This is a genomic window from Chitinivibrionales bacterium (genome assembly GCA_035516255.1).
Taxonomy (GTDB): Bacteria; Fibrobacterota; Chitinivibrionia; order Chitinivibrionales; family FEN-1185; genus FEN-1185.
The window spans coordinates 115,343-212,928 of the sequence record DATJAL010000047.1 but is presented as its reverse complement, the minus strand read 5'-3'; the positions used below and the strand labels follow the sequence as shown (position 1 = coordinate 212,928).

General features: G+C 56.2%; 80 protein-coding genes and 1 tRNA gene (1 of these 81 cut by a window edge). 43 read left to right on the top strand and 38 right to left on the bottom strand.

Features of this window, described 5'->3' with window-relative positions:
• Positions 1 to 125: 125 nt before the first annotated feature.
• Positions 126 to 638: an O-acetyl-ADP-ribose deacetylase gene (locus VLX68_14140; GenBank protein HUI93383.1), complete on the bottom strand. Its 513-nt coding sequence runs from the start codon at positions 636 to 638 to the stop codon at positions 126 to 128.
• A gap of 130 nt (positions 639 to 768) precedes the next feature.
• Between VLX68_14140 and VLX68_14135 the strand changes: the two genes are divergently transcribed.
• Entirely contained in the window at positions 769 to 2,109 is a 1,341-nt protein-coding gene (locus VLX68_14135; protein HUI93382.1) for a CsgG/HfaB family protein, read from the top strand.
• A gap of 44 nt (positions 2,110 to 2,153) precedes the next feature.
• Here the strand turns inward: VLX68_14135 and VLX68_14130 are convergent, their stop codons facing one another.
• Together VLX68_14130 and VLX68_14125 are read right to left on the bottom strand one after the other, a co-directional pair.
• Positions 2,154 to 3,560: a hypothetical protein gene (locus VLX68_14130; GenBank protein ID HUI93381.1), complete on the bottom strand. Its 1,407-nt coding sequence runs from the start codon at positions 3,558 to 3,560 to the stop codon at positions 2,154 to 2,156.
• A complete protein-coding gene (locus VLX68_14125; GenBank protein HUI93380.1) occupies positions 3,544 to 4,218 on the bottom strand; it encodes a porin family protein in 675 nt (224 codons plus the stop codon). Before VLX68_14125 ends, VLX68_14130 begins: the two co-directional genes overlap by 17 nt.
• 101 nt (positions 4,219 to 4,319) lie before the next feature.
• Between VLX68_14125 and VLX68_14120 the strand changes: the two genes are divergently transcribed.
• Entirely contained in the window at positions 4,320 to 5,477 is a 1,158-nt protein-coding gene (locus VLX68_14120; protein ID HUI93379.1) for a pyridoxal phosphate-dependent aminotransferase, read from the top strand.
• On the opposite strand, the gene VLX68_14115 is transcribed toward VLX68_14120, so the two are convergent.
• Together VLX68_14115 and VLX68_14110 are read right to left on the bottom strand one after the other, a co-directional pair.
• Positions 5,470 to 6,378, bottom strand: coding sequence for an EamA family transporter (locus tag VLX68_14115; GenBank protein ID HUI93378.1), 909 nt, complete (start codon positions 6,376 to 6,378; stop codon positions 5,470 to 5,472). The genes VLX68_14120 and VLX68_14115 overlap by 8 nt on opposite strands.
• Complete coding sequence (locus VLX68_14110) at positions 6,375 to 7,802, bottom strand: radical SAM protein (protein ID HUI93377.1); 1,428 nt, start codon at positions 7,800 to 7,802, stop codon at positions 6,375 to 6,377. Before VLX68_14110 ends, VLX68_14115 begins: the two co-directional genes overlap by 4 nt.
• 983 nt (positions 7,803 to 8,785) lie before the next feature.
• Here VLX68_14110 and VLX68_14105 point away from each other — a divergent pair.
• Entirely contained in the window at positions 8,786 to 9,640 is an 855-nt protein-coding gene (locus tag VLX68_14105) for a phosphatidylglycerol lysyltransferase domain-containing protein (protein HUI93376.1), read from the top strand.
• On the opposite strand, the gene VLX68_14100 is transcribed toward VLX68_14105, so the two are convergent.
• Positions 9,641 to 11,005: a lipid biosynthesis B12-binding/radical SAM protein gene (locus VLX68_14100; protein ID HUI93375.1), complete on the bottom strand. Its 1,365-nt coding sequence runs from the start codon at positions 11,003 to 11,005 to the stop codon at positions 9,641 to 9,643.
• Positions 11,006 to 11,469: 464 nt separating this feature from the next.
• On the opposite strand from VLX68_14100, the gene VLX68_14095 reads away from it, so the two are divergent.
• The 4 genes from VLX68_14095 to mutS all read left to right on the top strand — a co-directional run bounded on the left by VLX68_14095 (position 11,470) and on the right by mutS (position 17,880).
• Positions 11,470 to 12,195 (top strand): polyprenol monophosphomannose synthase, encoded by a 726-nt coding sequence (locus tag VLX68_14095; GenBank protein HUI93374.1) that lies wholly within the window; start codon positions 11,470 to 11,472, stop codon positions 12,193 to 12,195.
• The gene (locus tag VLX68_14090) at positions 12,196 to 13,818 is read left to right on the top strand and encodes a glycosyltransferase (protein HUI93373.1); all 1,623 of its coding nucleotides are present in this window, start codon (positions 12,196 to 12,198) and stop codon (positions 13,816 to 13,818) included.
• A gap of 544 nt (positions 13,819 to 14,362) precedes the next feature.
• Positions 14,363 to 15,190, top strand: a complete 828-nt coding sequence (scpB, locus tag VLX68_14085; protein ID HUI93372.1) for an SMC-Scp complex subunit ScpB — start codon at positions 14,363 to 14,365, stop codon at positions 15,188 to 15,190.
• Between the two features lie 17 nt (positions 15,191 to 15,207).
• Entirely contained in the window at positions 15,208 to 17,880 is a 2,673-nt protein-coding gene (gene mutS / locus VLX68_14080; GenBank protein ID HUI93371.1) for a DNA mismatch repair protein MutS, read from the top strand.
• An 80-nt stretch (positions 17,881 to 17,960) separates the two neighbouring features.
• Here the strand turns inward: mutS and VLX68_14075 are convergent, their stop codons facing one another.
• The 6 genes from VLX68_14075 to pyrR all read right to left on the bottom strand — a co-directional run bounded on the left by VLX68_14075 (position 17,961) and on the right by pyrR (position 27,465).
• A complete protein-coding gene (locus VLX68_14075) occupies positions 17,961 to 21,452 on the bottom strand; it encodes a DUF2341 domain-containing protein (GenBank protein ID HUI93370.1) in 3,492 nt (1,163 codons plus the stop codon).
• An 11-nt stretch (positions 21,453 to 21,463) separates the two neighbouring features.
• A complete protein-coding gene (locus tag VLX68_14070) occupies positions 21,464 to 22,324 on the bottom strand; it encodes a hypothetical protein (GenBank protein ID HUI93369.1) in 861 nt (286 codons plus the stop codon).
• A 3-nt stretch (positions 22,325 to 22,327) separates the two neighbouring features.
• Positions 22,328 to 24,175, bottom strand: coding sequence for a serine/threonine-protein kinase (locus VLX68_14065; protein HUI93368.1), 1,848 nt, complete (start codon positions 24,173 to 24,175; stop codon positions 22,328 to 22,330).
• Between the two features lie 396 nt (positions 24,176 to 24,571).
• Positions 24,572 to 25,918 (bottom strand): dihydroorotase, encoded by a 1,347-nt coding sequence (locus VLX68_14060; protein ID HUI93367.1) that lies wholly within the window; start codon positions 25,916 to 25,918, stop codon positions 24,572 to 24,574.
• Complete coding sequence (locus VLX68_14055) at positions 25,911 to 26,837, bottom strand: aspartate carbamoyltransferase catalytic subunit (protein ID HUI93366.1); 927 nt, start codon at positions 26,835 to 26,837, stop codon at positions 25,911 to 25,913. The genes VLX68_14060 and VLX68_14055 overlap by 8 nt, the downstream gene beginning before the upstream one ends.
• Before the next feature lie 79 nt (positions 26,838 to 26,916).
• Complete coding sequence (gene pyrR, locus VLX68_14050) at positions 26,917 to 27,465, bottom strand: bifunctional pyr operon transcriptional regulator/uracil phosphoribosyltransferase PyrR (protein ID HUI93365.1); 549 nt, start codon at positions 27,463 to 27,465, stop codon at positions 26,917 to 26,919.
• 221 nt (positions 27,466 to 27,686) lie between these two features.
• Here pyrR and VLX68_14045 point away from each other — a divergent pair, with 221 nt between their 5' ends.
• Together VLX68_14045 and VLX68_14040 are read left to right on the top strand one after the other, a co-directional pair.
• Positions 27,687 to 28,049, top strand: a complete 363-nt coding sequence (locus tag VLX68_14045) for a hypothetical protein (protein HUI93364.1) — start codon at positions 27,687 to 27,689, stop codon at positions 28,047 to 28,049.
• Between the two features lie 405 nt (positions 28,050 to 28,454).
• Complete coding sequence (locus VLX68_14040) at positions 28,455 to 31,661, top strand: UvrD-helicase domain-containing protein (protein ID HUI93363.1); 3,207 nt, start codon at positions 28,455 to 28,457, stop codon at positions 31,659 to 31,661.
• Between the two features lie 213 nt (positions 31,662 to 31,874).
• Here VLX68_14040 and VLX68_14035 read toward each other — a convergent pair whose 3' ends face one another.
• The 6 genes from VLX68_14035 to VLX68_14010 form a co-directional block, all read right to left on the bottom strand.
• A complete protein-coding gene (locus VLX68_14035) occupies positions 31,875 to 32,525 on the bottom strand; it encodes a nitroreductase family protein (GenBank protein ID HUI93362.1) in 651 nt (216 codons plus the stop codon).
• A 182-nt stretch (positions 32,526 to 32,707) separates the two neighbouring features.
• On the bottom strand, positions 32,708 to 34,906 hold the full coding sequence (locus tag VLX68_14030; GenBank protein ID HUI93361.1) for a glycoside hydrolase family 9 protein: 2,199 nt from the start codon (positions 34,904 to 34,906) through the stop codon (positions 32,708 to 32,710).
• A 39-nt stretch (positions 34,907 to 34,945) separates the two neighbouring features.
• A complete protein-coding gene (locus VLX68_14025; protein ID HUI93360.1) occupies positions 34,946 to 36,709 on the bottom strand; it encodes a cellulase family glycosylhydrolase in 1,764 nt (587 codons plus the stop codon).
• A gap of 244 nt (positions 36,710 to 36,953) precedes the next feature.
• Positions 36,954 to 38,549 carry a FecR domain-containing protein gene (locus tag VLX68_14020; protein ID HUI93359.1) on the bottom strand — a complete coding sequence of 532 codons (1,596 nt, stop codon included), beginning with the start codon at positions 38,547 to 38,549 and terminating at the stop codon, positions 36,954 to 36,956.
• A 10-nt stretch (positions 38,550 to 38,559) separates the two neighbouring features.
• Positions 38,560 to 39,123: an RNA polymerase sigma factor gene (locus VLX68_14015; protein HUI93358.1), complete on the bottom strand. Its 564-nt coding sequence runs from the start codon at positions 39,121 to 39,123 to the stop codon at positions 38,560 to 38,562.
• A gap of 120 nt (positions 39,124 to 39,243) precedes the next feature.
• Complete coding sequence (locus VLX68_14010) at positions 39,244 to 40,140, bottom strand: hypothetical protein (protein ID HUI93357.1); 897 nt, start codon at positions 40,138 to 40,140, stop codon at positions 39,244 to 39,246.
• Here VLX68_14010 and VLX68_14005 point away from each other — a divergent pair.
• A complete protein-coding gene (locus tag VLX68_14005; GenBank protein ID HUI93356.1) occupies positions 40,139 to 41,107 on the top strand; it encodes a right-handed parallel beta-helix repeat-containing protein in 969 nt (322 codons plus the stop codon). The two genes, VLX68_14010 and VLX68_14005, sit on opposite strands and share 2 nt — an antisense overlap.
• A gap of 8 nt (positions 41,108 to 41,115) precedes the next feature.
• On the opposite strand, the gene VLX68_14000 is transcribed toward VLX68_14005, so the two are convergent.
• Together VLX68_14000 and VLX68_13995 are read right to left on the bottom strand one after the other, a co-directional pair.
• On the bottom strand, positions 41,116 to 41,565 hold the full coding sequence (locus VLX68_14000; GenBank protein ID HUI93355.1) for a lipocalin family protein: 450 nt from the start codon (positions 41,563 to 41,565) through the stop codon (positions 41,116 to 41,118).
• A gap of 19 nt (positions 41,566 to 41,584) precedes the next feature.
• Positions 41,585 to 42,610 (bottom strand): WG repeat-containing protein, encoded by a 1,026-nt coding sequence (locus VLX68_13995; GenBank protein HUI93354.1) that lies wholly within the window; start codon positions 42,608 to 42,610, stop codon positions 41,585 to 41,587.
• Positions 42,611 to 42,801: 191 nt separating this feature from the next.
• On the opposite strand from VLX68_13995, the gene VLX68_13990 reads away from it, so the two are divergent.
• Positions 42,802 to 43,440, top strand: coding sequence for a hypothetical protein (locus VLX68_13990; protein HUI93353.1), 639 nt, complete (start codon positions 42,802 to 42,804; stop codon positions 43,438 to 43,440).
• 289 nt (positions 43,441 to 43,729) lie between these two features.
• Positions 43,730 to 44,521 carry a carboxypeptidase-like regulatory domain-containing protein gene (locus tag VLX68_13985; protein ID HUI93352.1) on the top strand — a complete coding sequence of 264 codons (792 nt, stop codon included), beginning with the start codon at positions 43,730 to 43,732 and terminating at the stop codon, positions 44,519 to 44,521.
• 49 nt (positions 44,522 to 44,570) lie between these two features.
• Here the strand turns inward: VLX68_13985 and VLX68_13980 are convergent, their stop codons facing one another.
• From VLX68_13980 to VLX68_13960, 5 genes are all read right to left on the bottom strand, one after another.
• Positions 44,571 to 45,281, bottom strand: coding sequence for an SDR family oxidoreductase (locus VLX68_13980; protein ID HUI93351.1), 711 nt, complete (start codon positions 45,279 to 45,281; stop codon positions 44,571 to 44,573).
• 41 nt (positions 45,282 to 45,322) lie between these two features.
• Entirely contained in the window at positions 45,323 to 45,712 is a 390-nt protein-coding gene (locus tag VLX68_13975; GenBank protein ID HUI93350.1) for a hypothetical protein, read from the bottom strand.
• Between the two features lie 117 nt (positions 45,713 to 45,829).
• Positions 45,830 to 46,546: a protein-L-isoaspartate(D-aspartate) O-methyltransferase gene (locus tag VLX68_13970; GenBank protein ID HUI93349.1), complete on the bottom strand. Its 717-nt coding sequence runs from the start codon at positions 46,544 to 46,546 to the stop codon at positions 45,830 to 45,832.
• Between the two features lie 79 nt (positions 46,547 to 46,625).
• The gene (locus VLX68_13965) at positions 46,626 to 47,249 is read right to left on the bottom strand and encodes a hypothetical protein (protein HUI93348.1); all 624 of its coding nucleotides are present in this window, start codon (positions 47,247 to 47,249) and stop codon (positions 46,626 to 46,628) included.
• Between the two features lie 155 nt (positions 47,250 to 47,404).
• Positions 47,405 to 48,442: a hypothetical protein gene (locus VLX68_13960; protein HUI93347.1), complete on the bottom strand. Its 1,038-nt coding sequence runs from the start codon at positions 48,440 to 48,442 to the stop codon at positions 47,405 to 47,407.
• Between the two features lie 312 nt (positions 48,443 to 48,754).
• On the opposite strand from VLX68_13960, the gene VLX68_13955 reads away from it, so the two are divergent.
• Positions 48,755 to 50,086: a glycoside hydrolase family 88 protein gene (locus VLX68_13955; GenBank protein ID HUI93346.1), complete on the top strand. Its 1,332-nt coding sequence runs from the start codon at positions 48,755 to 48,757 to the stop codon at positions 50,084 to 50,086.
• Positions 50,087 to 50,305: 219 nt separating this feature from the next.
• Here VLX68_13955 and VLX68_13950 read toward each other — a convergent pair whose 3' ends face one another.
• The 10 genes from VLX68_13950 to VLX68_13905 all read right to left on the bottom strand — a co-directional run bounded on the left by VLX68_13950 (position 50,306) and on the right by VLX68_13905 (position 60,025).
• Positions 50,306 to 51,853 (bottom strand): peptide MFS transporter, encoded by a 1,548-nt coding sequence (locus tag VLX68_13950; protein ID HUI93345.1) that lies wholly within the window; start codon positions 51,851 to 51,853, stop codon positions 50,306 to 50,308.
• A gap of 285 nt (positions 51,854 to 52,138) precedes the next feature.
• Positions 52,139 to 52,393, bottom strand: coding sequence for a hypothetical protein (locus VLX68_13945; GenBank protein HUI93344.1), 255 nt, complete (start codon positions 52,391 to 52,393; stop codon positions 52,139 to 52,141).
• A 13-nt stretch (positions 52,394 to 52,406) separates the two neighbouring features.
• Positions 52,407 to 53,180: a hypothetical protein gene (locus tag VLX68_13940; GenBank protein ID HUI93343.1), complete on the bottom strand. Its 774-nt coding sequence runs from the start codon at positions 53,178 to 53,180 to the stop codon at positions 52,407 to 52,409.
• Positions 53,177 to 53,509, bottom strand: a complete 333-nt coding sequence (locus tag VLX68_13935; GenBank protein ID HUI93342.1) for a hypothetical protein — start codon at positions 53,507 to 53,509, stop codon at positions 53,177 to 53,179. The genes VLX68_13940 and VLX68_13935 overlap by 4 nt, the downstream gene beginning before the upstream one ends.
• A gap of 478 nt (positions 53,510 to 53,987) precedes the next feature.
• Entirely contained in the window at positions 53,988 to 54,347 is a 360-nt protein-coding gene (locus VLX68_13930; GenBank protein HUI93341.1) for a P-II family nitrogen regulator, read from the bottom strand.
• Positions 54,347 to 56,008 carry a DUF1538 domain-containing protein gene (locus tag VLX68_13925; protein HUI93340.1) on the bottom strand — a complete coding sequence of 554 codons (1,662 nt, stop codon included), beginning with the start codon at positions 56,006 to 56,008 and terminating at the stop codon, positions 54,347 to 54,349. The genes VLX68_13930 and VLX68_13925 overlap by 1 nt, the downstream gene beginning before the upstream one ends.
• A gap of 335 nt (positions 56,009 to 56,343) precedes the next feature.
• Positions 56,344 to 56,700 (bottom strand): galactose-1-phosphate uridylyltransferase, encoded by a 357-nt coding sequence (gene galT / locus VLX68_13920; protein HUI93339.1) that lies wholly within the window; start codon positions 56,698 to 56,700, stop codon positions 56,344 to 56,346.
• A gap of 6 nt (positions 56,701 to 56,706) precedes the next feature.
• Positions 56,707 to 57,939 (bottom strand): SUMF1/EgtB/PvdO family nonheme iron enzyme, encoded by a 1,233-nt coding sequence (locus VLX68_13915; GenBank protein ID HUI93338.1) that lies wholly within the window; start codon positions 57,937 to 57,939, stop codon positions 56,707 to 56,709.
• A gap of 134 nt (positions 57,940 to 58,073) precedes the next feature.
• Positions 58,074 to 59,045, bottom strand: coding sequence for an alpha/beta hydrolase (locus tag VLX68_13910; protein ID HUI93337.1), 972 nt, complete (start codon positions 59,043 to 59,045; stop codon positions 58,074 to 58,076).
• A gap of 203 nt (positions 59,046 to 59,248) precedes the next feature.
• Positions 59,249 to 60,025 (bottom strand): DUF4143 domain-containing protein, encoded by a 777-nt coding sequence (locus VLX68_13905; GenBank protein HUI93336.1) that lies wholly within the window; start codon positions 60,023 to 60,025, stop codon positions 59,249 to 59,251.
• A 62-nt stretch (positions 60,026 to 60,087) separates the two neighbouring features.
• On the opposite strand from VLX68_13905, the gene VLX68_13900 reads away from it, so the two are divergent.
• The 11 genes from VLX68_13900 (at position 60,088) to VLX68_13850 (ending at position 76,808) form a co-directional block, all read left to right on the top strand.
• Positions 60,088 to 60,318, top strand: coding sequence for a hypothetical protein (locus VLX68_13900; protein ID HUI93335.1), 231 nt, complete (start codon positions 60,088 to 60,090; stop codon positions 60,316 to 60,318).
• A 109-nt stretch (positions 60,319 to 60,427) separates the two neighbouring features.
• Positions 60,428 to 60,501: transfer RNA gene (locus VLX68_13895), tRNA-Met, on the top strand.
• Positions 60,502 to 60,540: 39 nt separating this feature from the next.
• Positions 60,541 to 61,920: a tRNA lysidine(34) synthetase TilS gene (tilS, locus tag VLX68_13890; GenBank protein ID HUI93334.1), complete on the top strand. Its 1,380-nt coding sequence runs from the start codon at positions 60,541 to 60,543 to the stop codon at positions 61,918 to 61,920.
• A 72-nt stretch (positions 61,921 to 61,992) separates the two neighbouring features.
• A complete protein-coding gene (gene ftsH / locus VLX68_13885; GenBank protein HUI93333.1) occupies positions 61,993 to 64,092 on the top strand; it encodes an ATP-dependent zinc metalloprotease FtsH in 2,100 nt (699 codons plus the stop codon).
• Between the two features lie 92 nt (positions 64,093 to 64,184).
• Complete coding sequence (gene folP / locus VLX68_13880) at positions 64,185 to 65,006, top strand: dihydropteroate synthase (protein HUI93332.1); 822 nt, start codon at positions 64,185 to 64,187, stop codon at positions 65,004 to 65,006.
• 32 nt (positions 65,007 to 65,038) lie between these two features.
• On the top strand, positions 65,039 to 66,196 hold the full coding sequence (locus VLX68_13875) for an SUMF1/EgtB/PvdO family nonheme iron enzyme (protein HUI93331.1): 1,158 nt from the start codon (positions 65,039 to 65,041) through the stop codon (positions 66,194 to 66,196).
• The gene (gene sprA / locus VLX68_13870; protein ID HUI93330.1) at positions 66,180 to 72,686 is read left to right on the top strand and encodes a cell surface protein SprA; all 6,507 of its coding nucleotides are present in this window, start codon (positions 66,180 to 66,182) and stop codon (positions 72,684 to 72,686) included. Before VLX68_13875 ends, sprA begins: the two co-directional genes overlap by 17 nt.
• A gap of 147 nt (positions 72,687 to 72,833) precedes the next feature.
• Positions 72,834 to 74,372 carry an Rne/Rng family ribonuclease gene (locus VLX68_13865; GenBank protein ID HUI93329.1) on the top strand — a complete coding sequence of 513 codons (1,539 nt, stop codon included), beginning with the start codon at positions 72,834 to 72,836 and terminating at the stop codon, positions 74,370 to 74,372.
• Positions 74,373 to 74,572: 200 nt separating this feature from the next.
• The gene (rplU, locus tag VLX68_13860; GenBank protein ID HUI93328.1) at positions 74,573 to 74,884 is read left to right on the top strand and encodes a 50S ribosomal protein L21; all 312 of its coding nucleotides are present in this window, start codon (positions 74,573 to 74,575) and stop codon (positions 74,882 to 74,884) included.
• Positions 74,885 to 74,920: 36 nt separating this feature from the next.
• Positions 74,921 to 75,175 (top strand): 50S ribosomal protein L27, encoded by a 255-nt coding sequence (gene rpmA / locus VLX68_13855; protein HUI93327.1) that lies wholly within the window; start codon positions 74,921 to 74,923, stop codon positions 75,173 to 75,175.
• A 151-nt stretch (positions 75,176 to 75,326) separates the two neighbouring features.
• Entirely contained in the window at positions 75,327 to 76,808 is a 1,482-nt protein-coding gene (locus VLX68_13850) for a flippase (GenBank protein ID HUI93326.1), read from the top strand.
• On the opposite strand, the gene VLX68_13845 is transcribed toward VLX68_13850, so the two are convergent.
• From VLX68_13845 to VLX68_13835, 3 genes are read right to left on the bottom strand one after another with little or no spacing between them, the layout of a single operon-like run.
• Positions 76,790 to 77,887, bottom strand: coding sequence for a glycosyltransferase family 1 protein (locus tag VLX68_13845; protein HUI93325.1), 1,098 nt, complete (start codon positions 77,885 to 77,887; stop codon positions 76,790 to 76,792). The genes VLX68_13850 and VLX68_13845 overlap by 19 nt on opposite strands.
• Before the next feature lie 12 nt (positions 77,888 to 77,899).
• Complete coding sequence (locus tag VLX68_13840) at positions 77,900 to 79,186, bottom strand: O-antigen polymerase (GenBank protein HUI93324.1); 1,287 nt, start codon at positions 79,184 to 79,186, stop codon at positions 77,900 to 77,902.
• Between the two features lie 48 nt (positions 79,187 to 79,234).
• Complete coding sequence (locus tag VLX68_13835; protein HUI93323.1) at positions 79,235 to 80,422, bottom strand: Wzz/FepE/Etk N-terminal domain-containing protein; 1,188 nt, start codon at positions 80,420 to 80,422, stop codon at positions 79,235 to 79,237.
• Between the two features lie 193 nt (positions 80,423 to 80,615).
• On the opposite strand from VLX68_13835, the gene VLX68_13830 reads away from it, so the two are divergent.
• The 19 genes from VLX68_13830 to VLX68_13740 form a co-directional block, all read left to right on the top strand.
• A complete protein-coding gene (locus VLX68_13830) occupies positions 80,616 to 81,413 on the top strand; it encodes an MBL fold metallo-hydrolase (GenBank protein HUI93322.1) in 798 nt (265 codons plus the stop codon).
• 169 nt (positions 81,414 to 81,582) lie between these two features.
• Positions 81,583 to 82,254 (top strand): orotate phosphoribosyltransferase, encoded by a 672-nt coding sequence (pyrE, locus tag VLX68_13825; protein ID HUI93321.1) that lies wholly within the window; start codon positions 81,583 to 81,585, stop codon positions 82,252 to 82,254.
• 207 nt (positions 82,255 to 82,461) lie between these two features.
• On the top strand, positions 82,462 to 83,013 hold the full coding sequence (locus tag VLX68_13820) for a transcription termination/antitermination NusG family protein (GenBank protein ID HUI93320.1): 552 nt from the start codon (positions 82,462 to 82,464) through the stop codon (positions 83,011 to 83,013).
• 336 nt (positions 83,014 to 83,349) lie between these two features.
• On the top strand, positions 83,350 to 83,580 hold the full coding sequence (locus VLX68_13815) for a hypothetical protein (protein HUI93319.1): 231 nt from the start codon (positions 83,350 to 83,352) through the stop codon (positions 83,578 to 83,580).
• A 390-nt stretch (positions 83,581 to 83,970) separates the two neighbouring features.
• Positions 83,971 to 84,579, top strand: a complete 609-nt coding sequence (locus VLX68_13810; protein ID HUI93318.1) for a hypothetical protein — start codon at positions 83,971 to 83,973, stop codon at positions 84,577 to 84,579.
• Entirely contained in the window at positions 84,576 to 85,274 is a 699-nt protein-coding gene (locus VLX68_13805) for a glycosyltransferase family 2 protein (GenBank protein ID HUI93317.1), read from the top strand. Before VLX68_13810 ends, VLX68_13805 begins: the two co-directional genes overlap by 4 nt.
• Before the next feature lie 195 nt (positions 85,275 to 85,469).
• Complete coding sequence (gene wecB, locus VLX68_13800; GenBank protein ID HUI93316.1) at positions 85,470 to 86,564, top strand: UDP-N-acetylglucosamine 2-epimerase (non-hydrolyzing); 1,095 nt, start codon at positions 85,470 to 85,472, stop codon at positions 86,562 to 86,564.
• Between the two features lie 116 nt (positions 86,565 to 86,680).
• Complete coding sequence (locus VLX68_13795) at positions 86,681 to 87,451, top strand: C1 family peptidase (protein HUI93315.1); 771 nt, start codon at positions 86,681 to 86,683, stop codon at positions 87,449 to 87,451.
• Positions 87,452 to 87,583 carry a hypothetical protein gene (locus tag VLX68_13790; protein ID HUI93314.1) on the top strand — a complete coding sequence of 44 codons (132 nt, stop codon included), beginning with the start codon at positions 87,452 to 87,454 and terminating at the stop codon, positions 87,581 to 87,583. It begins immediately after the preceding gene.
• A 179-nt stretch (positions 87,584 to 87,762) separates the two neighbouring features.
• Complete coding sequence (locus tag VLX68_13785; GenBank protein ID HUI93313.1) at positions 87,763 to 88,950, top strand: ATP-binding protein; 1,188 nt, start codon at positions 87,763 to 87,765, stop codon at positions 88,948 to 88,950.
• Positions 88,951 to 89,325: 375 nt separating this feature from the next.
• Positions 89,326 to 90,102 (top strand): glucose-1-phosphate cytidylyltransferase, encoded by a 777-nt coding sequence (gene rfbF, locus VLX68_13780; GenBank protein HUI93312.1) that lies wholly within the window; start codon positions 89,326 to 89,328, stop codon positions 90,100 to 90,102.
• The gene (gene rfbG, locus VLX68_13775; protein HUI93311.1) at positions 90,063 to 91,169 is read left to right on the top strand and encodes a CDP-glucose 4,6-dehydratase; all 1,107 of its coding nucleotides are present in this window, start codon (positions 90,063 to 90,065) and stop codon (positions 91,167 to 91,169) included. The genes rfbF and rfbG overlap by 40 nt, the downstream gene beginning before the upstream one ends.
• 7 nt (positions 91,170 to 91,176) lie before the next feature.
• On the top strand, positions 91,177 to 92,430 hold the full coding sequence (locus VLX68_13770) for a class I SAM-dependent methyltransferase (GenBank protein HUI93310.1): 1,254 nt from the start codon (positions 91,177 to 91,179) through the stop codon (positions 92,428 to 92,430).
• Complete coding sequence (rfbC, locus tag VLX68_13765) at positions 92,427 to 92,966, top strand: dTDP-4-dehydrorhamnose 3,5-epimerase (protein ID HUI93309.1); 540 nt, start codon at positions 92,427 to 92,429, stop codon at positions 92,964 to 92,966. The genes VLX68_13770 and rfbC overlap by 4 nt, the downstream gene beginning before the upstream one ends.
• A complete protein-coding gene (locus VLX68_13760; GenBank protein ID HUI93308.1) occupies positions 92,963 to 93,757 on the top strand; it encodes a class I SAM-dependent methyltransferase in 795 nt (264 codons plus the stop codon). Before rfbC ends, VLX68_13760 begins: the two co-directional genes overlap by 4 nt.
• A gap of 5 nt (positions 93,758 to 93,762) precedes the next feature.
• Positions 93,763 to 94,494, top strand: a complete 732-nt coding sequence (locus tag VLX68_13755; protein HUI93307.1) for a cephalosporin hydroxylase family protein — start codon at positions 93,763 to 93,765, stop codon at positions 94,492 to 94,494.
• 11 nt (positions 94,495 to 94,505) lie between these two features.
• Complete coding sequence (locus tag VLX68_13750; GenBank protein HUI93306.1) at positions 94,506 to 95,633, top strand: DegT/DnrJ/EryC1/StrS family aminotransferase; 1,128 nt, start codon at positions 94,506 to 94,508, stop codon at positions 95,631 to 95,633.
• An 83-nt stretch (positions 95,634 to 95,716) separates the two neighbouring features.
• The gene (locus VLX68_13745) at positions 95,717 to 97,240 is read left to right on the top strand and encodes an oligosaccharide flippase family protein (GenBank protein ID HUI93305.1); all 1,524 of its coding nucleotides are present in this window, start codon (positions 95,717 to 95,719) and stop codon (positions 97,238 to 97,240) included.
• A protein-coding gene (locus VLX68_13740; protein ID HUI93304.1) for a glycosyltransferase crosses the window boundary here: on the top strand, positions 97,218 to 97,586 show its beginning. 585 nt of this gene lie beyond the right edge of the window; 369 of the gene's 954 nt are visible here — the first part of the coding sequence; the start codon lies at positions 97,218 to 97,220; its stop codon lies beyond the right edge, outside the window. The genes VLX68_13745 and VLX68_13740 overlap by 23 nt, the downstream gene beginning before the upstream one ends.

Here is a 97,586-nt window from a genome sequence, read left to right as displayed (position 1 = left end):
AGGGGCGGTTCGCGAACCGCCCCTGCGCGACGGGGGCGGCCGTCCTCCCGGTCTCGGCTTCGCCTCCAGTCCGCCTAACGCTGGCAATCGGAAATACTCCCTAATTTATTACTAATTCCATTTTATTATTCTTTAATCGCCTCTTTAAAAATCGTCCTGTCACCATCATTAAAAAACACGAAAATAATTTGATCAAAATTCTCTTTACCCGGATGACTCATCACCGCATCATGCGCCACGTTGGCCGCAAGAACCTTCGGGTATCCGTAAACGCCCGTTGCTATCGCGGGAAACGCAATGGTCTTTACGCCGTGCGAACGCGCAAGTGTCAAACTGCTGTTGTAACATGAGGCGAGCAGCCGCGGTTCGTCACGATGCCCTCCCCGCCATACCGGCCCCACGGTGTGAATGACGAATTTTACCGGCAGGTTCCCGCCGCCGGTGATCACCGCCCGGCCAGCAGGGCATCCGCCCTGCCGGGCCACGATGCGCCTGCACTCCTCAAGGATGGCCGGCCCGCCCGCGCGGTGGACGGCGCCGTCGACGCCCCCGCCTCCCATGAGCGATGAATTGGCGGCATTGACAATTGCGTCGCACGTGATTTTCGTGATGTCGCCGGTCACGATCCTGATTTTCATTCCGATCTTTCTTCTGAGGGCGTGGCTCGATATTCCTATTGCATCCTGTTCGCACCGGTGATATCATTATATATCATTACCATTAAAAATCATAACCAAACCCTTCGACCTAAAAATAAGGAATTCGCCCATGAAAAAGAATGCGGCCTTGGTTGCAACAGCGGCAATAATCATCGGTATTTTCGCCACGTCGTACCCCGCCATGGCGCAGACCGCCTCTCCCGGCTCCGCGTCTAAAACATCAGGGAAGACCAACATCGCCGTGATCAACATGAAAAACGCGTCGGGCGTGACCGCGGGCGAGATCGAAGTGATCACCGACCGGCTGAGGGGCGAGCTGTTCAACACGGGAAAAGTGAACGTGATGGAGCGCGACCAGATGCAGGAGATTTTAAAGGAGCAGGGGTTCCAGCAGTCCGGCGCGTGCACCAATGAGGAATGCATGGTGCAGATAGGCCAGCTGCTCGGCGTTGAACAGCTCGTGACCGGGTCGCTGGGCAAGGTGGGCTCGATGTTCCTCGTCAACCTCCGCATCATAGACGTGAAGACCGCGAAAATCACGAAAGTGGTTTCGGAGGACATCAAGGGCGACATCGAAGAAGTGGTGGGCAGGCTTCCCGGCATCGCTGCGCAGCTCGTGGGCCTCACTGCCGCGGTGCAAAAGGAAAAGCCGGTTGAGGTTGAAAAGAAGGAAGAACCTAAAAAGGAGGAGAAGCAGGTCGCGGTCGAGGAGAAAAAAGAGGAGGCGGCCCCTGAGGTCGTTGACGAGAAGGCGGAGCGGAACAAGAACCGGTTCGGCATACGGGTCGGCGCGAGCATCTTCGGCATCAAGCCGACGCGGATCTACCATCTTACCGAATACGACACCACTGTTTCGTATGACCTTGTCACACGGGATACGACCTACAATTTTGATGCCAATAACACCGCGAAAATCACCAGAATGCCCTTGGTCGATTACTTCGTTAAGTTCATCCTGAAAGCGGGCCAGTATGTCACCATCGAAATCGGCGGGGGCTATTCACGCATCGAGACCGACTATGAATGGACGGACATCAAGCGGAACCATATGGCCAATGTTTTCACGTTCCCGTCGCTCGGCGTCAATTTCGTCAAGCGCTGGTACCCGCTCAAGCTGAACGTTGGCATCTTGGCGGACTTCAACATCCTTGATTACACCATCGACTATTTTTCCTGGGATTACAATTACGGCGCCTTTACAAAGGACACGACTCTGGAATGGATCGCGTTCAACGGCGGCTTCGGCGCCCGGGCGGGGCTGGAAATCATGGCGGGAAAGCACGTGGGGTTCAATGTTGATTTTGTCTACTATTATTCGGAATTCGTCACCCTTCCATTGCGGTATGAGACCACGGATTCCTACGGCAACACCACCGCCAAGAACGACCGGGTGTGGGACATCACCATGCCTCCCATTGCCGTCAGCCTCGGCGTGAATTTTTATTTCTGACGTTTTATCCTGCTATTTCGAACGGCCTCCGCGGATGAGCCTTTTCACCGCGGGGGCCTTGTCATATAAGAAATTCCCAGTTCGCCGCCCACGCTGGGGCCGAGATGCACGTCGCCGGCAACCCAGCCCCCGGTTTTTCCCTCAATCTCGACCCACGCGCCAAAGTGTTGATAAACAGGAAAAGAACATTTTAAAGCGGCGAGTCCTCCTCCCGAATATGATGCGGTCCAAAAGTCCTGGTTGAGCGGCTGAAGCCAAATGTTGATTTTCGGTGAAACGGTGATCGCCGTTGCAAAAAACAGAGGATACTGCAGCGCCTCCAATTCTAGGCCGGGAAAATATTTTTGCCCGTTGGCATAATTGTGGAGCGTGACGCAGCCGTTGAAATCACCATGTTTGAAAAAACCGGTTGCGTCAACCGAATAGCCGAACGAGGTCAAAAAATGATGCAATGAAAAGGAGTACCGCATGGGATCATTGCCGGCCGGGCCCTCGGCGCCGAACCCGTTTGATCCATACAGCACGGGATCGGCAAGGTTGAGCAGCGAAAGCCCTGCTTGCAGGCGCAGGAACCTGATTTGGTCCGCGGTGAGATCGGTTGTTTTAATGTACCGGTTGATTCCCACGCCGGACGGGTGAATGCCCCGCGCCTCATAGGGCTCGTGCGGCCGGTATAAATCGTACACCCACGCGGTGAAGTCCCACCCGGCGACATCGCGGCCCAAAACGTTGGCGCCGTCGCTCGCGTTCATCTGGTCTGTCAATCGGTCGACGTAGGAAAACGTCGAAAGCCCCAGGTAAACAATGCCGCTTGCGACGCTGGCGATGTTCAGGATCCTCGCGTACCGGTTCGCGCCGAAGAAAAAGCGGTCTTTGGAAAGTTCCCGCGCGTGAAGATACTGCGCCTCGACGCCCGCCTCATAAAGCCTCACCAGGTCCTGCGGGTGATCGCGTTTGAGGCGCACAAGGTCGCTGTCGCCGACCCCGCTCACCTTGACGGCCAAGGAAAGAAAATTGAATTTGTAAATTTCGTCGAAACTGTTGATGCCGCGGCTGCTCAACACGGCGCGGTGCCATTCCTCGTGCAGCCAGCTTTCGCCCAAAGGAAGGTACAGGGAGAGAAGGTCGAATCCGTCCTGGACAAGCTCCGATGCCAAGGGATGCTGCCCGAGGCCCGCGTCGATTCCCCGGTGGACCGCCTGATACATCGATGCGGTGAGGCGCAGCGACTGCTGCATGGAGGGAAATGCCGGACCGCGCGGAAAATTGTCCGGCATGTCAAGCAAGGGGAGTTCGAGCATGAGCGGCGCGCGCGCCGCGTCCGGGAGGCGGGCGTTGTCGGTGCCTGTCGTGTCGGCCATGGCGCCGTTAAAAAGGAACTGGATTGCGGCCGCGAGCGCGAATGCGCGCCTGCAGAGGAACAACCGGGTCGGGTCAGAACTTATAGGCATAGCCGATCATGAAGACGATGCTGTAGTTTTTTATGTCGTGGTCAAGCCTGGTGTCCCACGAAATAAACCCGGGGGTCGCCCGCAAGTCAAAAATGATGATTCCGTATTCGATGACGAAATCCATTCCGAAGCCGACGGCAATTCCCACATCAAGGGCGCTGGTATTGCTTTTAAGATCGAAGGTGGTGTCCGTCGAAACGTATCCGTTGGGGGCTGCGGGCGCCTCAGTGGTCGTCTTCACCCGGTACTTTGACGTGAAGGGAAAACCAAACGAGGGCCCGATATACAGAAGCGGCCTCGCGTTTTTGCCGGGATAGGTGAATTTCGCCAGCAGCGGGATTTCCAGGCAGTCCATGTTCCATTGCTTTTCCACGGTGGTGGCCCCGGACGCACCGCGGCTGCTGTTCCCCTTCATGGCATAAAGAAATTCCAGCTGGCCCGCGAAAAAATCGTTGAACTGCGCCCATGCCGCGGCCCCGCCGCAGAAGCCGGCCAGCACCGTGGCGCTCATGCCCGCGCTGTCGGCGGCCTGTGCGCCCCAGAACCCGCTCAAGCCGAGGCCGCCCTTGACGCCTGCGTAAAAATCAACCGCAGGGGCGGATGCCGGAAAACTTTCGCAAAGCGCTGCGCATAGAAGAAATAAACGCCAAAATTTCATGATTGCCCTTTGCCGCAATGAAGAATCGGGTATCGTAAACTATATTATTGCGACATCACCGGCGAAACGCCTATACTAATATAAAAAAGGAACCACACACGATGCCGCCCGAATTGAGCAATCTACAAAAAACCGTGCTGCAGTCGGAAATCAGGAGCATGACGCTCGCGTGCAACGCCGCGGCCGGCATCAACCTTGCGCAGGGCGTCTGCGACTGCCCGCTCCCGCCGCCGGTGGGCGCGGGGGCGAAGGAGGCGATTGACAAAGGCAAAAACACCTACACGCGGTACGACGGCACCACCGAGCTGCGCGAGGCGATAGCCGGAAAATACAAGCACTTCTACGACATGAGCATTGACGCGGCCGGCGAGATCGTGGTGAGCGCGGGCGCCACCGGCGCGTTCTACTGCGCGTGCCTGGCCCTGCTCAATCCCGGCGACGAGGTGATCGTGTTTGAGCCGTATTACGGCTACCATATCAACACCCTCAACATTATGGGCGCAAAGGCCAGGTATGTGCGGCTCCTGCCGCCGCAGTGGCGTGTTTTAAAAGACGCGGTCGCCGCGGCCGTTTCGCGCCGCACCAAGGCGATCCTGCTGAACTCACCGGCAAACCCGTCGGGCAAGGTGTTCGCGAGAAGCGAACTCGAGGCGATTGCCGCCGTGGCGAAAAAGCACGACCTGTGGGTGTTTACAGATGAGATTTACGAGCATTTCGTGTACGACGGATTGGAACATGTCCCCATCGCAACGCTTCCCGGCATGCGGGAGCGTACGGTAACCATATCGGGGTTATCGAAAACGTTCAGCATCACCGGATGGCGCATCGGCTATGCGATAAGCGACAAAAAATTCTCGCAGGCAATCGGGTATTTCAACGACCTGGTGTACGTGTGCGCGCCGTCGCCGCTGCAGCTCGGCGCGGCCCGCGGCATCGTTGAGCTCGGCGCAGGATTTTATAAAGCCCTTTCCGACGAGTTTCTCCGCAAGCGCGCAAAACTGTGCGACGCGCTTGTAGGCGCCGGACTTGCGCCCTGCGTGCCGCAGGGCGCCTACTACGTGCTCGCCGACATGTCGCGGGTAAAGGGAAAAACAAGCCGGGAAAAGGCGATGAACTTCCTTGACAAAACCGGCATCGCCTGCGTGCCGGGCTGCGCGTTTTATCATGATGACGGCGGTGAGCTGCTGGCGAGGTTCTGTTTTGCAAAGGAAGAAGCGGTCATTGATGAGGTGTGCAGACGGCTCAAGGCAATCAATTGACGGGGCGAGGCCATCCAAGATAAAACAGCGCGATTGAACCGATCATCAGCAGTCCGGCAATGATTCTCATCAACAAGATTCTTGCCGGCACTTTTTCCTCAATATGATCATATCCTTTATGCGCCACGTACGATCCCATCGCGATCGACATCACGCCACGGGTTGACTGAACGATATTCCCGAACACCACGCCTACGGAACCAAAGCAGCCGAACAGCAAAAGGATGCCGCAATACCAGAACGCGGCAAAGGGGAACGCGAGCCTCCAGCGGGAAAACGAGCGGAACGGAAACAAGGGCATGCAGGCAACGGAAACGAGCCCGGCCAAAACATAGGACAGGCACGTGCTCAGGACGGAGGCCCGGAGCAGGCCCAGGTTTACAAAACAGGTGATCAGTTGCTTAATGCAAATATCGGACAGCGAATAGAAAAAACACGCGCCGAGGACCCAAGCCCAGCTCCGAACGTTGAGCCGGTTCCCCAGAAGACCGAGCAGGCAGGCCGCAACGATGCTCAGGCAGATGCCGCCCCATTGCGCAACGCTGAAATGCTGCCTGAGAAAAAGGATGCTGATCAGCGCGAGGATGATGATCTTCAGTCCCAGCAGCGGCGAGACGCGCGATGCCTCGGTGGTTTTAAGGCTGAGGAAAAAACAAGCCTGCGCCGCAAGATACGACCACACGCCGCAGATCAGCGGAATCGCGTACCGAGAGAAGGGCGGCATCGTCGCGGGAAGAAAGAACGGAAGCAGTGCAAGGGAGAATATTCCCATGATGCAATGCGCGGCGACAAGAAGACCCACGGTGCTTTTCTCGAATTTCGCCACATACCGTTTTGAAAACAGGTAGGAACAGGATTGAAAAAAAGCGGCGCCGAAACCGAGCAGGAGGCCGGTGATCATGAAGACCGCCGCCTGTTCATCGAGAACGCATAGGAGAGGAACGCGGCGCCGTGCCTGGCAAGCCGCAGATAGCTGTGCGGGCATTCAAACAACATCCTGTAGTACATTTTCCGCATGTATTTCCGCTGGTAAAACCCCTTGATGAATTCCCGGTAACGGCGCTCGAGGGTTTCCCGTGAGGAGATTTCCTTTGGCACGAATACAAAATGCTCGCAATCCATTTTTTGCCAGTCGTCGTCGAACTGGCCGAGCGAGCGGATACCGGCGGTGATGGGCGCGCCGGGAAAAGGCGTGAACGCGGTCATGTTCGCGTCCTTGAGCGGGAGCGACACCGCAAAGTCCCGCGTTTTTGCGATCGACGCCTCGTCTTCGCCGGGAAAACCCATCATGAAAAGCCCTTTGACGTAGAGCCCGCCGGCCGCCAGTTTTTCTATGTCGCGGCGGATGATTTCAAGGGCAAGGCCGCTTTTGTGTTTGTCAAGGATGTCCTGGTCGCCGGATTCGATGCCGACGTTCACCATGAAGCAACCGGCGCTTTTGAGGAGCCGTATCAGCTCGCTGTCAACGTGGCCGAGCCGCACAATGCAGTTGAAACTCACGCGCGGTTTGCTTTTGACAAGAAGCTCGCAGAGCCCTGCCACGCGCTCGCGGTTGAGCGTGAACAGGTCGTCGTAGAAATTGACATGCCGCACGCCGAAGTCCCTGGCAAGACAGGAAACCAAGCCCGCGGTGTATTCCGGCGAATTGAAGCGGAACCCCTTGCCGAACACCGAACGGTCGCAGTAGGAGCATTGGTACACGCACCCGCGCGACGAGATCACGTTCGCACCCGGATGACGGGGATAGGAGAACAACGGCATGAGATAGCGTTTGGGGAATCCCAGAAGTAAATCGTAGGCCGGATAGGGGAGATCGTCCATGGCGCACTGGGCCGGATCGGGGCCGTGTTCCATGGAGGTGCCGTTCCGGAAATGCAATCCTTCGATTTGAGTATGAGGAGCGCCGTTTGCGAGCTTGAGCATGGCATATTCGCCTTCGCCCGCGATCACAAAATCTATTTCCGGGAATTGCCCCAGGATGCGTTCCCTTCCCCATGACACATGCACGCCGCCGAACACCGTGGTGATTTTATCGTCCTGCCGTTTTATGCGCTGCGCGACATCGTATGCGTCAAGGAACGCCGAGGTGACGGCGGAAAAACCGACGATGTCGGGATGTTGCGACAGGATGCGCTGCGTCCATTGCCCGTTGGAAATTTCGTTTTCGAGCGCTGCATCGAGCAGCAGGACCTGGTGACCTGCGTTGCGGAGCACGGCCGCGATCGAAGCGAGCCCGATCGGCGGCATGACGCAGGCGAGCTGGTGCAGGCGCCGGAATTTTGGATCAAGGACAAAGCCGCGGGGATTAAAGAGAATGATTTTCATGAAGACTTCTGCTAAAAGCGCCGCCTTAAAGGGACGATGTAGCCGTTTGCAAGATTATAGCGGGTTTCGCCCCCGCAAGACGACCTGCTTTTCGCTGGGGTAAGGGTGTCGGAGGAAAAAGCGGGGAGGGAGCAAAAAAATAAAATGAGCAGTGATAGACCGATTGAAAAGGATTTCATGGCGCGGGACTCCTTGATGAAAGGAGAAAATCAATAATGACGGTGATATTCAAATATACAATAATGGATTTTTAGCGGGGAAAAAGCATTGCAGTGGCGCTAAAAAATCGCAGAGTTGATGATTTGACAAAGGGGGGAGGAAACGGTATTTTCATAGAGGAAGAAAAGCCATTGTAATAAATTGATTTGATGTGAGTGATAGAGTTAAAAAATATGAAACAAAATGCAAATTAAAGAAATGGTAGGGGCTCCGCCCCTAAAACCCCGTGAGGAAAATGCTTTTTATATCGCCCACCAACCTCCCCCGGGAGGCTTTTTTAGGGTGGTTGACCCTATGAAAAAACCTAACAGGATAAAATTCATAAAAATCTTTTTTATTTCCTTGATTCTTGCCGCATGCTTGTACTGCGGACTTCTATTTGGAGGAATCTTCTTTGTCCGCCATAACAATGGTACATTTCTTGGGACCCGCTTGCTTTCAATAATTACAATACCAAAGTCAATCATCCAATCACAATTAAACAACGACAACTGGTTCGTTCGTTACTATTCATCAATGGCACTTCATTCTTCGGTCGTGAGACCAAAAAAAAAGTCGTTTTGCCACTTCTGCAGGACTGACTCACGCGTGAAGGCGATGAATTATGCAAGTTCGAACTTGTAAATGCCATCGTGTCCTATGGGGATACGCTTGGTATTCGGAAGATATGCACCGATTTTATGCTTAATGGAAACAAGAGAATTGTGGAGGCGCATAAAGCGCTCGAAAAATTAAATAAGAAATAGTTTATTTATCCGACAAGTATGATCATCGAACCCCTTTCCCTCCGTCACCGCGAGCTTCTTTACAAACCGCTCAAGGCAATCGCCACCGCGGTTTCGGAATACAGCTTTGCGAACCTGTATCTGTTCCGCGCTAAACACGACTACAAAGTCATCAGGAACGGGGAGATATTCATTACCGGCAGGGCGGCAAGCGGCGATACCTACGTGATGCCCACCAGGGACGTCAGGCTCATGCCGAGCGAGACGCTCGACCGGATGATCCAAACGTACGGGATGATGTTTCCGGTCCTCGAAGAATGGCTTCCCGCTTTTGATGCCGGCAAATACCGGATATCTTTTGACGAAGGCGAAAGTGACTACATCCACGAGATTGCAAAGCTGGCAAGTTACAGCGGGAACAAATTGCACGGCAAGAAAAACCTGTTGAACCAGTTTCTTAAAACTTATTCTTCGAAGGCGCTGCCCCTTACCGATGACCGTCTTGCGGACGCGATGAACGTCCTTGACGCCTGGCAGAGGGAAAGCAGGCAGCCGCGTGCGGACACCGACTTTGCGGCGTGCAGCGAGGCGCTGTCCCTTTACGAGGAGTTGGTGCTGTGCGGGGGGGTCTATTACGTCGGCGACGACCCGGCCGGGTTCATCGTGGGCGAGGAGCTCAACGAGCAGATGTTCGCGCTGCACTTTGCAAAGGCGAAAACGGCGTACCGGGGAATCTATCAGTACATGTACCACCAGTTCGCGCAGATCATGCCCGCAAAATATACCGCCTTCAATTTTGAACAGGACCTCGGCCTTGAATCGCTGCGGCGGGCCAAGGCGTCGTATTATCCTGAAAAAATGGTGAGGAAATACCGGGTATCAAAACCGGCGTGATCATCTCGCCAGAAACTCCCACAGCGGCCCGGTCACGCCCCTGTCGCGCAGCTTCCCAGCGGTCTTGGTGTTTTCTTCGGGCGGCTCGCCGATGACCCAGTTTTTTGATTCCTTTGCGAAGGAGCCGAGCAGGCCGAGGATTTTATCTTTTGTCAAATATGGAGAAATATAAAAGAACGGCGGAAGAAGGTCGGTGTCTTTGGTGATGACATGTTCCGCAAGCGCGCGACGGTATAACGGCGTGCCGGGATACACGCGCATGCCCGTAAAGGGGAAGTGAACGGTCTTTTTAAGGCGTTTGGAATTTTCATAACTTTCACGGATTGTATCTTCGGTCTCGCCCGGTCCGCCGATGATGAGGAAATGGGCGTAATGGATTCTGGCTTGACGGGCGAATTCGCTCGAGCGAAACACGTCCTCAAAGGAAAAGTTCTTTCCATAGGCAGAAAGCACGCTGTCGGAAAAACTGTCCGAGCCGAACTCGATGTGCGACAGGCCTGCGGCCGCCATGAGGTCCGTGAGTTCCCGGGTGAGTCCCTGCGGCCGCAGAAAACATCCCCATGACAAGTTCAGGTTGCGTTTGATGATTTCTTCGCAGATGCCGGTGACGTGCGCCTGCGAGGAGTTGAACACGGAATCCACAATGAAAAAATATCGCGCGCCTGTTTTTTTTATTTGTTCCAGCTCTTCCCCGACAGCCGCGGGTTTTTTATCCCTGACCGCGGTGCCTTCGATGACGGGATAGGTGCAGTAGCAACAGGTATGGGCGCAGCCGCGCTGGGTCTGCACGTTGAGCATCGAGCTTTTGTCAATGTAAAACTTCGTCAGGTTTGATGGAAGCAGGGGAGGGACAACGCTTGCTTCCGCGCACTGCTTGACGGCGTTTTGGATGATGACATTCTTGTTTCGATAAACAAGTCCGGGGATGTTTTCATAGCCGCCTTTTTTCTCAAGCGCGGCGATGAGTTGTGCTATCGCCTCTTCGGCTTCTCCCTTGACGCCGAAATCCGCGCCCGATTCCTTGAGAAGCCGTTCGGGATACAGCGCATACCCGCTTCCGCCGATGATGATCGGCGATTTTGAAAGGGAACGGATTTCTTTTGCAAGCACGGCCAGGTCGCCGGCGAAAAACTGCGTGTTGGTGATCCGTATGTCGTCGATGTTGCGGAGGGAAAGGCCGATAAAATGCGGATTGAAAATTTTTATTGTATTGCCAATTCCCTCAGCGTCAACCGCGCAATCGGCAATTTCGACCGTATGCCCGGCGCGCGTGAGCGCGGCGCCGACATGCGCGAGCCCGAGCGGAAAAACGGGATAGGGTGTAGTACACCGGTTGACGCTGATCAATAGAATTTTTGAAGGCATTTTCAATTTAGATTAGATATTGTTGACAGTTGACCATAAAACCTTGGAAGACCGGATGCGTTAATCATATTGAGTGTTATCGTGTAATCCATGTCCGATCGGCGCCACTGATTAATTTCCATGCACAATGATGCGACGCCGCGTTAGGCAGGACTGGAGGCCGCGCAGGAGCGCGGTGCTGCCCGGCCTTCGCCGTCAGGCATATAAGGGACCGTGGCAGCCCGAGCCGAAGGACGACGACCCTTGGAAGCACCCGAAGGGGTGGACCGGAAGGACGGCCGACCCCGTTTGTGGGCGAAAAATTTTTCGCCCCACAAACGGGGAAACGCCCATATTTTATCGCATTATTAATGCAATCAAATCTACGTGATTGGAATTAACCATTGCAAGCAGGCCATTCTTGCCCCCGCCGGTTACCTGTGTTATTTTGACAGGATTGCCGGACCTCCGGCGCAAAGGAAATTATGCAAGACGACAAGGTTCTCATCATCATACCCACCTACAACGAAAAGGAAAACATCGGGCTCATCATCCCCGAGATCAAGGCCCTGCTGCCCGACGCGCATGTCCTCGTGGTGGACGACAATTCACCCGACGGAACTTCCGCGCTTGTCAAGGAGCTTGCCGAAAAGCTCCCCGGCATATTCGTGCTCGACCGGCCCAAAAAAGAGGGCCTTGGCAGGGCGTATGTGGCGGGATTCACATGGGCGCTTGAGCGGAAGTACGAGTTTGTATTCGAAATGGATTCTGATTTCTCCCACGATCCCAAATATCTGCCGGATTTTCTGAACGCGATCAAGGACAACGATCTCGTTATCGGTTCGCGGTACATACGGGGCGTCAATGTGGTGAACTGGCCCATGTTCAGGCTGCTCCTCAGCTATTTCGGCAACCTGGTGGCGCGCATTCTCACGGGCGTGCCGGTGCGCGACTGCACCGCCGGGTTCAAGTGCTTCCGCAGGAAGGTGCTCGAGGCCATCCGGCTCGACGAGATCGATTCGTCGGGCTATTCCTTCCAGGTCGAGGTGAACTACATGACATGGAAACGGGGCTTCAGGATCGCGGAAATTCCGATCGTATTTACTGACCGGAAGCGCGGCGTTTCGAAGATGACCACGAAAATCGTGCGCGAGGCCCTCATCCTCGTCTGGAAGCTCCGCCTGATGTCCACGTTCAACAGGACGGTGTAGGTGCCCCCCCGCGACGCGCTCATCTCGGTGGTCATTGTCAATTTCAGGGTCGCCGACTTCCTGAAGCGGACCCTGCTTTCCCTGCGCGAGGCCGAGCTCTACCAGCAATCGGAAATCATCATTGTGGACAATGCGTCGCATGACGACTCCCGGAAAAAAATCACCGGCGAGTTCCCGGAAGTCAAGTGGGTGGGCCTCAAGAACAACATCGGGTTCGGCAAGGCCTGCAACGTGGGCGCAAAGACCGCCCGCGGCACGTATATCCTTTTTTTAAATCCGGACACGCTCGTGTCAAGAAACACGCTGTCGGCCTGCGTGGAGTTTCTAAAGTCCCGTACCAGCGTCGGCATCATGGGCCCCAAGATCATCAACGCCGACGGCTCGCTGCAGGCGGGATGCCGGCGCAGCTTCCCTTCGCCGGCGGTCGCCTTTTACCGGCTCACCGGCCTGAGCAGGCTGTTTCCCAAAAGCAGGCGCTTCGGGCGCTACAACCTCACCTATCTTGACCCTGACGACACGGTCGAGGTGGACGCCGTGTCGGGCTCCTTCATGTTCATGCCCCTGGGGCTGTTCCGGGAGGTGGGCGGGTTCGATGAGCGGTATTTCATGTACGGCGAGGACCTTGATCTTTGCCGCCGCGTCAAGGAAAAAGGCCTCAGCGTCTGGTACAACCCAGCCACGCAGATCATCCATTTCAAGGGAAGAAGCGCGGCAAAGCTCACCTGGAAATCACGCAGGGCGTTTTACGAGGCCATGATCATCTTTTCGCGCACGTACAAGCATACGCACGCGGCGTATTTTCCGGGCTGGCTCATTTTCATGGGCATCATGCTCCAGGCCGGTCTCAATTTCGTCGGGAGCCTTTTCCGCACCTTCACCGCGTGCTTCATCGATCTCCTGCTCATCAATGTGATCCTCTGGGGCGGCATCCTGGTGAGGTTTTCCCTTTCGTCAATGCAAAGCCCGTACCGCGGCGGCAGCGCGCTCACCATGGTGTTCATGCACCTGCTGCTTTCGTTCAGCTTCCTGGGAATTTTTCTCTACCGCGGCGTGTACTCGAAGGAGCGGTATTCCGTCGGAAACGCGCTCGTGTCGGGAGCCGTGGCTTCGGCCATTTTCATGGCTGCGGTGTTTTTCGTGAACTCCATGGCCTTTTCCCGTATCGCCTTCGGCGTTGCCACCATCGTGATCATTCTTGCGCTCGTGGCGTGGCGCGAGGTGCTGCCGCGGGCGGTTTCGCGCCTCAGGCGCATCGTGTTCAGCACCGGCAATGTGGTGATCGTGGGCTCCGACGAGGTGGCGACGGCGCTCATCAAGAACTTCGAGGCCGATTCCACCGTGAGCATCCGCGGCGTTCTCTGGCCCGTCAAGGAGCAGTTCCCCGGCGAGTTCGAGGGCTACCCGGTGCTCGGCCATATCGAGAACATCAAGGACGTGCTGTCGCGCGGCCGCGTCGACCTCCTCCTCATCGCCACGGCGCAGCCGTGGTACTCGCACGTCATCGAGGCGCTCGCAACGGTCAAGGTGCAGCACCTCACCATCCGCTGGGTCCCCACCGAGCTCTTCGGCCAAACCCGCGATAAACTGCCCGACGTCATTCCGCTGAGGGATTTCTCGGTGTAATAAGTTTTAAGATCTTTGGCGGAGAAACCGCTTTTCACTTGAAAATTAAAATCCGGGCGTTCCCCTCCCCTTCGCCGAGGCTCAGGGTCGGGTCGGTTCTCCTTCCGGTCTCGGGCTCGCCCTCGGGCTGCCGCGGCGCTATGCCGCTTCGCGGCCGTGGCCGGGCAGCACCGCGCTCTGGCGCGGCCTCCAATCGCCCCTGGCGCGTAACATCATCCCCCCTTTTTCAAATCCATCAGGCAAATTACTTTATAATTTTTGACTATCCTTTCGATTTATTTTCGATACTTCATTTGACAACAGAGAACACAAGTGCCCCTCTCCCCGCGTAAACAAAGCCGGGAGAGGGGTGTGGGTGCAGATCACCGCCGCCGCGCCCGACCCCACACTTCGACGACAACCGCGCGGCGGCGGAAGCTGCACCCCAGGGGAGAGACTTCTCCCCCGCAAAGTGTTAATATTATAGATATATGAGTATTTAACAAATTACGGTAATGATTTATATTACCACCCAGAAACACCAACTCCTAAAGCAAGGACCTCCATGACAGAAGAAAACGACGCGAACCTTGATCCGGGTAATTTGGAAAAACCGATGGAGCAAGTCGATCCTCCCCTGGCGGCCGAAGAGACCGCCGGCCCGCAAACCAGCGACGCGCAGGTGGCCCAGAATACCGCCGCGCTCGAGGCCGAAAGCGCGGAAGACGTTCCCATCCCCGACTCAAACGCGCCCGACAACCCGCTCCGCGTGCTCGAGGCGCTTTTGTTCGCGTCGGACGAGATCCTCACCACCGACCGGATCAAGGCGATCGTGCCGGGAATGCCCGACGGCCGCAAGATCCGGCAGATGGTGGAGAAAATCAATACGCAGCTGGGCAAAGAGCGCCACCCGTTCGAGATCGTGGAGATCGGCGGCGGATACCAGTTCCGCACCGTGTCGTATTATTACCCCTGGGTGGTGCAGCTGTTCAAGGAAAAGGCCGCGAAAAAACTTTCTATACAATCGCTTGAATGCCTTGCCATCATTTCGTACAAGCAGCCCATCACCAAGGCCGAGATCGAGTCGATCCGCGGGGTGCTTTCCGACGGTGCCATGAAAACGCTGTTGGAAAAGCGGCTCATCACCATCGCCGGCCGCAGCGAAAAGCCCGGCCGCCCCCTGCTCTACGCCACGACCAAGGAGTTTCTTGCCTATTTCGGCATCAACAAGATCGCCGACCTGCCGCGCATCGAAGAGTTCGAGGCCTTGGCAAAGGAGAAACTGGGTGATCTCACCGAAACGCAGTTGCAGCAGGTGGAGGCCGAAAAAGCCGCGTCCGGCGCGGGCGCTGCCGTTCTTGACGAGAAGGACACGCCGCCCGCAACCGTTTAACGCAAACCGGTTAGGTCATGACCTCTCTCAATTTCCAATCGCCGCAGGACTCGCTCACGCCGCTCATGCGGCAGTACAACGCCATCAAGGCGCAGAACCCCGAGACCGTGCTGTTGTACCGCATGGGCGATTTCTACGAGATGTTCAACGACGACGCCAAGATCGCGTCGAAGGTGCTGGGCATCACCCTCACCTCGCGCAACCACGGCAGCGCCGAGGATGTGCCGCTTGCCGGGTTCCCCTATCACGCGCTCGACCGGTATGCCAACCGCCTGGTGAAGGCGGGGTATAAAATCGCCATCTGCGAACAGACGGAAGACCCAAAGAACGCAAAGGGTGTGGTGAAGCGCGACATCGTTGAGATCATCACGGCCGGCACCGCCACCGAGGACAATTTCATCGAGGAGAAGAGCAACAACTTCATCGTGGCTGCGGTGGCGGCAAAAGACTGCTGCGGCGCGGCGATTTGCGATCTGTCAACAGGTCTGTTCCAGGCCGAGGAGATCCCGGTTTCACGACTCGCGGAAGAACTCGTGCGCATCGGGCCGGCCGAGGTTCTGCTTTCCGGGGGCGAGGAAAACCCGCTGGCTGCTATTGTTTCGCAGAACCTGCGGCAGGTTCCGGTGTCGAAATACGATCCGTGGAAGTTCGCATTTGAAAACGCGGCCGCCGCGCTCACCTCGCATTTCGGGGTGGCCACGCTGCAGGGCATGGGGCTCGAGCGGTTCGGCGCGGGCATCTGCGCGGCCGGCGGCCTGCTTTCATACCTCAAGGAGCAGAAGAAAAACGAGCTCAGGCACATCGTAGCGCTGCTGCCCCGCACGCTGTCAAGTTTTGCCGACCTCGACCCGTCCACCATCCGCAACCTCGAGCTGCTGCGGCCCATGCACACCGACGACGAGGGCGGCACGCTGCTGTCGGTGCTTGACAAGACGAGCACGGCCATGGGCGCCCGGTTGCTCAAGACGTGGATCACCCACCCGTTGCGCGACGCGGCCGCCATCAACGAGCGGCTCGACTGCGTCGCCTGGCTCAAGGCCGACGTGTTCGTGCGTGGCGAGGCGGAACTTTTCCTGAAGCAGATCGCCGACGTGGAACGGCTCGTGGGCCGCGTGACTTACGAACGGGCCAACGCCCGCGACGTGCTCGGCCTGGCACAGTCGCTCGACGTGTTTCCCAAGATCATCAAAATTCTGGCAAGCTCGCCGTGCGCTTCCGTCAAGGAACTGCGCCGGTCGCTCGAGGGTTTCGATCCGCTTGTTCAATCGGTGCAGCGCACCATCGTGATTGGCCCGCCGCTTTCCATACGCGAGGGAGGGCTCATCAAGACCGGCGTGTCGGCCGAGCTCGACGAGATTCGCAGCGCGTCAATCAACGGGAAAAAATGGATTGCAACGCTCCAGGAATCGGAGCGCGGCCGCAGCGGCATCTCGTCGCTTAGGGTGGGCTACAACAAGGTGTTCGGCTATTACATCGAGGTGTCGAAGGCCAATCTGTCGTCGGTGCCCGAAAATTACATCCGCAAGCAGACGCTGACAAGCGGCGAGCGGTTCATCACGCCCGAGCTCAAGGAGATGGAATCGAAAATATTGGGCGCCGAGGAGAAATGTTCCGCGCTCGAATATGACCTATTTGTCGCGCTGCGCAAGAGCATTGCGGCGCAATGCGCCGCGATACAGAAGGCCGCCGGTGCAATCGCGCTTCTCGACGTGTATGTCTCGCTTGCAAAGGTCGCCTCCGAATACGGCTATTGCAGGCCCGTGCTCACGACGGGCGCCGATCTTTACATCAGGGACGGCCGTCACCCGGTGGTGGAGCGCATGATCCCGGCAGGCGATCAGTTCGTTCCCAACGACACCGAGTGTAAAGCGGCCGACGCGCAGATCCTGCTCATCACCGGCCCGAACATGGCGGGAAAATCAACGTACCTGCGGCAGAACGCGCTCATAGCGCTCATGGCGCAGATGGGCTCGTTCGTGCCCGCGGCGTCGGCCGAGGTCGGCATTGTTGACAAATTCTACACGCGCGTGGGCGCCTCGGATAGGCTTGCGCGCGGCCAGAGCACCTTTCTCGTGGAGATGATCGAGGTAGCAAACATCCTCAACAACGCGACCGACCGGAGCCTCGTGCTGCTCGACGAGGTCGGCCGCGGCACCTCGACGTTCGACGGCATCTCCATCGCCTGGGCGGTCGCCGAATTCCTCCACGAGGCCGAAGGCCACGCCGCGCGAACGTTTTTCGCCACGCATTACCACGAGCTCACCGAGCTGGCGCTTCTGTTCCCGAGAATCAAGAACCTGCACATCAAGGTGAAGGAGTGGAACGACAAGATCATCTTTCTGCGCAAGATCGACGCGGGCAGCTGCGACCATTCCTACGGCATCCAGGTGGCGAGGCTGGCGGGCGTGCCCAGGCCCGTGATCATCCGCGCAAAGGAGATCCTTTCGAACCTCGAGAACATGGAGCTCACGCCCGACCACAAGCCCGTGCTCGCCCGCCGCAAGGGAGAAAAGAAAAACGCAAAACAGACGGACCTGTTTGAAAGCGGCGTGCAACTTAACATAGTGGACTCGATGCAGGGGGAAATAATTCAACAACTGCAGGACATGGACTTGAACCAGGTCACGCCGCTGGACGCGCTGAATTTGTTGGCAGAATTGAAGAAGAAGGCGGGGGAGATACCGGGGTAATTTACCTCATGTCAATAAAATGATGAGCGCATTCCGTTTATTATCTGTCAACTAATCCAAATTGTCAAGGGAGATTGTAATTATCTAAACTGCAACAGCGCGCCACCTTCCCTTTGATTCTCATACGACAATTTTATATAGTCCGCCGTCCACACCCCGCGATAAATCCTCGCCTCGTCGATTTTCCCCTGAAAACACTCCATCGTGTTCCCGCCCCATCCGCCAATGGTCCAGGGCATCTGGTTTAAGGGAACGGCGGGCACGGAACCGGAGGTCCATGAATACGTGGCCGCTTCCGTTCCATTCACGTACAGCCGCATGGTCATGCCGTCGTAGGTGCCCGCGAGGTGCGTCCAGGAGCCGATTGGAATCGAGTCTTTGTAGACCGCGTATGCGGAAAATTGCCCGGACAGTCCCACGTGGAATTGAACGGCGGTATCCTTTGGCCCCGTCTCCTCAAGGGAAAAGACCTGATACGGATTTTGATACGTGTTCCATGACTTGCTGATGATTTTGGAAAATCCGGCCCTGGCCGCGGGGTTTACCCATGCGCTTACCGAGACATTCTGCATGGTCGGCAGCAGCCCCGCGTTCAGAAATCTGTCGTTTATCATGCTGTCGGCGGCGCCGCCGATGATGCCCGTGCCGTAGGTTATGATGACTCCCGGCGCCGGGCCGCTGGTCAGCGTCGGCACCGCGTTGAACTGCGCCTGCGCCGAATTGGCGTTCTGCGCCTGAGATCCGTCGCTCATGTGCCAGACGCCCACGTAGCCGGCGGCGGTGTCGAACACGGCCCTGCCGTTCGAGCTGTCCATTAATGAGCCGGCGCCCCAGGTCATCGTGATGTATTGCGTGTCGTTCATCGGATACACGGTGTCAACCTTTACCCAGATTTCCGCAAGGTACGCCGTGCCGTTCCACCGCTCGATCTGGTAGGGAAGCGGCGTTCCGTCGGGCTTTTTGAAACGCACGTCCGCGCCGTTCGGAGCGGCGTCGCTGAAATTCTTCCTTGTAAATGACGTTGTATCAAGCCGGACGAGGAGCGGGAACCCGGTCACCGGGGCGCTGATGGACGCGCCGCTCGACCTGGTGTTGATCACGATTTTCCCCGTGAATCCCGGGGTTACCGTCGCGCCGTAGGAGATGAAGAATTTCATGGAGTCGGCATGGCCGCCGCGGTCGGAAACCGACACGCACACGGTGTCTTTGGTCTTTGTCCCGGATTTCGGCGCAAGGATGAGCAAAAACTGCCGCGTTGAGTCGAGCACCATCTGCGTCTGGCTCGCGGGCCAGCGGATCTTCACCGTGTCGCGCTCCACGGCCGGGATGTCGGGGTCCTTGACAGAAAAGAAAAGCGTTTCCGGTTGCGCGGCCGAGGAGAGGTCAAGCTCGCCGGCCGGCGTCGTCGGAATGTTGTACGTCACGTGCAGCGTGCACGGCTGGTTGGGCGGCACCACCGTCACCACCGCGAGCATGCTGTCGCTCCGTGAATAGGGGTCGGTGATCTTCAACTTTACGGAACGAATTCCCACGTCCTTGATTTCCGGCTTCCACACGAGGAGCCTGCCGTTCATGGGGAGCGGGGAGTTGTATAAAAACGCGGAAAACACGAGCGGCGTGTCAAGGGTGTCGTAGAGTGTTCTTACCAAAATGACGAGGCTGTCTTTTCCCGCTTCCACATAAGGGGCGTAGGCGGTGTGCTGCGTGTCGATCCGGGCCATCTGCGGAAGCGCGGAAACGGTGAGGACGGTCACCTGGAAGGTGTAGAAAACGTCCTGGTACCCGTCCGAAACGCGCATTAGCACCGTGTGCATGCCGGAGTCCGCCGGCAGCGGGGTCCACGATATCTGGCCGTCCGCGGTGACGGTGAGATTGGCGGGACCGTCCACTTTCTGGATTCTTATTGTGTCAAGGTCCCGGTCGATGCAGCGGATCTGGCTTGAAAACAACGCGCCCGCGAAGACCTGGTTCTGCACGGCGGGGGCAAGGATGATCTCCGGGGGGTTGTTCATATACAAAGTAAAGGAAACGGAATCCCGGTTGCCCGCCCTGTCTTTTGCCCGCACACAGAACAGGTTTCCCGAGGGCCGGTGCACGACAATGACACTGTCGAACCAGATGAAGCCGTTTCCCTCGGGCGTCATGAGCAGCCGCTTCCCATTGACCGTCAGGGAATCGATGCCCGACCCTTCGTCAAAGGCGATGATCCTGATCGCCGCGGTGTCCGTGGTGACAAAGTGGTAATCGGCCGTTTTCCCGTTCGCGGTGATTTCGAGAATGACCGGCGGCACCGTGTCCTTGAGGCCGGGGTCAAAAAAGATCGTGAAGGATTTTTCGGCGAGCGAGTCGCCGCCGGGTGAATAGGCGGCGACTTTTATCTTGTTCGCGCCGTCGCCCAGGGTAAGGCCGAAATTCCACAGCACGCTGTATTTTCCCCGCGCCGCGTATGATTCGCCGGTGGGAAGGTCATTGACAAACAGTTTCAATACCGCGTTGATCGAATCGTGCGCGTAATCCTCTACGTTCCCGAATATGGATACCTGCCTGACCGAGCTCGCCGACAGGTCGCCCTCCGGTTCGCTGACCGTGATGTATAAGCCCTTGCCGTGCGACAGGGAGTCGCTGAACCTGAGCCAGAACGTCTTGCGGGAGGATTTCTGGCTGTACTGGTTGTCAATAGCCGTCACCACGACCGGCGAGAAAACCTTGAACGTGTCCATGCGGCCGAAGACCTGCACATAATAGGGGTCGTTGTTGATGTCGAACTGCCCGCCGTTGATCATCGCGCTGTACACGGGCTGCACCTGCGCCGGGTCCCAGATTTTCACCTTGAAATAGAACGTGGTGTCGCCGGTGACGATGGTGTCCTTTCCAACGAACTGATCGTTGGCGCACATGATGATGGGCGCCGTGCTGTCGGTGAGGTTGTAGGCAAACGCGCAGCGTGGCGAGGCATGGCCACCCGAGGGGTCGGAGACCCACAGCGATCCGGCGGTCATGACCGTCTGCATTTTGATCACGGCAGTGGTTTGCGGCAGCGGAGAGTTGACAACAACGCCGTTGCCGAAATCCCAGTGGTACGCCACGTCGGCGTCGCGTACGGGCGCGGTCGACAGCCGCAGGGTGTCGCCGTAGTCGCCGGTGATGGCGCCTTGGCCCAGCGGCGATTTGCAAAAGACAAAAAAATCCTGCGGCACGCGCTCGCCGTTGCTCCTGAACGTGTTGACCGTGATGGTTATCCAGCCGGTGTCGGTAAGGGAGATCAGGCAGGTGTACGGACCGGCCGGAAGAATCTGGCCGGCCGTTTTTCTCACCACGAACGTGTCGGCGGCGCGGCGGTTCGACGGCGCGACCACCGAGAACGAATCGACCAGCTCGCGCACGGCCAACTGAACCATCAGGGTTTCGGTGGTGAAAATCGAAAGCGTGTCAACGTCCCTGAAGGTTTTATGCGTGACGACCGCGCGGGCCTTTGACTGGTCGGTGAATGGGTTGTAGTCGTTGGTGCAGAAAAGGAAGAAAAGCGGCATGAGCCATGCGGCGAGAAGCATTGATGTTAATTTTCGGTTCATGACGTTACTTCCTAAAACGTAAACGAATAGGTAAACCCGCACGCGCCGATGAACCCGAGCGCATAGCACGCGGTCATGAGCGCGGCATTGGTGTTCCGCGCCGACTGCGCGGCAGTGAAATCGGAGCTGGTATAAGTAAACAGGTCGCCCGCCACCGTGCTCATGCGTTTTTTTGAGGCGTCCCATTGCGTTGTGAACACCGCGCCGGCCACGACGCCGGCCGCCAGCACCCCGATTCCCGTGTAGCGAACAATGTTGCGCCGGCGCGCGTCCGGGTCCAGAAGGATTTTCACGGGCACGCCGTCAATAGCGGCGTTCTTTACCGAAAGGGAATAGGTGTATGGCTCCGCGGTCACGGCCTGGGCCTGGCCCTCGATGGTGAGGTTTGCCCTGCCGTTGTCCCTGAACGTGCCGGCGACGATGCGGAAGAACCTGGTGAGCGCGTTGATGCCGTACACAGAATATACCACCTCGACGTGCTGCAGGTCGGTGCCGATCGCGTCGTTGTGGATGAAAATGCCGTTCCAGTCGTATGGGTTGGCGATGAGGGCGGTCTCCTTATTGAAGCGCTTGTCGTTCTCCGAAGTAAACACCACCGGCTTTTCGGCGGTGCCCTTGGCGATGAGCGTGCCCTGCACGTGCAGGCCCGTGAAATTCTTGAAAAGAAACACGGCGCCCGCATCCACCACCACGGTCTTTCCCGCCGGGACGTAAATGTCCGAGGTGACCAGGTACGGCCCCTTTTCAGCGGAAACGGTTTTGGGAAGGTCCCCGAGGATCGCCTGAAAATCAGCGCCGGCGGCCCGGGAGAGCAACCCCGCGTAAAACAAGACCGCAGTGTAAAGAAGATGCCGTGGCCTGATCGCGATCATGTATTATCCTTTTATGTCCTTTGCCTTGTCGCCGATCCGCTGCATTTCGCTTTCCGCCTTTTTGAAATACGGATGGGCCGCCGAATCGCGCAGCAGCAGCTTGACCTCGAACCACGAATCGAGGGCGTTTTTCATGGTGGCGCGGCTCGGATGGCTGTCGAATTCCTTCGAGTAGCAGAGCGCCTTGTAGTAGAGCACGTCCTGCCGCAGCGCCGCCGCGTCAAGGAATTCGCCCCGCGATTTTGCGCACGCGTCAAGGAAGTCAAGGCATTTTTCCGAATTGCCCGCACCGTAATAGTATTTCGCCTTTTCAAGGTAGAATTCTGCGTCGTCAACGGCCTGGGTCAGCATCATCTGTTCGAGATTGGTCTTGTCGCCTAGGCCCTCGAACATTCGCATCTTGTAAATGAGGGCGGTCTTGGACTGCTGTGCGTCCGCCGGAATATACCCAAACACCTTGGATGCCTCGTCAAACTTTCCGAGTTTTATCTCCTTGACAAAAAGTTCGAGCGCGTCCTGCGTGCCGAACCGGTTCTTGAGTTCGTCGATGATGGTGACGTCGGTTTTCCGCAAGGGCTCCGTTGTCTTGTTGATGGCCGCCTGCGATACGGGTCTTGCGGGCCTGGCCGATTTTTCGAGCGGCTTACCGGGAGCAGGTTTTTTCAATTCAGGCCCGGCCTGCGCAATTACAGGCGGCCGGGCCGTTTTCACGGCGACAACCGCCGGCGCTGCCCGCCGGGATTTGTTGACAGATCGGTATATCAGAACCGCACCGGCAATAAAAATCATCGCGGCAAGACCGGCGGCAATCGGCCAAACCGGAATCTGCCTCTTGATCCCCACCACCATTTTTTCTCCGCCGGTTCCCACGAACGCCTGCATGACCGCCTCGGGCGTCTGCGGCGTCAGCGCCTTGTGGATCCTGGTGAGCTCCGCGAGCATGGCCGCGGCGTCCGGGGGCCGTTTTTCGCGTTCGCGGTTCAGGCATTTCCTGATGAGCCGCTTTAACCGGGGCGGGATCTTGAGCTTGAACGAGTCAAGCGGTTTGTATTCGTTTCTTATTTTGCAAAGCATCAGCTTTGAGATGTTGCTCTCCGTGAATGCCTTGATGCCCGTGACCACCTCGTACAGGATTGCGCCGAGCGAATAGATGTCGGTGCGGATGTCCGGCGTTTTCCCCTCGAGCAGCTCCGGCGACAGGTATTGCATGGTGCCCATGACCGATGTGCTGTCGGTGGTGTGGATCGACGCGTCGATGGGCCGCGCGATGCCGAAGTCCATGAGCTTGACATTGCCCTCGTCGGTCACCATGATGTTGTTGGGCTTCAGGTCGCGGTGGATGATGCCCCGGTAGGTTTCGCCGTACAGGGTGTACTGGTGGCTGTGCGCGTAGCGCAGCGCCCGGCTCATCATGATGCCGATCGACGTGCACACCTCGAACGGCAGCCCGCCCCGGTCGCTCAGCAGTTTTTCGAGCGTGACGCCCTCGATCTTTTCCATCTCGATGTAGGGAAGACCGTTCCATTCGCCCACCGCGTGGATTTCGACGATGTTCGGATGGTCGAGCTTGGCGGTAATTTTAATTTCCGTTTCAAACCGCTCCTTCGACTCTTTGGAATAATTCGGGTGCAGGAGTTTTACCGCCCGTTTCATTTCAAGCTGGGGATTCCAGATTTCATACACGTTTGACATACCGCCAACACCCAAGAGGGAAGAGATGGTTCCTGAACCCAATGTGTCGGGTTTGGAGCCGTCGGGCAGGATCATCACATGGGGCACGCGCTTGAAGGTGAACGAGCCGGCATTTTCGGCGTCGTCGCCCGGTTTTTGATTGTTGCTGAGTGTTTCCATCAGCTTTTCCGAATGGTGGACGGTACAGCGTTGCTCGGTATCAAACTGTTTGGGCCGCCTGAACCTGCAGCTAAAAACGCTGAAAATTCCATTATATATCTTAGTATAAAAGAGGAAAAATATCAACCGATTTCTTGACTTATTTGAACGGGAAAAAGTTTACAAAGGCGGGAAAAATTCGGAGTGTTTGCAGGCAATCAGTCGTCTTAAGCAACCACCGCTCACAAGCGTGCTCTAAAAAATTAGATGTCAGTAGCCCAGCGGGCAGTGATCAATCAAATCAGAATCAACCTCTTTTGTCTTTTACCTGTCGCAACAAGGGTGCGCCCAGCTGAAGGTTCGGGCTTGCGGCGAGGAGGCCGAGGCCGGGGGAGAGACTTCTCCCCCGATTGAATTTTATTTGCTTGAATCTCGTATATACACAATCGCCCCGCCCAGTATCGTCGCTTTTGCAAATCCCGCTAGCTCGAGGCCGGCAAACGGCGTGTTGCGGGACTTGGAGAAGAAGTTTTCGGGGTCGACCGTCCATTTGGTCTTGGGGTCGATGATGGTGATGTCGGCGCGCTTGCCGATGGAGAGCGTGCCGCCGTCGAGCCCGAGGATCCGGTTGGGCGCGAGGCTCATCTTCTCCACGAGGTCGGCGGGCATGAGGATGTCTTTGGCGACAAGCTGGGTGAGCGCAACGCCAAGCGAGGTCTCGAGCCCGATCACGCCGAAGCTGGCCGCGTCGAACTCCACGTCCTTCTCCTCGCTCACGTGCGGCGCGTGGTCGCTCGCGATCACATCGATGGTGCCGTCGGAAAGCGCCGCGATGATCTCCTTGCGGTCGGCGTCGGTGCGCAGCGGCGGGTTCATCTTGCGGTTGGTGTCCCAGCCGACGATGTCGTCGTCGCACAGTGTGAAGTAGTGCGGGCAGGTCTCGCAGGTGACGGCCGCGCCGCGCTGCTTGGCGTCGCGGATCATGCGCACGGCGCCGGCGGTTGACACATGCGCAATATGGACGCGCGCGCCCGTGTACGCCGCGAGCATGAGGTCGCGCGTGACGATGATGTCCTCGGCGATCGACGGGATGCCGCGCAGGCCCAAACGCGTGGATGCGAGACCCTCGTTCATCTGGCCGCCGGCCGAGAGGTCGACGTCCTCGCAGTGGCAGATCACGGGTATCTTGAATGATTTCGAATAGTTGAGCGCGTTCTTCATCATGTTGGACTTGCGCACGCTCTTGCCGTCGTCGCTCACTGCCCTGGCGCCGGCGCGCACCATCTCGCCGAACGGCGACAGCTCCTCGCCCGCAAGCCCCTTGGTGATGGAGCCCACCGGATAGATGCGGCACGGGCAGTATTGTCCGCGCTGCACCACGTAGCGGATCTTGGATTCCTCGTCGAGCACCGGGTTGGTGTTGGGCATGCAGGCAACCGCGGTGAACCCGCCGGCGGCCGCGGCCTGCGTGCCGGTCTCGATGGTCTCCTTGTCCTCGCGTCCCGGCTCGCGCAGGTGCACGTGCATGTCCATGAGGCCGGGCACCACCCACATTCCCTCCGCGTCAATCTCCTCCTGCGGCCGGAATCCCTGCGGAACTTCCTTGCCCAGGAATTTGATCACGCCGTTTTCCACGCCCACGTTCACCTGCTCGTCGATACGGTTGGCCGGGTCTATCACGCGGCCGTTCTTGATGAGGATGTTCGCGGGATGGGCCTCGATGCCGGGCTTATACACGGTCTGGCCGTTGGGTTTCTTATACACGCTCGCCTCCGCCGAGAAGGAAGAGGACGGCCATGCGCACGGCCACGCCGTTGGTCACCTGGTCGAGGATCACGCTTTTGCCCGAGTCGGCCACGTTGGAGGCGAGCTCGATGCCGCGGTTGATGGGGCCGGGGTGCATCACGATGATGTCGCCGGGCAGCTTGTTTAATTTGTCAAGGTCGAGCCCGTAGCGCTCGCGGTATTCGCGGATGGAGGGGAACAGGCCGCTTCCCTGGCGCTCGAGCTGGAGCCGCAAAAGCATCACGACGTCGGCGCCGCGCAGCGCCTCGTCCATGCTGTCGGTGACCCGCACGCCCAGGACATCGGGGTGCTGCGGCAGCAGGGTGGGCGGGCCGCACAGCGTCACGTCCATGCCCATGGTCGTCATGCCCCAGGCGTTTGAGCGTGCCACGCGGCTGTGCAGGATGTCGCCGATGATGGCCACCTTGAGGCCGTCGAGTTTTTTCAGCTTCTGGCGTATGGTCATCATGTCAAGCAGCGCCTGGGTGGGGTGCTCGTGCAAGCCGTCGCCCGCGTTAATGATGGCCGCGTCGGTGCAGCGCGTGAGGAACAAGGGCGCGCCCGCCGCGCTGTGCCGCACCACCACCATGTCGATCTTCATGGCCTCGATGTTGCGCATGGTGTCGCGCAGCGATTCCCCTTTGGCAACCGAGCTCGTGGAGGTGGAGAAGTTGAGCGGGCTCGCCGAGAGCCGCTTTTCGGCCAACTCGAACGACATGCGCGTACGCGTGCTGTTTTCGAAGAAGAGGTTCACAATGGTCCTGCCGCGCAGGGTGGGCACCTGGGGGATCTCGCGCTGGAGCACCTCGTAAAAGGTGTCGGCCGTGTCGAGGATGAGGGTGATGTCCTCCTTCGACACGCCTTCGAGGCCGAGCAGATGCTTTATGGTCAGCGCCACAGGGATTCTCTAGATTGGAAAATGATGTACATGATTTTAACTAATGAGTAAGATTTCCTTATTTTCATTGGCGTTATTTCTAATCGCCCTTTTCGAGTTCCATGAGCCATAAAGAGTCTTCGCCGTCGACTTCCTTCACCTTGAGCGCCACCTCCTGGTTCTTGCGCGTGGTGACGGTCATGCCCACGTAGTCGGCGCGGATGGGCATCTCGCGATAGTCGCGGTCGATGAGCACCGCGAGCTGTATGCTCTTGGGCCTGCCGAAGTCGTTGAGCGCGTCGAGCGCGGCGCGAACGGTTCTCCCGGTGTAAAGCACGTCGTCCACCAGGATCATGTCGATTCCGCTGATGTCGAACGGAATGTTGGTGACCTTCACCTTGGGCTGTTTGAGCGCCCTGCGGTAGTCGTCGCGGTACATGGTGATGTCGAGCACGCCCGCGGTGAATTTGGTCTTCTCGAGCTCGTTGATCTTCGCCGCGATGCGCTGGGCCAGGTACACGCCGCGCGTCTGCATGCCCACGATGCCGAATTTCTTGAGGTTCTGGTTTTTTTCCAATATCTGGTGGGAAATCCGGGTGAGGGCCCGGTCCAAGGCAGTCGCATCCATGAGGAGTTCGATCTGCTTCATCGGGGTAAAAAATAGTTAGGGCTATTAGTTATTAAAAAGAAAATTTTAAATATGAATAAAAATCCGGGCGTTCCCCTGCGCGAAGGGGTCGGCCCTCGCTCCGGTCTCGCCTTCGGCTCGGGCTGCCACGGCTGGTGCCCGGCTGCACCCAGGAGGGGGCTCGAGCGAGGGGGATGCTTTCCCCACCTGGATATTTTATATTATCAAAAAGGAGAAAAACCATGCCCCGCCTCATCGAAAAACCAACCATTGTTTCTGCCGCCGGCAACAAACCCAAGAAAATCGAGGAGTTCATCGGCCGCATCAATTCAAACACGACCGGTGTAAGTGTTGCGAGGATGAAAAGCCCGCAGGGATGGGTCGAGCCGGGCCAGACGCCTGCGTTCGATGAATACACGGTGGTACTCAAAGGCAGGGTTCACGTGAAACACAAGACCGGAACGATTGAGGTAAATGCAGGTCAGGCCGTGATTGCCCACGCAGGAGAATGGGTCCAGTATTCCACGCCCGGCGCCGAAGGCGCTGAATACATCGCGGTGTGTACGCCGGCGTTTTCGCCGGAAACGGTAAAAAGAGACGGATAAAAAAAATCACCACAGAGACACAGAGAGCACAGAGAAAAAAATAAAATCCAACGCACAGACGCAGAGAAGAAGATTAGAGTGCTATAAAAAGGGGGAGGCGGCCGGCGAAGCGATCCCTTTCTTGAAGGTTCTATCGCGTCCGCAGGCCGCCCGGGGGAGAAACAGAATGATACGTTTTAAATTTTTATTTTCAATCGCCTCACTGATTTTAAAACCGATAGGACTACGATCTTGGGAATAATTTTATTTACTTGAAATCCTTAAAATTATCAAGGTGCGCGGACGGGCTGAAGCGAGGGGGATACTTCCCCCGCCTTTAAATTTATTATTTATTTTTCTTTTGCCATGAAATACTACGCCGACCTCCACATCCACTCCAAATATTCCCGCGCGACAAGCAGCCAATTGGACTTTGAACATCTGTGGCTGTGGGCGCAGCTCAAGGGCATTCAGGTGGTGGCCACGGGCGACTGCGTGCACCCGAAATGGTACGAAGAAATTAAAACAAAGCTTGCTCCGTGCGGTAATGGGCTGTTCAGGCTGAAGCCGGAGTTTTGCAAAGTGATCGAAAAAGACCTTCCGCCGTCATGCAAAGGCGACGTGCGGTTCATTCTTTCAACGGAAATTTCAAATATTTACAAAAGGGACGGCAAAGTCCGCAAGGTACACAATGTCGTTTTTGTGCCCGATTATTCAACGCTGGAAAAGCTGACCTTAAAGCTCGAGGCCATCGGCAACATCCGCTCCGACGGCAGGCCTATCCTTGGGCTTGACAGCCGCGACCTGCTCGAAATCGTGCTGTCGTGCAATCCCGACGCCATCCTGGTTCCCGCGCACGTATGGACGCCGTGGTTTTCGGTGCTCGGGTCAAAGAGCGGGTTCAACACCGTCGAGGAATGCTTCGGTGACCTGACTAAATATATTTACGCACTGGAGACGGGCCTGTCATCCGATCCGCTCATGAACTGGCGGCTGTCAATCCTCGATAATTTTTTGCTGGTCTCAAATTCCGACGCGCATTCGCCGAACAAGCTCGGCCGAGAGGCCAACATGTTCGATACGGACCTGTCGTACGCGGGGCTGCTCAACGCGCTGCGCGATCCGAGCGACAAGGGACTTCTCGGCACCGTCGAGTTTTTCCCTGAGGAGGGAAAGTACCATTACGACGGCCACCGCAAATGCCAGACACGCATGCACCCGCGCGATACCCTTAAAAACAAGGGCCTGTGCCCGGTGTGCGGAAAGCCCGTGACCGTGGGCGTCATGGCGCGGGTCGAGGAGCTTGCCGACCGGGCCGAAGGCGAAAAGGGAAAACGGTGGCGACCGTATAAAAGCATGATCCCGCTCGCCGAGATCATCGGCGAATGCCTTGGCGTCGGGCCGGCCTCGCAGAAGGTTGACATACTGTACAACCGGCTCGTGGGCGACATCGGCGGCGAGTTTGCGGCCCTGCTCGACGCGACGCTTGACAGGATAGCAAAAGCTGCGGGCGACATGGTCGCGGAGGGTGTGCGCCGCGTGCGCAATGGCGAGGTCACGGTGAACGCGGGATACGACGGAGAATATGGGACGATAAAAATATTTTCAGACAAAGAGCGCAAAGCGGAGAAGCGACAATTAACCATGTTTGATGATGAATCCCGGGAAGACTCAATTGTAAGAAAAGAGAAAGAAAGCGTAAAACGAATACTGCCCGGCGATAAAAAAAAAGCCGTTCCGGAAAACCGGGGAAAAAGTCCTGCGCCAAAAATTCCTCAGGAAATCAAAGGAGAAAAACAAGGCGCAGGATTAAATGAAGTTCAGCACGCGGCCGTCGATCACGCCGGTTCCCATCTCTTGATTATTGCCGGCCCCGGTACGGGAAAAACCCACACCCTCGTCCACAGGATCGCTAAAACAATTCCACTTCTTAAAAACCGCGAAAAAATCCTCGCCATTACCTTTACCAACAAGGCGGCCGAGGAAATGCGCGTGCGCATCTCGTCTCTCGTTGGGGACACTGCGGACGAAATATATTTTGTCGGCACGTTTCACCGGTTCTGCCTCGACTTGTTGCGATTGTATCCCGAACGGTCGAATGCGCCTAAGAATTTTTCCATCGCCACCGACGTCCAGCGCGACACAGCCGTCAAAAAGGCGTTTCCCGGATGGCCGCCTTCGCGGAGAAAGGCGCTGCTCGAGGCGGTATTAAAAAACAAGTCCTTTTATTCATCGCTGGAGGCCGATCCGGAGATTGAACAGTATGATGCGGCCCTTCATGAATCCGGCCTTCTTGACTTTGACGACATTCTCCGCTTTGCCGTGAGACTGCTTGCCGAAAACGAATTCGCGCTCCGCGAAGTCCGGTCAGTCTATCGTTTCATATTTGTGGATGAATACCAGGACATCAACGATGTTCAGCATGAACTTTTAAAAATTCTCGTCCACGACGGGGTGCGCATCACCGCGATCGGCGACCCGAACCAGGCGATTTACGGGTTCCGCGGGTCGGACGTCCGGTTCTTCGGCATGTTCGAAAAAACGTTTCCCGGCGCCGAGACCGTCTTTCTTTCTGAGAACTACCGCTCCGCATCGAATCTGCTCACGGCAAGTGGCCATGTGATATCCGCAGAAAGCAGCGGGAGCGTTCCTCCCCCGACGGCCGCGCTGCATCTCGAGGGCAGGCTTGTCATCCACGAAGCGGCGACCGACCTTGCCGAGGCGGAATATATCGTCCACCAGATTGAAAAGCTGGTGGGCGGCACCAGCATGTTCTCGCACGACAGCGGCAGGGTTGACGGAGCGGAAAGCGGCGAAAAGACATTCGGCGACTGCGCCGTACTGTACCGCACGAACGCCCAGAGCCTTGCCGTCGTTGAGGCGTTTGAACGCAGCGGCATTCCCTATCAGGTGTCGGGGGACAAACAGCTTGCCGACTATGAGTTTGTCAAGGACATTGTCGCGCTCCTCCTGCTCGCATCGGGGAATGAAATGGAAGCGGAAAGTCTCAAAGCGTTGAAGCGGTCCCTGGGCTTCGAAAAAAAAGCGGTCTGGCAGGATTTTGTCTCAGGAATGTCGCGGGAGCTTCAGGATGAGGGTCTTGAAACGGCGTTGAATAAACTGGCGCAAAGTCCGGGAATCAAAGACCGGATTGAAAAGGAAAAGTCAAGTAAGGACCTGTTCAGCCGGCTCCTGCGCATCGCGCGCCTTCAAGTCAGCTTGCAGTTTTTCGTGGACTACATCCAGCTTCAGCAATCCGACGACTCGCTAGTACCGGCCGCGGAAAAAGTCTCGTTGCTCACGCTGCACGCGGCCAAGGGGCTCGAATTTCCGGTGGTGTTCATTGCGGGATGCGAGCAGGGGCTTGTGCCGCTTCTTAGGGAAGGAAAGGAATTTGATCCGGCCGAGGAGCGCAGGCTTTTCTACGTGGGAATGACGCGCGCAAAAGAGCTGCTCTATCTCATCCATGCAAGGCGCCGCACGCTGTATGGGAAAACAATCGATGCAAGGCCGTCGCCGTATCTTTCGGACATTGAAGAAGAATTAAAGACGTATGAGAAGGCGGCGGCGATGAAGGTGAAAAAGGTTGCGGAGTGCGAGCAGACGGATTTTATGGGGGAGCTGTTTACATGAGAAAAATTATACCAGATAAAACAAGATCAAGATATGGTAGGGGCTCCGCCCCTAAGGCCCCGTAAGGAAAATGCTTATTGTAACGTCCCGCCCACCTCCCCCCGGGGAGGTAACTGTACCATTTGTAGCTGTTGATCAAATCGCATCAAATTTAACCGCCTTGACCAAATTATCCTGCCGCGGAAATTCCTTTCAAATTAATCGTCCAAATGATTATTCTTTTGTTTTCCCCGGATACCCCACCGTCTGCCCGAACAGCGGCCTCTTGCTTTCGGGCAAATTCAATTCCTTCGCTACTCCCTCCCTGTCGCAGTTGTGAAACCACGCCGCAAGCCCCTGCGCGGCGGCGAACAGGTACACGTTTCCCGCGATGAGGCCAGTGTCGGCGTAATAATAGGCCTTTTGTCCCTCGGGATCGTGCAGCCGGGGCTCGTCGAAACCGGACGTTTTGAATTTGTCAATGTCCGCCACGTAGATGAGCCGCACCGGCGCGTTGGCGCCCCACTTCTCCTGCCCGCGGCCGATGGCCATCGATCGGAGATCGCCTTTCGCCGCCGGGTCCAGTCGATGGGCCTCCGGTTCATAATGGAAGACCCCTTTTTCAAGCGCGGCATACACGTCGATTTCCCTGGAGTTGCTCGCCGAGGCGGCGGTTCTTCCGGGAAGTTTGAACGGGCCGGTCTTCCGGTTCACTCCGTTTGCCGCCCAGAGCAGGTTTGAGAGCGTTTGTAAAGAAAGTTTTTTATCGCTCAGCGAGCGGTTCGTCTGTCTGGCCTTGAGCGCCGCGTAAACGGATTTGCCGCGCCAGTCTTTAGGCCTGGGAAGCACGATCGGTTGAAGATCATTCATTTTGTCCGAGTTCATTAAAGACCCCTTTAAACGGGTTCGTTCCAGAAAATGTTTCAGGCCGCGATAAGCTAATAATAACAAATTGGCGTAGGATTAGCAAAGGAATGAATGTTTGAAAATTAAAATGCAGTTGGCAAAAAAAGCCCCCTCTCCGATTCGTGAGAGGGGTTGGGGTGAGGTCAAGAAAAGATTACCATTTACTGTTGGACAATGATTGATTGTCGCGTGATCGGTTTTTTATTACCATCCGACAATTCCAGGAAATAAACGCCGGGCTTGATTTTCTCAACGGATATTTTCCTGCTGTTGACCGCGCGGAATGAAAAAACCTTTTGGCCGGCGGCGGAAATCAAGTCTAGCCCCATTCCCTGCTGAATCATTGGTTCAAAGGAAATATACCTGCCGTCGCATCTGATCCTGCAATTGCATTTTTTATCGATGGCCGGCGCTTTATCCGCAATTACGTTCACCGCGGGCTTGCCCGGCTCAGCGCCCCATATCTGCACGCCGCCGTCGTAAATCGGCATGTTGACGGCCTTGATCGCCTGGCCCGAAACGCCGACGGTCTTGTACGACCAGTCGTTGGTCGGGTCCCACGCGGCCGCGGCCGAGTTGTTGGGCAGTTGAATCCTGAACTGCGCCTCCCGTTTGTACGAGTCCTGGGTGCCGGGGAACAGCGAATCCCCCTCGTAGGAAACCTCGACGTAATAAACGGTCGATGACCCGTTGTAGGCGGTGAGCGGCCCGACCGAGGCCTTGCCCTGCATGTAATTGGTGGAGATGGTGACTTGACTAAGTGGAATTCCCGCCGCGGCGACCTCGCTCAGGTCGACGAAATAGCGGTACGAAAGGTGCCTGCACACGCGCGCGGGCGTGTTGGTCTTGTTGCACAAGACCGCGTCGATCTCGGTGAAGCCAGTGCCGCTGGCGTTTACCTTGGCGAGAATGTAGAACTGCTCGGGCACGGGCTCCGGGGGCGGGAACACGGCGAGCGGATCGCCGCCGTATTCCTTGTACAGGCGGGCGAGCGCGCCGGTGAACGCCGCGTTGTAATCGCAGGCCGGCTCGTTCTGCGTGTAGTTGCTGCGCTGGTCCACGTAATTGTCGCTCGCGTCGGGGCCGCCCACCAGCGCCCCGTACAGCGTGTGGAGGCAGGCGATGGTGTCGCCGGCGTCGCCGGGATATGATCCCTCGGCGGTGCGGTGGTGCTCGTGGCAGGGCGGGTTCACGCCGTATCCCACCACCAGCGAGCGGCCCATAGGATTGTCGCCGAGCATATAATTGATCTGCCGCACCGCGAAATCATGGTAGCGAGTCTTGACGGATGCGTCCGCGACGCTGTCGGCGTACACCAGCGCGCAGAACGCGGTGTTTGCGGCGTAGCGGTTGGAGCCCCATTGGTCGAGCCAGGCAAGGCCGCCAGGCGTATACGTTATTTTCTGGCCGTTCACGCCCACGGTCCAAAAGTCGAGCCAGCGCTGCGCGTCGTCCTTGTATTTCTGGCTGCCGGTGAGTTTCGCGAGGAGCACGTAGCAGCCGTAGCTCTTGTCGTCCCATGCGATGGTCCATTTGTACGACCTCGTGGTCGACTGCGGCTCGGTGTTGAGGCTGTCGTAATATGATTCCGCTTTAGCAAGATACGAATTGTCTCCGCCCGCCAGGTACAGCCAGACCGCGCCCCACACGAGCTCGTCGTGATAGCCGCTCCAGGAGTTGTAATACCCCTGGGCGGCGGTGATTGACGCATCGTACTTTCCGCGGTACTGGTCGGCGAACGAATACAGCTGCTGCGCATGGGTGAGACAGGTGGCAGAAAAAGCCGGGTCAGTCGATTTGAACACCAGCGATGTTGCTGCAAGCGCCGCCGCGGCTTCGCCCGCGAGGTCCGATCCCGGATGCGTCGCGTCGATTTTCGCCGAGGGCCGTTTCATCAAGGACTCCACGGACTCGGCGGGTCCCCAGAACGAATGGTCGAGCCCGCCGTCGCCGACCTGACCGTAGAATTCGTTTTGCGCGGTGTGGCACCGGATGAGATATTCGGCGGCAAACCGGATGGTATTGAGAATGGAGGGAAGCTGGCCGCTCTTTTCATAGGCGTCGCGGTTTTCCACGACGCCCCAGCACAGCATGGTGACGGAAAACGACATGGGAAAGTTGAACTTCACGTGGTCGCCGGCGTCATACCAGCCGCCGGTGAGGTCCTTTCCCGCGTCCGCGCCGTCGTGGATGCAACTCGGGCCGCGCCAGGCAACGCGGTTCCATGCCGGCAGCGGCCCGGACTGCTGGCATTCGTAGAAGTAAACGGCCTTCTGGAGCGCCTCGCCGTAATTGTAGGCGGCGGAGGCAAGGGTAGTTAGAAATATCATGGATAAAAATGCCTGCGGAATGAATTTCATGATGCCCCTTCTGTTGACATTGCCAATCAACGATAAAAGCTATTTTGTGAAACATACCATTTGTTTCGAAACATATTCGCCGGCCTTAAAAACCGCCACATACGGTCCGGCGGCAACCGCCATCTGCCGCGGACGCAGGGAATAAAAACCCGCCCCTTGGTGCCGGCCGATTATTTCCGATTGCAAACGGCCGTTAAGATCATAGAGTTTCAGCGAGACAATTGCCGCCCTGGGCAATGAATAGGTGATCAGTCCCTCATTTGAAATGTGAAAGCTTGAAACCCTCCTGACGGCGCCAAGATTGACAAGCGCGCCTGTTCCGGCCGCGTTCCAGAGTTTTGCGAGCAGGCCAAGCTTCCGTGGATCGGTGCCCGACCATGTCCCCCAGCCGCCCGTGTTGGAGACGGGGTCATAAGGAGTGGTATAAATCCCGTAGGTATCGCTGGATTCCGGGTTGATCGACCAGTAGAAGGAATTGTATATGCCCACCTTGAGCAGATAGTTTACAAAGGCGTTCTGCCACTGCCGGTCAACCGTTGTGTCGGTGATGTAGCTGTAGCGGTTCTGCATGCGGATCTCGGCCTTTCTGGGCCAGTCCATGTTGCCGCCGAATTCTCCAATGCAAACGGCATATCCGAGGGCCCTCAGGTATCCGAAGTGCTCCTGCCATCCCACTTCGAGCTTCGCCGGATCGATCACGATCTGGCATTTCGCGTCACCAAAGGCGTCTTCCTGGAGGCTCTTGCACTGCGGCTGGGCATCCCAGTCCGCGAACATCGGCTGCGTGCATACCGAAGGACCATAGCAGTGCGGCGAGAACACCAGCTTGTTCTTCGGCACGTTGGGCGGATTGGCGCCCGCTTCATACAGGTTCTCGCCCCAGTTTGGGTTTGTCGTGGAATCATTTCCATGCGGCGTCTTGTTTACCGTGTTCGGGGTGCCGTCCTGGTTGCCGTTGCTGCTGCCGATCCCCTCGGCAAAAATCAGAATGTTGGGATTCACGGAGCTGATCGCCGCGTAGGCCTGCTCGATGAGCGATTTCCATTCGGTCCAACTGTAGTCCCAGGGTTCGTTGAAGATGTCGATGCCCATGATGTTGTCCACGCCGATCGACGAGCCAAGGCCGGCCAGCGTTTTCAGGTTGGCCAGCCACTTCGAAACGTCGTAGGCCTGGATGCGGGTGACCGTGCTCGGGTTACCATCCGCCGCGCAGGAGCAATCCTCACGTTTGAAGTCGTAATTGTCGCGGTTCGCGTCTGTCCATGGCGGACGCGCGTCCAAGCGGCCCTTTCGCCAGCCTACGTAATTTGAGCAGGAGTGGATGTCCAACAGGACGTAGAGCCCGGCGTCGGAACATGCTTTGATCATCGTCTTGAGCGCGGTAAAAGCGCCTTGAATACGCACGGACGGGGAATTTTTCAGGACCGGGTCTATGCCCTGCGGATCGCTGTCATCGAGGGTCTGGGGAACAAGCGGTATCCTCACGCAGTTGAATCCCAGGTTTTTTATCTCGACCGCATCCCCGGCGATGGTGCGGCTGCTTTGCGCCCAGAACACGTTGCCCATGTATAATTCCATGGGCGCTCCTCGCGGGTTGGTCGCGTCCGTGGAGAGCTCATACCTTCCTTCGAGTCCGAACCAGGATCCGCCCTTGACGCGGAAGGCGGAGTCATTTCGGGTAATGTTGCCGATGGAATCGACCGCCCACACGTTCGCGGCGTGCGCAGATGGGGAGATGAAAAGTGCCAAAGCTGCGACAAATAAAAAGACTTTTTTGTTTAGAGACTTGAACGGTAAATGCATGATACGTGCCTCCGGTGGTTAAAGGATTTCTTTCCGAGATAATTTTCCTGTGCCGATAGTATTCTGGATCAATTCATCGATATTCATTAACCAGTTGTTTATTGGATGACAAAAGGAATCTATGTCTGCTCTGATTAATAATTAGTGGTAAGCAAGATATTTGCGGTTCAATGCGAATGATTTTTTTGTTCCAGGCTGGACCGGAGAGGCGGGAAACCCGGAATGGCATGGCGCGAGTCGATGTCTACGGTAATGAACCGTTTTTGGCGCTGTCGTTCCGGGGACTTTTCGCATTGTCAAGCGTGCGCCGTATTGCAGCGATTTGGTCGGCCGGGTAATTTTTAGCGTCGCTCAGGGCGTTTGACAGCAACGCCGCTGCCCGGCCGCGCTTGTTCTGCTGCAGCAGGATAAGGCCGGCTTTGTATTCGGCGGCCGCAGTGTTCTGGGTGAGCGGAAATTCCTTCAGATATTTTTCGTACCAGACCAGAGCCCTGCCCGGATCGGTCTTATACTCGAGGTCGGCAAGCCGGAGGTACGATTCGCCGGTAAAATTGCCCCCGGGAAATTTTTTCAGGTATTCGTTAAACGCTTCCCTGATCTCGGGTGCGGCCGCGCCGTTGTCGTACAGCAGCCGCCCGATGGAAAACAGCGCGATCTCCCTGCCGTAGGCTGACGACCCCGAGCGGGCAAGCACGGCCCGGTAGGTCTCAACGGATTTTTTCCAGTCCAGCGCTTCCAGCCGTACCGCAAGCTCGAGAAGCGAGTCGCGGGGCGGCGAAAAGCCTTTATTGACATGATGGAATTGCGGCTCCGGTTTCCGCGGCGCAAACGCCGTTTCCGGCAGAGGATGATTCTGGCTGTTTGGCAAACGGTCCATTTCAGCTTGGGCAACAGCATAGGCGCCGGCCTTGTCGCTGAACGCAAACAGGTCGCCCGCCGTGACAAGCGTCGCAACGCCTTCGCCCTCGATCCAAACGGCCCCTTCAAGCACCTGCACGGCGGTGCGCCCCCGCGCCTGCGGAGTAAGCCTGAACACCGTGCCCACGACGTGAATCGTATAATCTTTGGTGGTCACCGAGAATTCCTGGCCAGGTATTTTTTTGGTGACAGCGAAAATAACACGGCCGGCCGTTTCCGGGGTATATTCCTTGAAATCAACGGCATATTCCATGCGGCGGCGCCTGGCCTTGCGAATGGTGATCTCTGCGCCGTCTGCAACAACCACAGTGCCGCGTCTGTTTGAAAGAACCAGTGTCTGGCCGGCGGCCGACCGCACTGTTTGGCTTTCACGGACGATGCCGGCCAAACGAGGCATCCCGCCTTGTGCGGTCAGTATTGTCGCGAGCGGCAGATCATTGCTCCTGAAGGCGTACCAGCCGTAAAACGCGGATACGCCGAAAACCAGAATGAGGAGCGCGATAAAAGTTGTTTTGTATTTTGAGATCGCAAGAGACATGGTTGAAAACAGCAGCGGAAAGGAATAGGGCGTTGACGTTGCGGGAATGGTGTACGACAGTCTTTTCTCAAGCGCGGAGAGATCTTCCGTGCCGATGATATCTTTTTTAACGTACAATTCCCATGGCTCGGCATTATCGGCTTGAGAAATCCTGTCGAACAACTCTTGCTCTGAATTATCGACAAGTTCCGGAGGGACAGTCTCGTCCAAAGCGACAACGGCTTCCCAGGGCGGCATTGTCTTCTCAGGGGACTGGCCGCGCTCGAACTTTTCAATTCTGTCAAACAGGGCAGCTTCAATGCGGTCGAACATTCCCGATGGGGCCGAAATGTCCTGCCTGAGCAAGTCCATTCCTGGAATGTCGTTATTGTCTGTTATTTCCATAATCATCTTTTCATCCGGCGTTCTGGATAAATTCCTTCATCTGCTTGCGCGCGGTAAACAGCCGCGACTTCACCGTGCCCTCGGGAATATTCATGACCGCGGCGATTTCCCCGATTTCCATTTCACTGTATATATTGAGCACAAGCGGAATTCTGAGGGAATCATCCAGTCCGGCAAGCGCCTTCTCCACGAGGTCCCTGAGCGCGAGCCTGTTTTCGCGCGATTCCGTTTTGTCCGGTATGGTCTCCTGCGTATCGTCGAAATTAATGGTTGGTTCACCGGGTTTTCGCTTTGCCGCGAGTTTGTACCGCAGATTGCCGCTGCACACCTGCACCACCACACGGTGGAACCACGTGGTGAACGACGACGCGCCCTCAAACGTGCGCAGCGAAAGATACACCTGGAAAAACGTCTCCTGCAGAAGGTCTTCATGGTCGGAAGAAGGCCCGGTGATTTTATAAATGAGATTGTATGCGTACATTTTATACAAGTCAAATATTGTTTTGAACGCGGCCCTGTCCCCGGCTTTACAAGCGCTCAGGACCTCCTTTGAGGGCTCCACGATCGTTTTCATCACAGTCCTTCTTCCCCTCTGTTTAGTGGGAAAAATCGGCATGATGGTTCATCGGTCAGGCGGCTTGTTAATCCTTCGTGATTTTTCCGTGTTTTCCGTGTCTCCGTGGTGAATTCTTTCCTACCAGAAAAACGTCACCACAAACAGCGCGCACGCAAGCCCGAGCGAAATGCCCGCTCCATATTCGCATCCCTGTGCAAGGGAAAAAGTCCTGCCGAATTCGTCCGGATTGCTGGTAAGATCATTTTCGCCCAGCCGCCGGTATTTCTGATAATAGTAGTATTCGCATCCGTATAGTGCGGCGGACACGGCGGCGCAGGCGACGGCGGGACCAAACGCGGCCGAATGGTAAGGCATGCGCTTGACAAGAACGATGAAGGCGGTGTCCGGGTTGCGGGCCTCGGAAAGCTGCAAGCGCACCGTCTTGGGAAGAAAACCTTTTTTTTGCGCCGTGACGTCGGTGATGCCGAAGGCGACGTCCCACGCCACGGGACATTTTCCATAGAGCCCGGCCGAGCTTTTTACGTCGGCCTGCGGCGGGAGGCTGCTGACCACCAGCCGGCAGGAGAACCTGCTCCGCAGGTTTTCGGCGATCTTTTTTGCCGCGAGAAGGGCCGCGGCGGTCGTGTCCATCTTCGTATATGCTATGTCAACAAGCGGCGCAAGGGTGTCGTGCATCCCCGCTTTCCATGAAGGAAACCGAACCAAGGTCGCGCGCAAAGACGTTGCGCCGTCATCCCGGTGCCGCGGACGGACAACGAGCACCATGGTTGAGGAATCCATCGCCAAAGTGTTGTCCGCCGCGGGCGGCTGCCGCACCTTCCAGTCGGCCGTAGAAAGATTCTGCCTGAGGTGGAGAAGAAGTGCCGAGGAAAATCCCGGGAAAACGCAAGAATCAAGCGTGGTGTCCGTGACAAGGAGAATAGTATTTTGTGAAGAACGATTTTCCGCCTGAACCGTGTGGCAAAAAGCCGCAATGATAAAGGCCCGGAGAAATAATCGTTCCGATGAACGCATGAAACGCTTCATATCACAAATATGCTTTCTGCTGTGGCCGGCCGCCATGGCCACGGGGATTTCCTGCATTGCAAGGGACAATCCTTTTGATCCCGCGAACCGGCACGCGCTCCCGGCGGGGGAAAAAACAATTGTCACCAGCCAGGATTCCCTCATGGCAAGGGCGTTGAGCGCCCGGGCCGGCGACACCATCGCGCTCGCTGCCGGCACCTACGTTGTTTCGCTCAGGTTCGGCAGCAGCGGCACGGCCGACCTTCCCATCGTGCTTGCCGGGACCGACAGTACGACGGTGGTGCGGGCGCAGCCCGGACTCGGCATTCTCTACATCAGCGGCCAGCGTTCAATCAGATTCTCCAATATCGTGTTCGACTCCAGCTATGCAAGTGGTGTCAAAGTCGAAAACGGTTCATCCGACATTGATTTCTCCGACTGCGCGTTTCGCGACAATGCCCTTGACGGACTGGAAATCACCGACAGCGACGTGCGCGCTGCCCGTTGTGCGTTCCTGAACAACGGCAGGAACGGGGTCAGGATCAGCGGCGATGCCACGGCCGGCCACACGGCGGCGCTTGACAATGTCCTTTCGGCGCACAACGCCAAGGAGGGCATTGCGGTGATCGCCACGCCCGCAACGGTCACGCAAGCCACGGTTTCCGACAACGACAGCTGTGGCATCAGCATCACCACGCCGGCGGGCGCGGTGAGCGTCACACGGTCGATCATCGCCTACAACGCCGGCGCGGCTGTTTCCGGATTGTGGGATTCAACCGTCTCCCAAGTTGTTTTTGATTCCCTCGATCTTTTTTTAAACCAGCAGGAAATCACCCTGGCCCCTGCCTCAGCGCAGCAGTATTGGACCTATGACCCGATGTTTGCAAACAGGAATGCCTGCGATTACTCGATAGGCCCGGGAAGCGAGGTTTACCTGATGGAACAGCAGGGGATCGTGATCGGGTACAGAAAGTAATGCGGCGCTTATTGCGGGACGGCGATTAGCCTCAAGGTGTCATAGCCGAGGGTTTTCAATTTGTCGATGAGCTTGTCAAGAATGGCCTTATCGAGCCTGGGGGCTCTGCACAAAATCCACGCATATTTTGGCGGACTGCAAACAAGCGCGTGCTGGTAGTTTGCTTTGTCAAGATCGACTATAATATAATCTCCGAAAAAAATCCAGAAAAAGGAAACCCGGAGATGCCCTTTTGAAGGTTCGCCCGCGAACTTTGCCTTGCCGCGCGCGATGGAGATTTTTCCATCGGCCGTTTTTTTATGGCCCTGGTTCACAACGCTCACCATGCCGTTTTCCTTGAGGCCGTAGGTGGCGGTGACGGCCACCAGGCCTTTTTCAAACGGCGCGGGCATGCGCGCGATTTCGTACCAGGTGCCAAGATATTTTTCAAGATCGAAACCGTCAACAGGCGTGATCATACATCCCTCCGTCATGCCGTCAGGGAAGCACTAATACAAGTTTTCCGTTTTTATTGATAAAGCCGTTCACATTGTTCTGGCGGACCCGGCCCAGGCCGTCGGAAAACGGCGCGGCCTCGTCGAATTGCGGCGCAACGACCATTGTTCCCGATTTGTCAATGTATCCCCATTTGTTTTCGGTGCGCACGGGCGCGAGACCCTCCGAAAACTGCCCGCCCGCCTCGAACCGCGGGGTGATGACGAACGTTCCCGCGGTGTCGATGTAGCCGGTCCTGCCGCCGGCAAGGAAGCCGAACTCGTCGGCCGAGCCGCCGACCACCACGGCCGCGAGCCCTTCGGAAAAACTGTGCGCGATGTCGAACTGGGGCGCGATCACGAACTCGCCGTTTTTCCCGAGGTAGCCGCATTTCTGCGCGGACCGCTCGCCGTATTCGTCGCTTGCGGCGTGGATGACGGCCATGGCCCGGTTGTCGGCGAAATCGCCGGCCAGGTCGAACCGCGGGTTGATGACGATCCTTCCCTTGCGGTCGATGAAGCCGCGCCTGCCCGACCGGTCGTCGCCGATGCGGACTTTGGCGAGCCCCTCGCGGAACGGGTAGCAGAGGTCGAACTGCGGCGCGATCACGATCGTTCCTGTCTTGTCAATGTAGCCCCACCGGCCGTGCACGGCGACCGCGGCGAGCCCCTCAGAAAAATCCCCGGCGAGCTCGAACTGCGGATTGATGGCAAAGGCGCCCTTGGCGTTGATGTAGCCGCGCTTGGCGTTGAGGTCGCCGCCGACTTTAACCCGGGCGAGGCCGTCGCGGAACTCTCCGGCGCCGTCAAACTGCGGTGTGACGGCGAATTCGCCTTTTTTGTTGATGTACCCCCACAGCCCCTTGCTCTGCACCGCGGCCAGTCCCTCGGAAAAATCGCGCGCTGCGGAGCACGGCACCTTTACGGTGACGGGTCCGGTCTCGGGTGCGGACTTTTTCCCCGGCGCCTGACCATTTACAAAGGAAAATGCTGCGGCCGTAATGACAGCGACAAGAATCCTTTTTTTCATCGGACTGCCTCCCGTTGTTGATACCAAGGAATCTTTAAAATAATTGCGGAACCAATCGAGCACCACATCCGGGCTCCTGCGATTTGTTATCCCGGCATACATTTCTTATATTAAATAAGCGGGCGAAAGACGCTTGATCCATTAAACCGTGAACTTTCACCACAAACCTTCATCCTAAAAAGGAGTTGTTTATGAAACGCTTACGCCTTTTTGCAATCGCTGCGGTTGCCGGCATTTCCCTGATGATGGTCGGCTGCGCAAAGGAGCCCATGCAGGAAGAGGCCGCCGCAAAGGCCGCTGTTGACGCCGCCAAGGCCGCGCAGGCCGACAAATACGTCGCCTCCGATTTCATGGCGCTTCAGGCGTCCCTCACCAGCGCGCTTGACGACATCCAGGCGCAAAAGAAAAAAAGCCCCATGAGCAGGAACTACGAAAAGGCGAAGGCGAGCCTGGTTTCGATCACGGCAAAGGCCGCGGAACTCAAGGCAAAGGCCGCGGAAGAAATGGCGAAAGTGCAGACCGAACTTGAAACAACGCTTGCGACACTGACCGCGGACATCGCCAAGGCCAAGGACATGCTGAAGAAGCCGCCAAAAGCCAAAAAGGCAAAGGCCCAGTTCCAGGCCAAGGTAAAGATTGTTGCGGATGCGGAGGCGAAGGCCGCGAGCGCCCAGAGCCTCAAGGCGAGCGGCGACCTTGCAGGAGCACTTGATGCGGCAAAGGCGGGCATTGCGACGCTTGAATCGGCAAAGGCCGAGCCGGCCCCCGCGCCGGCAAAGGCCAAAGCGGCATCAAAGCCGGCAAAACACAAGGGAAAGAAAAGAAAATAAAAAGAACTGAACGATGTGACTCCAACGGCCTTTCCAAGTGGAAAGGCCGTTATTGTTTTTGAGAAAAAATTTTCAAGCTGGGAACCAGTTTTTGATTCCTCCATCGAAGTTGCCCGTCAGCAGCGGTATTGTCTCGCAATAGCCCGCCCAATGTTCATTACCGCCACGTTTTTCCGACTTATACCTCCTGTATCGATTTGCACGGCCCGATTTTCGTCAATGGCATTCCTGTTGCATGAAAAATGCGATGCTTGTTGGGACTGGGTCGGCGTTGAAAAGGAGGTAAGCCATGTCACCTAAAAAAAGGTTCATTTTGGCCGGTGTTTTTGGTCCAGGGTTGTTCTTGGCCCTTATCGGCAACTGCTTCTGGCCGGGCCGCGAGGGGCCGCAGGGGCCGGAGGGCCCGGAATTGCGTGGCACGTTATACGGGTTCGTCACCTTGATAAAAGCGAACGGCGACCAGCCTGCAGACCGGTCGGGTGTGCGCGTGAGCGCCGATTGGTCGTGGGCCGCAACGCAGACCGACAGCGCGGGGGAATGGGCCTTTTCCCGTGCCGAAACCGGGATATACACCTTAACATTTTCAAAAGACGGTTACGGGACGTCAAAAGAGGTCCAGGTGCAGTTTGTCGGCGGCGGAGACCGGAACATCGGCACAGTGAACCTGTGCGAGCCGCCTGCGTTTTTTATCGACAGTGTCTGGACACGGGTGCCGAAAACCGGGGACACGAATTCAGTATATCTTGGGGTGCGCGCCTCCGACAGTCTCGTCCACGGACAGTACAAGGTGATCCTGTTTTTCAGCCACGGCGCATCGGTTTCGCGCGACCCGGCATCCTATCTGGCGGCAAGCCCAGAAAACACTTTTTTCATCGGCGGGATCGATTCGACGGGGATCCGCCTGCAGCCGGTGGCCTTTGCGAGCGCCGGGTTCCAGAGCGGTGATACCCTGTATACCGTCGCGTATGCCGCGTCCGCGGGTTCGGAAAACAGCGGGTATCTTGATCTTTCGACAAACCGGTTCGTGTACACGAATATCGACACGCTTCCGTCAAACCGGCTCGTTTTTGTGGTGCCTTGACAGAGGGTATTTTAAAGGGCGGAAACGGGCGCGTATTTTGCCGGCGATTTTATTCCATGAACTGCTCGGCGGGTTCTTTTTTCGCCGCCTCGAGGATCTTACCCGCCACATATTCCGGCGTGTCAATGACCGGGGCATGGCCGCGCTGCTGCATGCCCAGGCGGTGGTCTCCGAGCGCGTTTTTCCCGAAATCGGTTGCCGTCATGCGGGGATAGACGGTGACCACGCGAATCTTGTCGGGCGCAAGCTCGTCGCGCGCCGTGTCGGACAGCATCGAAAGGGCGCATTTCGACGCGGCGTACGCGCCGAGCCCGGGGATGTGCATCCTGGTCACCATGGAGCTGATGTTGATGATGAGCCCGCCGCCCTTCACGCGCATTTTATGGACAACGGCCTGAATGGCCCAGAGAGGGCCGAACACGTTGAGCGTGAGGATCGAGTGGAGGTGGTCGGGATTTATGTCCGCGACCGAGCCGACGGCGGACTGGCCGGCGTTGTTGATGAGAATGTCGATGCGACCGTAACGCGCAAATGCCTTTTCAATGAGATTGTTGACGGCGTTCTTGTCGCGTATGTCGGTGGCGACCGACAGCGCATCATGCCCCAGTTTGTGAAGTTCAGCCGCAAGTGCTGTGAGCTTGTCCGCCGACCGCGCCGCGAGCACCACCTTTGCGCCTTCCGCCGCAAAGCGTTTGGCGGTGGCAAGCCCGATGCCCGCGGATGCGCCCGTAATAATGGCAACTTTTCCCGGAATGTCCATGTGTATCCCTCCTCTACAGCTCAAATTATATCTTTTATATCCTAGGATTTCAATCCGACCGATGCGATAATTCCACCAGCGATATAGGCGACCACCCACCATCCATAGGCGATCCGGGTGTAGAGGTGGAGGCCTCGCGGCACTTTTACGGCATTGCGGTTTTTCCGCCAATGCCCCCAGATCATCATGGTTTCGATCAGCATTGCCAGAAGCGCGGAATAGCCGATGACGCCGTGGACCGTTATGGGAATGTTGCGCGATCCGACAATCATGTACATCGTTGACGTAATGTCGCAGGCAAGGCCCGCGGTGAGAAAGGTCAGCACGAGTTTTGAGACGATAGGTTTGCGCTGTTCGGCGATCACCGCGATGGAATAAAATAGCAACGCGAATGAAACGATGACCACGCCGGTCATAAGAACTTGGTTCACAAAGATGTTTTCCTGCCGGAGCGGGCTTGAAAAATTTCGTGTAATACGTGTAATAATAGTGTAATAAGAAAATAGTATTTATTCATGTTCCGCAGAAACCATTGCCGGATGTTTTGGTTAATATGCTTTCCCCGACTCGTCGGTCATCGGCACAAAACGGACACGCACGATGGCGTTGCGGATGAGAGCGCCGCTCTTTTTCCTGAACAACTGCAGCTCCTGCACCGTTGCCCCGCCCGTCGGTATCACCATGATGCCCCCTTCCTTGAGCTGGTCCGCAAGCGGCTTCGGCACCCGCGTGGCTGCGCAGGTGACGATGATGCCGTCAAAGGGCGCATGTTCTTTCCATCCCTGGTATCCATCGCCGATGCGGACCTTGACTCGCGCGTAGCCGAGCGACGAAAGCAGCTTTCCCGCGCTCTCGCCGAGGAACTTGTTTATCTCAACGGTAAACACGCTATCGCACAATTCCGCAAGCACCGCCGCCTGATATCCGGAGCCTGTGCCGATTTCCAAGACCTTTGAGGATCTGTTGACCGCGAGCGCCTGGGTCATGAGCGCAACGACATAGGGTTGCGAAATGGTTTGGCCTTCGCTGATGGGAAGAGGACGGTCTTCATAAGCGCTGCCTTTATATGGGTCAGGGACAAATTTGTGGCGCTCCACCTTTAACATTGCGGAAAGCACGTTCGTATCCTTAACTCCCCGCGCTTCAATTTGCGTCCGCACCATCTTTTCCCGCATTACCGCAAACTCGCGCTCTGATTGTGTAGCATTCCCAGCACCCGAAAGACCCAGAACGCACAAGGCCACGATCATGATTGTTCTTATCATGAATGCCCTCCTTGGATATTCGGTTGGCGTCAAGGAGGTATTGTGGCGGAGGCTGCGCGGAAGGGGAAGTGCTTTTATCTTATTGGGATCGTGCAATCAACCCGCTGGCGGTCACCAGGATCTTCACGCTCTTGACATCACGGACAGGCACGAACGCGGCCGAGCCGTAATAGGCGTCGAGGATGGGCGAAAGAAAGGAATAACGGGTCCGCAGGAAAAAAAGGTCCCAGGGCTGGATGGTGCCGCCGAACGAATACAGGGTTCGCAGCTTGGTGCGCTCGTCACCGATGTCGGTGTACCGGCCCGCAACGCGGTCGAGGCAGTAGCCCGTGCGCAGTCCCAGCACATTGACAAAAGGTTTCCATTTGAGAATGCGGGCGTCAACGTACAGCTCGTCGCCCGCGATCGTAAACGCGGTGTCGCGGCGTCCAGGGCGAACCACTTTTGCCGTGAACTGCTGGCTTCCCAGGGGCGTGATGAACACGGTGGCGGCGAGGTCTTCACGGGTAAGCGCCTTATACCCGATGCTCCCCACTGAAATCACAATCGCCAGGAGGCCGGAAAGCATCATTACCAGCGTCAGGAGCAGATACGTGAATGCCCCCATGAAGCGCCGGAGCCGCCAAGACCGGTAGATAAGGACGCCGAAGACGAGGGCGAGGAGGAAAAAGACCGCGATGAGAATGGAAATGATGGAGTTCATGGTTCAATACTAGAAATATATTTTTTTACATTTTGTTGACAAGAACAATGTCTTCCCGAAAACAAAATGAACCTTGCAAGAAGCACCGCGTCCCGGAATAAAAAAGGGCCCGTAAAGGCGAGCCCTTCCCATATTTAACCGACCTGCAATTGCCGTTACTTTGCAAACAGGAATATTCTGCCCTGCGCGGTCTTGTTCTCCTGCGTCATGCGGATAAACGTCATGCCCGAGCCAATGACCTTGTTCCTGAGCTGGCTATGGTTGTATCCAAGGGCGACATTGTTTATTGTCTCCGCGAACAGCAGGGCGCCGCGGGCGTTGAAGCACTGCACCGCAACCGGTTCAGTGTTCGCGGCCGTGAAGTTGAGCTGCAGCGCCTTGTTCGTCTGCGGCGTGATGCTGTTCAGGGACAGGCCGCCGTTGCGGGCGGCGAAGAGATGGCGGTCGGCGACGGAGACGGGGCCGACATAGGTGAAGTCGACGAAGTCGACATTCATGGGGCCGTTTCCCTCGGGATTCGTGCAGACCTGGTATCTAAAGAGCTGCACTCCGGAATCGAGCGCCAGTTGGCGGTAGTTTTTCATATACCACCATGAGTGAAAATCGTATGCACAGCCAGAGGTAAAATGCAGGGTGTCTGTTCCGGTACTTATGGAATCGGTACCGTTCAACAGGGAGATCTCAATGTATGGACCCCATGGGGGTTGAATGTCCGCTGCAGTCTGAAAAATGCTCAGATTGTAAATGCCGGGTTGCTTCACATAAACCGTATATTTTGTCCAGTCACCCATATTGGCGTCCGCAAGGTAGCAATCGTTAGCGGCGGAATCGTGAACATAGTCCGGACCAACCCAGCCGGTACTCATGCAATCGCCTCCCTCACCCATTATTTGCAGGCTGGGTCCGGTAATCGCGCGCAGGTTATGGCAAGCCCATTGGCCGATGGCCATGTAATCGTGCCAGGTTACTCCATTGGTGTTTGCATCCAGTGTTGCCTCGGACTGTGTTTTTCCGGCCATGCCCTGGTCAAAGCGGAATAACCTGATTCTTCCCGGGATCTGCTGGATCGAGTCCAGATAGGGAAATCCTTTATACCCGGTCGGAATTGCGGAATCGGAAGGCAGGGAAAAAATAAGGACGGCAAGGATCGATCCGGCAACGGCAACGCGCCGCGCCGCTGAAAAGAATTTCATAAATCCCCCTCTATAGTATGTGTGTTCTCTTCCCGGTGTGTAATATAAACAAAAAATGAAGGAATTTCAACGAAAGAATGAGGACGAAAAAGAAAGGCCGGCGCGCGGCCATGCTCTCTTGACAACATTCAAGCAATACCGTCAAAAGGTAAATTTATTTTCGATTGTTATCAATGAGCAATCGAGGTGGTATTTTCTTATATTATCGGATGAGAGCATGCGGCAATTGAATGAGATCGATAGTTGATTCCAAGAGTATCGTGGTGTTTATCATTTCGTTGGCGCGACACTATTTACTTTTCGGGGGAAATCATGAAAAAAATTTCCAGACTTTTATTGATTGGCATTATTCTGCTATTTTCAAACAAGCCCGCCCGCTCCGACGAATTCAGCCCCGACTCGATCACCAAGATCATGAAAAAAGTGGCGGGGTACCGGCTGTCGCACGGTGTCAAGAGCCTGGGCGACTGGTTCGCCAGCAGCACGAACTGGGACGCGGGAGCGTATATGACCGGCGTCTGCGCGCTCTACCGTCATACGAATGAAAAGCAGTATCTGGACAGCATCGTCAATTTCGGCGTTTTCGCGAACTGGACGCCGGCCAGCGGCAACCCGGACAACGAATGCTGCGCGCAGACCTTCTGCGAGTCGTATCTATTCGCGGCGGACACGTCGAAAAAATACATGTACGAACCGTGGCTCAGCCGCGTCACCGCGGATTTTTTGAGTCACTCGCCGTCGGGCCGTTCGTACTGGTACTGGTGCGACGCGCTGTACATGGCGCCGCCCGGGCTCGCCATGCTCGCCTCCATCACGGGCCAGACGCGCATCCTCGACTCGCTTTACAAATGCTGGTGGGATGACGCGCAGGTGATCTACAGCGACACGTTCCACCTGTACTGGCGCGATCCCGGCTACAAGCTTCCCAAAGTCGATTCCCTCGGAAAGCCCATTTTCTGGGCGCCGGGCGAAGCGTGGGTGCTGGGCGGCCAGGCGCGCATCCTCAAATATACGCCGCTCAATTACCACGGCCGCGACTCCATGATAACCCAGTTCCGCGACCAGCTTGCCGCGGTGGTCGCATGCCAGCAGGGCGACGGGCTGTGGACCACGAGCCTCCTCGATTCGGTGGAGTTCTGGCAGCACGAAACAAGTTCTACCGCGTTTTTCTGCTTTGCCATGGCTTGGGGCATCAACAACGGGATCCTGGATTCGGCCGTGTTCACGCCTCCCATGCGCAGGGCGTGGAGCGGGCTTGTCAAAAATATCGCATCGGACGGCAAACTCATGTACTGCCAAACCGTGGCGCAGGAGCCGTTTAACAACATGTCGGCCGATTATTCCAGTTCGGAGGGCGAGGGCGCGCTGCTCCTTGCGGGAGAAGAAATGTACAAACGGGTCACCGGCGCGGTGGAGGTGCAAATTCCAAAACAAACGGTTGAAACAAAGAGATCGATTCCAGAATGTCAATTAGTGACGGCTATTACCAACGGATTTATAATTCCAAACAACGCGGCCCGATTGGAAATCTATACTATCCAAGGCAGAAAAATTTTCAGCGCAACGGCCGCGTCATTGAACCGGGATAAGACAATTTTAAATGGATATGGAAGGGGAATGTATCTGATCAGGTATTTCAAATAGAAATTGAAGGAGATCATCCGTCGGCGACCAGTTTATTCTTGTTAATCCAAGAGTTGATAAAAAGCTTATTGGTCGATTCGCCGTTCGCCCGGGTATTACTCCAGGCATTATCGTTGGCCGCCCGCAAAAAGATGGTAGATTTCAATTTAATTGGCACAATGGATTAAAACGCCATTTTGAGATAAAGGACTAAAGCTGTCACAGATTTTCCTTTTAATATTATTTTACCCCGTGCATCCACCGCTTCAGCACCGGCACCAATAAAAACAAAACAACCCCAGCGCCTATTGCGATCAAACCAACGTTCCAAAACACCCCCGCATAAAGCTGAAGGCCGTGCGCGGGAGCAATCACGGCCGCGGCCGACGCCTCCGCGGGCTGCGAGGTGAGCTTTGAGATTTCCGCGCCGATGGTGTGGGCGAACGACGAGGAGAGGAACCAGATGCCCATCACGAACGCGGCGATTGACTTTGGGGAAAGCTTGGTGACGAGCGACAGCCCGATGGGAGACAGGCACAGCTCGCCCGTGGTGTGGAGCAGATAGGCAAGCACAAGCGACCACAGGGGCGCAAGACCCGCGGGGCCCGCAAGCCGCGCGCCGGCCACGAGCACGAGAAACCCCGCGCCGAGCTGAAGCAGGCCCAGGCCGAACTGCGCCGGCGCGGAAAGGGGCCGCGCAATGTCGGCGAGCTTTTTCCAGACCGCCGCAAAGAGCGGCGCGAGCAGGATGATGAACAGCGGGTTTACGCCCTGGAACATGCTCGTGGGCAGGGTGAACCCCGCCAATGTCCGGTTGACGTTCCGGTCGGTAAAGAGATTAATGGAACTCCCCGCCAGTTCGAAGAACGTCCAGAACAAAACGGTAAAGACAAAGAGCGCAAGGATGACGAACAGCTTTTCGCGCTGTTGTTTTTCCTGCCTGAGGGCAAAGCCGAGCAGGTACAGCAGCATGCCGGTGCCGAGTGCGCCCAGAAACCATTTGGCGGTCTCGTTGTGCTTGACAAGAAAGGCCATGACGGGAACGCACAGGAACACCACGGCATAAAAAAGATGGTCGATCCTGAAAGGCCGCGCGATCTTTTTTGTCAACAATGCGGGGTCGGGCGGAAGCCCCTTGTCCTCGTAGGCATTGGCGCGGCCGCCGGCCAGGAAGATGGCGAGCCCGGTCACCATGCCGATGCCGGCCAGGGAAAATCCCCAATGCCAGCCGTACAGCTCGCCGATCGCGCCGCAGGTGAGCGGGGTGAGAAAAGCGCCGGTGTTGACGCCCATGTAAAACAGGGTGAACGCGCTGTCGCGCCGCGCGTCGCCGTCGGGATACAGTTTTCCCACAAGGCTCGAGATGTTGGGCTTGAAAAAACCGTTGCCGACAATGAGAAACCCGAGCGCCAGAAACAGCACGGGCCGCTGCGGCAGCGCCATGGCGAAATGGCCCAGCGCCATGAGCACGGCGCCGAGCTTGATGGAGTTGCGCAGGCCCAGAAATTTGTCCGCGATGAGGCCGCCGAGCACGGGCGTTGCGTATACGAGCGCGCCGTAGGCGCCGTAAATCCCGTAGGCCTTGTCATCCGCGAACCCGAACGCCTTGGTGAGGTAAAGGATCAGCAGGGCGCGCATGCCGTAATAGGAGAAGCGTTCCCACAGTTCAACAAAGAAAAGGTAAAAAAGCGCCTTGGGATGCACGCGGCGCTGTGATAGAACGACGCCGGCCGTCCAGGCGGCCACAAACGCCCAGGCGGCGAGCATGATGAGGAGGGAGGGGTTCATTGGTTAAAAAGAAAATAGTTCAACGACCTGGAAAAATTAACAATCGGGGCGGGGAAAAGATGTGTGGGGATTGAAAAGATGTTATTGTTCACTCATTTTTTTAAACTGTTCTTGGCTGATTCCAGTTGCACAGAATCATCCTCAAAATTGTCAGGGAACTTGAAATAAAGGAAACCGATTATGATGGTCTTTAGTTTCATCATTTTATCCGGAAGAAACAGGTTGACTTTTGAAAGCTCCCGTGGGAGTTTGGTGGGAGTTCGCCTAAAGGAAGAGGTGCAAAAATCAAACACCCCGTGGCGGCCGGCGCCTGCTGATGGCCTTGGTTTCCGGCGGCGGGGCCAGCCCCTCTTTTCTGGCTGTTTCGAGGGCCTGGGAAATGGGAACCCAGTGGCCGTTGGACAGGACTTTTCCCGCCATGAGCCGGCCGAGGATTTTTTTTTCAACCGCGGAGCGCTGGCCGAGCGGGACCCATGCACCCTCGTCGTCGAGCACATGCCCGGCAAGCACCATCTTTTTTATTTTTTCGGCGGCATCCATGGAACTGTCCGGGTTAAAAGAACGATACGCTGTCCTGATGCGCCGCGGGAGGCGCCTTGCGCTGCTTCTGCGACCGTTGCGTTGCCGCCGCTTCCTTTTTCGACTTTGCCTTTGTTTCCCGCGGCGGAGGCTCGGCTTTTTCCTTTACCGGCTCCGGTTCGGTCTTCGGCAGTTCGGTTTCGGCAGGCGGCTTTTCGGCCACTGTGGACTTCTTGGCCGAGTTTTCCTCGGCCTGGGCGCGCGCGATTTCCTGCACGGCGAGCGATTCCGCGCCCGACAGCCTCTTGAGCGTGTCGAATTCCGACATGGCCTTGGAATACTGCTGGCGCACGAGGTAAATGTCGGCCGCGAGCAGATAGGGCGTCATGTCCTTGTTTTTGGCGATTGATTTCGCATTGTCAAGAATCTCCAGCGCCTCCTTGTCTTTTCCAACCTGGACCTTGGCGAGCGCCTGCGACACGAGCGAGAGGCTTGCAATGCGCGCGTTGGCGTCCTTCATGTACATGCTGCCGGCGAGGAGCACGCCCGCGAGCGCGGCAATGCTCAGCACGATCGCGAGCACTGCCAGCACGGTGTTCCATCGGGAGGACACGTTGATCTTCTCCGACATGGTGCCGGCGATGATCTTTTCGAGCTGGATGACGGCGTAGCCGCATTCGTTTGAATCAGGGAATTCGTCGATGATGAGTTTGTAAAGGCGGCACGCCTCGGGGATCCGGTTTTCGTCGTACTGCAGCCGGTACGCCTTTTCGTACAGCTCGAGCGGTGAGTTCGCCTGCTCTTTCATCTCAAACCTCGCTTTGCGATTTTTAAGAGGGATTTGACTTGTTTGTCGGACATGGCCTGCACCGGGGAGGGATTGGGCAGGTAGCGGTCGCAGATGAATTTCTGGTCGCCGCCGAATGAGACGACGCCCGAGGTGCCGCCGGTGCGCTTCGCCCTGAACTGCGGACACTTCTGTTTCATCTTGCAGTTGAAGCAGGAGGCCTCCTGCTGGCGCTGCTGGTAATTGTATCCCTTGCCCTCAAGGGCCTTGTCCCGGGACTCGGTCTCGTATGAGTGCGCGATCGCCCTGTTTTTTTCAACGATCTGGTCGTGATCAACGTAACGTTTCATAGGATATTCTCCAATAATAGGAACCTGTGATTAAAATAATCATTTGCCCGGGGTTCTACAAGCGGGGCGGGGGAATGCTGGTTTTACATTGTAAAAAAATAAATTAGAATTTGGGCGTTCCCCCGCTTCGCGTGGTCGGCCGGTAAAATGCGAACGATATAATTGACTGCGCGGAGCGCGACCGCCTTACATTCGGGAACGAAGTGACCATGCGCTATTGCGCACCCTCCAGTCTCCCTAACGCGCTGCAAATGAATTCTTATAAGTCAACTTTACTTATTACGCCAACGGGCTCCCGCCGGACTCGGACAGCACGAGCGGCAAAGCCTCCTGCCTCAGGGGCGCCGATGGCGGTGAAGAATACAGGACCGGGAAGATTTCTTCGGTCCGGCGTTAAGGGCGACCGCAGGCCGCGCAGAAGCGCGGTGCCGCCCGGCCCTGAGCAAAGTCGAAGGGCCGGGGAACGCCCAATTTCTTGCTAATTCTTTTGTTCAGCTGCAGATGGCGAAAAATGGCCCGCCACCGCCGTGATCGGCGACACCCAGGCGATGCCCATTCCCGGCACGTCAAGCCTGGCCGCCTTCACGACCGCGGTGAAAATTCTCTGCGTGTCCGTTTTTCCGCAAAGGATCATGAGCAGTTCCTTTTCGGGCACAATGGCAAGGCCCAGGAGCCCGAGCTTTTCCCTGAGCCCCATGCCGCGTCCGAAAAATATCGTGGCGCCGCCCGCGCCCGCGTCAATCGCCGCCTTGGCGACCTTGTCGGCCTTGCCCCGCTGCACCACGCAGGTGATGAGCTCGACTTCCTCTTTTGCAATTGTATTGCCTGCTGCATCCATCAGTTTGCCGCCTCCGTTGTTTGAAGCAGTTTTATTTCCAGTTTTTGTTCGCGCTGTTTTGCATAAAGACCGATGAGCAGGATGTTCAATACCGGATACGCGGAAGCCAGTGCCAGGATGCCGAAGCCCTCGGCGAATCCGGTGGCGTGCGAAAGGGCGATGCCGATCGCGATCTTGAGCGGGACCGTGACCGGTCCGGTGGTGACCGCGCCGCCGTCCCATGCGATGGCGACGTATTTCTCGCTCGAATACAGCGTCAGAAAAAAAAGCAGGGCATAGGGCGGAATGAGCAGGAACAGCAAATTGACTTCATAGACAATCGAGACAATGCCGAGGCTGGCTCCAGCGCCCACGCCAAGCGCGACCGCCTGGCTGAAAAGCCATTTTTTGAACGCGCCCTGGGTAACATCTTCCACCTGCCGGCCCAATATTTTGAATGCGGGCTCGGCGAGCGTCGCACCGTATCCCAAAATTCCTCCGAACGCCACGACAACCAGTTTTCCGACTGCCGTGGGATACAATGCGGCAGAAGGAGGGTGAAAGGAGAGCGGCAGGCGGTTTCCTACTTGATTGCCGAGCTCCGAAAGCCCGACCGCAAGTCCGAAATTGAAAAGGAACAGCCCGGTGATTGCAAATGTCAAGCCGAGAATGAGCTGGGGAAGCGGAACGCCCTCTTCCTTGAGTTTCAACCGCAGAAATAAATACAAAAAAATGAAAATCGGCAAGACCGCCCTTAGGGCCAGAACAAATGAATCAAATAACGTTTTGTAAAGTCCGGCAGCGGCTTGGCTGATGGTGACGGGCGCGATGTCGAAATGGCCGGCGCCAAAAACAAGCTGAAGAATATAGGCAAGCAAGAGGACCGCGGCGATAGGGACCACGGAGATCAGCCCCACCATGCCGAAGCCGGCCATGCCGGGGTCGCTTTTCCCGGTGGCGCGGCTCACGCCGAGCCCCAAGGCCAACACAAGCGGACAGAGCACCGGGCCGACAATGACCGCGCCCGTGTCCCAGGCAAGGCCGGCCGCGCTTGCGAGAAGGTGATTTTGCGCGGCGAAAAGGGTCAGGGCGATTGCGATGCCCACGCACGGCAGAATAAGGGACTTGAGGCCCCATCCGTAAATGAAGCGCAGCGTGCCGAGCAGCACGGCAACGCCGCTTCCGAGCGAGACCGTCAGGGTCAACACAAGGGGATTCTTGACAAGAAGATAATAGAGAAGCGGCGCCCTGGCCGGATCCACGCCCGCGCCCGCGATCTGCAGGCTGCCGAGCACCGGCTCGCCGAATGCCGCGAGAATGCCGAGGACAAACGCAAAGGCAAGCACCGCGAAAAGGCCGCTTTTGACGGGGAGCGTATCGCCCACCGCTTCACCGATCGGAACAAGCCCGATGCGCACGCCCTCAAGGAAAAACACCAGCCCGAAAATCACCATGACCACGCCGCCCGTGATCCACCCGACCTGGGTGAGGCCGTAGCGTAGAAACAGGAGCTGGAACAGAACAAGATACAGGCAGACCGGCGCGACCGTGACGAGCTGCTCCCGTATCTGGTGCCAGGAATAGGGGAGCAAAATGGTCATCGCTTGGGAAAAAGTGACGTGGATTTTTTTTGGAGCGGCGGGCTCGTAATCGTTGGAGATAGCATCAACTGACAGTGACATGGATTTGATCCGCAGGAAGATCCGTTTTGAAAAACAGTTCGTTATATTTTACTGTTTTTCCTTGCGGTCTTCAACCTTTACCTTCGAATAATGCACATCCCCGCAATTCCTCAACTTCCTCGCCCCGTCCTCCGGCGTCGCGCTGGCGCACGGTCTCCTTTGGGGATACGTGGGGACGCCGGCATTGGCCCAGATCTGCGAGTGCGGGTGCGGGGCTGGTGGCGCCCATGAGCGCCCCGCGGTTCTCAAAAGATCTGGACGTGGTTGATTTCCTCGCGGCCGCCGAGCTCGAGGTACTGGCAATGTGTCAATTACAGCGAGGAGTTCCTGCTCTGTCAAGCGCGGCAGCGAGAGGTCGCGCCGGGGCGAATGGCACACCACCCGGCACAGTCCCCGCTCGCCGGAGGCGACCAGCAGCCCTGCTCGTCCAAGGTTTCGAGGGGGATGTCGGGCAACAGCGCCGCGAAGTCGTTGTCGAACTCGAAGGTCGATTCGTAGGACGGGTTTTTTTCGCTGCCGGCACGGCGGTTTCCCGGGCACAGAAAGCATTTCGGGTCGTACGCCGCTGCCGGCGGCTCGGCGGCCGGAAAAACCTTCCCGTGCCAGGGCCGTTTGGTCCGGTGCGGGGACACGAGCACCCATTCGCCCGTGAGAAGGTTGCACCGCCGGTGCGGGAAATCCGAAAGGTTCATCGAAGGTCAGTTGCTTTTGCAGCAGCGCAGCCCGATGGTGGGTTTTGCGCTTCCGCCGGCGCCGGGAGAGATGGTGGCGCATTTCGACACCGGGCCGCCCATGGCCGCGGGGCCGCCCGTCCCCTTTACCCACTCGAAAACGTTGCCGGTCATGTCGACGGCGCCGAACTTGCTGATGCACTTGTTCCTGCTGCCCGACGGCTCGATCACCCTGCTCCCCTCGGTGTTGCAGTTCTCCTTCTCGAAGTTCGTGCCGTAGGAATAGGTGTATCCCTCCATGCCGCTGCACGACCACTGCCATTCCTGCGCGGTGCACAGCCGCTTTCCCGCGTTCTCGCAGAGCTTCTGCGCGTCGTCGTATGAGACGTTGACCTGCGGCACCGTGTTCAGCCTGTTCGGGTATTCGTATTTGTCAATACATACCTTGAAGAACGGCCGGTTCGCCTTTCCCGGCGGAAGGTCCACGAGCACCATGTCGGGCGGGCAGAACAGCGGCTTCGCGTACCGCTTGATCTGGTCCTCCTCCGGGTTTTCGCTCGTGTGCCGGAATATCCGCACGATCTGGTCGAAGGTGTACGACACCTGCTGGTTGTCGGTCCGCGTCAGGGTGAGGCGCAGGTTGTCTTCCTTCACGATGTTTCCGATCACGGTCAGATTGTCCTTGGGCCTGCCGTAATCGTCCACCTCCGGATTTTTCACGATGATCGTGTCGTACGCCTGGGGAACGGCGGGCGCCGCGGCCGGCTGTTTTTCGGGCGCTTTCTTTGCGGGAACAACAAATATCTGGTCCACCACCTGCTGGCCGATCGGAATCACCGACCCTTCCACGTTGAGCCGCAGGTTGTCGTTGTCCGCCGATACGAGCGTGCCGGTGAACACCGCGCCGCTCTTTATCTTGACCTGGAGGTTTTCGCCGGGCTGCTTCTGCCTGGCCTGGTCGAAGGTGATCGGCGTCGATTCCGCAGCCTGCGACTGCCCCCCGGTTTTTGACGGGGGCGGGGCAAGGAGCTGGCATTCGGCGATGAGGTTTGCCGCAAAGGTATAGGCGCTTCCCTTGCAGTCGAGGATCAGCGACGTGTCGGTTTTGGAATCAACCACGCCCTCGAGCTCGTCGCCCGTGGTGAGCGTCATGTGATAGGTGGCGCCCACGGCGATGTTGTCAAGCGATACCCCGGCACACGCGGGCACGATGAATGATGCGACGACGAAAAGGCCTTTTATTGCTTTGGTCCAGTCCATAGCCATCTCCAATCCATGAGACACAATCGATTTAAGGTGTGTTATTTGAATCATGAAAATAGGTGAAAGTAGGTGGGAAATGTAAAGAAAAAATGAACAAGGCTGGCCACGAACGCCCGTGGCAGCGAACATTATTAACGGGATTCCTTGACAGGGGATTGCGGGCGGGGCAATCCCGAAAGCGCTTCCCGTACGATGTCAAGGCATTCTGTTTTCCACGGCTGTGCCTCGTTGAGAAGCTGGTGCCTGGCCTCCTTGACCATGCGGATATCGCAGCCCGGGATTTTTTTTTGTAAAAACGGGATGTTGTAATTCCAGTCCACGCAGTCGTCGCCCGTGCCCTGGACAATGGTAACGGGCAAATGCAGCGGCGCGACGCTGTCGAGACCGGCCTCCCACCGGTACATCGCGGTCGCCCATTTCACCGGGAACGTCTTGCTCTGCAGGGGATCGCGGTCGAACCACGCGAGGAACGCGGTGTCATGCGACGCCTCGCGCATCCAACGGGGCCATGCCGACACAAACGGCATGAGCGCGTGGCCGGCCTTTGAGAGGTCCCAGAATTCCGAGTGCACCAGCGGCGCGAGCAGGACGACGCGCGAGAAGGGGGTCTGCCGGTTGTAAAAAAGGTGCGTGAGGATTACGGCGCAGCCGGTGCTGTGGCCGACCGCCGCGTACGGTTTCGGCACATGCGGCGCGCACAAGGAAACGAAGTCCTCCAGCGCCGTCTTATATTCGCCGAAGGAATCGATCGCAGCGGGCGCGCCGCTCGAAAGCCCGTGGCCGGGAAGGTCGAACGCCGCCACGCAGAGCTTTTCCCGGATGCAGAGGGCGATGAGGTTTTTCAGGATGCCGGTATGGTCGAAGAGCCCGTGCGCCAGAAACACGGTGCCGCGGCTGCTGTCCGGTTTGTAAACGTGGCCGGCGAGCGTGTACGGCCCGGAGCGGAAGGTGCCGAAGAAATGGGCGGCCGCGGGATAATCGAGGCCGTAGAATTGGAAATAATCCTGGACCGGTTTTGGATAACCATGATTTGAGAATGAAATCGGCCCAAGGGATTGCCTGAGCAAGGCAACGTCAAGGGCATCGCCATGAGTAAAGGACATAAAGATTATAATAATCAGAAGAGATGTGGATGACCTATAGTGTATGGTCATTCCCTCAAAGATACTTCCGGGAAGTTGGAGGTTGAAAGTTGGAAGTTGGAAGAAAGCGTGGGGGAGGCGGAAATATGAATTACGGAATGAAAATCTATTTCGGGCGCAAAACAGGGCCGGAGGGCCAGGCGCAATGCGGGAAATCGGGGATATCAAATAAGCTCGCCCAGAAACACATGCGCCGGACAGATCCTGATATCATCCTTCGTCATTATGTCCCTTGATGCCTCCAGGACAACCTGCGTGGCGGCGGCGGGGAATTTCTGCTTGAGATAGCGCAATGAAAGGCCGGGGTCTGCGTCGGTCTGTTTACATTCGATAAAATGCACGGGCTTTGCGTTTTCAACAACCACAAAATCAAATTCGCGTTTGTCAATGTCGCGGAAATACCTGAGCTCGATGTCCCTGCCTTCGGAATCCTGCAGGAACCAGCACCATTTCAGGAGGTGGCAGGCCGCCAGGTTTTCGAATCGGGCGCCCGTATTTTTAACAAGCGTCCAATCGAAATGATAATGTTTCGCCTCTTTTTTCACGGCCCTGATTTTAGGGGACCCAAAGGGATAGAGGCGGAATATCGTGTACAGATTTTCCAATATTGAAACCCATCGGGCGGCCGCTTTGTGGGAGACTTCGAGCTCCTTGCGGAGCGCATTGAGGGAAAGCGGCGAGCCGACAAGTTCCGGCAGCCGCAGCGAAAGCCGGTCAATGAGATTGATATCATCGACCCGTTCAAGGTCGCGAAGGTCTTCCCGCACAACGCGGGTGCGGTATTCTCCGCTCCAGCGTGTGCTTTCTTTTTCCGATGCCGAAAGAAACGGCTCGGGGAATCCGCCATACGTGAAAAGGTCCATGAGCGTGGAGCGTGAGGGAGGTGCAAGCTCGGCAAGTGTGAAAGGAAGCAGGCGGTAAAAATGGTATCTGCCCTGCAAGGAATCCCCCCACGGCGGTAATGGTCGAGCCTTGCGCTTCCCGTAACGAGAATCCGCAGCTCATGACCCCGTTTGTCGAAGAGCCCTTTGATGACTTGGCGCCACCGGGAGTAATTGTGCACTTCGTCAAGCACCAACGGGCCGGGGCCCTTTGGAAAATCCTCCTTCATGATACGGTGCCTGTCTTCGCCGGCGTCCCACGTCAAATAACGTTCCAGTTCACCGGTTTTTCCGGGAAAGCAGATATTTTTCGCCGTGGTCGTTTTGCCGGAATACTCGTTTTATTGGAATAAGGCAATAGTAATGAGGAATTATAATCCTTGTTGGGCTCTCACAAACGGTTACATTGACAACCCTGCCTCCCGTCACGTAATTTGTTGGTTGATTTTCTGAATGAAAAATGCCAGCGTAGCTCAGTTGGTTAGAGCAATGGAATCATAATCCATGAGTCCGGAGTTCGAATCTCTGCGCTGGCACTTTTTTCCCTCAATTTCCCTTCCCGAATCCTGCTTTGTATGCGGCAGCAAGACCTTTTTACATCGGTTGAAAAATTCTGGCATCGGCATTGCGTTTCTCGCAGCAGCGTCTGCGTCGCGGTAAGCGGGGGCAGCGATTCGGTCGCCCTGTTTTATGTCCTGCTCGCCCTGAAGCGCAGGCTCGGCATCACGCGGCTCGGAATCGCGCATGTCAACCACCGGCTGCGCGGCCGCGATTCGGAGCGCGACGCGGCGTTCGTACGTCGCATCGCGTGCGATGCCGGCGTGGCCTTTCACCTCAAGGAGATTGACAGAAAAGATATTCCGGAAAGCGGGGTGGAGGAGTGGGCGCGCAACCGGCGGTATGCCTTTTTCGACCGCGTGCTTAAAAAGGGCCGCTACCGGTACCTTGCAACGGCGCATACCATGAACGACCAGGCCGAAACCGTGGTGATGCGGATCATGCGGGGAAGCGGGCTTCATGGGTTCGGCGGCATTCTGCCCGCGCGGGAAAACCGCATCATGCGTCCGCTATTGACAATTGGCAAAAGCGATTTGAGAGAATGGCTTGCAGAAAAAAAACTTGGTTTCAGGGAAGACGCCACCAACGCTGATATTTCCTTCACGCGAAACTGGGTGAGGCACAAATTCATTCCGTTGCTGGGAAAAAAAGGACCGGGGGCATTGGAACGTCTTTGCTCGATTGCCGAAAATGCCCGGGCAATCACGGAGATTATCCGGCCACTCATTAATAAATGGATCAGCAAGCACGTATTTTCACGTGGCGCAACCCGGTTTTTAGTCAAAAAAGCGGGTTTTAAGGACGAAACGATCGGGGCTGAAGCGCTGGCAACGTTTTTGAGGGACAAAAAAATCAGGTTTGATTCAGTTCATTTGGACGATATCGTAAAACATCAATTCAGATCAAACGGGGTTTTTCTTCTCCCCGGCGGGTGGCGTTACAAGTGCGGAGAAAACGAGCTTGATTTTTTTCAAAAAGAAAGTTCAGGGAAAAGCGATGATTTTCATGTCGAGCTTAAAACAAACGGCACCACAAGATGCCGTGGGAAGAATTGTAAATTCGTCATTTCGCGACATCAAATCAAACCTGAAAGGAAGATCTCTTTTTCCGACCCCATGACGGCCTGGCTTGATGCGGACGCTTTGACCAAAAACCTTGTTTTCCGCTCTTGGAAAAAAGGAGAAAAGTTCTGGCCGTTCGGCGGAAGGAAATTCGTGGATGTCAATGAATTTTTGAAAAAACAGGGCATCCGGATGCAGGAAAGGCATTCGACAGGTGTTATGGCTGAAAAAGCCGGCGAAATCGTCTGGATTCCGGGCCAGCGTATCGGCCATCGGTTCAGGATCACCCCGTCGACAAGAAAGGCAGTGAAGATTTCCTGCAAGCCGGCAGGCTGAAGGATGTATTTTCACTTTGTTTGTCCAAAATAATATTGTAAAGAATGCTTCAGGAGGGTTTGGTTGTAGAAAATGGATAATAAAAAATCCGCCGGACCGCAGAAAAAGACCACGAGAAAACGCACGGGCGAAGCGGACGGTAAAGGCAATAAAAACCCGAATTTGAAGATGCCGTCGCGCACCTTTGCCGTGTGGCTGATAGTGGCCATTGTGCTGGTTTTCGGGTTGAAATTCCTGCAGGACAACGGCCAGGCGCGCGAGCAGGCCCTCACGTACACCCAATTTCAGGCTCTTGTCGCTGCCCCTGACGCAAAAATCGTCAAGATGGATATTTCGCTCAAGGGGATAAACCGCGCGGTGCTGCGCGGCGAAGTCACCGATCCCGCCGTGCTGACAAAGGTAACGCAGAAGCAGGCGGGCGGAGCCAAGGCGTTCACCGTTGTCCTGCCCTTTCTCGAATCGTCCATGCTCAAGGAATGGGACAGCCGCGGCATCCCGTATTCCTTTCTGCCGGAAAAATTCAACTGGAGCGAAATGCTCTGGGGAAACCTGTTCTGGCTCCTGCCCATGATCCTCCTCTGGATGTTCATGCTGCGCCAGATGCAATCGGGCCAGAAGGGCATTTTCTCGTTTGGCAAGAGCAGGGCCAAGCTGCAGCCCATGGACCGTCCCCAGAACACCTTTGCCGACGCGGCCGGGCTTGATGAGGCAAAGGCAGAGCTCGAGGAAATCATTGAGTTTTTAAAGAACCCGCACAAATTCAAGCGGCTGGGCGGGAAGATCCCCAAGGGCGTGCTGCTGCTGGGCCCGCCCGGAACCGGCAAGACCCTGCTCGCCCGCTGCGTTGCGGGGGAGGCGGGCGTTCCCTTTCTTTCCATGAGCGGCTCCGATTTCGTGGAAATGTTCGTGGGCGTGGGCGCGTCGCGCGTCCGCGACCTGTTCGACACCGCCAAGCGCAATTCCCCCTGCATCATCTTCATTGACGAAATAGACGCGGTGGGCAGGCAGCGCGGCGCCGGCCTCGGCGGCGGCCACGACGAGCGCGAGCAGACGCTCAACCAGATCCTGGTCGAAATGGACGGGTTCGAGGTGAACTCCGGCGTGATCCTCATGGCGGCCACCAACCGTCCCGACGTGCTCGACCCCGCGCTGCTGCGTCCCGGCCGGTTCGACCGCCAGATCGTGGTGGACGTGCCCGACATCAAGGGGCGCGAGGGCATCCTCAAGGTGCACGTGCGCAACATCCCGCTCGCGGCCGACGTCGACCTGCTCACCATCGCGCGGGGCACGCCCGGGTTCGTGGGCGCCGACCTCGCCAACCTGGTGAACGAGGCCGCGCTCATGGCGGCGCGGTTCGGCCAGGAAAAGGTCACCATGCTTGACTTTGAGGAAGCGAAGGACAAGGTGCTCATGGGCGTGGAACGCAAGAGCCTGGTGCTGTCCGACGACGAGAAGCGGAAGACCGCCTACCACGAGGCGGGGCACGCCATCTGCAATCTCTATTGTAAAGAGGCCGACCCACTGCACAAGGTGACCATCATCCCCCGCGGCAGAGCGCTGGGCGTCACGTTCTCGCTGCCGGGCGAGGATAAGCACAGCTACACCAAGGACTTTCTCATCGACCGGATCTGCATCATGATGGGCGGCAGGGTCGCCGAGGAGCTCGTGTTTTCCACCATGACCACCGGCGCGGCCAACGACATCAAGCAGGCGACCGATATCGTGCGCAAGCTCATCTGCGATTATGGAATGTCAAGTGAGCTCGGCCCGCTTTCCTACGGCGAGAAGGACGAGCAGATATTCCTGGGCAGGGAGTTCAACCGGCACCGCGATTACTCCGAAAAGACCGCCGAGGTCATCGACGGCCTCATGCGCAACATCGTCGAGGAACAGTACATCCGGGCGAAGGACATCCTCACCAAGCACCGCGAGGAGCTCGAGAGGCTCGCCGCCGCGCTGCTCGAATACGAATTGCTTGACAGGGAAGACATCATGAAGGCCATTAAGGGGCTTCCCATCGGGTCGCCGAAGAAGACGCGTTCCCTTGTCAAGAAGCCCGCCGACGCGGAAAAGGCGCATGCCGCAGCCGCGGCCGGCGCGTCCGCTGAAAACGCCGGCGGCGCGGGCGCGTCCGCTCCGGGAAGCGGAACGGGAGAAACGCCGGTCCCATAAACGCCGGCGGACGCTCAGCTGCGGGGCGGCACCACTCGTGCCGTCCCTTTTTTTACGCGCGGCCTCGCGCGTGCACCGCACGGGAATACGGTATGCATCCGCTGTTGCAGAAAACCTTCGTGATCATGGGCATTGTCAATGTGACGCCCGATTCTTTTTTCGACGGGGGACGCTATGCGTCCGCCGACGCCGCGATCGCGCACGGTCGCGCGCTCGCCGCCGAGGGCGCGGACATCCTTGACATCGGGGGAGAATCGACGCGGCCCGGCGCCGCGCCCGTGGCCGCGGACGAGGAATGCAGGAGGATCCTGCCGGTGATCGAGGCGCTGGCGGCAAAAGCAGGCGTGCCCGTAAGCGTGGACACCAGGAAATCGGCGGTCGCGGCGCGGGCGTTTGCGGCCGGCGCCACCTGGGTCAACGACGTCAGCGCGGGCAGGTTCGATCCCGCCATGGCGAGGTTTGCGGCGCAGCGGGGCTGTCCGGTGATCCTCATGCACAGCAGGGAGACGCCGGCCACCATGCAGGACAAGCCGCAGTACCGCGACGTTGTCGCGGAAGTAAAGGCCGAGCTTCTGGAGCGGGTCGCCGCGTTTGCCGGCGCCGGCGTGCAGGGGGAAAATATCATCATCGACCCGGGCATCGGGTTTGCGAAGCGGCTCGAGGACAACCTGGTTCTGCTGAAGCGGCTCGGCGAGCTGGTGGAACTCGGGTATCCCGTATGCGTAGGCCTGTCGAGGAAATCGTTCGTGGGCCGCGTCACCGGCCGCGACGCGGACCAAAGGCTCGCCGGCAGCCTCGCCGCGCTGGCGCCCGCGCGCCGCGCCGGCGCGCGCCTGTTCCGCGTGCACGACGCGCGGGAGACGCTTGACGCGCTCAAGGTGCTTGCTGCGATAGAAAATTCCTCGGAGGAATGATCACGGCGTGAAGGACCGGCGACTATTACTGTATGAATTCTAAAAAAAAGAGGAATAATTTAATTATCCTGTGCGTAATCGTGGTGATTTGTATCATCCTGGTTTTCTTGCTGATGCGGGGAAACCGGGGAACCAGCCATCCCGGGGTGATGCAGCCGGCAAAGCAGGGGGAGCCGGCGGCGCAGCAAAAAATGGAAACTATGCGAGTGTCAAGAGATACGGGAGTGCCGCCGAGCGCAACGGCCCCTGCCGAGACGAATGCAGCGCGTGTTCCCACTAAAACGAGCGCCGCATATATTTCCGCCAAACGGGAAACCTCGCGCGCCGTTCCACGGGCCGACACGGCGACAAGCGCCGATACCGCGCAGGAAACCGAAGACACATCCCGCACCGACACGTCTCAAGCCGCGACACTGGGCTTATGCGCCGGCGACACCGTGGCGCCGTGGGTGTATCCCGATCCGTCGGGCGGGCTTCACCGCAAAGCCATCAGCGTCACCTTTGCGTCCACAAAACCGTGCAGCATCGAGTGGAAGCAGGACAGCGCCGGACCCTGGAAAACCTACGCGGGCGACACCATCCGCATCGCGTCAAGCACCACGCTGTATTTCCGGGCGCACGATTCCTGCGGCAACAGCATGGAGGAGCGCGAGGAGCACTATGATATCAAGCCCGAGGAGACATCCCGGTTCTGCCCGAAGGACATGGAATACATAAAGGTCGGAGCCGTGACGTTCTGCATTGACAAATATGAGTGGCCCAACCGGCTCGGTGCCATGCCGCTCTCGTTTATTTCACTGTACAACGCCGTGGATTCGTGCACGGCGGCGGGCAAGCGTCTCTGCGCCACCGACGAATGGACCCTGGCCTGCACCGGGCCCTACGGGTGGAAGTATCCCTACGGGGCGACCTATGAGCCGCATGCCTGCGTGTCCCACGATTCCACGGCGCGTCCGTCGGGAAGCAAGCCGGAGTGCCGCGGGTACTTCGAGGTGTACGACATGGCCGGCAACCGCGCGGAATGGACCAACACGAGGTCGGACAGGAATCCCCAGTTCTACAATGTAAAGGGGGGATTCTGGGAGAGCGGCCCGCACAGCAGCTGTTTCGAGGTGCACTACAGCTATTATCCCCAGAACCGTCATAATCCAGTAGGGTTCAGGTGCTGCAAAGATGCGGCGCCGCAATAGCAAGCCGGCCGCGGTCCGGCCGGTCACGACCGCGGCGCCCGCGGGCGGGCATTCCCCCGCCATTGTGCACCGGAGAAACGCCGAAGCCATGGTCCGTACCGCCGCAGCCTTTGTTTGCATCGCACTCTGGGCGGCGGCAGCGGTGCAGGCGCAGGCGGTGCGGTCCCGGCCGCCCGAGATAGAACTTTTCCATCCGCTCAGCGAGGAGCCGGTGCCTCCCAGCATTCTCTTTCAGGAGCGGCCCGCCCTGCTTGAAAACAAATCCACGTTGTTTGAAGACCGCGAGGTGATCGATTTCGAAAAGCGCGAGGTTTCGTTTGAGCGCGCCGAGAAAAATTACAACATCGTCGTCTGGCAGTACCGCTACGACGAGCTCGATTCCTATCTGGAAAGCAGGAGACGCGCCATCCTCCTGTCGCTGTGGTACAAGAGCGCCCTCACCGCCCTCGCCACTTCGGCCGAAAAGAAAAAGAACCTTTTGGCGGCGCTGGCATGGGAGCTGCCGGTGCAGTACCCTTCGTGGGCGCAGCGCATTTTGGGAAAGGACCCGCCGCGGCTCTCGATAAGCGGCTACGAGAAGATCATCGTCTCCTACGAAACCGGCAAGACCGACCTGCAGGCATCCAACGTGCAGACGCGGCCGAACAACGGGCTCGTGTTCGACCAGGAAAACCAGTTTTCCATCACCGGCAGCGTGGGTCGGCTCATCAATCTCAACATCAAGGGCACCACCAAGCAGGTCGACCAGGTTGAAAACCCGCTCAAGAACTTCAAGATAGAATACAAGGGCGAGGGCGACGAGCTCGAGGACGAGATCGTGCAGCAGGTGAGCGCGGGCGCCACGAGCTTCGAGATGCCGAGCACGCAGCTGTCGGGATATTCCGGAGGCCACCAGGGGCTGTTCGGGCTCAACGTGAAATCCAAACTCGGGCCGCTCGCCCTCACCGGGGTCGCGAGCATCGAGGAGGGCGAGTCGCAGAAGGCGACGCTGTATCCATCGGGCCAGGGCGAATCGAGCACGCAGATCAGCGAAAAGGATTTCATCAGGAACAAAAAATTCTTTCTCGACACCGTGTATCTCAACCGTTACCTCGGTGATTCCACCGGCACGCCCGTTGTGGAATCGCTGCAGGTGTGGCTGTCGAACGACAAGATCAGGCAGCAGGCCAGCGCGTCCAACACCAGCAATTCAACATCCGACATATACAGGTTCATCGGGTCGTCGCGCCAGGCTTTTAAATATCTCAGGCAGAACCATGAATATTATCTCGATCCCAAGGAGGGCTCGATCAGGTTCGACAGCATCACCATCGACAACGCGCTCGACGACATCGGTATTTACCTGCAAACCAGCGGCCCAAGGGTAATTAAAAAAGGCTTCAATGCGCTGAACAGCACGAGCGCCACCGACACCCTGTGGATCCTCAAGTTGCACGACTTTGACTCCACGAATGCCACCTTCCCCCTGATGTGGCGCAATATATACATGTTGCCGCAGGGGTTCGATGCGTCAAAGTTCCGCCTGCGGGTGACAAAGGCGCTTCCGGACACGAACATCGACAAAGTTAACAACACGTATTTTTCTGAAATTCTCGGGCTCACCGACGACAAGGGCAATCCCTACTCCAACACCCAACAGATCTTCGACAACATCAACAACCTCATCATCCTTCCCGTCCAATTCAAGGGCAAGAACGGCACGCGCGGCAACGAGCCGTTTTCGAACGACGCGCTCGGCCCCGACAACGCCAACCACGACATCTATCGCAAGACGGGAGTTGATTTCGACAACGTCACGAAGAAATTCCTCATAACGATGTCCGGTTCGTCAAGAAAGACCACGTTCACCTTGGGGTTCGGCAGCGTGATGGAGGGCACCGAGGTGCTCAGGGTGGGAAGCACCAGCGGCCCCCGGCTCGAACGCGGCAAGGACTACATCATCGACTACCAGCTGGGCCAGGTGGACCTGATCTCGAAGAACGCGCAGTCGGCCGACAAGATCGAGGTGGAATACCAGAGCGAGTCGCAGTTCACGCCCAACCAAAAGGTGTTTCTCGGCGCGCGCGGCGAGATGAAACTGCCTTTCTTCAGCGACAAGTCGTTCATCGGCGCCAGCGTGCTGTGGCAGGACGCCTCATCGCGCGATGCAGTCCCGAAAATCAATCAGGAACCATATTCCAAGCTGCTGCTCGACATGAACATGGCCATCGACGTCGAGCCGGAATGGATGACCAAGGCGGTCAACCTTCTGCCGCTCGTGTCCACGGCCGCGAAATCGACGGTGACCTTCGAAGCGGAGGTGGCGCACAGCATCACCAACCCGAACACCGACGGCCAGGCATACATCGACGATTTTGAAAGCAGCAAGGAAACCTACCCTATGGGTCTGTCGCAGGCGACCTGGTATCAGGCGTCGCCGCCGACGCCCTGGGTGACGTACAACGACTCCGCGGCCACGAACGACTCGCTCCTGCATCACCCGCCTGCGTGGATCCAGTACTGGTACGCGCCGCTGGGCGACGCGCAGGAATTGAAAACCAACATATTTGACTCTTGCACGGACTGCAATAACCAGACGCAGGCCGACAAATACGAGCCCACGCTCAACTGGGTGGCACAGATGGCGCCGCCGGACACCAATCCCTACCGGAGCCGGTACGACTCCACCGCAAACCCGTGGGCGGGCATCATGACCTACTTTCCGTCCGGCACAACAAACAGGGAAAAGGACAAGTACCTTGAATTCTGGGCGAGAGACACGGGCGGCGGCAGGATGTACATAGACCTCGGAACGGTGAGCGAGGCCGTGTCTCTGGATGGCGGGCCGCCTTACGATTCGTTAATGTTGGAAGACAAGCATAACACCGGCGTCCTGTGCGACAGCCTCAACATAGGTCTCGACCACCGTGTTGACAAAGACGAATTCTACTGCGTTCCCAATGCTGCCAAAACCGGGTGGGATACCCTGTGGTGCTATATGCGCGATACGGCGGCGACCATGGCTGCGGGCCACAATGTTTGGCTTACGGACGCCAAAGGGCACGAAATCAACGACCCATGGTTGGCGTATCCTTCGGGAACCCCGGGAATTCCGGGCGACCCGTCAAAGGACAATTACAAATCGTATGATATCACCATCAAGGGCGACGAGGGCAATTACCGTTTTGTAAACGGCACCGAGCGCGACGGCTACCTCAACACCGAAGACCTCAACGGCGACGGGTTCCAACGGGTTAACGATGAAAATTATTTCAGGCGTTTCATCGATTTCGGCAAGCAGAACGACTCGGTGTTTCTCCGTTCCAACGCAAACAACTACCAGGTAAGCGACTCCGTGGCCAACGAAAGCAAGAGGCTCCCGGAACCTCGGTGGCATCTGTACCGGGTGCCGCTCAACGACACGATCACGGGGATCTGCCAGCGGTTCGGATCGCCCAAATGGAACGACATCAAATACATCAGGATTTGGTGGACGAATATCGGCAACGCCAAACGGTCGAAAGAAAACACGATCCAGTTTGCGCGCATCCAGTTTGTGGGAAACCAGTGGCTCGAAGTGCCGGCGGTGCACGCCGATTCCTCGCATGAAGTGAAGCTGGCCGTGTCCACGGTGAACACGGAGGACAACGCGAAAAGCTACGGCCACGACCTGCCGCCCGGCGTATACCGGCTCACCGACGCACAGGGCAACCTTGCCCGTGAATCGTCGCTGGACCTCGTCTACAAAAACATCAACGCGGGCGACACGGCGCTGGTAGAGCGCAGCATGGCGTTTCAGCCGCTCAACCTCTCGAGCTACGACAACCTGTCGGTGCTGGTGCATAACGACACGACGGGTCGCACCGGGTTCTGGTACTTTCTCCGGTTCGGCACCGACGATTCGACGTATTACGAGTCGCGCATGCAGCTTTCGGTAAAGGGCTGGCGGCAGATGAACATAAGCCTCAGGGAGATTTCCGACATGAAGCTCAGCTTTCAGCGGGAGCTGAGCGACACCGTGGCGCTCGACGCGAGCGTCCAGTCGGGCACGAACATTTTCACCGTGCGCTCGCCCAAGGGGCGGTCCCCCAGTTTTGCCAACATCACCTACATGGCCATGGGCGTCATGCGCGATTCGTCGGCCACGGGCCCTCCCCTGAACGGCGAGCTCTGGATCGACGAAATGAAGGTGTCGGGCATCAAACCGCTCAGCGGCTGGGCGGCGCGTTTGCAGCTGACCACCAAGTGGGCCGATTTCATGAACCTGAGCCTGGGGGTCGATTACCAGGACGGCAGCTTCAGGCGCATGACCGACAACCAGACGGGCCTTGCCAATTCCCAGCTGTCAATGAATTTCAGCGTGGACTGGGACGTGGACAAGTTCCTGCCCGAGCGATGGGGGGTCAACATCCCCCTGGGGACGCGGTTCACGGGGTCGCTCATGCGGCCGCAGATCAAACCCGGTTCCGATATTTACCTGAACCTGCCCAACGGCGGAAGCGACGGCCTGCTGGAAATGTACCAGGACGCGCTGAACATGCTGCTCGGTACGAACTTCCAGGGCCCTTCCACTGACTCGCGGCATTTCCAGACCCGGACGTTCCAGCGCGACTGGTGGACCGGGTACGCCAAGAAATCACAGTCGAAAAACCCGTTCATCAATATGACGCTCGACCGGACGGCGGTCGATTTATCGGCCTCATTCAAGACCGTGCAGACCGGCCAGGGACAGCGTAAGGAGTCGGAGGGAGGCGCGGACGTACTCGACCAGGAGTTCCTCGACTCATATCACGGGATACTCAAATACAACCTGAACCCTACGCTTGAGCCACGGTTCTACAAGTTCAAGCCCTTTGAGCAATCCAAGCTGCTGTGGCTGCCCGAGAGAATAAAGAACTACGAATTCAGTTATCTGCCCACGACGCTGACCTTTGACGTGGCGGAGGTGACGTATTCGAAAGACATCACCATCAAGGGCCTGACCTATGACACCACGGTTGCCAAGAGGCTCGAGCTTGACCACCGCATGAACCTTGTCTACGACCCCATCAATATCCTCAATTTCTCGTACAACTTGTCGACCTCCAGGAACCTCGACAACGATGTTTCGCGGCTCGACCTGCAGAAGTCGTGGTGGTCGTTTTTGACGAACAACATCGCCCAGATGGACACGGCGTGGGGGCATTACGGCGTTCTGTACGGCGAGCGCGCGCGCACCCAGGGCATGACCCTGCGGTTCGACCCGTCGTTTCTCGACTGGCTCAGCCATTCGTTCGATTATTCGGCCAACTATAAGCAGAACGCGAACTTCATGACCAACGACCCGACGCCCTACCAGAACCTCACCTCCGACGCGACATTCCATTTGTCAAGCACGCTCACGCTCGCCTCGCTCTTCAAGAACTTCGCCGACGGTTTCGCCAATTACAAGGCCATGGCGAAGGTCTTTAAGTCCATTGAGGACGCGCTCAACAAGATCGCCTTCAACAGCGTCAAGTTCGACTACAGCGCCAAGTCTTCACTGCTCAACGATGACTACGATGTCGGGCTTTTGCGCAGCCGTGGCATCACCCAGGGGAAGTTTCTCGGCTACCAGTTCGGGCTGTCGGGACGTAATGCCTGGGACGTGGTGACGGGCAACATGGACGACAACGCGTTCGGCGGCATGAATTTCCGCAGGACTGCGGCGAACCTGGAGCAGTACGACACGCGCACGAGCAGCATGAACTATTCCCTGAGCACGAGCTTCAACCTGCCCGACCCCATCGACATTCAATTCACCGACATCAGGCTGGGATGGAGCAGGCAATACCTGGTTCGGCCCGACACGACGGCAAAGGACACGACCTTCACGTTCCCCGATTTTTCCGTGTCGATGAAGTCGGGGCTTCTGGGCAAGATTCCGCTCTTGGCCCAGCAGGTGCAGGGGCTGCAGATCTCGAGTTCGTGCAACTACCAGAAAAAGCTCCGCGTGAACGGTACCGCCTCCAACATGAACTGGACCACGACCGACGCGCTCAAGTTTTCGCCGGTCGTGGGCGTCGACGGGACCCTCAAGCGATGGCCGGTCAACGCCAACGCATCGTGGACATGGGGAAGGAGCACCGAGACGAACCGAATGAATCAGAACGCGGCCGCCAGCGACGCCAACAACAGCTACAAGGAGACCATGGACAACGACTACAAACTCGGGATCAAATATGAGGTCAGCAAATCCGGGGGCGTGAACGAGCTTAAAATACTGATGTGGACCATTCCCATGAAAGGCAGGCTGGTCACCGGTCTGGATGCGGACTACGGCACCGACGTCACCAAGACCGCGACCGGAGGCGCGGAACCGACCGAATCGGCCAATTCAACCGTGATGAGCCTCTCACCGCACGCCTCCTACGACTTCACCGACAACATCACCGGCCAGCTCTCCTACACCGGTTCGCAAAAAAAGGACCTTTCCCAGACAACGACATCACATATTTTCTCTTTGACGGTTGAAATACGGTTTAACCCGTAACGCCCAGAAAACATCACCGCAGAGAAACGAAGAAAAGAGTTGAAAGTGAAAACACAGCATTTAACTTTCAACTTTTAACTGTTTGTTTTCTTTGCGGTTACTGAGGTAACCCCTAACTTTTCAATAAATCCGAGGAACATAAGATCAATGGCAAAAAAAATTCTTTTCACCGCAACTCCCACCGAAAAACGCGTCGCGCTGCTGGACAACGACCATGTCGTTGAGCTCGTGGTGGAACGTCCCGACAGCATCCGCTTCGTGGGAAACATTTACCGGGGGAAAATCGTTTCAATCCTTCCCGGCATCCAGGCCGCGTTCGTGGACATCGGCCTCGAGAAAGCGGCGTTCCTGCACGCATCGGACGTGGACCCCTCGCTGCTGCTGGAGGAGGGGGACTCCCTTGCCGAGCGTTACATGGACCAGGCGAAAAGCAAGCGCAGGAAAGTGGTGCGCATCCCCATCGAAAAGGTTCTGGAGGAGGGGCAGGAAATCCTGGTGCAGGTCTTGAAGGAGCCCATCGGCACCAAGGGCGCCAAGGTGACCACGCAGATCAGCCTCGCGGGCAGGTTCCTCGTGCTGGTGCCCGACGCGGACTTCATCGGCGTGTCGAAAAAAACCAGCGACGACAAGAAACGCATCAAACTCAAGAAGCTGATCGCCGCGCTCAAGCCGCGCGGGGTCGGGTTTATCGTGCGCACCATCGGCCTCCGGGTGGAGGAGCCCGAATTTGTCAAGGAGATGCAGTCGCTCATTGACAAATGGCGTAAGGCGCAGGAGGAGGCGCTCGCCGGGACGGCCCCCAAACTGGTGTACCGCGAGATGGGGATCACCACGAGGGTGATCCGCGACCTTCTTTCCGAGGAAGTCGCCGAGGTGTACGTTGACCAGGACGACGACTTTGCCGAGATCCAGTCGTACCTGCGTTCGGTGTCTCCCGACCTGTGCAACCGGGTGTTGCACTACCGTGACAAGACGCCGCTGTTTGACAAATTCAACATCGAGAAGGACCTCGAGCTTTCCCTCAAGCGCAAGGTGTGGCTCAAGAGCGGCGGCTACATCCTTTTCGACCATGCCGAGGCCCTGCTCGCCATCGACGTCAACACGGGCCGCAACGTGGGCAAGCACAACCTCGAGGAGACGATATTCAGGACCAACATGGAGGCGGCGCACGAGATCGCCCGGCAGTTTCGGCTCCGCGACATCGGCGGCATCATCGTGATCGACTTCATCGACATGCAGAAGGCAGACCATCGCAGGAAGGTGGAGGACGAGATGCGCAGGCTCCTGCGCGCCGACCCCACGACGACGGCGTTCACCACGCTTTCGAAATTCGGCCTCATGGAGATCACGCGCAAGCGCGTTCGCCCTGAGCTCCAGGAGCTGTACACCGACGTGTGCAACGTTTGCAACGGCCTCGGATGGGTGTTCTCGCCCGCCACGGTCACGGCGCGCATCGACCGGTGGCTCAACCGCGCCGATTCCCACGACACGCCGCGCGAGCTCATGCTCGCGGTGAACCCGGCCGTCGCCGCATATCTTTCCCGGGAAAACAACCAGATGCTCAGGAAGCTTGAACAGGAGCACAATTTCAGGCTCACCGTCACCAAGGACGAGGACCTTGACCAGGACGATTACGAATTTTATCCCAAGGGCGCGACCAAGGCGATCACGGCGAAATATATATAAATTTGATTCTAAATAAAGATCCGGGCGCTCCGCCGCCAAAAGCCGGCGGAGCGCCCGGATCTTTATTTATTTCACATGACAGTATTTGATCTATCTTATATTATTGCCTCATTTTCCGCCAAACAAGTATATTAAGGACTTTCCTATTGAGAAAAAAGGCCTCAGAGGGCCAAAACGGCAGTCAAAGCAGGAGTAAGGCAATGTTTTCGATCGTTGAGCAGGACGGGTTTCAGTTCAAGGTATCCCAGGGCGACACCATAAGAGTTCCCCGGATCGCCGCGGAAAAGGGGAGTGAAATTTCACTTGAAAAGGTGCTCATGGTGGGTGACGGCGCCGCGGTGAAAATCGGTAACCCGCTGGTAAGCGGCGCGGTGGTGAAAGCAAAGGTTCTTGATCATATCAAGGGCGATAAGGTCCTCATCATGAAACAGAAGCGCAGAAAGACCTTTAAGAAAAAAACCGGGCACCGGCAGCTGCATACCACGCTGCAGATAGTGTCGATTTCGGCCTGACAACGGCCGCGCACCTCAGATTGCAAAGGATAATTAATGGCACATAAAAAAGGCGGCAGCAGCAGCGTCAACGGACGGGACAGCAACCCCCAGTACCGCGGCGTCAAAAAATACGGCGGCGAGAAAGTGCTGGCGGGCAACATCATCGTGCGCCAGAAGGGAACGGCCATTCATGCCGGGCTCAACGTGGGCAAGGGAAAAGACGACACGCTGTTTGCGCTTGCGGACGGGATTGTGCAGTTCCGTACCGGCGCAAAGGACCGCAAAACGGTCAATATCATCACGGCCTGACATAGGGCGGCAACATGGTTGTCTGCATCGCCATGGCGCCGTCACAACGAACCTCGCAGGAGCAAGGTGCTACATCCTTGCTCTTTTTTTTTAACCGGCACTGCGCCGCAGGCCGGCGTTGGCCTCGGCGTGCGGCAGGGAAGGTTCAGCCATGAACCTCGGGTATAAAATTCCTTCTGTCAAGAAAAACTACGTTTATAATTCCCTGCAGAGCGTGGTCAACGTCCTGTATCCCCTCGTCTCCTTTGCCTATGTTTCCCGCATCCTGGGCCCGGACATGTTCGGCAAGGTAGCGTTCGCCTCGTCGTTCGCCGGCTATTTTATGCTTCTTGCGTGCCTCGGCATCCCACTCTATGGCGCCCGCGAGATCGCCAAGGCACGCGCGAACCGCGAGAACCTTAACGCGGTTTTTTCGGAGCTTTTCATCATCAACGGGTGCTCCACACTGCTTTCCGCACTGTTGTACGCAATAACGCTGGTGTCCGTGCCCCGGATACGCTGCGACCTGCCGCTGTTCTGCATCGTGGGCGTCAACATTGTCGCCAACACGTTCACCATCGAATGGCTCTTCCAGGGGTATGAAAACTACCGGAACATCACGCTGCGCAGCATCACGATCAAAGGGGCGGCGCTCGTACTGTTATTTGCCTTTGTCAAGACCCGTTCCGACTACCTGTGGTATGCGGCGGCGAGCGTGTTTTCGACTGCCGGGGCCGCGGCGGTCGGCATGGTCCAGGGGGCGCGCCGGGTGAAGTTCACGCTGGCAGGCATCGCGCCGCTGCGGCACGTGAGGCCCGTTCTCACCCTGTTCAGCTCGACGCTCATGGTGAGCATCTATTTGTACCTCGACAGCATGATGCTGGGGTTCTGGGCAGGCGATAAGTTCGTGGGGTTCTACAACGCTGCGCTCAGGGTCGACCGCATCGCCGTGGGCCTGATCACTGCGATGGGGATGGTGCTCATCCCGCGGATTTCCTATTACCTCGAAAACAACATGATCGCCGACTACAGGCGCGTAGCCGAGAAGTCGCTCTGTTTCATCTTTTTTATCGGGTTCCCTCTTGTCACGGCGCTGTTTTTACTCGCGCCACAGGTGATGGCCGTTCTCGCGGGCAAGGGATTCGCCGAGTCGGTGCTCACCATGCGCATCGCGATGCCCATTCTGCTCATCATCGGCATTTCGAATTTCGTGGGGCTCCAGATCCTGTTTCCCCACGGCGGGGAGAAGATTCTGTTCCAGGCGACTTTTGTGGCGGCCGTGATTGACATCTGCGTCAACTTGTGGCTCATCCCGCTCTACCAGCACAACGGTGCGGCCGTCGCCACCGTTTGTGCCGAAACGACCACGCTTGCATTTTTCATTATTCTCGGGGGGAAACGGTATTTGGCGTTCAGATTTTTCGGCCGTCGCTCGCTTGCTTACCTGTGCGCGAGCGCGGTGATGGGGCTTGTGGTGTGGATCGTGACGCTGGCGGTGCGCAACAATCTTGCCGCCCTCTTCGTTGCCGCCGTTGCGGGCGGAGGCATTTATATCGGAATCCTCCTCTGCCTCAAAGATTCTCTTGCCGCAGAGATACTCGTCCTTGTACGCGCCCGGCTGCCGGGCGGGGCATTCTACAAAAGGGATTTGTAAAACGCCAGCGTCTGCGATGCGCAGGCGTCCCAGCTGAATTCCTTCTCCCTGAGCCGTCCCCGTTCGATCATTCCGTTGCGTAAAGGGGCGTCAAAAAGGACACGTTCCATCGCCGCCGCGCATCCGTCGGCGCTGTTCGGGTCGAAATACTCCGCCGCTTTTCCCCCGATTTCCGCGAGCGAGCCGGCGTTGCTTGAGACCACCGGGCAGCCGTAATGCATGGCCTCGATCAGGGGAAGCCCGAACCCCTCGTAGAGCGATGGGTAGGCGAGGAGCGAAGCGCCGGTATAGCACGAGGCGAGCAGCTCGTCGCTTCCGGCCGTCTGGAATGCGCGGTTTAAAAGCCCGTGCCGCGCGAGCACCTGCTTTTCCTCTTCTGTAAACGGATCGCCTCCGAAGCACAACAGGCCGAACTCCCGGTGTATGCGGGGCGAGTTGCAGTACGCTTTGAGCAATACCGGGAAATTTTTATGCGGCACCCGCTGCCCCACGTATAAAATGTACGGGCCGTTGACGGGCGGCTTGTCCCGGGGCGTCACCGTCAACGAATTGCCGTGGTAGATGACGGTGACGCGCTCCGGCGGGATATTGCACAGCCTGACGAGGTCGTTTTTCGCGGACACCGATACCGCGATGATCGCGTCGGCCCGGTCGATGGATTGCCGCTTGTCGCGGATGGCGGGATCCTGAGGCGAGAACCGTTCAGGAAACAGTTCGTAGGTCATGTCGTGCAAGGTAAGCACCCGTTTTCCCTTGTACGCGGGGGCGTAATACCGGTAATAGGTCTGATGGTAAACCGCCGGGCGCGACCGCGCGAGAAACAGAGGGAACAGCGCCTCGTTCAGCGCGTTGAACAGGCGGGTGGTGCGGGGAATGGCCGGACGCCTGAGCCCGAAGAAATGCGCATATTGTTTTTTGAAGCGCGCGTAATTGAACATGGTTTTATGCCATCCCATGTAGAGCGAAACAGCCACCCCAGGGTCGTGAATCAGGCGCGCGATGATTTCGTAGTGATAGCGGGTGATGCCGCTATAGCCGAACATGGAGAAAAACTGATGGTCATAGGCAATGGTGATCACGACGGAACGTCCTTACCCGGTGGCAAGCTTGATTTGCTTATGGGCGATCGCAAGAAACAGAATGTTGACATAAACGAACCACAGTTCCCAGAGCGGCCCGTGAAAGCTGAGCAGGATGAAGCTCGCGAAAATGCACCACAGGCTTATGCGGAACAGGGTCGGCCGGTAGAGGGTGTTCACATAAAACACGGTGCATAGCATGCCCAAGAAAAGCGGCAGGAAATAAACACCGAACGAGCCGAAATCCTTGTAAAAATGCCAGACGTACGCTATCGTGTTGAACCCTTTTACCTTGACAATCGATTCGTTCATGATCGAGTCGAACCCCCAGGTCTTGAGCATCGCCGGCTCCAGGTGGGCAAGGAAGAGGAGCGGCCGCGCAAGGCTGAATCCGTATCCCCGCGGATACACGAACGAGCCGTCGACAAATTTTCGGAATGCGAAGTCGAGGTTCCAGAAGTTGTTGACAAGATATGTGTACATGTTGGCGGTCCAGAACATCCCCTTGGGAATGTGGAGCTTGGTGTAATTCGCGAACACGCCAAGGGTGTCGTACTTTATCCTGAGAAAGAAGAAGATGAGAAAAAACACCACAGAAAATCCGACCGCGTACAAGAACTGGGCGAACGAGAGCCTCTTTTTACCGTAATGATAAATGACCAGGCCGAAGAGGATGACCCTGAAAAGATCTATGCGGGTGACAATGGTGCTGTAGAGCAGCAGCACCGCGCATGAAACGGCAACAACGGTCCATTTGCGCCGCGAGCCGGGTGCGGCGAAAAACAAAAATTCGACGGCGAGAATGAGGGAAAGCGGCCCGAAGAAAATGCCGATGTTGGCGAACGGATTTGCGTCGAAAAAGGCGAGGCGCGCCTTGTCGGCGTTCTTGCTCAGCAGCGGCACGACGCCGCTGATGGCAAACGACGCGGCATAGCCCATCAGAAAAACGGCCGAGCAGAACATCCAGACGAGAAAAAACCATTTCCAGTCGATGCGGCGCGCGTCCGAAGCCAGCGAGGCTTTCACGAACCCGAAATCCGCCGGGCCGAGCGGATTGTTGGCCCGGTTGACGAGCAGCATGATGCAGCAGCCCGCGACGAACAGCCCCGAGGCGCCCCAGAAGAACAGGTGGGTGGTGGGCGACCATTCGGTCTGAAAATCGCTCAGCTTCAATGAGTTGACGGCGAGGAGAAAACTGTACATGCAGATATAGAGGCGGACCGGGGAGAGCAGGTCTTTTTTGTAATAGTACGCCGACAGGACGGTGACGAGGAGAATGGACAGGTAGAAAAACGTCATGGAGGTTCGCCGTTGACTTAAGGGAGAGACCGCCCTTCGGGCCCGCCGTTACCGCCAGAACATCAGCAATTCGCGGGCGCGGCTGAATTTTCTGTAGAACGGGGTACCGTTCTGTTTTTGGACGCCCAGCCATTTGTCCGCCGCGAGATAGGTTGACGTAAGGGCAAAGCCTACGAAAAAGAACAGCATGCAGATGATCGAGCGCCTGGGCCTAGTCTTTTTCTGCGGCGTCCCGGCGTCGTCGAGCACCTGCACCGTCGGCACGTTGTTGGCCTCGGAGAACTTGGCCTGCTCATACAGCTGAAGGACGAATTCGTAGAGCGCCTCCTGGGTCTTCACATCGCGGAGCAAGTAGCCGTACTGCACCGCCTTTTGGGGAGCGTCCTTGAGCGAAATGATGAGGTTCCCGCCGCCCGTGGTCATGTACGCGTTGACCTTGCGCTCGATAACGCCTTTCTGCCGCTGCAGTTCGCTCACGCGCTGGTTGCTGGCGCCGAACTGGCTCTGCAACTGGGCGATCTCGAGGTCGATCGTCATTTTCTGCGCCTCGAACTGGGCGAGCGCCTCAATGGAGGATTTCGTCTGCTGTTCGAGCTCGATGTAATTGTTCTCGGTCTGGTATTTGGTGAATTGCTTTGAGGCGGAATCGAGGTCGCGCTTGATTAGTGCGAGGCGGTCTTCAAAGAAAATCCGTGAATTCCGCGCGCTCTCCTTTCCCAGCTGATAGGTGATGGTGTCGAGCTCGCACACAATGAAATTGGCAACGGCGGCCGCCATTGCCGGGCTCGAGTCGACCACCGACACTTCGATGTTCTCGTATTTGTCTTCCGTAACCTTGACGCTTTTGTGGAACCGCTTCACCACGTCTTCGGGGTAATATTTTTTCAGTTTATCAAATCCGTAGTAATGGACGAGGTTGAACCGGTCAACCGCTTTTCCCGCGAGCCGGCCGCTCTGCAGGATGCTCAGGAAATTGTCCACATCCGCGCCGCCGAGGTCCATGGATTTGAGGAGCCCTGAAACCGGCAGCTCCTTTCCGAGCAGCGAGCCAATGCCCGAGGGGAGTTTCTGTTCGGGCTTCATGATCACGGCCGTTGCGGTGTAGTATTTGGCGGAAACCATGCTTATGATCACCCCTGCCGCGCAGAACAGGAGCATCGAAATGATAAAAAACCACTTTCGCTCGAGGAGAATGATCAGCAGGTCGAGCAGGCCTATTTTTTTTGGCTCATCCATCGCATGTTCCGGGCTTAGGTTGTGCAATAAGTACGATTTGGCAACTTGTTTATTAGCGTGCCGGCACGCCGCGACCGCACACGGTTGCCGGAGGTAAAAAATAGTTCACGAGCATACTTTACCAAACGTATTTTCTCGTAAAAAGTATCCGGTCAACAAGCTCGGTCAACAGCGGTTTTCCCCCTTGCCTGCTATGAAAATAACCTTTCTTGGAACCGGCACCTCCCACGGCGTGCCCTCCATCGACTGCATGCTCGGCAATTTCGCGCAATGCCCGAAAGGCGTGTGCGGGCTGTCGAGCATTGACCCGAAACACGCGCGGACGCGGTCGTCGATTCTCGTGGAATACGGCGGCCGGCACGTGCTGGTTGACGTGTCCTCCGATTTCCGGCAGCAGGCACTCCGGGAAAGGATCCCGAAACTTGACGCGGTGCTCATCACCCATTGCCACGCGGATCACATCGGCGGCGTTCCGGACATCCGCTCCTACACAACCCGCAGGGAGAACCCGCTTGACTTTTACGGCTCTCCCGAAAGCATGGCCGGCATACGGAGTTCGTTTCCCTATATTTTCGACCCGAACGCCTTTTGGGGCGGCGGCATTCCCCGGATAGCCTTGAATCCGATTTCCGGCCCGTTCATGCTGTTTGAAAAAAAAGTTTTCCCGTTGCCCGTGGAGCACGGCGGCCTTGCCGGGTGCCTTGGTTTCAGGATCGGCGGCCTCGCCTATATTCCCGACCTCAAATCGCCCCGCTTCCCAGCGCAGGAAGTGCTGGCCGGACTTGATATCCTTATTGTAAACTGCCTTCGTGAAACCAAGGAGCATGCAAGCCATCTTGTCCTGGATCAGAGCATGAAACTGGCGCGGGAGATCGGACCCAGGCGGTGCCGTTTTATCCACATGAGCCATGACATCCATTACCAATTGGACGGCAAAAAGCTGGATGATTGGATGGAATTCGCGTATGACGGGATGACGGTTGAGGTATGAGATAGATGAAGGCTGGCAGTTGAACGTTGGAAGCAAAACAAGATTCACCGCGTTAGGCGGACCGAAGGGTGTGTCGGCGCACATTGCCGGCCGACCCGAGCCTGAGTTCTCACGAAGGCGAGGGGAACGCCCGCTTCTTTAATTTATCTTGAAGCAATAAGGAGCATTCATGGAACAATACAAGCAGGACTTCATCACCTTCATGGTAAAATCCAAGGTGCTGACCTTCGGCGATTTCACCACCAAGAGCGGAAGGAAGACGCCGTACTTCATCAACACCGGCAACTACCAGACCGGCAGCCAGATGGCGAAACTGGGGGAATTCTACGCCCAGGCAATTCTGGCAAAGCTGGGAAAGGACTTCAACGTGCTGTTCGGGCCGGCCTACAAAGGCATCCCGCTCGCCGTGAGCACGGCCGTTGCGCTGAGCAGGACGTTCGGCCACGACGTTTCGGTGTGCTTCAACCGCAAGGAGGCAAAGGACCACGGGGAGGGCGGCACCATCATCGGGCACAAGCCCGCGGCCGGCGACAACATCGTGATCGTGGACGACGTAATAACGGCCGGCACGTCGGTGCGGGAATCGGCGGCCGTCCTTTCGGCCTTTGCCGGCGCCGCGCTGCGCGGGCTCGTGGTATCGGTTGACAGGATGGAAAAAGGCCGGTCGGGCGCAAGCGCGCTTTTGGAGGCGGCCGGCGGCCTCGGCATGGCCGCGGCCGCCATCGTCACCATAGAGGAGATCGTGGCGTTTCTTCACCACCGCGAGCTTGACAAAAAGGTCGTCATCGACGACGCCATGAAGGCGCGCATCGATAAGTACAGGGCCGAGTACGGCGTTTAGGCTGGAGCGAAGCAAGACAGCCGCGGAGACACAGAGAACGCGGAGAAAGAAGAGTTTCTCGCCAAGAGCGCAAAGATCGCAAAAACAAGATAGCTGCCGAGGCACAGAGGGCACGGGGAAGGGCCGGAAAAACAGGTTGACAGTTAACAGTTGACGGCCGCCGCGGCGGAGCCGCGGAACGCCCCTTCTATTATATTGTAAGGCATCATGAAACGAGTGGACGAAAACCCGCCGGCACGGTTCCCGGCGCGCCCCATCACCGAGGCGGCGGACCCCTGGTGGGTCGCAAAAGTCAAGCCGCGGCAGGAAAAGGCCATCGCCTTCGATTTCGTCAAGGCCGCCATCGAATATTACCTGCCGCTCGTGACGCACGTGACGCGGCGCAAGGACAACAACAAGCCGCGCAAATCCATCCTGCCGCTGTTCCCGGGATACATCAGTTTCTGCAGCAGGGACACGCTCGTGCAGGGCGTGTACCGCACCGGCCGCGTCGTGTCGATCATCCCCATAAAATACCAGAAAAGGTTCATGGACGAGCTCACCCAGATCTACCTGGCCATCGAACAGGGCGTGCAGCTCGAGCCGGTGACGGTTTCGTATCCTCTGGGGACGCAGGTGACGGTGATAGCCGGCCCGCTTTGCGGCCTCACCGGAACCATTTCACGAGTGCAGGAATCAGACAGGCTATTTCTGTCGGTGACCGGTCTTGGCCAGGCCTCGATGAGCATTGACGCGTCCATGGTTAAGCCCGTTACTTAAATAAGAGGGCCTTCCTTAACATGCCTCCCGCAAGATATTGATTTTACTGTTGAAATTAATCGGGATTGAATGTATTATATCTTATCCGTGGTATAATTGAGTATTTTACCTGTTGATGAGAGAGGCAAGGGCGCCGGGTTGAAAGTTGGAAGTTTAAAGACTAAAAAGGATCCGGCGGATTGATTTTCTTTTTTGGGTTTCTTTTGACAGACATAATTCATATATATAATATTGTAAGCAGGCCCGCTTAAGCGCGGGATTGGATTTTAGACATTCAAAGGTTGCATCTAAAGGAGGGCAGGACTTTTTTTAAAGTACCGCCGACGGGGGCGGAGTTTGTACGCACAAAAAAAAACCGAGGCGGTAAGGCTCAGGCGTGCCCTAAGCCCGCTCAGGATACCGGTTGACATCGTCGTCCACAGCGCCCAGGTATTCCACGAGTGGGGCGAGGTGTCCGGGACTCTCTTCAACAGCATCCTGAAAGAAGGGAAAGTTCTGTATGAAAAAAAAACATTGATTTTGCGCGTTTGCTTGTCAGGAAAGCTCGGCAAGACGCGGTCCTGGTAGAGAAGTTGTCGATGGACAAGGACGTGGCGGACGACGTCATAGGATTTCATGTCCAGCAACTCGTTGAAAATTCACTCAAAGCGCTTCAGCGGCATTTCATCACTTGCCGATTCCATCATTCAATATGTTGAAAATGAAAGCTCGAAGAGCTAAAGCGTTAGAGCGTTGATGCGTAAATGCGTGGATGCGCAGACGGGCAGACGCGCAAACGGGTTGACGAGTTGAAAAAAAGACTTGCCGCAGAGACACGGAGGACACAGATAAGCAGTTGAATAGTTGAAAAGTCGAGGAGTTGAGAGGTTTAGAAAATATGCCTGTTGAGTTTTATACTTTGTCACTTTGCATCTTTGTCACTTTGTTACTTTCCGGGTGCCCTTTCTGTCGGTCAAAATGAAAAAATCCTGGCTCGTCATCGCCAGCGCGGCCGTCGCCGCGGCCGTCGCCGCGTACGCCTATTGCAACCTCGCCCTGTGGCTCGTGGTGAGCGACCCGTTGCCGCCGTCGCTCGACGCGGTGTTCACCTTTGCCGGCGAGACGGCCCGGATCATCTATTCGAAGGAGCTGTTCAGCCGGTATCCGCGCTCGCAGTGGCTCATCAGCTACCCGTCAAAGAAAATCGCCGGCCCGCTTGGGAAAAAGGGCCTTGACACTTCGAGAATCTACATCGTCGACACGTGCCGCAACACGAACTCGGAGGCGTGGTACATCGCGGGCTGGGCCAAAAGCAAAATCGCGGACGGCGGGGACTATTCGGCGGCCCGGCCGCTTGCCATCGGGCTCGTGAGCACGCCGTTCCACATGCGCAGGATCCGCATGGAAATTACGCGCAAATACAAGGGCGACCGCTGCCGGTTCTATTATCTTCCGGTGCCCTACGACCGTTACGGCGTGACGCGGCACACCTACCAGACCTGGTGGATGTACGGCCCGCTGCGGCGCGCGGCGTTCCTTGAATTCCAGAAATTCATTTATTACTTCTTCACGTGGGATCAGCCATGATGCTCTCCATCGTCATTCCCTGCTACAACGAGAAACGCACCATCGCCCCGCTGCTTTCGCGGGTGCTTAACGCGCCCCTGCCGCCGGGCGTGGACCGCGAGGTGATCGTGGTGGACGACTGTTCGGCCGACGGCACCGCCGACGCGCTCGCGGCCGTGAAGGACCAGCGCGTGAAGGTGCTGCGCCACGAAAAAAACATGGGCAAGGGCGCCGCGCTGCGCACCGGGTTTACCCATGCGACCGGCGACGTGGTGGTGGTGCAGGACGCCGACCTCGAATACAACCCCGACGAATACGGCAAGCTGCTGGGGCCCATCCTGGACGGCAGGGCCGACGTGGTGTACGGCTCGCGCTTCATGACCACGGACGAGCGCCGCGTGCTGTATTATTCCCATTACCTCGGCAACCGGTTCCTCACGTTCGCCTCCAACGTGTTCACCAACATGAACCTCACCGACATGGAGACCTGCTACAAGATGTTCCGCAGGGAAATCATCGCCAAGATCAAAATCAGGGAAAACCGTTTCGGGTTCGAGCCCGAAATAACCGCGAAGGTCGCGCGGCTGCGCTGCCGGGTGTACGAGGTGGGCATCTCGTATTCGGGCCGCACCTACGAGGAGGGAAAGAAGATCGGCGTGCTGGACGGCGTGAGGGCGTTGTGGTGTATTGTAAAGTACAACCTGCTCACGCATTGAAGGCAAGATGATGGCCGCAGAGACACAGAGGACACGGAGAAGAAGTTGAAAATTAGAAGAAAGAAACCGGACCTTGTGGCCCCTCCTGGAAATCCCTGACGAGGGAGAAGCACCCGAAGGCGAGACCGGAAGGACGGCCGGCCCCGCGAAGCGGGGGAACGCCGGGCCCTTTATTCAATTCATAGAGAAAATTCAGTGAAAAAAATCATCACCATCATCGGCGCGCGGCCGCAGTTCATCAAGGCCGCGCCCGTGTCGCGGGCGTTTAAAAAGCACGGCGGTGTGGAAGAAATCCTGGTGCACACGGGCCAGCACTACGACGCGAACATGTCGCAGGTGTTTTTCGACGAGCTGGAAATCCCGGCGCCGCGGCACAACCTGGAGGTGGGCAGCGCCGGCCACGGCGGACAAACCGGCGAAATGCTCAAGCGGCTCGAGCCGCTTCTCGTTTCCGAAAAGCCCGACGCGGTGCTCGTTTACGGCGACACGAACTCCACGCTCGCGGGCGCGCTCGCAGCGGCAAAGCTGAACGTGCCGGTCGGGCACGTGGAGGCGGGCCTCCGCTCGTTCAACAGGAAAATGCCCGAGGAGATCAACCGGGTGGTTGCAGACCATTTGTCAACCTTTCTCTTCTGCCCCACGAAAACCGCGGCCGCCAATTTGAAACGGGAAGGGATCACCCGCAACGTGTTCAACACCGGAGACGTGATGTACGACGCTGCGGTCCTGTTCGCGAAAAAGGCAAAGGCAGGGAGCGCCGTTCTGGACGCGCTGGGCCTGGCGCCCCGGGAATATGTCCTCGTCACCGTGCACCGGGCGGAAAACACCGACGACAAGGCGGCGCTCGCGGGCATCCTCGCGAGCCTGGACCGGATCGCCTCCGATGTTCCCGTGGTCTTCCCCATGCACCCGCGCACGAAAAAGATGGTAGGCTCGTTCGGGCTCGGAAAATTTTTGAAAAAAATAACGGTGACCGGGCCCGCCGGGTTCCTCGACATGGTCCGCCTGGAAAGCGGCGCCAAGCTCATCGTGACCGACTCGGGCGGCGTGCAGAAGGAGGCGTATTTCCACAAGGTGCCGTGCGTCACGCTGCGCGCCGAGACCGAATGGGTGGAGACCGTGGCCGCCGGGTGGAACAGGACCCCAAAAGACATGACCGTGGAATCGGTGCTTGACGCAGTGGAAAAAATGACGGGGCCAAACAAAAAGCGGAAAACCATCGCCGAGTACGGGGACGGCAAGGCGGCTGAGAAAATCGTGAAGATACTGGTTGAAAGGTTGAGGAGTTGAGAAAAAATTGACTGTTGACAGTTGACGGCGGGGCGCCCGGATTTTTCTTGAATTTGCTTATAACAAGTAACAACACCCTTTTTAATTCCATATAAAATTATCATGAAGGAGGAATAATGCCCGCAAAACCGAAGTACAGAAAGTACGGCTGGAAACCAGACCTGCCCGACGCCCGCGACGTGAAATATTCCCTCGTGTACCAGGTGCCGGCAACGCTGCCGCCAAAAGCCGACCTGCAGGGCATCTGCCCGCCGGTGGAAAACCAGGGACAGCTCGGCGCCTGCTCCGCGCACGCGCTCACGTCCGCGCTCGAGGCGCTCGAGAAAAAAGACAGGCTCGCGCCCGTGCAGATGAGCAGGCTCTTCGTGTATTACAACGAGCGGAGCCTGGAACACACCGTGAACCAGGACTCGGGCGCCATGATCCGCGACGGCATCAAGACCCTGGCCAAGCAGGGCTGCTGCGCCGAAGCCAAATGGCCCTACGTGATATCGAAGTTCACGGCAAAGCCCTCGGCCGCGTGCTACAAGGACGGCGCGCAGCACCAGATCACGTCGTACCAGCGGCTCGACACCATAGACCATATGCGCGCGTGCCTGGCAACCGGGTTCCCGTTCGTGTTCGGCTTCACCGTGTACGAATCGTTCGAATCGCAGCAGGTGGCAAAGACCGGCATCGTGAACATGCCCAAGACGACCGAGCGCAGCCTGGGCGGACACGCCGTTCTCGCCGTGGGCTACGACGACGCGGCCAAGCGCTTTACCATCAGGAATTCGTGGGGCCCCGCGTGGGGCATCAAGGGGTATTTCACCATGCCGTATGAATACCTGGGGTCAAGAGAGCTGTCGGACGATTTCTGGACGATAAGAAGAGGGGAGAAAATGTAAATGGTCGAACAAGGGCCGAAAGCGGTGAAGACAAAATCAATCGCATTTCCAGAGTTGTGGGAGCCGGTCGATGAAAAACGTTTTAATGATTTTTACGCGGAAGTGATTACGGCACCGCGGGAGCTCGTTTAAGAGGAAAAAAGAGTTGGAATGTTGAAAAACCTCTCGCAAAGAACGCAAAGAAGAAGATTCACCACGGAGACAAAAAGAGCCTTATTTACAATTTATTCACGCCATGAATTAAATTTATTCACACTATGAATAGAATCAGAAGATGGATGGAGGGGCGTTGCGTAAAGGCCCTTGGGGCCATGCCCGTCGTCGTTGTTACGGGCATGCGGCAATCCGGCAAGACAACGCTTGTCCGTGACCTTTTGCCGGGCCGGGGGCGGGCATACCGCTCGTTTGATGATTTCGGAATACTTGCCCAGGCGAATGAAAACCCCGAGTCACTTTTTGCCGACGCGCCGGTCACCTTCGATGAGGCACAGCGTGCTACCGGGATCTTTATGTCCATTAAAAAGTACGTGGATTCATTCAGGAAAAACGGATCGTTTCTTTTGACCGGCTCAACGAACATGCTGCTGCTTAAATCCGTGTCCGACAGCCTGGCCGGAAGGGCGGTGTACCTTGAGCTTATGCCCTTTTGCCCGGCTGAGTTTGTTTCCGATGCCGCAATGCCCGGACTGATCGACCGGCTTTTTGAGCCGGACTTTTCCTCGCGCGAGTGGCCGGGCTCAACGCCCCAGTGGCACCCCTGGCTGCTCAAGGGGGGATTTTATTCTTCAGTGACGGCCGCTTCATCCGAAGACAGGGATTTCTGGTTTACCGGCTATGTGCAGGCATATCTGGAGCGCGACCTCCGCCACATTTCCCAGATCGACCAGTTGCCCGATTTTCAGAAAGTGATGCGGTTTGCGGCGCTGCGTACCGGACGGCCCATCAACCAATCCGAAATCGCCCGTGACGCGGCAATTCCCCAATCCACATGCCACCGGTATCTTAATCTTCTCGAAGCGGGATATCAAATCTCCCGTCTTCCCGTGTATGCGGTCAACCGGACAAAATCACTGGTAAAGGCGAAAAAACTTTTTTGGAACGATTGCGGCCTCGCCGGCTGGCTCGCGGGCCTCAGATCCCCCGCCGACATCCCAAAAAGACCGGACATGGGACTTTGGTTCGAGCAGGCGCTGTTCCAGACTTTTCATGCATGGACCGCAATGGATCCGTTACGGAGAAAAGCCTATTACTGGCGGGACAATCGAGGCCAGGAAGTTGATCTTATTATCGAAAAGGACGACCGCATCGTGGCCTGTGAAATGAAAGCGTCTTCAACCGTGATGCCCGTAGACGCAAAAAACCTTGACGCCTTTGCCGGGTCGCTCGGCGGACGCCGGGACCGGCTCGCACGATCAATCGTGTTGTATGGGGGCGCGTCTAACAGGACCATCGGCGACAACTGCATAGCGCTTTCGGCAGGGTGCTTGTTTCCGGGATGAGCCCCAATGAAGAATAAAGGGTTGATTGGTTAAAAGGTTGTCGGTCGACGGTCGATGAAGAAAAAAAAAGTTGGAAGTTGAACGTTGAAAGCAAAACAAAAAGACACACCACGGAGACACGGAGAACGCGGAGAAAAGTTGAGGAGTTGAAAGGCCGACGGTTGAAAAGGGCCGGGAAGTTGAAAGAAAATTTGACCGCGGATTTTTAAGGGAGGACGGCGCAATGGACCTGAAAGGGAAGAGAATGCCGGTGATCGGCGGGGCGGGCGGGAAGGCGTATAAAAAAGAATTGAAAAACATGGTGATGGGGATGCTTCGAAATAAATAATCAGCGAGAAATCAAAACTAATAAGAAATGATAGAAAAGGAACGAACATGAAAGCAGTAATTCTGTGCGGCGGTTTGGGAACCCGTTTACGTGAAGAAACGGAATTCAGGCCTAAGCCCATGGTAGATGTTGGCGCGCAACCCATACTTTGGCATATCATGAAAATATACGCACATCACGGCATAAAGGATTTTGTGCTCGCGCTCGGGTACAAGGGTAAGATGATAAAGGAATACTTTTACAACTACGAATACCTGAACAATGATTTTACTATAGAACTTGGAACGCGTTCCTCTTCGATCCACTCAGCGCACCATGAGGACGGCTGGCGCGTCACACTTGCAGATACCGGAGAAAAAGCGCTGAAAGGCGCCCGTCTCAAACGAATTGAGAAATACATATCCGACGATGATTTTTGCTTGACATACGGCGACGGGCTTTGTGACGTCGACATCAAGGCCGTCATCGAATTCCATCAGAAGCACGGCAAAATCGCCACGCTCACCGGTGTGAACATTGCCTCACGTTTCGGTGAACTTAAGATAAACGGCGACGAGGTGACCCGTTTCAGCGAAAAGCCTAATGATGCGCCGGGATTCATCAACGGCGGCTACATGGTATTGAACCGCAGGATTTTTGAACGGCTTTCCGACTGCGAAGACTGCGACCTCGAAAGCGGAACGTTTGAGGCCCTCGCGCGTGAAGGCGAGCTCATGGTCTGGAAACATACCGGCCATTGGGCATGTCTGGACACGCTGCGCGACATGGACTATCTGAACGATCTTTGGAACACCGGCAAGGCTTTCTGGAAAGTATGGCGCTAGACTTTTACAAAGGAAAATCAATTTTTATTACCGGCGACACCGGGTTCAAAGGGTCGTGGCTCTGCCTGTGGCTCCTTTCGCTTGGCGCACGTATAATAGGGTACGCGCTTCCGGCGAAAAAAGGCGAGCATTTTGAAGCCTGTGCCCTGGCCCGGAAAATTGAACATGTGAACGGAGACATACGGGACACGCGCAAGCTCGAAAAACTCATGCGCAGCGCAAAGCCCGATCTCGCTTTCCATCTTGCCGCACAGCCGCTTGTTTTGGAATCTTATAGAAATCCGGTAGAAACATTTGACGTAAATGTAATGGGCACGGTGCATTTTTTGGAAGCGGTTCGTGCTTGTAAATCAATAAAAGCCGCGGTGGTGATTACAACGGACAAGGTTTACGAAAATCCTGAGCATGGCGCTGCCTTTAAAGAGAGTGATCCGCTTGGCGGACATGACCCATACAGTGGCTCAAAAGCGGCTGCTGAAATGATAACACAATCGTACGTACGGTCGTTCTTCGCGAAAAATTCCAATGCAGCAGTGGCTTCGGCACGCGCGGGAAACGTGATCGGCGGCGGTGATTTTGCGCAATATCGCATTGTGCCGGATTGCATCCGGGCGCTAAGAAGTGGCAATGCCATTGTGATTAGAAACCCGCATTCGGTGCGGCCGTGGCAGCATGTTCTTGAGCCGTTGTATGGTTACCTGCTCTTGGGAGCCTCGCTTTCTGAGTATGGACGGGATTTCTCCGGCGCCTGGAATTTCGGGTCATCACCAGGCCAGAGCCGGACGGTTGAAGAACTTGTTAACGAACTTGTGGCAGAATGGGGCAAAGGAACCGTCAAGTTTCTTGACCCTAGGAAGCCTAGATCGAAAGAAGCAATGTTTTTACAATTGAACAGTACGAAAGCGACCCAGTCCCTTGGGTGGAAAAGGGTCTTTACATTCAGGGAAGCAATCAGGAATACCGTAGATGAATATAAGACAATGGAAAACGCCCGTGGGGAAAAGCTTTTTAAGGACAGGACAGAGAGGATTAGATCCTTCGAAAAGAGAATAGGCAAGAAGAAATAGACGACTTATGTTGTCAAACAACATCTCAAAACTTCTCTGCCGCGCCTGCAGGACTCCTTTGCCCGGACCTTTTATGTCGCTCGGCAGACAGCCGCTGTCGAATGCGTATGTCACGCGTGAGGCCCTGAGCGAGGAGGAGCCAGTCTATCCTCTTGACGTTTACCACTGCAAAAAATGCAATCTTGTCCAGGTGCCTGAATGCGAAACGGCATCGAACATCTTCAACGAATCGTACGCCTATTTTTCGTCGTATTCAACCACGTGGCTCGACCACTGCAAACGCTACGCCGACATGATAACCAGACGGCTCGGCCTTTCCGGTTCAAGCCAGGTGATTGAGATTGCCAGCAACGACGGGTACCTCCTGCAATACTTCAAAGAGAAGAACATCCCGGTGCTCGGGATCGAGCCCGCGGCAGGGACGGCCCGCACCGCCCGGGAACAGGGGATCCCCACCGACGTGTGCTTCTTCAACGCCCCCTGCGCGCTCCGGCTAGCCGCCTCTGGGAAAATGGCCGACTTGATAATAGGTAACAACGTGCTGGCCCACAACCCGGACATCCGCGGGTTCGTACAGGCACTGCCCGTGGCGCTCAAGCCCGACGGCGTGATAACCCTCGAGTTTCCGCACCTGCTCCGGATGATTCAAGATTGCCAGTTCGACACCATCTACCACGAGCACTATTCGTACCTGAGCCTTACGGCGCTGATTCCACTGTGCGAGGAATTCGGCCTCCGTATTTTTGACGTGGAGGAGCTTCCCACGCACGGCGGATCGCTCCGCGTGTACGCGGCGCACAACAATTGCCCGAGGTTTGACATAAAAGAAACGGTCGGTCGGATCGCGGAAAAAGAAACAGAACATGGGCTGGACAAAAGTGAAACATACGAAAGGTTCGAAAAAAGCGCGCAGAAAATAAAACAGGATTCACTCGCGTTCCTGAAAGACGCGAAAAAGAAAGGGAAATCAATCGCCGGCTACGGAGCACCGGCAAAGGGAAACACGTTTCTCAATTACTGCGGCATCGGCACGGACCTAATCGGCTACACCGTAGACAGAAACCCCCACAAACAGGGCATGTTTCTCCCGGGTTCCCACATTCCGATTTATTCTCCGGACAGAATCCGGGAGACAAAGCCTGATATTGTTTTTGTTTTGCCGTGGAATATTAAGGATGAAATTATGGGTCAAATTGCGTTTGTAAAGGAATGGGGCGCGAAGTTCGTTGTCGCAATACCGCAGCTGGAGATCATACCGTGAAGTTTACTTCTACAAGCCTCGCCGGAGCGTTTCTCATTGAATTGGAACCTGTGGAGGACGAGCGCGGATTTTTTGCGCGCACGTTCTGCACAGATGAGTTCAAGAAGCACGGCATTGATTTCGCCTGCGTCCAATGCAATATATCCTATAACAAGAAAAAGGGCACGCTCCGGGGCATGCACTACCAGGCCGCTCCGCATGAAGAAGCAAAGATAGTCTCTTGCGTACGCGGATCAATCTTCGACGTTATCGTGGATATTCGGCCAAATTCGCCCACCTATAAGAAATGGTACGGTGCCGAACTGAGCGCGAAGAACCACAGCATGCTCTATGTGCCTAAGGGTTTCGCGCACGGGTTCCAGACGCTTGAGGATGATGCTGAGGTATTTTATATGATGGGAGAATATTATCATGAGGAGAGCGCGAGGGGGATGAGGTGGGATGATCCTGAGATCGGGATAAAATGGTTGTCCAGTCAGATAATTATTTCGAAGAAAGACAGCGAATACCAACTTTTTGGAAGGAATAGTGGTTGAACAAGAAGATCAAACAATACTGGGATGAGAGAGCCAAAGAAAACGCATTGAATCCCACTGCTACGACCAATGATGTGTACTTGCGGGAGCTAGAAATAGCCACTTTGATTCAGGCTATTAAAGGTATTCATATCTCACGAGGAACACTTCTGGATGCTGGATGCGGTGACGGTTATTCTACTTTGAGAATTGCCCAAAAATTTCCCAATATACGATTTGTTGGCGTTGACTACAGTTCGAACATGATAAAGGCTGCAAGACATAGCCTAGAGGACTCAAAGAATGACTTCTTCAATGTAAAGTTTAGAATTGGAAATGTAGAAAAGCTAGTTACTATTTTCAGGGGCAACAAGTTTGATGCTATTATTACTGATCGATGTTTGATCAACCTTGATTCCGCCAAGAGGCAATATGATGCAATTCGACAAATAGAGTCTTTGCTAAAACCGGGGGGACATTTCATTGCAATAGAGAATTTTATAAACGGACAGAATGCCATGAATAAAATGCGAAGTGTGATGGGTTTGTCGGAAATTCCTGTTCGCTGGCATAATTTGTTTTTCCTGGAAGATGAGTTTTGTAAGAAGGTGAAAAGACTATTTGAGAGCGTTAGATTTTGCAACTTTTCAAGTTCCTACTATTTTGCAACGAGAGTTATTTACTCTTCAATGTGTCAAATGCGCGATGAAAAGCCGGACTACAGCCATGATATTCACAAACTTGCAGTAAGATTGCCTTGGCTTGGAGACGTGAGCCCGATAAAAATGGTTATTATGAAGAAAAAAGGATGATTGGAATGAATTCTGACTTTGAAAAAGAAAAATCTGCATACATCAATGAGCTAAAAAACGATAAAGCGCTCAAAGAATTGTCTAACAGGTGGATTGCGGAAGCATCCCGCCACAAGTATTCCTACAATTTCTCGTGGTTAGGAAGACCTATTATACAATTCCCACAAGATATCGTTGCAATGCAGGAAATCATATGGAATGTTCAGCCGGATTTTATCATTGAAACGGGAATCGCTCATGGTGGCTCGTTGATCTTTTACGCCTCAATGCTGGAGTTGCTGGGAAATAACGGAACGGTACTTGGCATAGATATAGATATCCGTAATCATAACAGAATTGAAATTGAAAGGCACAAGTTTTATAAGCGAATTATCATGATTGAAGGATCATCCATTGATGAGACAATAGCGAAACAAGTGTATAATCTTGCCAAAGGCAAGAAGAAGATATTGCTAGTACTCGATTCAAATCATACCCATGAACATGTATTTAAGGAATTGGAATTGTATTCAGGATTGGTGAAAAAAGGGAGCTACTTGGTTGTTTTTGATACAATCATAGAAGATATGCCCAAGGGATATTTTTCTGACAGGCCTTGGGACAAAGGGAACAACCCCAAGACGGCGGTTGAAGAATTCATAAAGAAAAATGATAGATTCCAAGTTGATACCGACATGGAAGCGAAACTACAAATTACTGTAGGACCTGGCGGTTTTCTCAAGTGCGTTAAAGATTAGGATAAATACAGATGGAAAAAATACCCGTCTTTGTCCCCCACATCAGCGCTGACACCCACAAACATCTTGCCGACGCTTTCGAGGTGGGATGGCTTGGCATGGGCGCCTTTACAAAAGAGTTCGAAGACCGGGTTGCCGGGTACATCGGTTTGACAACAAGGAAAGTCCTCGCCACCAATACCGGGACATCCGCCTTGCACATAGGCCTTCTTGCCGCCGGGGTGAAGCCCGGCGACGAGGTAATCACCCCGTCGTTCAATTACGTTGCGGACCATCAGGCAATTACAGCCACAGGTGGGCAGGTAGTGATGTGCGACATTAACGATGACAACCTTGGCATTGATTGCGAAAAAGCGGAAGAGCTGATTACGAAAAAGACCAAGGCAATAATTCCGCTCCATTTTGCGGGCATCCCCTGTGACATTGACGGGGTATACAAATTGGCCAAGAAACACAACTTGAGGGTGGTGGAAGACTGCTGTCACGCCTTTGGATCGACTATCGACGGTAGGAAGATAGGGAGTTTTGGCGACATTGCATGCTTCAGCTTTGACCCGGTCAAAGTGATTACCTCGATAGACGGTGGCGCGGTGGTTGTGAATTCTGAAAAGGAAATGGAGCAACTGCGACATTTGCGCCTTCTTGGGGTTGACAAAGATACGACCTTGCGGTATAAGAACCAGCGCGCATGGGATTACGACGTTGTTTGCCAGGGCTTTCGCTACCACATGACCAATATCCTTGCAAGTGTTGGCATTTCGCAAATCAAGCGCGTGGATGAGTTCATTGAGAGCCGTAGGCGCGTATGCAAGGCGTACAATGAGGCCTTCAAGTCTCTTGAAGGAGTGAAGGTGCCGCAAACCGATTTCTCTAATGTCTCTCCGTTCATTTACAGTTTAAGAGTACTTGACGGCAAGCGGGAAAAACTTATTGACTTTCTAAGAACAAAGGACATCGATACGGGGATCCATTTTGTGCCGGTGCATAAGCATACCTTCTACAAAAGCAGCAGGCATGGTGATATGAGCGTGACCGACCGTGTGATAAAAGAGGTGCTGACGCTGCCGTTACATTCAAACATGAAGCCGCAATATATTGAAAGGGTGATTGGTGGGGTTTGCGAATTCTACAGGAAATAAGGAATCTTATTAAAAAGAACTTCTTTTCCTACATCTTTCTTTCTGTTAAAAACTACGATCATCAATAATATTAGCAATGCTTTATGTTGAAGTATAACGTCCTTGCAAACTTCTTCGGCAAGGGGTGGTCACTCCTGATCGGTTTGATTTTTGTTCCTTTCTATATCTCATTTCTCGGCATAGAGGCATATGGTTTAATCGGCTTTTTTTCAACAATTCAAGCGACTGTTTCTCTTCTTGACTTTGGGCTGAGCGCAACCATGAATCGCGAGATGGCACGCTTTTCAGTGCATCCGGATCGTTCCGATGAATCGCGGGACTTGGCTCGAACGCTCGAGATTGTGTATTGGTGTGTTGGCATCATTATCGGGATTGGGATATATTTTGCCGCCTCCTGGTTGTCAACAAATTGGGTTAATGCTAAAAATGTCTCAATCCAGGTGGTACAGCAGTCAATTGTGCTCATGGGAATCACAATCTCACTGCAGTGGCCTATTGGTTTGTACTCGGGGGGACTGTCGGGCCTTGAGCGTCAAGTATCTCTTAATATGTTTACGGCGTCATTAGGCACATTTCGCAGCGTTGGCGCTATACTGGTTCTTTGGATCATCTCTCCTACGCTTACCGCGTTTTTTTATTGGCAGATATTTGTTAGCATTTTGCAGGTTATTTTTATTACTATTATGTTTTGGAAATACATGCCACAAGGAACACGTTTAGTCCGTTTTGATGTCCGGTTGCTCAGAAGGGTCTGGCGCTTCACAGCAGGAATGAGCGCGACCGCATTCGTCACATTTCTCATTTCACAAATTGACAAAGTGATCTTGAGCAAAATACTTCCGTTGAATATGTTCGGCTATTATACTCTCGCTAATCAAATCAACATTGCCACAAGGATGTCTGGCTCTTCAATATTTAACGCTTTCTTGCCGCGTTTCTCGGCCCTCGTGGCGAAGGGGGACGAAAAAGCACTGCGCACACTCTATCATCAAGGGTGTCAGCTTGTATCAGCGGTTGTCTTACCTGTATCTGCAATAATCGCATTGTTTTCGTACAAATTGATATTCATGTGGACACAAAACGAAACAATAGCCCTTATGACATACCCTATTGCAAGCATATTGGTCATGGGCTCGGTTTTCAACAGCTTGATGGGCATACCCTATGACATGACTGTTGCTCATGGATGGGTGAAACTCGGGTTCTATCAGAATTTATTATCTGCTATCGTTTTGGTTCCGGCCATTTTTTTCCTGGCTACCCATTTTGGTGGCATCGGTGCAGCGTGGGCCTGGGTAACCCTAAATTTTGGTTGTATGCTGATCTCGGCTCCAATTATTCACAACCGGATATTAAAGGGAGAATTACGGCAGTGGTATCTTGTAGATATCGGCTTTCCTTTCTTGGTCTCATTTGCTGTTTCTGGATTGTGCTGGTGGTTTATGCCCCGTAACTTACGCGCATGGCCGGAGCTTTTTATAATCGGTGCGGCATTAACTCTTACACTAACGGCATGTGTGGTTTCATTACCGTATATCAGGCAACGGGTATTGGGCTTCATAAATCTACAAAAGAGACTTGAGTATGTATTCGGAAACAAACAGTAATTCAAAGTTGCCCGGTGTTAGTATTGGCATGCCGGTGTACAACGATGAGAAATATATTTCACATGCCCTGGATTCTCTTTTAGCCCAATCGTTTGAAGATTTCGAACTTATCATTTCCGACAACGCCTCAACCGATAGAACGGGGGAGATCTGCAAGGCGTACGCAGCGAAGGACAGCCGAATTCGGTATATTAGACAATCTGCAAATGTCGGCCCGCAAGCTAACTTTATGTATCTCCTGAGTCATGCGACAGGAGAATTCTTTATGTGGGCAGCTTCAGACGACCTGTGGGATAGCAAATTTATTAGCACATTGTTTGATGCTTTAAAACGCAACGAGCAAGCC

Excerpts from the sequence above, each read along its gene's own strand:
- VLX68_14010 (HUI93357.1), bottom strand. The coding sequence starts at position 40,140 with ATGCGTTCATCGGAACGATTATTTCTCCGGGCCTTTATCATTGCGGCT.
- VLX68_13945 (HUI93344.1), bottom strand. The coding sequence starts at position 52,393 with ATGGATGCCGCCGAAAAAATAAAAAAGATGGTGCTTGCCGGGCATGTG.
- VLX68_13935 (HUI93342.1), bottom strand. The coding sequence starts at position 53,509 with ATGAAACGTTACGTTGATCACGACCAGATCGTTGAAAAAAACAGGGCG.
- VLX68_13755 (HUI93307.1), top strand. The coding sequence starts at position 93,763 with ATGAATTCTGACTTTGAAAAAGAAAAATCTGCATACATCAATGAGCTA.
- folP (HUI93332.1), top strand. The coding sequence starts at position 64,185 with ATGCATCCGCTGTTGCAGAAAACCTTCGTGATCATGGGCATTGTCAAT.
- VLX68_13820 (HUI93320.1), top strand. The coding sequence starts at position 82,462 with ATGAAACGAGTGGACGAAAACCCGCCGGCACGGTTCCCGGCGCGCCCC.
- VLX68_14130 (HUI93381.1), bottom strand. The coding sequence starts at position 3,560 with ATGCCTATAAGTTCTGACCCGACCCGGTTGTTCCTCTGCAGGCGCGCA.
- VLX68_14070 (HUI93369.1), bottom strand. The coding sequence starts at position 22,324 with ATGATCGCGATCAGGCCACGGCATCTTCTTTACACTGCGGTCTTGTTT.
- VLX68_13955 (HUI93346.1), top strand. The coding sequence starts at position 48,755 with ATGAAAAAAATTTCCAGACTTTTATTGATTGGCATTATTCTGCTATTT.
- rfbF (HUI93312.1), top strand. The coding sequence starts at position 89,326 with ATGAAAGCAGTAATTCTGTGCGGCGGTTTGGGAACCCGTTTACGTGAA.
- VLX68_13925 (HUI93340.1), bottom strand. The coding sequence starts at position 56,008 with ATGTCACTGTCAGTTGATGCTATCTCCAACGATTACGAGCCCGCCGCT.
- scpB (HUI93372.1), top strand. The coding sequence starts at position 14,363 with ATGACAGAAGAAAACGACGCGAACCTTGATCCGGGTAATTTGGAAAAA.
- VLX68_14095 (HUI93374.1), top strand. The coding sequence starts at position 11,470 with ATGCAAGACGACAAGGTTCTCATCATCATACCCACCTACAACGAAAAG.
- VLX68_14135 (HUI93382.1), top strand. The coding sequence starts at position 769 with ATGAAAAAGAATGCGGCCTTGGTTGCAACAGCGGCAATAATCATCGGT.
- pyrR (HUI93365.1), bottom strand. The coding sequence starts at position 27,465 with ATGAAGCAGATCGAACTCCTCATGGATGCGACTGCCTTGGACCGGGCC.
- sprA (HUI93330.1), top strand. The coding sequence starts at position 66,180 with ATGCGGCGCCGCAATAGCAAGCCGGCCGCGGTCCGGCCGGTCACGACC.
- VLX68_13950 (HUI93345.1), bottom strand. The coding sequence starts at position 51,853 with ATGAACCCCTCCCTCCTCATCATGCTCGCCGCCTGGGCGTTTGTGGCC.
- VLX68_13985 (HUI93352.1), top strand. The coding sequence starts at position 43,730 with ATGTCACCTAAAAAAAGGTTCATTTTGGCCGGTGTTTTTGGTCCAGGG.
- VLX68_13970 (HUI93349.1), bottom strand. The coding sequence starts at position 46,546 with ATGATAAGAACAATCATGATCGTGGCCTTGTGCGTTCTGGGTCTTTCG.
- VLX68_13835 (HUI93323.1), bottom strand. The coding sequence starts at position 80,422 with ATGGATGAGCCAAAAAAAATAGGCCTGCTCGACCTGCTGATCATTCTC.
- VLX68_13900 (HUI93335.1), top strand. The coding sequence starts at position 60,088 with ATGACCCCGTTTGTCGAAGAGCCCTTTGATGACTTGGCGCCACCGGGA.
- rpmA (HUI93327.1), top strand. The coding sequence starts at position 74,921 with ATGGCACATAAAAAAGGCGGCAGCAGCAGCGTCAACGGACGGGACAGC.
- VLX68_13995 (HUI93354.1), bottom strand. The coding sequence starts at position 42,610 with ATGAAAAAAAGGATTCTTGTCGCTGTCATTACGGCCGCAGCATTTTCC.
- VLX68_13915 (HUI93338.1), bottom strand. The coding sequence starts at position 57,939 with ATGGACTGGACCAAAGCAATAAAAGGCCTTTTCGTCGTCGCATCATTC.
- VLX68_14005 (HUI93356.1), top strand. The coding sequence starts at position 40,139 with ATGAAACGCTTCATATCACAAATATGCTTTCTGCTGTGGCCGGCCGCC.
- VLX68_14035 (HUI93362.1), bottom strand. The coding sequence starts at position 32,525 with ATGAACTCGGACAAAATGAATGATCTTCAACCGATCGTGCTTCCCAGG.
- VLX68_14030 (HUI93361.1), bottom strand. The coding sequence starts at position 34,906 with ATGAAATTCATTCCGCAGGCATTTTTATCCATGATATTTCTAACTACC.
- VLX68_13940 (HUI93343.1), bottom strand. The coding sequence starts at position 53,180 with ATGAAAGAGCAGGCGAACTCACCGCTCGAGCTGTACGAAAAGGCGTAC.
- VLX68_13790 (HUI93314.1), top strand. The coding sequence starts at position 87,452 with ATGGTCGAACAAGGGCCGAAAGCGGTGAAGACAAAATCAATCGCATTT.
- rplU (HUI93328.1), top strand. The coding sequence starts at position 74,573 with ATGTTTTCGATCGTTGAGCAGGACGGGTTTCAGTTCAAGGTATCCCAG.
- VLX68_13990 (HUI93353.1), top strand. The coding sequence starts at position 42,802 with ATGAAACGCTTACGCCTTTTTGCAATCGCTGCGGTTGCCGGCATTTCC.
- VLX68_13810 (HUI93318.1), top strand. The coding sequence starts at position 83,971 with ATGAAAAAATCCTGGCTCGTCATCGCCAGCGCGGCCGTCGCCGCGGCC.
- VLX68_13805 (HUI93317.1), top strand. The coding sequence starts at position 84,576 with ATGATGCTCTCCATCGTCATTCCCTGCTACAACGAGAAACGCACCATC.
- ftsH (HUI93333.1), top strand. The coding sequence starts at position 61,993 with ATGGATAATAAAAAATCCGCCGGACCGCAGAAAAAGACCACGAGAAAA.
- VLX68_14110 (HUI93377.1), bottom strand. The coding sequence starts at position 7,802 with ATGAAAATCATTCTCTTTAATCCCCGCGGCTTTGTCCTTGATCCAAAA.
- VLX68_13980 (HUI93351.1), bottom strand. The coding sequence starts at position 45,281 with ATGGACATTCCGGGAAAAGTTGCCATTATTACGGGCGCATCCGCGGGC.
- VLX68_13875 (HUI93331.1), top strand. The coding sequence starts at position 65,039 with ATGAATTCTAAAAAAAAGAGGAATAATTTAATTATCCTGTGCGTAATC.
- mutS (HUI93371.1), top strand. The coding sequence starts at position 15,208 with ATGACCTCTCTCAATTTCCAATCGCCGCAGGACTCGCTCACGCCGCTC.
- VLX68_13745 (HUI93305.1), top strand. The coding sequence starts at position 95,717 with ATGTTGAAGTATAACGTCCTTGCAAACTTCTTCGGCAAGGGGTGGTCA.
- VLX68_13960 (HUI93347.1), bottom strand. The coding sequence starts at position 48,442 with ATGAAATTCTTTTCAGCGGCGCGGCGCGTTGCCGTTGCCGGATCGATC.
- VLX68_13785 (HUI93313.1), top strand. The coding sequence starts at position 87,763 with ATGCCCGTCGTCGTTGTTACGGGCATGCGGCAATCCGGCAAGACAACG.
- VLX68_14015 (HUI93358.1), bottom strand. The coding sequence starts at position 39,123 with ATGAAAACGATCGTGGAGCCCTCAAAGGAGGTCCTGAGCGCTTGTAAA.
- galT (HUI93339.1), bottom strand. The coding sequence starts at position 56,700 with ATGAACCTTTCGGATTTCCCGCACCGGCGGTGCAACCTTCTCACGGGC.
- VLX68_14120 (HUI93379.1), top strand. The coding sequence starts at position 4,320 with ATGCCGCCCGAATTGAGCAATCTACAAAAAACCGTGCTGCAGTCGGAA.
- VLX68_14115 (HUI93378.1), bottom strand. The coding sequence starts at position 6,378 with ATGATCACCGGCCTCCTGCTCGGTTTCGGCGCCGCTTTTTTTCAATCC.
- VLX68_14020 (HUI93359.1), bottom strand. The coding sequence starts at position 38,549 with ATGGAAATAACAGACAATAACGACATTCCAGGAATGGACTTGCTCAGG.
- tilS (HUI93334.1), top strand. The coding sequence starts at position 60,541 with ATGCGGCAGCAAGACCTTTTTACATCGGTTGAAAAATTCTGGCATCGG.
- VLX68_13770 (HUI93310.1), top strand. The coding sequence starts at position 91,177 with ATGTTGTCAAACAACATCTCAAAACTTCTCTGCCGCGCCTGCAGGACT.
- VLX68_14065 (HUI93368.1), bottom strand. The coding sequence starts at position 24,175 with ATGGAAACACTCAGCAACAATCAAAAACCGGGCGACGACGCCGAAAAT.
- VLX68_14075 (HUI93370.1), bottom strand. The coding sequence starts at position 21,452 with ATGAACCGAAAATTAACATCAATGCTTCTCGCCGCATGGCTCATGCCG.
- VLX68_14100 (HUI93375.1), bottom strand. The coding sequence starts at position 11,005 with ATGCCTTCAAAAATTCTATTGATCAGCGTCAACCGGTGTACTACACCC.
- VLX68_13865 (HUI93329.1), top strand. The coding sequence starts at position 72,834 with ATGGCAAAAAAAATTCTTTTCACCGCAACTCCCACCGAAAAACGCGTC.
- VLX68_14140 (HUI93383.1), bottom strand. The coding sequence starts at position 638 with ATGAAAATCAGGATCGTGACCGGCGACATCACGAAAATCACGTGCGAC.
- VLX68_13830 (HUI93322.1), top strand. The coding sequence starts at position 80,616 with ATGAAAATAACCTTTCTTGGAACCGGCACCTCCCACGGCGTGCCCTCC.
- VLX68_13910 (HUI93337.1), bottom strand. The coding sequence starts at position 59,045 with ATGTCCTTTACTCATGGCGATGCCCTTGACGTTGCCTTGCTCAGGCAA.
- VLX68_14125 (HUI93380.1), bottom strand. The coding sequence starts at position 4,218 with ATGAAATTTTGGCGTTTATTTCTTCTATGCGCAGCGCTTTGCGAAAGT.
- pyrE (HUI93321.1), top strand. The coding sequence starts at position 81,583 with ATGGAACAATACAAGCAGGACTTCATCACCTTCATGGTAAAATCCAAG.
- VLX68_13750 (HUI93306.1), top strand. The coding sequence starts at position 94,506 with ATGGAAAAAATACCCGTCTTTGTCCCCCACATCAGCGCTGACACCCAC.
- VLX68_14000 (HUI93355.1), bottom strand. The coding sequence starts at position 41,565 with ATGATCACGCCTGTTGACGGTTTCGATCTTGAAAAATATCTTGGCACC.
- VLX68_14105 (HUI93376.1), top strand. The coding sequence starts at position 8,786 with ATGATCATCGAACCCCTTTCCCTCCGTCACCGCGAGCTTCTTTACAAA.
- VLX68_14025 (HUI93360.1), bottom strand. The coding sequence starts at position 36,709 with ATGCATTTACCGTTCAAGTCTCTAAACAAAAAAGTCTTTTTATTTGTC.
- VLX68_13930 (HUI93341.1), bottom strand. The coding sequence starts at position 54,347 with ATGGATGCAGCAGGCAATACAATTGCAAAAGAGGAAGTCGAGCTCATC.
- VLX68_14045 (HUI93364.1), top strand. The coding sequence starts at position 27,687 with ATGCCCCGCCTCATCGAAAAACCAACCATTGTTTCTGCCGCCGGCAAC.
- VLX68_13850 (HUI93326.1), top strand. The coding sequence starts at position 75,327 with ATGAACCTCGGGTATAAAATTCCTTCTGTCAAGAAAAACTACGTTTAT.
- VLX68_13965 (HUI93348.1), bottom strand. The coding sequence starts at position 47,249 with ATGAACTCCATCATTTCCATTCTCATCGCGGTCTTTTTCCTCCTCGCC.
- VLX68_13840 (HUI93324.1), bottom strand. The coding sequence starts at position 79,186 with ATGACGTTTTTCTACCTGTCCATTCTCCTCGTCACCGTCCTGTCGGCG.
- VLX68_13795 (HUI93315.1), top strand. The coding sequence starts at position 86,681 with ATGCCCGCAAAACCGAAGTACAGAAAGTACGGCTGGAAACCAGACCTG.